The organism is Ruegeria sp. BB1, assembly GCF_056539465.1.
In genome coordinates this window covers 1-115,343 of sequence record NZ_JBQFVB010000007.1, presented here as the reverse complement: position 1 = coordinate 115,343, position 115,343 = coordinate 1, and the positions used below count along the sequence as shown (strand labels likewise).

The 115,343-nt window shown below is 58.6% G+C and carries 102 protein-coding genes and 1 tRNA gene (1 of these 103 running past the window's edge); 54 read left to right on the top strand and 49 right to left on the bottom strand.

Features of this window, described 5'->3' with window-relative positions:
• Positions 1 to 30: the 5' end (the start) of a LysR substrate-binding domain-containing protein gene (locus tag ACR0AL_RS15520; protein WP_170507159.1), read on the bottom strand. Its footprint begins 870 nt before the window's first position; only the first 30 of its 900 coding nucleotides appear in the window; its start codon is at positions 28 to 30; its stop codon lies off the left edge, out of view.
• A gap of 238 nt (positions 31 to 268) precedes the next feature.
• Here ACR0AL_RS15520 and ACR0AL_RS15515 point away from each other — a divergent pair, with 238 nt between their 5' ends.
• Genes ACR0AL_RS15515 through ACR0AL_RS15505 form a run of 3 tightly spaced genes read left to right on the top strand, consistent with a single transcriptional unit; the run spans position 269 to position 4,803 of the window.
• Positions 269 to 2,461: a dehydrogenase E1 component subunit alpha/beta gene (locus ACR0AL_RS15515; protein ID WP_480663739.1), complete on the top strand. Its 2,193-nt coding sequence runs from the start codon at positions 269 to 271 to the stop codon at positions 2,459 to 2,461.
• A complete protein-coding gene (locus ACR0AL_RS15510; protein ID WP_480663737.1) occupies positions 2,458 to 3,492 on the top strand; it encodes an ACP S-malonyltransferase in 1,035 nt (344 codons plus the stop codon). Before ACR0AL_RS15515 ends, ACR0AL_RS15510 begins: the two co-directional genes overlap by 4 nt.
• A gap of 39 nt (positions 3,493 to 3,531) precedes the next feature.
• On the top strand, positions 3,532 to 4,803 hold the full coding sequence (locus ACR0AL_RS15505; protein WP_480663735.1) for an NAD(P)/FAD-dependent oxidoreductase: 1,272 nt from the start codon (positions 3,532 to 3,534) through the stop codon (positions 4,801 to 4,803).
• 19 nt (positions 4,804 to 4,822) lie between these two features.
• Here the strand turns inward: ACR0AL_RS15505 and ACR0AL_RS15500 are convergent, their stop codons facing one another.
• A complete protein-coding gene (locus ACR0AL_RS15500) occupies positions 4,823 to 5,725 on the bottom strand; it encodes a LysR family transcriptional regulator (protein WP_170362063.1) in 903 nt (300 codons plus the stop codon).
• 75 nt (positions 5,726 to 5,800) lie between these two features.
• Between ACR0AL_RS15500 and ACR0AL_RS15495 the strand changes: the two genes are divergently transcribed.
• The 5 genes from ACR0AL_RS15495 to ACR0AL_RS15475 all read left to right on the top strand — a co-directional run bounded on the left by ACR0AL_RS15495 (position 5,801) and on the right by ACR0AL_RS15475 (position 12,976).
• A complete protein-coding gene (locus ACR0AL_RS15495; RefSeq protein ID WP_480663733.1) occupies positions 5,801 to 9,013 on the top strand; it encodes a 2Fe-2S iron-sulfur cluster-binding protein in 3,213 nt (1,070 codons plus the stop codon).
• A gap of 127 nt (positions 9,014 to 9,140) precedes the next feature.
• Entirely contained in the window at positions 9,141 to 10,007 is an 867-nt protein-coding gene (locus tag ACR0AL_RS15490; RefSeq protein ID WP_170413541.1) for an FAD binding domain-containing protein, read from the top strand.
• The gene (locus tag ACR0AL_RS15485) at positions 10,004 to 10,483 is read left to right on the top strand and encodes a (2Fe-2S)-binding protein (RefSeq protein ID WP_170350859.1); all 480 of its coding nucleotides are present in this window, start codon (positions 10,004 to 10,006) and stop codon (positions 10,481 to 10,483) included. The genes ACR0AL_RS15490 and ACR0AL_RS15485 overlap by 4 nt, the downstream gene beginning before the upstream one ends.
• Complete coding sequence (locus tag ACR0AL_RS15480) at positions 10,483 to 12,738, top strand: xanthine dehydrogenase family protein molybdopterin-binding subunit (RefSeq protein ID WP_480663731.1); 2,256 nt, start codon at positions 10,483 to 10,485, stop codon at positions 12,736 to 12,738. Before ACR0AL_RS15485 ends, ACR0AL_RS15480 begins: the two co-directional genes overlap by 1 nt.
• Positions 12,731 to 12,976, top strand: coding sequence for a MoaD/ThiS family protein (locus ACR0AL_RS15475; protein ID WP_170350861.1), 246 nt, complete (start codon positions 12,731 to 12,733; stop codon positions 12,974 to 12,976). The genes ACR0AL_RS15480 and ACR0AL_RS15475 overlap by 8 nt, the downstream gene beginning before the upstream one ends.
• Here the strand turns inward: ACR0AL_RS15475 and ACR0AL_RS15470 are convergent.
• On the bottom strand, positions 12,973 to 13,680 hold the full coding sequence (locus ACR0AL_RS15470; RefSeq protein WP_170350862.1) for a lysophospholipid acyltransferase family protein: 708 nt from the start codon (positions 13,678 to 13,680) through the stop codon (positions 12,973 to 12,975). The two genes, ACR0AL_RS15475 and ACR0AL_RS15470, sit on opposite strands and share 4 nt — an antisense overlap.
• Positions 13,681 to 13,823: 143 nt before the next feature.
• On the opposite strand from ACR0AL_RS15470, the gene ACR0AL_RS15465 reads away from it, so the two are divergent.
• Positions 13,824 to 13,899 (top strand) — tRNA-Trp (locus tag ACR0AL_RS15465).
• Positions 13,900 to 13,987: 88 nt separating this feature from the next.
• On the opposite strand, the gene ACR0AL_RS15460 is transcribed toward ACR0AL_RS15465, so the two are convergent.
• Positions 13,988 to 14,422: a hypothetical protein gene (locus ACR0AL_RS15460; protein ID WP_480567516.1), complete on the bottom strand. Its 435-nt coding sequence runs from the start codon at positions 14,420 to 14,422 to the stop codon at positions 13,988 to 13,990.
• A gap of 296 nt (positions 14,423 to 14,718) precedes the next feature.
• Between ACR0AL_RS15460 and lptF the strand changes: the two genes are divergently transcribed.
• Positions 14,719 to 15,858, top strand: a complete 1,140-nt coding sequence (gene lptF, locus ACR0AL_RS15455) for an LPS export ABC transporter permease LptF (RefSeq protein ID WP_480663729.1) — start codon at positions 14,719 to 14,721, stop codon at positions 15,856 to 15,858.
• Here lptF and ACR0AL_RS15450 read toward each other — a convergent pair.
• Positions 15,855 to 16,679, bottom strand: a complete 825-nt coding sequence (locus tag ACR0AL_RS15450; RefSeq protein WP_480663728.1) for a LysR family transcriptional regulator — start codon at positions 16,677 to 16,679, stop codon at positions 15,855 to 15,857. The two genes, lptF and ACR0AL_RS15450, sit on opposite strands and share 4 nt — an antisense overlap.
• Positions 16,680 to 16,780: 101 nt before the next feature.
• On the opposite strand from ACR0AL_RS15450, the gene ACR0AL_RS15445 reads away from it, so the two are divergent.
• Positions 16,781 to 17,371: an HD domain-containing protein gene (locus tag ACR0AL_RS15445; protein ID WP_480663726.1), complete on the top strand. Its 591-nt coding sequence runs from the start codon at positions 16,781 to 16,783 to the stop codon at positions 17,369 to 17,371.
• On the opposite strand, the gene speB is transcribed toward ACR0AL_RS15445, so the two are convergent.
• From speB to ACR0AL_RS15395, 10 genes are all read right to left on the bottom strand, one after another.
• Complete coding sequence (gene speB, locus ACR0AL_RS15440) at positions 17,368 to 18,210, bottom strand: agmatinase (protein WP_480663724.1); 843 nt, start codon at positions 18,208 to 18,210, stop codon at positions 17,368 to 17,370. The genes ACR0AL_RS15445 and speB overlap by 4 nt on opposite strands.
• On the bottom strand, positions 18,207 to 19,376 hold the full coding sequence (nspC, locus tag ACR0AL_RS15435) for a carboxynorspermidine decarboxylase (protein WP_480663722.1): 1,170 nt from the start codon (positions 19,374 to 19,376) through the stop codon (positions 18,207 to 18,209). Before nspC ends, speB begins: the two co-directional genes overlap by 4 nt.
• 84 nt (positions 19,377 to 19,460) lie before the next feature.
• Positions 19,461 to 20,684 carry a saccharopine dehydrogenase family protein gene (locus tag ACR0AL_RS15430; RefSeq protein ID WP_170350869.1) on the bottom strand — a complete coding sequence of 408 codons (1,224 nt, stop codon included), beginning with the start codon at positions 20,682 to 20,684 and terminating at the stop codon, positions 19,461 to 19,463.
• Between the two features lie 22 nt (positions 20,685 to 20,706).
• Entirely contained in the window at positions 20,707 to 22,596 is a 1,890-nt protein-coding gene (gene speA, locus ACR0AL_RS15425) for a biosynthetic arginine decarboxylase (protein WP_480663720.1), read from the bottom strand.
• A 100-nt stretch (positions 22,597 to 22,696) separates the two neighbouring features.
• A complete protein-coding gene (locus ACR0AL_RS15420) occupies positions 22,697 to 23,779 on the bottom strand; it encodes a DUF1513 domain-containing protein (RefSeq protein WP_480648532.1) in 1,083 nt (360 codons plus the stop codon).
• Positions 23,780 to 23,783: 4 nt separating this feature from the next.
• Positions 23,784 to 24,794 (bottom strand): imelysin family protein, encoded by a 1,011-nt coding sequence (locus tag ACR0AL_RS15415; protein WP_480663718.1) that lies wholly within the window; start codon positions 24,792 to 24,794, stop codon positions 23,784 to 23,786.
• A gap of 3 nt (positions 24,795 to 24,797) precedes the next feature.
• A complete protein-coding gene (locus ACR0AL_RS15410) occupies positions 24,798 to 26,339 on the bottom strand; it encodes a di-heme oxidoreductase family protein (RefSeq protein WP_480663716.1) in 1,542 nt (513 codons plus the stop codon).
• Positions 26,299 to 26,784: a bacterioferritin gene (gene bfr / locus ACR0AL_RS15405; protein ID WP_170350874.1), complete on the bottom strand. Its 486-nt coding sequence runs from the start codon at positions 26,782 to 26,784 to the stop codon at positions 26,299 to 26,301. Before bfr ends, ACR0AL_RS15410 begins: the two co-directional genes overlap by 41 nt.
• Complete coding sequence (locus tag ACR0AL_RS15400; protein ID WP_170350875.1) at positions 26,732 to 27,025, bottom strand: (2Fe-2S)-binding protein; 294 nt, start codon at positions 27,023 to 27,025, stop codon at positions 26,732 to 26,734. Before ACR0AL_RS15400 ends, bfr begins: the two co-directional genes overlap by 53 nt.
• Positions 27,026 to 27,157: 132 nt before the next feature.
• Entirely contained in the window at positions 27,158 to 28,429 is a 1,272-nt protein-coding gene (locus ACR0AL_RS15395; protein ID WP_480663714.1) for an imelysin family protein, read from the bottom strand.
• A gap of 235 nt (positions 28,430 to 28,664) precedes the next feature.
• Between ACR0AL_RS15395 and ACR0AL_RS15390 the strand changes: the two genes are divergently transcribed.
• Positions 28,665 to 29,198, top strand: a complete 534-nt coding sequence (locus tag ACR0AL_RS15390) for a ZrgA family zinc uptake protein (RefSeq protein ID WP_480663712.1) — start codon at positions 28,665 to 28,667, stop codon at positions 29,196 to 29,198.
• A 31-nt stretch (positions 29,199 to 29,229) separates the two neighbouring features.
• Here ACR0AL_RS15390 and ACR0AL_RS15385 read toward each other — a convergent pair whose 3' ends face one another.
• The 10 genes from ACR0AL_RS15385 to xdhA all read right to left on the bottom strand — a co-directional run bounded on the left by ACR0AL_RS15385 (position 29,230) and on the right by xdhA (position 40,759).
• A complete protein-coding gene (locus ACR0AL_RS15385; protein ID WP_480663710.1) occupies positions 29,230 to 30,288 on the bottom strand; it encodes a 2Fe-2S iron-sulfur cluster-binding protein in 1,059 nt (352 codons plus the stop codon).
• 12 nt (positions 30,289 to 30,300) lie between these two features.
• Positions 30,301 to 30,774 carry a hypothetical protein gene (locus ACR0AL_RS15380; protein ID WP_170517206.1) on the bottom strand — a complete coding sequence of 158 codons (474 nt, stop codon included), beginning with the start codon at positions 30,772 to 30,774 and terminating at the stop codon, positions 30,301 to 30,303.
• 18 nt (positions 30,775 to 30,792) lie between these two features.
• Entirely contained in the window at positions 30,793 to 31,944 is a 1,152-nt protein-coding gene (locus tag ACR0AL_RS15375; RefSeq protein WP_480663708.1) for an aromatic ring-hydroxylating oxygenase subunit alpha, read from the bottom strand.
• A 9-nt stretch (positions 31,945 to 31,953) separates the two neighbouring features.
• Entirely contained in the window at positions 31,954 to 32,217 is a 264-nt protein-coding gene (locus tag ACR0AL_RS15370; protein ID WP_480648519.1) for a hypothetical protein, read from the bottom strand.
• Positions 32,214 to 32,804, bottom strand: a complete 591-nt coding sequence (locus ACR0AL_RS15365; RefSeq protein WP_170378014.1) for a TetR/AcrR family transcriptional regulator — start codon at positions 32,802 to 32,804, stop codon at positions 32,214 to 32,216. The genes ACR0AL_RS15370 and ACR0AL_RS15365 overlap by 4 nt, the downstream gene beginning before the upstream one ends.
• Positions 32,805 to 33,033: 229 nt before the next feature.
• On the bottom strand, positions 33,034 to 34,371 hold the full coding sequence (gene guaD / locus ACR0AL_RS15360) for a guanine deaminase (protein ID WP_480663706.1): 1,338 nt from the start codon (positions 34,369 to 34,371) through the stop codon (positions 33,034 to 33,036).
• Positions 34,372 to 34,435: 64 nt separating this feature from the next.
• Positions 34,436 to 36,037, bottom strand: a complete 1,602-nt coding sequence (locus ACR0AL_RS15355; protein WP_480663704.1) for a xanthine/uracil/vitamin C permease — start codon at positions 36,035 to 36,037, stop codon at positions 34,436 to 34,438.
• A gap of 43 nt (positions 36,038 to 36,080) precedes the next feature.
• Positions 36,081 to 36,959 carry a xanthine dehydrogenase accessory protein XdhC gene (gene xdhC / locus ACR0AL_RS15350; RefSeq protein ID WP_425082074.1) on the bottom strand — a complete coding sequence of 293 codons (879 nt, stop codon included), beginning with the start codon at positions 36,957 to 36,959 and terminating at the stop codon, positions 36,081 to 36,083.
• Between the two features lie 3 nt (positions 36,960 to 36,962).
• On the bottom strand, positions 36,963 to 39,281 hold the full coding sequence (gene xdhB, locus ACR0AL_RS15345; RefSeq protein ID WP_480663702.1) for a xanthine dehydrogenase molybdopterin binding subunit: 2,319 nt from the start codon (positions 39,279 to 39,281) through the stop codon (positions 36,963 to 36,965).
• 14 nt (positions 39,282 to 39,295) lie between these two features.
• Positions 39,296 to 40,759 carry a xanthine dehydrogenase small subunit gene (xdhA, locus tag ACR0AL_RS15340; RefSeq protein WP_170350887.1) on the bottom strand — a complete coding sequence of 488 codons (1,464 nt, stop codon included), beginning with the start codon at positions 40,757 to 40,759 and terminating at the stop codon, positions 39,296 to 39,298.
• 156 nt (positions 40,760 to 40,915) lie between these two features.
• Between xdhA and ACR0AL_RS15335 the strand changes: the two genes are divergently transcribed.
• Positions 40,916 to 41,824: a LysR family transcriptional regulator gene (locus ACR0AL_RS15335; RefSeq protein ID WP_480648509.1), complete on the top strand. Its 909-nt coding sequence runs from the start codon at positions 40,916 to 40,918 to the stop codon at positions 41,822 to 41,824.
• Positions 41,825 to 41,882: 58 nt separating this feature from the next.
• Here the strand turns inward: ACR0AL_RS15335 and ACR0AL_RS15330 are convergent, their stop codons facing one another.
• A complete protein-coding gene (locus ACR0AL_RS15330; protein WP_170362091.1) occupies positions 41,883 to 43,115 on the bottom strand; it encodes a urate hydroxylase PuuD in 1,233 nt (410 codons plus the stop codon).
• Positions 43,116 to 43,216: 101 nt separating this feature from the next.
• On the opposite strand from ACR0AL_RS15330, the gene ACR0AL_RS15325 reads away from it, so the two are divergent.
• Positions 43,217 to 44,134 carry a LysR family transcriptional regulator gene (locus tag ACR0AL_RS15325; protein WP_170350890.1) on the top strand — a complete coding sequence of 306 codons (918 nt, stop codon included), beginning with the start codon at positions 43,217 to 43,219 and terminating at the stop codon, positions 44,132 to 44,134.
• 8 nt (positions 44,135 to 44,142) lie between these two features.
• Here ACR0AL_RS15325 and uraH read toward each other — a convergent pair whose 3' ends face one another.
• Positions 44,143 to 44,496, bottom strand: a complete 354-nt coding sequence (gene uraH / locus ACR0AL_RS15320; RefSeq protein WP_170413473.1) for a hydroxyisourate hydrolase — start codon at positions 44,494 to 44,496, stop codon at positions 44,143 to 44,145.
• A 147-nt stretch (positions 44,497 to 44,643) separates the two neighbouring features.
• Here uraH and puuE point away from each other — a divergent pair, with 147 nt between their 5' ends.
• The 3 genes from puuE to ACR0AL_RS15305 are packed head-to-tail and all read left to right on the top strand — an operon-like array spanning position 44,644 to position 48,017.
• Positions 44,644 to 46,056: an allantoinase PuuE gene (gene puuE, locus ACR0AL_RS15315; protein ID WP_480663700.1), complete on the top strand. Its 1,413-nt coding sequence runs from the start codon at positions 44,644 to 44,646 to the stop codon at positions 46,054 to 46,056.
• Complete coding sequence (locus ACR0AL_RS15310; protein WP_480663698.1) at positions 46,053 to 46,538, top strand: ureidoglycolate lyase; 486 nt, start codon at positions 46,053 to 46,055, stop codon at positions 46,536 to 46,538. Before puuE ends, ACR0AL_RS15310 begins: the two co-directional genes overlap by 4 nt.
• 54 nt (positions 46,539 to 46,592) lie before the next feature.
• Positions 46,593 to 48,017, top strand: a complete 1,425-nt coding sequence (locus ACR0AL_RS15305) for a uracil-xanthine permease family protein (protein WP_170350894.1) — start codon at positions 46,593 to 46,595, stop codon at positions 48,015 to 48,017.
• A gap of 176 nt (positions 48,018 to 48,193) precedes the next feature.
• On the opposite strand, the gene ACR0AL_RS15300 is transcribed toward ACR0AL_RS15305, so the two are convergent.
• Positions 48,194 to 49,063, bottom strand: coding sequence for a bifunctional allantoicase/(S)-ureidoglycine aminohydrolase (locus tag ACR0AL_RS15300; RefSeq protein ID WP_170413467.1), 870 nt, complete (start codon positions 49,061 to 49,063; stop codon positions 48,194 to 48,196).
• Between the two features lie 549 nt (positions 49,064 to 49,612).
• Between ACR0AL_RS15300 and ACR0AL_RS15295 the strand changes: the two genes are divergently transcribed.
• From ACR0AL_RS15295 to ACR0AL_RS15280, 4 genes are all read left to right on the top strand, one after another.
• A complete protein-coding gene (locus ACR0AL_RS15295; protein ID WP_170350897.1) occupies positions 49,613 to 50,563 on the top strand; it encodes an ABC transporter substrate-binding protein in 951 nt (316 codons plus the stop codon).
• A gap of 77 nt (positions 50,564 to 50,640) precedes the next feature.
• Complete coding sequence (locus ACR0AL_RS15290; RefSeq protein ID WP_170350898.1) at positions 50,641 to 51,678, top strand: quaternary amine ABC transporter ATP-binding protein; 1,038 nt, start codon at positions 50,641 to 50,643, stop codon at positions 51,676 to 51,678.
• Positions 51,671 to 53,260, top strand: a complete 1,590-nt coding sequence (locus tag ACR0AL_RS15285) for an ABC transporter permease (RefSeq protein ID WP_480663696.1) — start codon at positions 51,671 to 51,673, stop codon at positions 53,258 to 53,260. The genes ACR0AL_RS15290 and ACR0AL_RS15285 overlap by 8 nt, the downstream gene beginning before the upstream one ends.
• A gap of 54 nt (positions 53,261 to 53,314) precedes the next feature.
• Positions 53,315 to 54,295 carry an arginase family protein gene (locus ACR0AL_RS15280; RefSeq protein WP_170413465.1) on the top strand — a complete coding sequence of 327 codons (981 nt, stop codon included), beginning with the start codon at positions 53,315 to 53,317 and terminating at the stop codon, positions 54,293 to 54,295.
• Here ACR0AL_RS15280 and ACR0AL_RS15275 read toward each other — a convergent pair.
• Positions 54,292 to 55,263 carry an agmatinase gene (locus tag ACR0AL_RS15275; RefSeq protein WP_480663694.1) on the bottom strand — a complete coding sequence of 324 codons (972 nt, stop codon included), beginning with the start codon at positions 55,261 to 55,263 and terminating at the stop codon, positions 54,292 to 54,294. The genes ACR0AL_RS15280 and ACR0AL_RS15275 overlap by 4 nt on opposite strands.
• A 72-nt stretch (positions 55,264 to 55,335) precedes the next feature.
• Positions 55,336 to 56,856 (bottom strand): trimethylamine methyltransferase family protein, encoded by a 1,521-nt coding sequence (locus tag ACR0AL_RS15270; RefSeq protein WP_170362103.1) that lies wholly within the window; start codon positions 56,854 to 56,856, stop codon positions 55,336 to 55,338.
• A gap of 182 nt (positions 56,857 to 57,038) precedes the next feature.
• On the opposite strand from ACR0AL_RS15270, the gene ACR0AL_RS15265 reads away from it, so the two are divergent.
• Positions 57,039 to 59,474 carry a GcvT family protein gene (locus tag ACR0AL_RS15265; protein ID WP_480663692.1) on the top strand — a complete coding sequence of 812 codons (2,436 nt, stop codon included), beginning with the start codon at positions 57,039 to 57,041 and terminating at the stop codon, positions 59,472 to 59,474.
• Positions 59,475 to 59,564: 90 nt separating this feature from the next.
• The gene (locus ACR0AL_RS15260) at positions 59,565 to 60,536 is read left to right on the top strand and encodes a LysR family transcriptional regulator (protein ID WP_170350904.1); all 972 of its coding nucleotides are present in this window, start codon (positions 59,565 to 59,567) and stop codon (positions 60,534 to 60,536) included.
• On the opposite strand, the gene ACR0AL_RS15255 is transcribed toward ACR0AL_RS15260, so the two are convergent.
• A complete protein-coding gene (locus tag ACR0AL_RS15255) occupies positions 60,533 to 61,558 on the bottom strand; it encodes a LacI family DNA-binding transcriptional regulator (RefSeq protein WP_480663690.1) in 1,026 nt (341 codons plus the stop codon). The genes ACR0AL_RS15260 and ACR0AL_RS15255 overlap by 4 nt on opposite strands.
• Before the next feature lie 138 nt (positions 61,559 to 61,696).
• Between ACR0AL_RS15255 and ACR0AL_RS15250 the strand changes: the two genes are divergently transcribed.
• The 11 genes from ACR0AL_RS15250 to ACR0AL_RS15200 all read left to right on the top strand — a co-directional run bounded on the left by ACR0AL_RS15250 (position 61,697) and on the right by ACR0AL_RS15200 (position 70,707).
• Entirely contained in the window at positions 61,697 to 61,882 is a 186-nt protein-coding gene (locus tag ACR0AL_RS15250; RefSeq protein ID WP_170350906.1) for a hypothetical protein, read from the top strand.
• A gap of 24 nt (positions 61,883 to 61,906) precedes the next feature.
• On the top strand, positions 61,907 to 63,052 hold the full coding sequence (locus ACR0AL_RS15245; protein WP_170350907.1) for a TRAP transporter substrate-binding protein: 1,146 nt from the start codon (positions 61,907 to 61,909) through the stop codon (positions 63,050 to 63,052).
• A 111-nt stretch (positions 63,053 to 63,163) separates the two neighbouring features.
• Positions 63,164 to 63,676, top strand: coding sequence for a TRAP transporter small permease (locus ACR0AL_RS15240; RefSeq protein WP_170350908.1), 513 nt, complete (start codon positions 63,164 to 63,166; stop codon positions 63,674 to 63,676).
• Between the two features lie 11 nt (positions 63,677 to 63,687).
• On the top strand, positions 63,688 to 65,016 hold the full coding sequence (locus tag ACR0AL_RS15235) for a TRAP transporter large permease (RefSeq protein ID WP_058282850.1): 1,329 nt from the start codon (positions 63,688 to 63,690) through the stop codon (positions 65,014 to 65,016).
• Between the two features lie 12 nt (positions 65,017 to 65,028).
• Positions 65,029 to 66,336 carry a histidinol dehydrogenase gene (gene hisD / locus ACR0AL_RS15230; RefSeq protein ID WP_170350910.1) on the top strand — a complete coding sequence of 436 codons (1,308 nt, stop codon included), beginning with the start codon at positions 65,029 to 65,031 and terminating at the stop codon, positions 66,334 to 66,336.
• Positions 66,329 to 67,090 carry an SDR family NAD(P)-dependent oxidoreductase gene (locus ACR0AL_RS15225; protein WP_480663688.1) on the top strand — a complete coding sequence of 254 codons (762 nt, stop codon included), beginning with the start codon at positions 66,329 to 66,331 and terminating at the stop codon, positions 67,088 to 67,090. Before hisD ends, ACR0AL_RS15225 begins: the two co-directional genes overlap by 8 nt.
• On the top strand, positions 67,087 to 68,067 hold the full coding sequence (locus ACR0AL_RS15220; RefSeq protein WP_170350912.1) for an alcohol dehydrogenase catalytic domain-containing protein: 981 nt from the start codon (positions 67,087 to 67,089) through the stop codon (positions 68,065 to 68,067). The genes ACR0AL_RS15225 and ACR0AL_RS15220 overlap by 4 nt, the downstream gene beginning before the upstream one ends.
• 23 nt (positions 68,068 to 68,090) lie before the next feature.
• Positions 68,091 to 68,501 (top strand): universal stress protein, encoded by a 411-nt coding sequence (locus ACR0AL_RS15215; RefSeq protein WP_170350913.1) that lies wholly within the window; start codon positions 68,091 to 68,093, stop codon positions 68,499 to 68,501.
• A 48-nt stretch (positions 68,502 to 68,549) separates the two neighbouring features.
• Positions 68,550 to 69,056: a sulfopyruvate decarboxylase subunit alpha gene (comD, locus tag ACR0AL_RS15210; RefSeq protein ID WP_480663687.1), complete on the top strand. Its 507-nt coding sequence runs from the start codon at positions 68,550 to 68,552 to the stop codon at positions 69,054 to 69,056.
• On the top strand, positions 69,053 to 69,607 hold the full coding sequence (gene comE, locus ACR0AL_RS15205) for a sulfopyruvate decarboxylase subunit beta (protein WP_480663685.1): 555 nt from the start codon (positions 69,053 to 69,055) through the stop codon (positions 69,605 to 69,607). Before comD ends, comE begins: the two co-directional genes overlap by 4 nt.
• Positions 69,607 to 70,707, top strand: coding sequence for an alpha-hydroxy acid oxidase (locus ACR0AL_RS15200; protein ID WP_480663808.1), 1,101 nt, complete (start codon positions 69,607 to 69,609; stop codon positions 70,705 to 70,707). Before comE ends, ACR0AL_RS15200 begins: the two co-directional genes overlap by 1 nt.
• Positions 70,708 to 70,716: 9 nt before the next feature.
• Here the strand turns inward: ACR0AL_RS15200 and ACR0AL_RS15195 are convergent, their stop codons facing one another.
• The 4 genes from ACR0AL_RS15195 to ACR0AL_RS15180 are packed head-to-tail and all read right to left on the bottom strand — an operon-like array spanning position 70,717 to position 76,278.
• Positions 70,717 to 71,457, bottom strand: coding sequence for a maleate cis-trans isomerase family protein (locus ACR0AL_RS15195; protein WP_480663683.1), 741 nt, complete (start codon positions 71,455 to 71,457; stop codon positions 70,717 to 70,719).
• Positions 71,454 to 72,536 (bottom strand): pyridoxal phosphate-dependent aminotransferase, encoded by a 1,083-nt coding sequence (locus ACR0AL_RS15190; protein WP_480663681.1) that lies wholly within the window; start codon positions 72,534 to 72,536, stop codon positions 71,454 to 71,456. Before ACR0AL_RS15190 ends, ACR0AL_RS15195 begins: the two co-directional genes overlap by 4 nt.
• The gene (locus tag ACR0AL_RS15185; RefSeq protein ID WP_480663679.1) at positions 72,533 to 74,182 is read right to left on the bottom strand and encodes a hydantoinase B/oxoprolinase family protein; all 1,650 of its coding nucleotides are present in this window, start codon (positions 74,180 to 74,182) and stop codon (positions 72,533 to 72,535) included. Before ACR0AL_RS15185 ends, ACR0AL_RS15190 begins: the two co-directional genes overlap by 4 nt.
• Positions 74,179 to 76,278 (bottom strand): hydantoinase/oxoprolinase family protein, encoded by a 2,100-nt coding sequence (locus tag ACR0AL_RS15180; RefSeq protein WP_480663677.1) that lies wholly within the window; start codon positions 76,276 to 76,278, stop codon positions 74,179 to 74,181. Before ACR0AL_RS15180 ends, ACR0AL_RS15185 begins: the two co-directional genes overlap by 4 nt.
• Positions 76,279 to 76,584: 306 nt before the next feature.
• Between ACR0AL_RS15180 and ACR0AL_RS15175 the strand changes: the two genes are divergently transcribed.
• The 3 genes from ACR0AL_RS15175 to ACR0AL_RS15165 are packed head-to-tail and all read left to right on the top strand — an operon-like array spanning position 76,585 to position 79,744.
• Positions 76,585 to 77,883: a hypothetical protein gene (locus tag ACR0AL_RS15175; RefSeq protein ID WP_170377969.1), complete on the top strand. Its 1,299-nt coding sequence runs from the start codon at positions 76,585 to 76,587 to the stop codon at positions 77,881 to 77,883.
• A gap of 20 nt (positions 77,884 to 77,903) precedes the next feature.
• A complete protein-coding gene (locus ACR0AL_RS15170) occupies positions 77,904 to 79,022 on the top strand; it encodes a cytochrome-c peroxidase (protein WP_480648486.1) in 1,119 nt (372 codons plus the stop codon).
• Positions 79,022 to 79,744: an MbnP family protein gene (locus ACR0AL_RS15165; RefSeq protein WP_480648484.1), complete on the top strand. Its 723-nt coding sequence runs from the start codon at positions 79,022 to 79,024 to the stop codon at positions 79,742 to 79,744. The genes ACR0AL_RS15170 and ACR0AL_RS15165 overlap by 1 nt, the downstream gene beginning before the upstream one ends.
• A gap of 15 nt (positions 79,745 to 79,759) precedes the next feature.
• Here ACR0AL_RS15165 and ACR0AL_RS15160 read toward each other — a convergent pair whose 3' ends face one another.
• Positions 79,760 to 81,712: a 3-hydroxyacyl-CoA dehydrogenase NAD-binding domain-containing protein gene (locus ACR0AL_RS15160; RefSeq protein ID WP_480663675.1), complete on the bottom strand. Its 1,953-nt coding sequence runs from the start codon at positions 81,710 to 81,712 to the stop codon at positions 79,760 to 79,762.
• Between the two features lie 141 nt (positions 81,713 to 81,853).
• Here ACR0AL_RS15160 and ACR0AL_RS15155 point away from each other — a divergent pair, with 141 nt between their 5' ends.
• From ACR0AL_RS15155 to ACR0AL_RS15095, 13 genes are all read left to right on the top strand, one after another.
• Complete coding sequence (locus ACR0AL_RS15155) at positions 81,854 to 84,148, top strand: bifunctional salicylyl-CoA 5-hydroxylase/oxidoreductase (RefSeq protein ID WP_480663673.1); 2,295 nt, start codon at positions 81,854 to 81,856, stop codon at positions 84,146 to 84,148.
• Positions 84,145 to 84,876 carry an SDR family NAD(P)-dependent oxidoreductase gene (locus ACR0AL_RS15150; RefSeq protein WP_480663671.1) on the top strand — a complete coding sequence of 244 codons (732 nt, stop codon included), beginning with the start codon at positions 84,145 to 84,147 and terminating at the stop codon, positions 84,874 to 84,876. The genes ACR0AL_RS15155 and ACR0AL_RS15150 overlap by 4 nt, the downstream gene beginning before the upstream one ends.
• Positions 84,873 to 85,340, top strand: coding sequence for a MarR family winged helix-turn-helix transcriptional regulator (locus tag ACR0AL_RS15145; protein WP_170350925.1), 468 nt, complete (start codon positions 84,873 to 84,875; stop codon positions 85,338 to 85,340). The genes ACR0AL_RS15150 and ACR0AL_RS15145 overlap by 4 nt, the downstream gene beginning before the upstream one ends.
• Entirely contained in the window at positions 85,330 to 86,130 is an 801-nt protein-coding gene (locus tag ACR0AL_RS15140) for an enoyl-CoA hydratase family protein (protein WP_480663669.1), read from the top strand. Before ACR0AL_RS15145 ends, ACR0AL_RS15140 begins: the two co-directional genes overlap by 11 nt.
• Positions 86,130 to 87,281, top strand: a complete 1,152-nt coding sequence (locus ACR0AL_RS15135) for an acyl-CoA dehydrogenase family protein (protein WP_480663667.1) — start codon at positions 86,130 to 86,132, stop codon at positions 87,279 to 87,281. The genes ACR0AL_RS15140 and ACR0AL_RS15135 overlap by 1 nt, the downstream gene beginning before the upstream one ends.
• Positions 87,281 to 88,912: an AMP-binding protein gene (locus ACR0AL_RS15130; protein ID WP_480663665.1), complete on the top strand. Its 1,632-nt coding sequence runs from the start codon at positions 87,281 to 87,283 to the stop codon at positions 88,910 to 88,912. The genes ACR0AL_RS15135 and ACR0AL_RS15130 overlap by 1 nt, the downstream gene beginning before the upstream one ends.
• A gap of 110 nt (positions 88,913 to 89,022) precedes the next feature.
• Positions 89,023 to 90,153, top strand: coding sequence for an ABC transporter substrate-binding protein (locus ACR0AL_RS15125; RefSeq protein ID WP_254428557.1), 1,131 nt, complete (start codon positions 89,023 to 89,025; stop codon positions 90,151 to 90,153).
• Between the two features lie 52 nt (positions 90,154 to 90,205).
• Complete coding sequence (locus ACR0AL_RS15120; protein WP_170362124.1) at positions 90,206 to 91,126, top strand: branched-chain amino acid ABC transporter permease; 921 nt, start codon at positions 90,206 to 90,208, stop codon at positions 91,124 to 91,126.
• The gene (locus tag ACR0AL_RS15115; protein WP_480663662.1) at positions 91,123 to 92,109 is read left to right on the top strand and encodes a branched-chain amino acid ABC transporter permease; all 987 of its coding nucleotides are present in this window, start codon (positions 91,123 to 91,125) and stop codon (positions 92,107 to 92,109) included. Before ACR0AL_RS15120 ends, ACR0AL_RS15115 begins: the two co-directional genes overlap by 4 nt.
• Positions 92,102 to 92,851 (top strand): ABC transporter ATP-binding protein, encoded by a 750-nt coding sequence (locus ACR0AL_RS15110; protein ID WP_480663661.1) that lies wholly within the window; start codon positions 92,102 to 92,104, stop codon positions 92,849 to 92,851. The genes ACR0AL_RS15115 and ACR0AL_RS15110 overlap by 8 nt, the downstream gene beginning before the upstream one ends.
• Entirely contained in the window at positions 92,848 to 93,534 is a 687-nt protein-coding gene (locus ACR0AL_RS15105) for an ABC transporter ATP-binding protein (RefSeq protein ID WP_480663659.1), read from the top strand. The genes ACR0AL_RS15110 and ACR0AL_RS15105 overlap by 4 nt, the downstream gene beginning before the upstream one ends.
• Positions 93,534 to 93,941 (top strand): acyl-CoA thioesterase, encoded by a 408-nt coding sequence (locus ACR0AL_RS15100; RefSeq protein ID WP_480663657.1) that lies wholly within the window; start codon positions 93,534 to 93,536, stop codon positions 93,939 to 93,941. The genes ACR0AL_RS15105 and ACR0AL_RS15100 overlap by 1 nt, the downstream gene beginning before the upstream one ends.
• A complete protein-coding gene (locus tag ACR0AL_RS15095) occupies positions 93,938 to 94,333 on the top strand; it encodes a RidA family protein (RefSeq protein ID WP_480663655.1) in 396 nt (131 codons plus the stop codon). Before ACR0AL_RS15100 ends, ACR0AL_RS15095 begins: the two co-directional genes overlap by 4 nt.
• 24 nt (positions 94,334 to 94,357) lie before the next feature.
• Here the strand turns inward: ACR0AL_RS15095 and ACR0AL_RS15090 are convergent, their stop codons facing one another.
• The 5 genes from ACR0AL_RS15090 to ACR0AL_RS15070 form a co-directional block, all read right to left on the bottom strand.
• On the bottom strand, positions 94,358 to 95,104 hold the full coding sequence (locus tag ACR0AL_RS15090; protein ID WP_480663653.1) for an outer membrane beta-barrel protein: 747 nt from the start codon (positions 95,102 to 95,104) through the stop codon (positions 94,358 to 94,360).
• Positions 95,105 to 95,153: 49 nt separating this feature from the next.
• Positions 95,154 to 96,398: a DUF3179 domain-containing (seleno)protein gene (locus tag ACR0AL_RS15085; protein WP_480663651.1), complete on the bottom strand. Its 1,245-nt coding sequence runs from the start codon at positions 96,396 to 96,398 to the stop codon at positions 95,154 to 95,156.
• Positions 96,399 to 96,457: 59 nt separating this feature from the next.
• Complete coding sequence (locus tag ACR0AL_RS15080) at positions 96,458 to 98,125, bottom strand: sulfatase-like hydrolase/transferase (protein WP_170350937.1); 1,668 nt, start codon at positions 98,123 to 98,125, stop codon at positions 96,458 to 96,460.
• A 104-nt stretch (positions 98,126 to 98,229) separates the two neighbouring features.
• A complete protein-coding gene (locus ACR0AL_RS15075) occupies positions 98,230 to 99,867 on the bottom strand; it encodes a sulfatase-like hydrolase/transferase (protein ID WP_170350938.1) in 1,638 nt (545 codons plus the stop codon).
• 10 nt (positions 99,868 to 99,877) lie between these two features.
• The gene (locus ACR0AL_RS15070) at positions 99,878 to 100,129 is read right to left on the bottom strand and encodes a hypothetical protein (RefSeq protein ID WP_170362133.1); all 252 of its coding nucleotides are present in this window, start codon (positions 100,127 to 100,129) and stop codon (positions 99,878 to 99,880) included.
• A 122-nt stretch (positions 100,130 to 100,251) separates the two neighbouring features.
• Here ACR0AL_RS15070 and ACR0AL_RS15065 point away from each other — a divergent pair, with 122 nt between their 5' ends.
• Positions 100,252 to 101,571: a tetratricopeptide repeat protein gene (locus tag ACR0AL_RS15065; protein WP_170350940.1), complete on the top strand. Its 1,320-nt coding sequence runs from the start codon at positions 100,252 to 100,254 to the stop codon at positions 101,569 to 101,571.
• A gap of 31 nt (positions 101,572 to 101,602) precedes the next feature.
• Here the strand turns inward: ACR0AL_RS15065 and sstT are convergent, their stop codons facing one another.
• From sstT to ACR0AL_RS15045, 4 genes are all read right to left on the bottom strand, one after another.
• Complete coding sequence (gene sstT / locus ACR0AL_RS15060; protein WP_480663649.1) at positions 101,603 to 102,832, bottom strand: serine/threonine transporter SstT; 1,230 nt, start codon at positions 102,830 to 102,832, stop codon at positions 101,603 to 101,605.
• Between the two features lie 145 nt (positions 102,833 to 102,977).
• The gene (locus ACR0AL_RS15055) at positions 102,978 to 103,493 is read right to left on the bottom strand and encodes a hypothetical protein (protein ID WP_170350942.1); all 516 of its coding nucleotides are present in this window, start codon (positions 103,491 to 103,493) and stop codon (positions 102,978 to 102,980) included.
• Positions 103,494 to 103,531: 38 nt separating this feature from the next.
• Positions 103,532 to 103,999, bottom strand: coding sequence for a cysteine hydrolase family protein (locus ACR0AL_RS15050; protein WP_170350943.1), 468 nt, complete (start codon positions 103,997 to 103,999; stop codon positions 103,532 to 103,534).
• Positions 104,000 to 104,018: 19 nt separating this feature from the next.
• Positions 104,019 to 104,432, bottom strand: coding sequence for a VOC family protein (locus tag ACR0AL_RS15045; RefSeq protein ID WP_480663647.1), 414 nt, complete (start codon positions 104,430 to 104,432; stop codon positions 104,019 to 104,021).
• 183 nt (positions 104,433 to 104,615) lie between these two features.
• On the opposite strand from ACR0AL_RS15045, the gene ACR0AL_RS15040 reads away from it, so the two are divergent.
• From ACR0AL_RS15040 to ACR0AL_RS15030, 3 genes are all read left to right on the top strand, one after another.
• Positions 104,616 to 105,716, top strand: coding sequence for an efflux RND transporter periplasmic adaptor subunit (locus ACR0AL_RS15040; RefSeq protein ID WP_170507255.1), 1,101 nt, complete (start codon positions 104,616 to 104,618; stop codon positions 105,714 to 105,716).
• Positions 105,717 to 105,724: 8 nt separating this feature from the next.
• A complete protein-coding gene (locus ACR0AL_RS15035; protein ID WP_480663645.1) occupies positions 105,725 to 108,847 on the top strand; it encodes an efflux RND transporter permease subunit in 3,123 nt (1,040 codons plus the stop codon).
• Between the two features lie 85 nt (positions 108,848 to 108,932).
• Entirely contained in the window at positions 108,933 to 110,738 is a 1,806-nt protein-coding gene (locus tag ACR0AL_RS15030; protein WP_480663806.1) for a BCCT family transporter, read from the top strand.
• Positions 110,739 to 110,827: 89 nt separating this feature from the next.
• Here ACR0AL_RS15030 and ACR0AL_RS15025 read toward each other — a convergent pair whose 3' ends face one another.
• From ACR0AL_RS15025 to ACR0AL_RS15010, 4 genes are all read right to left on the bottom strand, one after another.
• Entirely contained in the window at positions 110,828 to 111,802 is a 975-nt protein-coding gene (locus tag ACR0AL_RS15025; protein WP_480663643.1) for a sensor histidine kinase, read from the bottom strand.
• Positions 111,799 to 112,476 carry a response regulator transcription factor gene (locus ACR0AL_RS15020; protein ID WP_170350948.1) on the bottom strand — a complete coding sequence of 226 codons (678 nt, stop codon included), beginning with the start codon at positions 112,474 to 112,476 and terminating at the stop codon, positions 111,799 to 111,801. The genes ACR0AL_RS15025 and ACR0AL_RS15020 overlap by 4 nt, the downstream gene beginning before the upstream one ends.
• Positions 112,473 to 114,038 (bottom strand): DUF4153 domain-containing protein, encoded by a 1,566-nt coding sequence (locus ACR0AL_RS15015; protein ID WP_480663641.1) that lies wholly within the window; start codon positions 114,036 to 114,038, stop codon positions 112,473 to 112,475. The genes ACR0AL_RS15020 and ACR0AL_RS15015 overlap by 4 nt, the downstream gene beginning before the upstream one ends.
• Positions 114,039 to 114,161: 123 nt before the next feature.
• Complete coding sequence (locus ACR0AL_RS15010) at positions 114,162 to 115,160, bottom strand: helix-turn-helix domain-containing protein (RefSeq protein ID WP_480663639.1); 999 nt, start codon at positions 115,158 to 115,160, stop codon at positions 114,162 to 114,164.
• Positions 115,161 to 115,343: the final 183 nt, after the last annotated feature.

Genomic DNA, 115,343 nt, shown 5'->3' with positions numbered 1-115,343 from the left:
CGAGGGCAAAAAGCGGCGCGGGGCGATCATATGACAAATCCTCATACCTTTCGAAAGGAATATCACTGGCTTTTGCCGCGCGCCAGCCCGATACAAATGCAGGTATTTCTTCAGGGTATGTGCGTGTAAGCCTGTGCATCGGATCGGAGGTTTATTTCCCGGGTGCTTGCGGCTTTCTTTTGCCTCTGCCCTCGAATGCCTGCAAAAAAGGGGGGGTGCTGCTGCGGCAACACTCCGGATTAAGTCACACAGGATCAGGGAACTGGCCATGGATCGCGCTCAGATCGTTCACGAGAATTTCCTGACCCGAGTCGCACAGCGCGATTTACCCGACGGGGCCGCACCCAGAGCGGGTCTGAGCAACCCCGATGCGGTGTCATTGTTTCGGTTGCAAGTCCTCAGCCGTGCGCTGGACCGCACCAGCCGTGCGATGCAAAAGGCGGGGCAGGGCTTCTATACGATAGGCTCTTCGGGGCACGAGGGGATGGCAGCCGTCGCCCATGCGCTGCGCCCGACCGACATTGCCTTTCTGCATTATCGCGATGCGGCGTTTCAGATTGCCCGGGCCGAACAGGTGCCGGGCCAGCAGATCGCCTGGGACATGTTGCTTAGCTTTGCGTGTTCCAAGGATGACCCGACCTCGGGCGGGCGACACAAGGTGCTGGGGTCAAAGGCGCTGACGATCCCGCCGCAGACCTCGACCATTGCCAGCCACCTGCCCAAAGCGGTGGGCGCGGCCTATAGCCTGGGCGCGGCGCGGCGGCATGATCCGGAACACCGCGAGTTGCCCTTGGACGGGATTGCTGTTTGTTCTTTTGGCGATGCTTCGGCCAACCATTCGACCGCGCAGGGGGCGTTCAACACGGCCGGTTGGACCAGCGTGCAATCGACGCCGTTACCGTTGTTGTTCGTGTGCGAGGATAACGGGATCGGAATCTCGGTAAAGACACCGAAGGGCTGGATTCAATCGTCGATGGAGCATCGGCCGGGCGTCAAGTATTTCCAAGCCAATGGGTTAGACATATTCGAGACTTACGCCGTGGCCAAGGAAGCCGCCGATTACGTGCGAACCCGCCGAAAGCCCGCCTTTCTGCACCTGAAAACAGTGCGCCTCTACGGTCACGCCGGGGCGGATGTGCCGACCACCTACCTGTCGAAAGCCGAGGTCGAAGCTGATGAGGCCAACGACCCGCTGCTGCATACTGTGCGTTTGTTGGATCAAGCGGGCGCGTTGCAGCCGGATCAGGCGTTGAAGATTTACAATGACACCTGCGCCCGCACGGATCGCATCGCCGCCGAGGCCGCCACCCGCCCTCACTTGTCAGATGCCGCCGAGGTGGTGTCCAGTCTGGTTCCACCGAAACGTATCTGCAAACCCACCAACGGCATGGATGCCGAGGCGCGCGCCAAAGCCCTTGGCGGCGATTTGCGGGCGATGAATGACCCCCAGCCCATGAGCCGCCTGATCAACTGGGCGCTGACAGATCTGATGCTGGAACACGGTGAAGTCGTCTGTATGGGTGAAGACGTGGGCCGTAAGGGAGGCGTCTATGGTGTGACGCAGAAATTGCAACAACGCTTTGGTCCGGATCGAGTGATCGACACGCTGTTGGACGAGCAATCCATACTTGGGCTGGCGATAGGAATGGGGCACAACGGCTTTATTCCGATCCCCGAAATTCAGTTCCTGGCCTATCTGCACAATGCCGAAGATCAGATCAGGGGCGAGGCCGCGACACTACCGTTCTTCTCAAACGGGCAGTTCACAAACCCGATGGTGCTGCGGATTGCGGGGCTGGGGTATCAGAAAGGGTTCGGCGGGCATTTCCACAACGACAATTCCCTGGCGGTGTTGCGCGACATTCCCGGCGTGATCATTGCCTGTCCGTCCTCTGGTGCAGATGCGGCACAGATGCTGCGTGAATGCGTGCGGTTGGCGCGGGAAGAGCAAAGGGTGGTGGTGTTTCTAGAGCCCATCGCGCTCTATCCGATGCGCGATTTGCACGGGGCGCAAGATGGCGGATGGATGACCACCTACCCTTCGCCGGATCAACGTATTTCGTTGGGTGAGGTTGGAGTGCATGGGGATGGCACCGATCTGGCCATCGTGACCTATGGCAACGGGCATTATCTGTCGCAACAGGCGCTGCCCAAGCTGGACGCAGCCGGGATAAAGACGCGCATCATCGACATGCGCTGGCTGGCGCCATTGCCAGTCGAGGCCTTGCGCGAGGCCACCAAGCCCTGCGCACATGTTCTGGTCGTAGATGAATGCCGCCGCACCGGCAGCCAGTCCGAGGCGCTGATGACGTTCTTCGCCGAAGAAAATCCCGCAACGCCAACCGCACGCGTTGTGGCCGAGGATTGCTTTATCGCCACGGGTCCGGCCTATGCCGCGCCACTGCCATCCAAGGGCGGTATCGTTGCCGCCGCGCTGAAACTGGCCGGAGGCCGCCAATGACCCGCACAGCCGTCGTCATCTGCCCCGGTCGGGGCACCTATAACAAGCCCGAGCTGGGCTTTCTGCACCGCCATCACGCGCAGCGGATGGACCTGTTCCACAGCTTCGACGCCATCCGTGCCGAGACGGGGCAGGACGCCGTGACCGCCCTGGATGGGGCAGGCCGGTATACGATGTCCAAGTATTCGCGGGGCGATGTGGCCTCGCCCTTGATCTATGCGGCCTCGTTTGCCGATGCGCAGGCTTTGGCGGACGATATCGAGGTTGTCGCAGTCACCGGTAATTCGATGGGCTGGTATATTGCCCTGGCCGCTGGTGGTGCGCTGTCGCCGCAGGATGGTTTTCGGGTGGTGAACACGATGGGCACGCTGATGCAGGAACAGCTTATTGGCGGGCAGCTTGTCTATCCATATGCGGGCGACGATTGGCGGGATGCTCCGGCGCGCAAGGCCGAGTTGCTGGCGGATGTGGCGCGGATCAACGCAACCGACGGGTGTGATCTGGCGCTGTCCATTGATCTGGGTGGGATGTTGGTGCTGGCTGGGAACGAAGCGGGGTTGAAGGCGTTCGAAGCTTCTCAGCCTGTTGTACAGGAACGCTTTCCGATGCGGTTGGCGAACCACGCGGCGTTTCATACGTCCTTGCAGACTCCGGTCGCTGCAGAAGGGCGCGCGCGACTGGCACCGGATCTGTTTGCGCAGCCTGATCGCCCCTTGATCGATGGGCGCGGCAAAATCTGGTGGCCGGGCGCGACAGATACGCAGGCGCTGCGGGACTACACTCTGGGCCATCAGGTGACCGAGACCTATGATTTTACCCGCGCCATCCAGACCGCTGCGCGCGAGTTCGCCCCTGACCTGTTCATAGTCACCGGCCCGGGCGCGACCCTGGGGGGTGCCGTGGCGCAATCACTGGTTCTGGCCGATTGGAAGGGCATGTCGGACAAGGCGGCGTTTCAGGCGCGGCAACAGGTCGAGCCGTTTCTGATCGCAATGGGCCGTGATGATCAAAGGGCACTTGCAACCGGCTGAGTCCACCGCAATGATCCGCGCAAAATTCTGGAGCCCAGCGTGAGTGACCACGACCAATCCCTGTGGTTGAAAACCTGCCGCGAGCATGTGGAAGACCGCCCCCTAAGCGGTGATCTAACGGTTGATCTGGCCGTAATCGGCGGCGGCTATACTGGCTGTTCCGCAGCATTGACGGCAGCGCAGGCCGGGGCGTCGGTCTGCCTGTTGGAGGCGCAAGGCATTGGCCACGGCGGTTCAGGCCGAAACGTCGGTCTGGCGAATGCGGGGCTGTGGTTGCCGCCCGAGGATATCCGCGCGCATCTGGGCAAGCGGGCCGGGGATCGGTTGATCGATCTTTTGGCCGCGGCACCTGCGGATGTGTTTGACCTGATCGAGCGGCATGGCATCGACTGTGATCCTGTTCGCAATGGGACGTTACACTGCGCGCATTCCGCCTCGGGCCTGCAGGATTTGCAGAGGCGTCACGCCCAGTTGAGCGCCACGGGAGCCCCAGTTAAATTGCTGCCCGCCGATCAGGCCGCGCAACGGACTGGCAGCGCGGCATTCCATGGCGCGCTGTTTGATCCGCGTGCGGGGACGATTCACCCATTGGGCTATGTGCGTGGTCTGGCCCGTGCCGCTGCCGAGGCCGGGGCGCGGATTGTCACCCAATGCCCGGTGCAGTCGATGAAGTACGACAATGGTCAATGGGTGCTGAAAACCCCGCATGGCTCGGTGCGGGCGAAATCGGTAATTCAGGCCACCAATGCCTATCATCAGGGTCTTCAAGATACCGCCCCGGACTATGTTCCGGTCTATTACTTCCAGTTCTTTACGGCTCCGCTGTCGGACAATCTGCGGGCCAGTATTCTGCCGGGGGCGGAGGGGTGCTGGGACACCGGGTTGGTCATGACTTCTTTCCGTATGGATGCCGAAGGGCGGCTGATCATCGGGGGCATGGGTGATCTGGGCCAAGTGGGCCGGGCGGTTCACGCGGCATGGTGCAGGCGCAAACTGGCCGAGTTGTTTCCTCAACTTGCAGATCAGCCGTTGACCGAGGGGTGGCATGGGCGCATCGCCATGACCTCGGACCACATCCCCAAGATCACGCAGATCGGTCCCAATGCCCTTTCAGCACACGGATATTCTGGACGGGGCATCGGTCCGGGTACGGTTTTTGGCCGCTTGATGGCAGAAAGCCTGCTGCAGGACGACCCGAGCCTGCTGCCTGTGCCTGCGGTTCCTGAATACCGCGAAAGCTGGACCGCCCTGCGACGTGCTTATTTCGAGACCGGCGCGACGTTGATGCATCTGATCAAGGCACGGTTCTGATCCGCGACCGCCCCGGTGATCAATTCTGCAGCGTCGTGGCGATGGTCTCGATCCGTGCGCGCAGCCAGCGATGGGCCGGGTCATTGGCCGAGCGTTGATGCCAGACCATGTAGATCGAGACCGGCTCGCACTCGAACGGCAATGGCGCGCAGTCCAGTGCCGCCAACGGCCCGTGTTTCATCAGCACAGTGTCCGTCGATATCAGGTCGCTGCCCTTCACAAAGGACGGAATCGCGTGGAAATGCGGCAGGGTGACGGTGGGTGGCCGGATCTGGCTTTGGTCCACACCACGCATCACAGCGCGGGAACTGCGTCCGTCGGTAAATCGCACTTCAATATGCTCAGACTGACAATAGGCCTGCCAACTGTCTGGCGGATTACGCTGATCGGCATCGTAGAAAATCATTAGCGGGCTGATCAGTACGCGTTTTTGAAAAATATCCGGCCCATCGGGCGGCAGCGGGGTCAGCATCAACTGACACCGGTCGCTGCGCAGCAGGTCGGGGTCGGGGACGCCGGACGGGATGAACCCCAGCCGCAGGCGCACGCCTTCGGCCCGAAGCGCGTGCAGCAATGGCGGAAAGATCAGGTCGCGCGGCATGTCGTTGGTGGCGATCTGGATGCTGATCTCATCGGCCAGCGGATCAAACGGACGCTCGTCAGTCAGCGCCCGCATGCCGTCCAGCACCTGTTGTACCGGCTCTTTCAGCGATAAGGCGCGCTCGGTCGGGGTCAGGCCCTGACCCGAGCGCACGAACAACGGATCCCCCAGAACCTGCCGCAGTTTGGCCAGCGTGTGGCTGATTGCTGATTGCGTCACACCCAACCGGTCGGCAGCCTTTGAAACCGAGCTTTCCTCGAGGATCGTCAGAAAGGTGCGCAAGACTTTGCCGTCCAGATCCGTGAAATCAGTTTTGCTCATATCATCTATGACTATTCATGAATGGATTTGCTGTCTACGGCACATTAGGTGACAGTCAGCAACAGGAGGCGCGCAATGGGAATCCGCTTTTTCTCGGATAAGAACAGACCTGTCCATATGGGCCGGTATCCGCTGGAGCGGTTGGCGCGGCAGATCGAGATGCCGGATCTGTCTGTCGTGCCCCTGATGCCAAAGCTGAGCTTTCGCCGACCGAACCAACCCGAAAGCATCGTCAACGCGATGGGTGAGTTTCAGGCGATGATGGACGCCATCCGCGACGGGTTCGTGAATCCGGTGAGATCAGGGATTCCGGCGAACCCGTCCGAGCGCGCCAACCACCTTAAGGCATTTGGCTATTTCAATGATGCCTCGATGATGGGCTGCGGCCCGTTGCCGTCTGAGGCGTTGTTGTCCGAGCCACGTCGCAACCCCGATATCGACCGGTTGTCCCATGCGCTGAAGACGCGACAGACCAAGACGTTGGCTTCGGGGATCGACCTGATCATGGCGGACCTGAAGGAAAGCATGGAGGCCGCGCCCAAACCGATGGACACGCATCGCCACGCCATCGTTTTTCTGTACGAACACAATCGTGATCCAGACCCGACCGAGCCAGGAGCCGAGTGGATCATCGACGCGCAGGATCATCGCGCCTGTCTGCTGGCGACCGAGAATGCGGTGGTGATCGCCAATTACATCCGCCTGCTGGGTTATGACGCGCGGGCGCATACCGCGATGTCGTCCGAGGTTGATCTGGGCCGGCTGGCAGTGGCAGCGGGTCTAGCCACGGTTGAGGGTGGCGACATAGTGGCCCCGTGGTTGGGCAAACGGTTCGGTCTGGCCGCCGTAACGACCGAGTTAGAGATCACGCATGACCAGCCTCTGTTGCCCATGGCGCAACAGCCGTGGTTTCACACACAGGGTCCGGCCTGGTGGTTGGGCACCGGGTTTGCCAAGAACGCCTTGAACCGCGACGTTTACGCCAAACGGCGCTATGTGGACGGCGCACATCCGTTCGAAAAGCTTAAACGCGTTGAGAGCCCTACCACTTATATCGACGAAGAAAATGTCGCCCGCGTCCCCAAGCGTGCTGACATGTTCGCCCGTGCGTTGTTTGGCGATATGGGCAAACCGCTGCAGGACGCGGCAAAGGGTGGGCATTATGTCCGCAAATCTGCCCCCAGCTTTGCGCAGCGCCGGGCGCTTGGGGCCTTCGTGCTTTTGCAGGATGGTGAAAGTGCTGAGGTGTCGCAGCCTACCGATGCTGCGCGCAATGCCGCGAATATTAAGGCCGCAAGCTATTTTCTAAGTGCCGATGCCGTTGGCCTCAGCCGGTGCCCTGAATGGAGCTGGTATTCCCACGACGCTGCTGGAGAGGAAATCAACCCCCCGCATGATCAGGCGATCAGTATGATCATCGACCAGGGGCGTGAAACCATGGAAGGGTCCAGTGGTGACGACTGGATCGCGGTCAGCCAGTCCATGCGGGCTTACTTGCGGTTTTCCCTTCTTGGCGGCGTGATTGCGCAGCAAATCCGTAACCTCGGATACAAGGCCAAAGCGCATACCGTCATGGACGGCGAAGTGCTGCAACCGCCGCTGTTGCTTCTGTCTGGTCTGGGTGAGGTCAGTCGGATCGGAGAGGTGATCCTGAACCCCTATCTGGGGCCGCGCCTGAAGTCCGGTGTGGTGACAACGGATATGCCGGTTGGCCACGACAAGCCCATCGATTTCGGTCTGCAGAGCTTTTGTGAGGCATGCAACAAATGCGCGCGTGAATGTCCTTCGGGGGCGATCACGGCCGGGCCGAAGCTGATGTTCAACGGCTATGAAATCTGGAAATCCGACAGCCAGAAATGTGCCACGTACCGGATCGGCACGTCAGGTGGGGCCATGTGCGGGCGGTGCATGAAAACCTGCCCGTGGAACCTTGAAGGTATATTTCAAGAGCGGCCCTTTCGCTGGGCCGCGATCAACCTGCCGCAAGCTGCGCCTGTATTGGCAAAGCTGGATGATGCGGTCGGAAATGGCGGTTTGAACGACGTCAAGAAGTGGTGGTGGGATATCGAACTGCAGACTGATGGTGCCTATCGCCCCACCACTCACCCGCTGAACCGGTGTGGTCTGCAAACAGACCTTGACCTGAAATACGAAGATCAGACTTTGGCCGTCTACCCCGCCTATCTGGCGCCGCACCCGTGGCCCTATCCCTTTGCGATGGACCGCGAGGCCGGGATTGCTGCCTATCAGGCGATGGTCACGGCTGAGGAATACAAGGCCCGCAAAGCGGCCGGTGATGTGTCGGTAATCCACCGCTACACTATTGCGGGCGACGCGCCAGTGATGCGGGTTGAGCTGACCAAAGTCGACAAGATGACGGCGGATGTGACCAAGTACGAATTTGCGGCCATCGACGGCGCGCCCTTGCCCGACTGGACCGCAGGGGCGCATTTGGACGTGCTGGTCGCGCCGGAATTCCTGCGGCAGTATTCTATGTCTGGCGATCCGTCTGACCGGTCCTCCTATCAAATCGGAGTGCTGCGCGAGGATGACGGGCGCGGCGGCTCAGCCCTTTTGCACCGCATCTTTAACGAAGGGCGCAAGGTGTTCATCTCAAAACCGATCAACCATTTCGAATTGGATGAGACGGCCACCAAGACCTTTTTGATGGGCGGCGGGATTGGCATTACCCCCATGATCGCCTTTGCCCACCGCCTGCACGCGCTGGGCAAGCCGTTCGCGCTGCATTATTCAGCCAGAACCCGCGCCAGTGCGGGGTTTCTGGACGATTTGGCGGCGATGCCCTGGGCGGAACATGTACATTTTCATTTCTCGGACGAAGGCACCCGCGCCGATCTGGATGCGGTTCTGTCAGGCTACCAACCGGGTTGGCACGTTTATACCTGTGGGCCGGACCGCTACATGGACAGTGTGATACAAGCGGCCGAGGCGCAGGGCTTCCCCGAGGACGCGCGGCATCTGGAGTATTTCTCGGTCCCTGAACAGCCTGAATATGAAAACCATCCGTTCACCTTACGGCTGGCAAAATCGGGTCGGGAATTGATCGTACCTGTGGAAAAGGACGCCGCACAGGTGTTGACCGAGGCGGGGATTCACGTGGACGTCAAATGCTCAGACGGCATATGTGGGGTTTGCAAATGCGGTGTGATTTCGGGAGACATTGAACATCGCGATTTCGTTCTGTCGAACCAGCAACGCGCGGATGCGATGATCCTGTGCCAAAGTCGCGCGGCGCAGCCAGACGGCGTGATCGAGATCGACTTCTGACCTCAGGTCTGGAAACGACATCGGGTAACATGAAATTTGGTCGCTCCTGCCATGGACGCGGCCATGCTGCTGCACTAACGTCCCCTCTGAACCCAGTGAATCCTGATCAACAGGTGCGAGGTATTTCATGGATTATCACAGCCCCGCCAGCTTTGCCGAAGCTTCGGCACTGGCCGCAAACGCGACGGGCATCACACGGTTTCTGGCAGGCGGCACCGATGTTCTGGTGCAACTGCGATCAGAACTTGTGACGCCCGATACGCTGATCGACATAAAGAAGATCGACGGCGTGCGCGATATCAACAGCAACGCCGACGGCAGTTGGACGCTGGGCGTCGCTGCCACTGGTGCCGAGATGAGCGAACATCTGGAACTGGGTCGCGACTGGCCCGGCGTGGTCGAGGCGATGGATCTGATCGGCTCGACCCAGGTTCAGGGGCGCGCGACGCTGACCGGCAACCTGTGCAACGGCTCTCCGGCGGCGGATTCGGTGCCTGCCATGGTTGCGGCGGGTGTCACGGTCACGGTGACCGGCCCGGATGGCGACCGTGAGGTAGCGGTCGAAGACATCCCAACCGGACCCGGTAGAACGTCGCTGGCCAAGGGCGAGTTGATCTCGGCCGTCCACATCCCCGCACGGGGCGACAATGGCGGCGACGCATACCTGCGCTTTATCCCGCGCACTGAGATGGACATTGCCGTGGTTGGCGTTGGCGTCAGCCTGCGTCTGGACGGGGACACCGTCACCGAGGCGCGCGTATCATTGGGCGCTGTCGCGCCGACCGTGCTGCTGGTTGAGGACTGTGCCAAGGCCATCATCGGCAGCGCGCTGGACGACGCTTCATTGGATGCACTGGCCGCTGCGGCATCCGCCGCCTGCAACCCGATTGACGACAAACGCGGCACTATCGAATTCCGTACCGAGGTCGCCGGCGTTCTGGCCAAGCGCGCCGCGAAAATCGCCTATGCCCGCGCCAAGGGAGAGGAAGCATGAGCAAGTTCCACGTATCCACCACCGTGAATGGTGACGCGGTCGATTACCTTTGCGATCCGCGCGAAACCCTGCTGGATTGTCTGCGCGACAAGCTGAACCTGACTGGTGCGAAAGAGGGCTGCGGCACCGGCGATTGCGGCGCATGCTCGGTCACGGTTGATGGCCGTTTGGTCTGTTCCTGCCTGATGTTAGGGGTCGAGGCCGATGGCAAGCAGATCGAAACCGTCGAAGGCATCGCGGAGGGTGACGTTCTGCATCCGCTGCAGAAAAAGTTCATCGAGCATGCCGCCCTGCAATGCGGTATCTGCACGCCGGGCATTTTGGTCGCGGCCAAATCGCTGCTGGAGAAGAACCCCAACCCGACCGAGGAAGAGGCCCGGTACTGGCTGGCAGGCAACCTGTGCCGCTGCACTGGGTATGACAAGATCATTCGCGCCGTGATGGAAACGGCCGAAGAACTGCGGGAGGCTTCATAATGGCACTCGACGATCGTAAAACGCAATTCACCTTCGTCGGCACGCGCCCGGATCGGCCCGATGGTCTGGACAAGGTCACTGGTCGCGCCAAGTTCGGGGCGGATGTTTCTGCGCCAGGCATGCTGCACGGCGCGATCCTGCGTTCGCCCCACGCCCACGCACGGATTGTGAAGATCGACACCTCGCAGGCCGAAGCGCACAAGGATGTCAAAGCCGTCGTCACCCGCGCGGATTTTGCCGAAGTGCCGTTCAAACCCGGCCTTGAGGGTGAATTCTGGAATGTTCTGGAAAACGTCATGGCGGGTGAAAAGGCGCTCTATGACGGGCACGCAGTTGCGGCTGTGGCGGCGACCTCGGCTTTGGCGGCGCGCGATGCGCTCAAGCTGATCGAGGTTGAATACGAGGTGCTGCCGCACGTCACCGACGTAGACAAAGCGATGGAGCCGGATGCGCCGGTCTTACGCGAGGGTGCTGCGGATTATTCCGTACCCGAGGGGATGCACCCAAACGTCGTGCGGTACCACGAAAGCGGGCACGGCGATGTAGAAGCTGGCTTTGCCGAAGCTGACTTGATCATCGAAGACAGCTTTGTCACCGAGGCGACCCATCAGGGGTACATCGAGCCGCATGCCTGTTTGGGCATGTTGGGCAACGACGGCAAGGGTGAGCTGTGGTGTACCACTCAAGGCCACTGGATCGCGCAAAAGACCTGCGCGGCGCTATTGGGTATCGAAACCTCGCAACTGCGCGTGACTGCGTCCGAGATTGGTGGTGGTTTTGGCGGTAAAACCACAGTCTTCATCGAACCTGTCGCGCTGGCACTGAGCCGCAAGGCGAACCGCCCGGTTAAGCTGGTGATGACCCGGTCCGAGGTGTTCCGGGCCACTGGCCCGACATCCTCGGCGTCGATGGATATCAAGATCGGGATGAAGAAGGATGGCACCATCTCGGCAGCCCAAGGCGTGTTCCGCCTGCAGGGCGGGGCGTTTCCGGGCGCCCCGGGTGACATGACCGCCATGTGTGCCTTTGCACCCTATAACCTGACCAATGTCAGCCAGATTGGGTATGACGTGATGGCCAACCGCCCGAAACAGGCCGCTTACCGCGCGCCGGGTGCGCCGATGGGGGCTTTTGCGGTTGAATCGGTGATTGACGAGCTGTGTAAGAAGCTGGGCCTCGATCCGATCGAAGTTCGTCTAAAAAACGCCGCCCATGAAGGCACCAAAGCCAGCTATGGCCCGACGTATGAGCGGATCGGTTTGGTGGAAACGCTTGAGGCCGCGAAGGCCCACCCGCATTACTCAGCCCCGCTGAAGCCGGGGCAGGGTCGTGGGATTTCCTGCGGGTTCTGGTTCAACCACGGGGGTGAAACGTCGGTTTCGCTGGCGCTGTCCGAGGATGGCTCGGCACAGTTGATGGTGGGCACGCCCGATATCGGCGGCTCACGCGCGTCAATGGCGCTGATGGCGGCCGAGGTTCTGGGCATTCCGTATGAGAACATCCGTGTGACCGTCGCCGATACTGCGACGCTGGGGTATAACGACGTTTCGCATGGTTCGCGCGTGACCTATGCAAGCGGCTTGGCAACCATCAAGGCAGCAAAACACGCGGTTGAAAAGCTGTGCGAACGAGCTGCCGCCAGCTGGGGAATTCCGGCGGATGCGGTGAAATGGGAAAACGGCTGCGCTGTACCTTCGGGTCCAAACGCGGGTGATTTCGACCCGCGCCCACTGGCCGATATCACCGCCCACATGGGTCAAACCGGCGGGCCTATCTCGGGCCATTTCGAGGCCACGCCAGAAGGCGCAGGCGTATCCTTTGGCACCCATATCGTTGATGCTGAGGTCGATCCGGAAACAGGCAAGACTGCGATTACCCGCTATACGGTCATTCAGGACGCGGGTAAGGCGATCCATCCTACCTATGTGGAAGGCCAGTATCAGGGCGGTGCCGCGCAAGGCATCGGCTGGGCACTGAACGAGGAATATATCTATGGCGAGGATGGCCGCCTGCAGAACTCGATCTTCCTGGATTACCGTATTCCTGTCGCCAGTGACTTGCCGATGATCGACACGGTGATTGTCGAAGTGCCCAACCCTGGCCATCCGTTTGGCGTGCGTGGTGTGGGTGAGACGGGCATCGTGCCACCTTTGGCCGCCATCGCAAATGCGGTGTCGCATGCGGCGGGCGTTCGGATGAAGCAACTGCCGATGTCACCGCCCCGCATTCTGGCGGCGCTAAAGAACAATGGTTGAGGTTCACCTCTGGTCCAGCCTCCGGTCACTGACCGGGGGCCAGCAGGTGGTGGAGGTTGAGGCCAAGACCACAGGCGAGTTGCTGCGAGAATTGGTGAAGATCCATCCGCAATTGCAGGCCCCGATTGATGCGGGGGTGTCCATCGCCATCGACGGGCGGGTTATCGCCAGCGGGTTAACCGAACCGATCCCCGAAGGCAGCGAAATCTATCTGATGCAACGGCTGAGGGGCGGCTAACCCTTAGGCGACCACGGTTCGCGCCCGACCATGCGGTCGGCTTCGGCGGTGATGTCGTTCATGTGCTGCTCAAGGCTTTGGCGCAGGGTTTCGATCTGTTCTTCGGACGCTTTCCGCGGCACGGTTTCAGTCCATTCCCGGCACAGAAAGACACCCTTATTCCGCCAGGGGCGCGGCATCAAAAGGCGATCCCATGTCCCCGCCTCGCGGCCATGTTCTGCCGAAAAGGTGATGCCGAACACCCGCTTGCCCGAGGTGCGCGCCCAGACCAGAGGCACAGTGGACAGTACCCGTTCGGGACCGCGCGGACCGTCCGCGGCGATGCCTATGGAAATGCCCTGCTTAATCTTGCCGATCACTTGGCGCGATATCGCAATGTTATTTGCGTTTTTGCTGGTCATGGCGATGGTATCCATGCCGAACAGTTTCTGCACTCGGCCCACCATACTACCCGCTCTTGCGGATGAGGTGATCGAACAGATCGGCCCTTTTTCCAAAGGAAAGAAATAAGGGGATTGCGCCAGCCTTTGGTGCCACAGCACCACGATCACCGGCTCACCCTGTTCGACCAGATGGTCCAGTTCGTCGTACCCGATGCGTTGCCATTTGGTGTTGCGATTGACCATCCGGATATAGCTTGCGATGCGGCGCGCAGCCCAGTTCAGAACGGCTTCGCTGTCGGCGATCTTTTTGCGGATACTCACGGATGGGGTCCCTCGTACTGACCAAACCGTGTCTTATAGAACTCAACGCTGCACGCAACTTGTTTGTCGAATGCAATTGTCGCGCGGAATCTGAAAAAGCCTCTTGAGTCCGTCGCGCGGCTGGCATATCTGAGGCCCACCTTAGGGGTATAGCTCAGTTGGTAGAGCGACGGTCTCCAAAACCGTAGGTCGCGGGTTCGAACCCTGCTGCCCCTGCCATTCCACTCAAATCGCTGTTTCAATGGATGCGCAAAAGTCGTGCGACCTGCATATGGGCTGTTGTGAGAAGTGACAGCCTGCAGAAGTTTTACGCGCACTCTTGCACGCCGATGCTTATCAGATATTCACCGGACACATACAGAAACTCATCCGGGCCCACAAACCTTGCCTTGGACATGAACCAGTTTCTTATCGGTCGCGGGTAGTACGTGGCAAGCGAAGTGCTTTTCTGGTCGAATTCCTTTTCGGTCATCTTTGTCCGGTTTACACGGTACGGGCCGTGAAACCCGAAAAGCGTTTCGGAGGATACACACACATCGTCTGCCCCCAACAGCATGGTGCAGCTGGAGTTACAGTAATCCCCGACAATGTGTATGCGCGCGTTGGTCCTATTGGCGATTTCGATCTGAACCTTGCGGTCCAGAATCCGCCCGCCTGGATCATTGCCAACCTGTATTTCTTTCGATGCCAATGGCGTGCTCATAGTCAAGAGCACTGCCAACGCTGCGGTTAGACCTCTCATCTGCTCGTCTGCTCAAGGATGTTTTTTTGTTTTGTTTTCGTTTAGCAGGAATTCGAAAAGGTAGATACACAACGCCGAGATACAGCGGGATGGGCGGGTAAGGAGGACACACCTTGATCCGAATATAATAGTTTACAGAGGCATAGTCCGCTTGAATCGGCCACGCCACAGTCTTGGGTTCAGCAAGCCAGGCCATTGCCGCGCTTTTCGTGGTGGTGACAATTGGCCAATCCCGGTTTCCTACAGCGACGGAATGACATAATGTCCGACCACCACGAACACACGTAAGAGGACCCATGTCGCGCTTTGATGGATATTTCCTGCGGCAATTGCTGATTCTGTTCGGCTTTTTCACCTTGGTTCTGGTCGGTGTGTTCTGGATCACCCGATCGGTTAGCCTGTTTGACCGAGTCATCAGCGGTGGCCAATCGGCCATGGTGTTTCTGGAATTCTCGGCGCTGACATTGCCAACGCTGATCCGCACGGTGATGCCGATGGCGGTGTTTGCCGCCGCTGTTTATGCCACCAACCGGCTGAGCCGCGAAAGCGAGATGACGGTGATGCTGGCCACCGGTTCCAGCCCATGGCGGCTAGCCCGTGCGGTATTCCTGTTTGGGTTGGTGGCCGGGCTGATGATGGCCGTCATCAGCGTCTTTTTACGTCCCGCATCTGTTGAGCAGCTTGAACAGCGCCAAGCCGAAGTAGCAGGGGACGTCACCGCGCAATTGCTGAATGAAGGCGAATTCCTGCATCCCGCCTTTGGCGTTACTGTCTATATCGGCAAGATTGACCTGGACGGCACGCTGTCCGAGGTTTTTGTATCAGATCGGCGAGATGCGCTGAACCCGGTCAGCTATTCCTCAAAAACGGCCTATTTGGTCAACAATGAATCTGGGATCCACTTGGTGATGTTGGACGGGATCGCGTTGCGTTTGGATCAGGAGGGCAGAACCTTGTCCTCGACGCTGTTCGAGGACGCCTCATATGACATTTCCGCACTGACGAATTCGAATGTCATGGCCGAGCGCAGTCTCGAAGCCATCCCCACCATTGAACTTTTGCGAGACCGCGCCGCCATCAGTACGGCCGAAGGCTTTCCCGTCGGGGAATTGGTTGACGAATTGCATCAGCGGTTTTCGTGGGTTGCCATTTGTATCGCCGTAGCAATGGCCGGGTATGCCACGTTGATGTTGGGTAGCTTTTCGCGATTTGGACTGTGGCCGCAGATCCTGGGTGCATTTTCGATTCTGGTCGTGCTTGAAGGGGTGCGGGGTTTTGTGTCACCCGTTGTGATCGCCGAGCCGAAGTTATGGGTTCTGTTGTATCTGCCAGCGGTGATTGGCATTGCTGTATCATGTCTGTTCTTGTTGATCGCCGGGCGGCCGTTGCTGCGCAGGCGCTACAGGGACGCGACGGGCGCGATGTCCCGGGCCTAGCTAGCACGCAGGTCGGTCAGACAGGACAGGATATCGTCACTGGTGGTGCTGTCACGGCGGGTCACCAGATGCAGCGGCAGCAGCAGGTCAATGGCCCCGGCCACGGGGGTCAGTTGACCCGCGGACAGATGATCTCGGATGACGTATTCCGGGAAATACCCGGTTCCGCCCCGCCGCAGGACATAACGCAGGGCCATCAGGCAATTGCCCAGAAACACCGTCTGCCCCGTGGCCTGCCTCACAGCCGAACGGACGTGGTCCTGATAGACCTCGCCCAGTTCCAGATTGACGAAAACTGGATCGTCCGTTTCCGGAGTTTTGACAAGCAACAGGCGTTCGGGGTTTAACTCGTGCGATTGCACGCGCGGATCGTTGGGTGTTTCGTGGGTCAATGCGGCGTCCAGAACATGGGTGGCGACCGCGTCGACCATGTTCAGATCGTGGTCATAGTTCAACGTCAGCAAAAGTTGCCCGAGGCGCTGTTCGAACTGAACGGCCAGATCGACTAGCAGCGGGTCCCAGATGCTCAGTTGCGCACCAAGACGCAGCGCGATCCGGTTCTGCGTTTGGGCTGGCAGCTCGCGCGATGCAAATGACCAAAGCGACAGCATCTGTTCGGCATATGGTCGGAACTGTTGCCCGAATTCAGTCAGGCTGGTGCCGCCTGCACCGCGGGTGAACAACGCCTTGCCGGTTTCTTCTTCGATCAGCCGGATACGGGCGCTGACAGCGGTTTGTGTCACGTTCAGTTTGCGTGCGGCGGCATGGAAGCCCCCGGTCTCGGCCACGCATAGAAAGGTCTCGATTGCTTTGAATTGCATGGCGATACTATTTTTTCATCAGATTGATAAAATCAATTCATTTTTTTGAGTAGGAGGGATGCGTTACTCTGATTCCAACAGATCAGCCAAAGGACCGCGCCATGCTGGACAAAAGCCACAAACCCACCTGGACCAGTTTCGAAGAGGCCACCAAGGCCGACTGGGACGCCGTCATGGAGTATGAAGAGGCATACAATGCCGCTTTGCCTGACCGGATTTTGGACGCGATCCGGTCGCTGGACGAAGACTGGACGCCCTATCCCGTGAACCGCTATCAGCACAGCCTGCAGGCCGCGACGCGCGCTTTTGAAGACGGCGCGGACGAGGAAATCGTGGTCGCAGCACTGATCCACGACACCGGCGATATTCTGTCACCCTATAACCATGGTGAGCTGTCAGCGGCGATGATGAAGCCCTATGTCAGTGAGAAGACTTATTGGATTCTCAAACATCACTGTGTGTTTCAGGGGTACTACTACAACCATCATCTAGGCGGCGACCGCAACGCCCGCGACAAGTATCGCGACAGCCCTTATTGGGAGGACTGCCGCTATTTCTGCCATGAATACGACCAAAAGGCGTTCGACCCGGATTACCCGACCAAACCGCTGGAGTTCTTCGAACCCATGTTGCGCCGTGCCCTGAACAAGGGCGAGGGGCACATGGAACTGAACGAAACGTCCGAGGGTTAACAGGCAGCCATCAGGCGATAGACGATCTGCGCTGCGGTAAAGTCCCAGGCGGCATTGCCATTGGGGGCTAGTTCGACCACGTCGAAGCCCACGCATTTGCGGCCTTTCAGGGTATGTTCGACCAACCGCAGCGCTTGATAGTAGCCCAGCCCACCGGGCACCGGTGTCCCGGTGGCGGGCATGATGGCGGGATCCAGCCCGTCCACGTCAAAACTGACATAGACCAGCTCAGGAAAATCCTCGGGCAGGTCGACGGCGTGGATATTACCGGTGACCAATTCCTCAGCATCCACGTGGAAAACGTGATTTTTCAGGCGGCTTTGCGCTTCTTCGGTCGAAAAGGCGCGCACGCCAAACTGCGCCAATCGGATACCTTCTTCAGCGAGCAGATGCATGACCGATGCGTGGGAGTGTCTTTCCCCCTGATAGGCATTGCGCAGGTCGGCATGGGCATCGATCTGGACAATGCCTATGGGTTGACCCAAGGCGCGAGCCACACCCATCACAGCGCCGTAACTCAGCGAATGTTCGCCCCCCAAAGTGACCGGCACCTTGCCCGCGCGAATGGCGGCTTCGGTGCGCTGGGCAAGGCGCTCCATGATCTCGGACAGGGACGCATCGCAATCCACGGGCTCTTCGGTGAAAATCCCCTCGACGCAGGGCTCGGCGTGGCCGGTGGTACGTTCCAGCTCATTGCTGGCCTCGATGATGGCCTCGGGGCCTTTGGCCGTTCCCGAACCGTAAGATACCGTGCGCTCCAACGGTACCGGGATCACGCGGAACCGGGCATCTTCGGTGCGCTCAGTTGCGGTCAGTTCACTGTCGAGGAAAATGCTCATGAGAGTCGGTCCTTAAAGTCGTCATAGCCGAACTGTTTGATGATCTTCAACTCGTCCGATTCGCTGTTCCACAGGGCGATGGTGGGCAGGGGTACGCCGTTGAACGTGTTGGTTTTCACCATTGAGTAATGCGCCTGATCAAGGAAGGCAAAACGCTGGCCGATCTCCAGTGGTTTGTCCCATGTGTAGTCTCCGATCACGTCACCGGCCAAACAGGACGGGCCGCCCAGACGGTAGGTGTGACCTGCCTCGGCCTCGTCCATCAACGCGGGGCGATAAGGGGCTTCGATCACGTCAGGCATGTGACAGGTGGCCGAAATATCGGTGATGGCAAGGTTCATTCCGTTGGTGGGCAGGTCGAGGATTTCGCCGACCAGAATACCCGCATCCAGCGCGACAGCCTCGCCGGGTTCGAGGTAAACGTCTATGCCATAGGTTTCGCGGATGTTCTTGATGAAGCCCACCAGCCCCTCACGGTCATAGTCGTCGCGCGTTATGTGGTGGCCACCACCAAAGTTCAGCCATTTGAGTTGATTGATATAGGGCACAATTTTTGGTTCTACGGCGGTCCATGTCCGCTGCAAGGGATCGAACCCCTGTTCGCAGAGTGTGTGCATATGTAGGCCATCGACACCGTTCATGGCCTCGGCGGTCAACTGGCTAATCGGGGTACCCAGACGTGAACAGGGCGCGCAGGGGTCGTATTTGGCAATCTCGCCTTCGGAATGCTCGGGGTTGATGCGCAACCCAACCTGCACGTTTGCGGCCTGTGCTTTGGCCAAAAACAGGTCCTTTTGTGCCGGGCTGTTAAAGATGATGTGGTCGGACAGCGATAGGATTTCGTCCATGTCGGCATCTTTGTACCCGGCGCAGAAAGTGGCGACTTCGCCGCCATATTCTTCGCGGCCTAACCGGGCCTCGTAAATGCCGCTGGCGCAGGTGCCACCTAGATGCTGGCGCACCAGTGGGGCCAACGAAAACATGGAAAACGCTTTGAGCGCCGAAAGGACATGCGCGCCAGACAGGGTGCCGATATCGGAGAGGATGGTCAGGTTTCGCTCGACCGCTTTTTCATCGACCACAAAGCAGGGGGTTGGCACACGGTTCAGGTCGAAATTGCGGAAGGCTCCGGCGTCGCCAGCCTGTGTGGTCATCATGTCGGACATGTCCGGCGTTTCCTTGTGGTGGAGAGGCCGGGGGCTCTGCCCCCGGACCCCCGGAGTATTTGGCAAAAGATGAAATGAGTGGACTTAGAACTCGACCGGGCCGTCGAGTTCGTGGACTTGCCAAGGCAGGCCATGCTCATTCAGCATGTCCATGAAGTTGTCGGGGTCAAGCTGTTCCATGTTCCACACGCCGGGCTCGGACCAGTTGCCTTTGATCACCTGCGCCGCGCCGATCATGGCGGGGACGCCGGTGGTGTAGCTGACGGCCTGGCTGCCGACCTCAGCATAGCATTCCTCGTGATCGCAGATGTTGTAGATGTAATAGGTCTTCTCACCCGAGCCGTCCTTGGCTTGACCGGTAGCGATGTCGCCGATGCAGGCCTTGCCTTTGGTTTCGGCACCCAGATCGCCGGGATCGGGCAGCAGGGTTTTCAGGAATTGGATCGGGATGATTTCCTTGCCGTCATGCATGACCGGATCGATGCGTGTCATGCCGACGTTCTGCAGTACGGTCGCGTGTTTGATATAGGCGTCGCCAAACGTCATCCAGAAGCGGGCGCGCTCGATCTCGGGGAAGTGGGTCGAGAGCGATTCCAGTTCCTCATGGTACATCTGGTACATGTTTTTCCGCCCGATGGCAGGAAAGTCGTATTCAACCTTGTTGGTCAGCGCCGGGCTATGGTGCCATTCGCCGTTTTCCCAATGGCGGACTTCGGCCAGCACTTCACGCAGGTTGATCTCGGGGTTGAAGTTGGTGGCGAACTCCTGATCGTTCGAGCCGCCATTGGCATCCAGAACGTCGATCTGGCGGATGGTGTCCAGCTTGTGTTTCTTAAGCCATTTGGCAAAGACGCTGGTCACGCCCGGATCGAAGCCCGATCCAAGAATGGCGGTCAGCCCAGCCTCTTTGAACCGCTCCTGATAGGCCCATTGCCAGTGGTATTCGAACTTGGCCTCATCCTCGGGCTCATAGTTCGCTGTGTCGAGGTAGTGGATCCCGGCCTCAAGGCAGGCGTCCATCAGCACCAGATCCTGATAGGGCAGGGCGAGGTTCACGAGTAGTTCGGCCCCGGTTTCCTTGATCAGCTTGACGGTGTCTTCGACTTTGTAGGCATCCAACTCGGCCGTGGCGATATCAACACCCACGCGGTCTTTCACCGCTTTGGCGATGGCGTCGCATTTCGATTTGGTCCGGCTGGCCAGAGTGATTTCGGTGAAGATGTCCGAATTCATTGCCATCTTGTGCACGGCGGCGTGGGATACGCCGCCCGCGCCGACAACCAGTGTTTTGCCACTCAAAGTTCCCATGGGGGTAATCTCCTCTCTGGGGTTATTCGTAATAGGTGTAGCCGTTGATCGAGTCGCGATAGGCGCTCATCAGGGTTTTGCGGTCCTTGGCCATCAGAGTACCGGTCGAGATCGCCTCGTCCACCATTTTGCGGAAGGCGGCGACGCAATCATTGGGGTCGAACTCGACATAGGACAGGACCTGGCTGATGGTGTCGCCCTCTTGTTCGTGCAGCAGGTCAAAGCCACCGTCAGCGCGCAGGTCGATGGTTACGACATTGGTGTCCCCGAACAAGTTGTGCAGATCGCCCAGTGTTTCCTGATAAGCACCGACAAAGAACACGCCCATCAGGTATTCCTGGTCCTCGGGCAGGGTATGCACCGGCAGGCTGGGTGAGACACCGTCGGCCAGAATGAACCGGTCGATCTTACCGTCGCTGTCGCAGGTGATGTCGGACAGGACCGCGCGGCGGTCCGGAGTTTGGTTCAGACCTTGCAGAGGCACGATTGGATGCAACTGGTCAATGGCCCAGACATCGGGCAGCGACTGGAACAGCGAGAAGTTGCAGTGGTAGATATCGGCCACTTTTTCCAGTTGGTCGTCCACATCCGTTTCCAAATCATCGCTTGCTGCCAGCGCCTTGAGGCGGGCCATCAGCGATAAATAGATGCGTTCGGCGCGGGCCATCTGACGCAGATCGACATAGCCGCGGCGGAACAACGCGCGCAGCTCGTTGCGGTAAAAATTTGCGTCGTTCCAGCATTCTTGCAAACGCTCGGTACTGAGGTACCCGTTGATCGCGGCAAGGTCCGAGACCAGATGGTGATCGTCCGCTTCGACCTCGGGGCCGTTCGGTGCGTCATACAAGGTGCTTTCCAGCACATTGAACACCAGCATCGACGACGTCGCCACCACGGCGCGCCCGCTCTCGGTCACCAGCGTTGGATGTTCGACCTCGGCCTCGTCCATCGCGTAGGCCACGGTTTCAACCACGTTGGCGCAGTATTCCTCGACCGTGTAGTTGATCGAGTTCTCGGCAGCCTTTTTCTCACCCGTATAGTCCACACCCATGCCGCCACCGAGGTCCAGATGGGTCAACGGCACGCCCTCGCGCGTCAGTTCGGTGTAGTACCGGCAGGCCTCGCCAACGGCGCGGCGCACGTCGTTGACGTCCTGCACCTGAGAGCCCAGGTGTGAATGTTGCAGCTTCAAACAATGCAGCAAACCTGCCGCTTTCAGCTTGTCCACCGTGGCGACCAGTTGGTCAGTGTTCATGCCAAAGGCAGACCGGTCGCCCGAGCTTTCTTCCCACTTGCCGCTGATCTGATTGGTCAGTTTGACCCGCACACCAATCAGGGGTTCGATGCTCAGTTCGTTATAGACCTCGATCACCGTGTCCGCCTCTTTCGGGCTTTCCAGAACGATGACCGTGTTGAAGCCAATCTTACGACTGAGGATGGCCAGTTGGATGAACTCGGCATCCTTGACGCCATTGCAGACAATCAGCGCCTCGCGGGCCAGACGGTGCGCCAGTGCGACAACCAGTTCGGGCTTGGAGCCAGCCTCGAGCCCATAGTCGTACTTTTTACCGAACTCGACGATCCGGTCGACCACCTGGGCCTGCTGGTTCACCTTGATCGGGAATACGCCGCGATAGCTGCCTTTGTAGCCGACACGTGCAATCGCATCGTGAAAGCTTTCGTTGATATGCGCAATCTCGTTTTCCAGATACGAACTGATGCGCAGCAACATCGGTGCCTTAATACCGCGTTCATCCAGATCATGCAGGATACCTGGCAGGCTGATTGCCGCCGCCTCGGGCACTAGGGGATTGCGCAGACCGATCTCGCCCTGCTCCGTCACCTCAATGAGGCCTTTGCCCCATTTCTCTACCCCGTAGATGGAATGCGGTGCGTCGGGCGTCTGTTTCAATCAGGTCAGTCCTTGCGGTTAAAGTGCCGGTTTAGCGCCCGCCAATACGGCAGCATTTTGATTCTTCCAAGTGTAATCTATGTGGGGGGATTTGCCGAGTTTATGCAGGCTTGCGAATTGGGATCAGGTGATTGTCCCAATGACAGTCCGGCCAGGCTGAAATGCGGGGGGTGGATGTCAGCTCTCCGACTATCCCGGTGCCGGTGGTGAAAACGAACCCTTTGGGGCCGAAGCCAAGGCCACAGACGTCTTCCAACGGGAAATCCCCGTTCAGTTGGCCATTCGCGACGTCGAACCGGTGCAAGGCGTTGCCGCGTGGGCAGGTGATGGCAACCGTGGTTTCATCCCCGGCAAAGGCGACACTGCCCGCGTAGCCTTGCAATGTGCTTTGCGCGGCATCAGGCGCTGAAAGCAAACGCGGTGCTTCGCCCCGACGATGTAGGCCCAGCAGAGGGGGGTGATGCACCTTGTCCCCCTGCCACTGCATCGCAAATGCCACCATACCGTCGTGCCGTACAGCCAAATGGCGGATCGAATTCTTATGCAGCGCGCGTGGTAGTTCCACCTGCTCCAAAACCGTGCCGGATAAATCGAGATAGGTCAGCCGTGGCTGCATGGTTGGCAGGTTCAGCTTGGTGCGCCCTGTCTCGGGGTGGGTTTCGATGCCGCCATTGGCGATGACCAGCGTCTGACCATCGGGCATCAATCGCATGTCATGCGGACCGATCCCGCCCGAAGTGAACTCGCCTATGCGGGTGTAGCTGTCTGTGTTCCAGACGCCAATCACGCCGTCTCCGGAATCATAGTCGTTTTCAGTTGTGAACAGACGAGTGCCGTCGGGGGAAAAGACGCCATGGCCATAGAAATGGCGACCGTGTGGGGCGTTAAGTCGGGTGACTTCGGTGCCTGTGGCGCAATCGATGACCACCGCAAATGTGCCGGGACGACGGGCAAAAGCCACAGCCTTTGCGCGGTGCGGATGGGCTGCCGCCGCGTGGCCGCGCGCAGGTAGAGGTATGGAAAACAGGATGTTTCCACCCGTATCCAGCCCGGCTAGTCGATAGCTGCTATCCGGGAACAGGGCAGCGGCGAGATAGTCGGGCGAACCAACTGCGGCCCAGCTTTGTATCGGCGAAAGGCTGGTCGCGGCCAGACCGGCCAGAAAATGACGACGGCTGGGCAACAGGTCAGTCCCCGTCCAGTGAATTGAACCCGGCGCTGATGCCTAGCGTCGGACCCAGCTCGGCCGAGGCAATCGCACGGATATCGTTGATGGCTTGCTGCAACGCCTCGACCCTAAGGCGGCCCTGCGGAGTGGCGACCCCGGCCAGCACCGGGTCGTCCAGCGATTGCGCGCGGATGATGACCTTGTCAAAGGCGCTGTCCAGATCGGCGGCAATCTTGGGGTGGTCCGCTGACAGGCGCGCGGCCAGATCGCGCAGGGCGATCAGGGACAGTTCCACATGACGAAGCGCGCGTTCCGAACGGCGTGCCTCGGCCCGGTTGGGGCGCGGGCGGTCGAAGGTGCCCATCGGACGACCAAGGCGGGTGTCGCCAGTGAATTCAAGTCCGGTCACCAACGCCTTGTAAAGCTCTTGCATGGCCTCATCGTCGGACCGATAGGGGCTGTCGTCGCCCGGTTGGGTTAGGGCAGGTGCATAGCCGCCCCAATCTGCGTTTATCGCGCGGGCATTGCTGACGATATCGGTGGTGATGGCCTGTATCAACGCGCAGCGATACGGGGCGCCGCCCTGATCGGAAAAATTGGGCTCATAAAGCATCTGCTCTAACGCAAAAAAGCCACGTCCGGCGACGGATGTCTCGGCAAAACCTTCGGGGCTTTCCACAGCCGCATCCTCGGTCGCGATCAGGCTGGACAGGGCTTTGGGGGTGAACCCTTTGGTGTCGGGCCAGAAGGCCAGCGCAAAGGCGCGGTCGTTCACCTCGGACGGGCCAAAGCGCAGATGGCTGACCGAGATCCAGTCGTCAAAGGCCGCGTGATAGGCGCCCCGCAACTCGGGCGAGGTTTGGGTGCAATCGGTTTGTGCTGTTTGGGCCAATACCCCGGTCGTTTCAGCCAGTGCGGCAAAGCCGGGAAGGATGTGCCCTTCGACCGCATCCGACAAGATCGGCTCACGGTCCTGCGCCAGCGCAGTTAGGGGCAGCGTCAATGCGACAGCAGCAACAAGGATACGCATGTGTCAGAGGCTTTCCAGAAAATGGATCAGGGCATCGCGGTCGGGTTTGGGCATGGCCACGACCGTATCGCGGGCTGCCTGTGCCTCACCCCCATGCCAGAGGATGGCTTCCAGCAAGGATTGCGCGCGACCATCATGCAGGAACTGGGTGTGGCCCGAAACCTGTTCAGTCAGCCCAACGCCCCAAAGCGGTGGCGTGCGCCATTCGCGCCCTGTGGCGCGACCCTCGGGGCGGTTATCAGCCAGCTCTTCGCCCATATCGTGCAGCAACAGGTCGGAGTAAGGCCAGATCAGCTGAAAACTCTGTTCGGGCCGGTCTGACATGCGATGGGTGACAAAGGCAGGCGTGTGGCAGGACGCGCAGCCAGTGTCGTAAAACACCTGCTTACCGTGCAGCACCTGAGGGTCGTCCATGTCCCGCCGGGCGGGAACGCCCAGGTTGCGGCTGTAAAAGGCAACGAGGTCCATTCCGATCTGGTCGATCTCGAACTCGCGCACGTCACCGTCCCCGTGCGGGGCGGTCGCACAACCAATCTGAGCATCGGTGCAATCGCCGTGGCTGGCGGGGTAAAGTGGGCTTGATATGCCGATATCACCGGCAAAGGCCGCCGCCGATTGTTCCATGATCGTGGGCATCCCGGCCTTGTGCCCGAACCGACCCATCATCGGGGCGCCATATTCCATCGCCCAGACGATATTGGGACGCCCGGAAATCCCATCCCCATCGGCATCGTCGGGATCAGCGTTGGCCAGCAGATCCGCGACCGGGATCGCTTCGAGCAATCCAAGGCCGATCATTTGCGGCGCCACTCGTGGACTGAGCATCGCCTCTGGATGCAGCGGCCCGTATCCAAGGTCAGCCGCCGCGTAGGTCGGTTTGCGTAAAGTGACGGTTTCGCCATCTGACAAAGTGACCTTGACGTCTTCGTAAGTGATATCCAGGCGATATTCAGCCGGATGACCGGGCAAGGCCAAATCCTGCATCTGGCCCCCGTAATTTGGTTCGGGCTGGGTGGCGATGTAATCCTCGATCTCGTCATACCCACCGCCACCGGGGATCGAGACCCGCAGGAACATCGAAATTGCATTGTCATCCGGACCGTTGGGCGTGTGCCCGCGCCCGTCCTTGATATGGCAGCGCTGGCACGAGCGGGCGTTGTACAGCGGTCCCAGCCCATCCGAGGCCAGAGTTGAGGCCGGAGAAGACACCCAGATTTTCTTGAACAGTCCGTTTCCAACCTTAAAGTCCAGCTCTTGCTCAAAGCTCAGGTTGCCTGAGGGCTGCGAAAATGCGTCAGCATCGGCACGGGCGCGAACGGTGGCGGCACCGGCGGGCAAGTCCTCGAACCTTTGGGGCGTGCTGAAATCGGTGGGCGCAGCGGTGACACGGGCGATGCGCGCACGCTCATCCTCGGTTCTGGGTTCGAAATTCAGGTGATAGTCCCGCAGCTCGGCGGCTGGGGTTTGGGTGGCCGCAAGGGCGACCACCAACAGGATGAAAAGGCTATTCGCCCTCGTCCATTTTCGATGCGTTGAGTTGCGCATAATTGGCGTCGCCAATCCTTTCGTACAGGTCGAGCTGCGTTTCCAAAAAGTCGATATGACTTTCTTCATCGCGGATCAATTCTTCGAACAGCGACATAGAGGCATAGTCTTGTGCTTCTCTACAGTAATCCCGCGCTTCTACGTACAACGCGCGCGCGTCCTGCTCGGCTGCCAGGTCGCATTCCAGTGTTTCCTTGGGGTTCTGACCAATTCTCAGCGGGTCCAGTTTCTGCAGGTTGGGATGGCCTTCCAGAAAGATGATCCGTTCGATTAGCTTGTCGGCATGCCCCATCTCTTCGATGGATTCTTCACGGCTTTTCTTGGCCATGTGGCCAAGGCCCCAATCTTCCTGCAGGCGGTAATGGAGCCAGTACTGGCTGACGGCTGTCAGCTCATGCCGCAGAGATTTGTTGAGGTATTCTATTACCTTGGGGTTGCCCTTCATCTGCTTTCTCCTGAGTTGCTCTGGTGCGTAGGGCACGGAGCTGCATGGGGACTTCCAGATTATCGTTCGATCGCATTGTGTCCAGAAAAAGCGGCATGCAGCCGCCACAATCCGCTGATTTTCCAAGGGCGTGGTAGACCTTGCCGGGGGTGATGATCGTGTGTGCATCTGCTGTCCGCATCCAATCGATCGCGGCGCGGATATCATGGTCAGTTATATTTGTGCAGTGACATACGATCATAGCGAATCTGTGCTCGATAGATTTCTTACTTAATTAGTAAGTTATTTGTTTCGGGTCCAGCTGAAAGTCACAATTTTGCGTGACAGGAAAGCCGGGGGCGTGAATTTGCGCACGCCCCGATCCGGGGTTTGCTTAGTGGAAAACCGCGTCAGGGTTATCCAGGCTGTCGGAGCCTTCAAACTCGATCTGATCCAGTTCCAGAGCGGTCACGATACGCTCGATCGTCTTGGTCTGATCGACCAGACCGTTGACGCCGCCCATGATCAGTTGCTCGCCGCCCTCATTGCCGCGTTCCAGCATCTGGTCATAGGCGAAACCGGCCTCGGCGGTCGACTTCAGGCGGCCCAGGGCCTGCATGGTTTTGGCCAGCTTGACCTTCATCTCGGCGTCCAGCGACGGATCGAACGAGATCACCAAGTCCGATAGCGAAGCGCCCGAAACCGGGGTGCCGTCGATGCGGGTATAGCTGCCCAGATACACGTTCTGAATGCCCAAGCCGTCGTAATAGTGGCTGTTGTGGGTGTTGTCCGAGAAGCAATCATGCTCTTCTTCGGGGTCGTTCAGCATCAAGCCAAGGCGCATACGTTCACCTGCTTGCTCGCCATAGGACAGCGAACCCATGCCGCTTAGGATCGCGCTGACACCAGCGGTTTCATTCGCGTTCAGTGCAGCACGTGCCTCACCACCTTCGGCCCATTGTGCGGCCATCCATTCCAGGTCGCTGACCAGCAGGGCGGTCGCGGCGCTCAGATACTGGGCGCGGCGATCACAGTTGCCGCCGGTGCAGGCGTCACCTTGAACATAATCGGTATACGGGCGGTTGCCCGCGCCCGCGCCGTTACCGTTCAGGTCCTGACCCCATAGCAGGAATTCGATGGCGTGGTAGCCGGTGGCGACGTTTGCCTCGATCCCGTCAGCCTCGTGCAGGGTTTCGCCCAGCAGTTCGGGGGTGATTTCGCTGGCGTCGATGGCGTCGCCCGACAACTCAAAGCTTGGATTGGCAATCACGTTCAGCGCGGCAAACTCGTTTTCATCAGTGGGTCCGCCATAGGAGGCATCGACATAATCGATCAGGCCTTCGTCCAGCGGCCAGGCGTTCACTTTGCCTTCCCAGTCATCAACGATGGCGTTTCCAAAGCGGTAGACCTCGGTCTGTTGATAGGGCACGCGCGCGGCGACCCAGGCGGCGCGGGCCGCGTTCAGGGTGGCATCGGATGGGTCGGCGATCAGGGCGTTTACGGCCTCTTGCAGCGCTTTGGCAGCGATCAGGCTATCGTCATATTTGGCTTCGGCGATGTTTGCGTAGGTATTCAGAACTTCGGCTTTCGAGGGTGCGTCAGCTGCAAAAGCTGCGGAGGCAGCACCAATTGTAAGGATGCTGGTGGCGGTGAAAAATCGGGTCATGGGGGTGACACTTTCCAGTCAGAAAAAGGTTTTCATACGCCGGTTATGTGGCGCGTATGATGTATTAACTGAGTGAATTAGTCACCTATGTCAACCTGAGTTTTATAGTCGGATAATATTGGTCACCCCGATACTCCCCAATATTGGTGAGGCGCGATGCGTGGGGCCAAGATTGCACGGGATTTGAAACATATTAGAATAATCCGGGTGATTCTTTGTTTTGTGGTGCCTGTTTATGAAAAGCGCAGCTTTCGCCCTGATCCTGATCTCTGCGGTTTTTGTGTCGCAGGCTCATACCGCTGTTGCGCAGGATCATGCTGCGGGTGATCTGGACATTGTGGTTTCCGGGGCCGAGTTCACCTTGTCACTGGCAGTCCCCGCCGCCGGCATTCTTGGCACCGAGAAGCCTGCACAAAACGATGAAGGGCGGGACTCTATTGCCGTCGCCATTTCCGACCTGTCCAAACCTCTGGAGTTGTTTGTTGTGCCCGAAGAGGCCGAGTGTTTTGCCGCGATGGCCAATGTCACACTTTCGGCCATAGGTTTGGGGCAAGACACAGACACCACGCGGACGGATGGTGATGACACAAACGAATTTCAGGCTGAATACCTGATAAGATGCAAGAATATCGACGTGATTGAGGCCATCCACTTTGCATATTTCGAACGATTCCCGACGGCTGAAAATCTGGCCGTGCAGGTTGATCAAGCTGGTAAAAGCCGCACGCAAAATGTCACGCGCGGCGCACCTGATCTGACGTTCAAGTAAGGTGGGTTATGTCAAAACGCCCTGACATAACCTAATCTTCGAACTGCAGGGATAGCTCCTTTTGTGTTGCGACGCTTTGACAACACAGGATCAACCCCTTCTCGACGTCACGATCCTCCAGAGCCATCCGGTTGCGCATATGAACGGCGCCGTCCTCAAGCTGGGCGACGCAGGCACCACACACACCGGATTGGCAGCTGAACGGTGGGTTCAGACCGGCTGCAATCGCCGCGTCAAGGAGGGTTTGCCCTGCAGCAACAGGCACCTCCGAGACCTTGCCGTCAAGCCTGATCCGGGCGGTTGCGGCCATGCCGGGTTCGCTCAGGTCGTCTTGGGCGTCTCCGCCGAAGCTTTCCATGTGGATGCGATCGTCTGGCACATCCAGATTCCGCAACGCCTCCCGGATATCCGTATTCATACTGCCGGGGCCGCAGATCCAATAATGAGTGTCTTGCGCCACGGGGGGCGTTTCAGTGATTGCCGCCTGAATGGTATCTGCGTCCAACCGCCCCGTGCGCCACGGTGAAAACCAGCTGAGCATGGAGGGGTGCGACAGGACATGGCGTAGGGTGAACTGGTTCGGGTGTTGTTCCAGCAACTGCTCAAGCTCATCCTGGAAAATAATGCTGTTCGCATTGGTATTGCCAAAGACCAGATGGGCCACGGAATGGGGCTCATCTGCCAGAACGGTCTTGATCATTGCATAAAGCGGCGTGATGCCGCTGCCCGCCCCAAAGAAATAGTGGGTGCGGCGTTTCAGGGCCCCGGGCTGTAAGGTGAAATGCCCGAATGGGGGCATGACCTCGACCGTGGCACCGGGCGACAGGGTGTCGCCTATGTGGTTGGAAACGATCCCATCCGTTACGCGCTTGACCGTGATGCGCAGCGCCGATCCCGGCGGGTTCGAGATGGTATAGCTGCGCCTTTGCTCCGCACCGGCAATCTGAAACCTGAGCGTCAGATGTTGCCCGGCCGTCCATTGAAACAGATCGGTCAGATCGGGCGGGACGTCGAAAGTTACACTGGTGGCCGCGCCGCCGATCTCTCGGCGAGTGTCGGACACGGTCAGGGTATGAAAGTCACGTTGCATAACAAGGTCCCGTCATCGGTAATCATAGGTCGTGGTCAAGGACTGGATCACCGTCCCGCCAAGATAAGGCGCAAAGACAAAGTTGTCTGTCTGACGCATTCTGCCGCTGTATCCCTGCCAATCATAATCGACATCGGTCACGGCGGTGACGTGCAACACGCCATCCTCGGTGTGCGATGAAATCACGGGCGCTGATCGGGCTGTTTCTGAGTAACCTTCCAACGCCTTCGCGATCTCGGGGTCTTCCGCGTCGGTGTCATCCCCGACACGGTACGAGAACACGTCGTCCGGCTGCCCCATCCCGTATTTGAGGATGATCTGATGCGTGGCATCGGGGTGCCAATCGCTCCAGGTGGCAAGCAGGCTTTGTTCATCCTGCGCTTGTAGGATACGCGCGGCGATGTCTTCCGGTGCGTCAGCTTGTGCCGTCAGCACCAGAGCCGATGCAAGCGCAACTCCGATCAGGGTGGCTTGGATTGGTTTCATGATCAATCTCCGGGGCATTCAGCTGTCTTGCATGAAATCCAGCACCGCTTTCTGGTGCTGCGTGATCGGGCTTTCGCCAATCCCAGCGGGGCCGATTTCCAGATACGGACTTTTCAGCGATTTCTGCTGCTGTTCGCAGGCATAGATATCTTCGGTCGTGAAATCGCCCGATGCCATCGGATCATCTGCGCCTGCTGCATCGTCGCCTTGATATTTCGGGCCGCCAAAATCCCTCCAAAAGCCTGCGCTTTTCCACTGTTGCTTCTGGAACTCCCAGTTCGAAGCGTTGGCAACCTTTGTGCGGTTCTCGATCCGTGTCAGATCGGGGGCCAACGGTGTGATGATGAACAGATTCCAGCTTTCTTCGCTGGCCCCGATACCAATGCCGGGAAACAGCATCGGAACCCACGCACCGGTATGAGGTTCAGCGATCACACGCGGCATAGGAAGTTTGGCTTCGTGGTCCTTCGCGTAGGCCTCGGACGGGGGTTCCCAAAAGTGGTAATGCGGCCCCTTCCATCCGTATTCCGCCTTGGCATGGTCATACATATGCAGCGTATTCGAATGCAGATGGCTCAAGTGGTAGACGTCGATGTAATTCTCAACAACGATCTTCCAGTTGGCCTTGATTTCATAGGTGTTGCGCCCGTCGGTATACTCAACCAGTTCCTCGGGCTTGTGCGGGCCTAACAGGGGATCGACCTCTCCGAACCATTCGGCAAGGGTGGGGGCGTCAGGGTCCGGATGCACGAACAGCATCCCGCGCCAGACATCCACGCTGGCCGGTTTGAGGCCAAGGCAGGATTTGTCGACACCGTAGGGAAACTCCGACGCCTCATCCGGGACCGAGATCAGGTTGCCCTCAAGATCATAGGTCCAGTCGTGATAAGGGCAGGTCAGCGCTTTTTGTGTCTTGCCGACCGCGCGGATCAACTGGGTACCCCGATGCCGGCAGATGTTGTGAAAGGCGCGCAGCCGGTGATCGCGCCCCATGACGATGAACAGATTGTTCAGCCCGGCCTGAATCGACAGGTAATGGCCCGGTCCTTCGATATCTTCAACCAGCCCGGCAAAACGCCAAGTGCGCGAGAAGATCTGGCGCTGTTCGCGGTCGAACCAGTCCTGCGAGGTGTAAGCCTCGACCGGTAGATGGTGATACATTTTGGTCATCAGAGTACCTCAGGCAAGAAGATGGGCATATTGGGGAAACAGGCTGGCGGCGATCATCATCAGACCCAGCACAGCCCAGAGGCCGACGATGGCCCAGTACAGAACCGGGTCATCGTCGCGGTTGATTTCGAACACCAGAAAGGCTTGTCCGTTCATGATGGTTGGGACGATCCACCAGACAAAGAGCAGCCCCCAAACCCAGTAGAGACCAAGCACAGTGGCCACCAGCAGGATGGGCAGGGCAATGTAGTTCACCGTTCGCGTCGGGGTCATACTTTAGCCTCCAGTGTCGATGCCAGTAGAGAGGCGGCCAGTTTCAATTCGGCGCGCCATGCTTCGGGTGGGTCCAACGGGGACAGGGCGTCCATACTGACAAAGATTGCCGAAATGCCCTGTGTTGCTGCGCGTAAGGTTGCGTCTGGTGCCATTGGGGCCGCGCGCCGCAGGATTGCTTCGACCACGTCAAAGAAATCCGTGAGGCTGTCCATCAGACCTTGGCGCAGATCGGGGCGATCGGGCACTGTGGTGACCAGTGCCTGATAGGCCAGCATCAGCCGTGGATCGGTTCCGCTATCTTCGGAAAACAAGGTGTCTACCAGGTCCGAAGGTGTCGCCGTGTCTGGCAATGCCTGACGCAAACCGTCCAATGACGCGGTAAATCCGGCAATCACGTATTCGGCCAGCGCGGTTATCATTTCGTCCTTGTTTCCAAGGTAATGGCGTAAGAGCGGTCGCTTGACGCCGGCTTCATCGGCGATCCGCGCCTGGGTCGCGCCTTCCAGCCCGAACCGCGCCACGCAGGTTAGATAGGCGTCGAGTATTTCGTGCGATCTTTGGTCTTTTAGCGAAGGTCTGGGCATCAGGATCTCGTTTATTGTCACGAATGACAAATAAGCGAGAAATATACTTTGTCAACCATGACAATTTATTTTCGAACTGAGAGCGGTGAAAACCCGATCTCGGTTAGTAATGATGAAAAGCGGAAAGGATCGTTAGTTGCGCCGGGCCGCACCGGGCTGCACCGGCAGTTCGTTGAAATGCTTGGCCGTTAACCGGTTACGGAGCGGCCAAACACAGGTCAGTTATTATTTACGCGGGATCGAACGCAAAGTTGGTTTCGGAGGTTTGGCCGGTCACAGATTTGCTGGGCGTACCCGATACATAGACCTCTTCAACAGCGCGATCGTCTCCCATCATCTGCAGGACGAACAATTCTTCTGCAAGACTGCCAACGCGATCCATACGCAGGGCCATGGCGGGGGTGCTGCGGGCGTTCAGAACAACGACATCGGCCTCGGTTCCGGGGTCGAGGTTTCCGATTTTGTCTTCCAGACCCAGAACGCAGGCATTACCTCGCGTAGCCCAGTGGAAGGCCTGCAGGGGATGCAGAGCCAGCCCTTGCAATTGCAGAATCTTGTACCCTTCGTTCAAGGTTTGCAGCATCGAGTAGCTGGTGCCAGCACCGACATCCGTTGCGATCCCGTTTGAGATACCGCGCGCGCTCAGCCCGCCATGATCAAAGAGGCCGCTGCCCAGGAACAGGTTCGAGGTCGGGCAAAACACGGGATGTGCACCGGTTTCTGCAAGCGCGTCGATCTCGCGTGCCTCCAGATGGATCGAGTGCCCCAACAGAGTCTTTTGCCCCAGCAGACCAAAGGATTGGTAGACATCCAGATAATCGCGCGCCTGCGGATAAAGCTGCTTGGTAAAGGCAATCTCATCTTTGTTTTCCGACAGATGCGTCTGGATGTGACAATCCGGATGCTCCTGCGCCAAGGACTGCGTCATGGCCATCTGTTCCGGCGTCGATGTGATCGCGAACCGAGGTGTGAAGACATAGCCGTTGCGGCCCTTGCCATGCCAGTCCGCAATCAGCGCCTTGGTGTCATCGTACCCGGTTTGTGGCGTGTCCTGCAGACCTTCTGGCGCATTGCGGTCCATCAGGACCTTACCACCAAGCATGCGCATGTTTCGTCTGGTTGCTTCTGTAAAGAATGCATCCGCCGAGGTCTTGTGGACCGAGCAATAGGCCACGGCGGTCGTGGTGCCGTGGGTGATGAGCTGATCGTAGAATGCCCGCGCCATGTTCGCGCTGTGTGCATCCGAGGCAAAACGGGTTTCTTCCGGGAAGGTGTAATTGTTGAGCCAGTCCAAAAGCTGTGCGCCCCATGAGGCGATCACCTGCACTTGGGGGAAGTGAATATGCGTGTCGATAAACCCGGCCATCATAAGGTGTGGGCGATGGTCTGTCACAGGCACATCCCCGGCTTTGGCGCTGATCTCGGCGAAGGGTCCGGTGTGCTGAATGATGCCGTCCTGGATCAGCAGGGCACCGTCCTCAAGATAGGTATACGCGCCGGAATCTTCGCCGCTTAGGGGTTCGCGATGAAAGGTCAGCAGACGACCGCGAAGCAATCTCTGTGTCATGAAAGGTCTCGTTTGTAGGATAGGGAAAGAGTAGGGGGCAGCCCTGCGACTGCCCCGCTATGGATTAGGCCTGTTGTGCAGGTGAGTCGTCGTCGATCAGATCAGGCTCATCCGGTACGATCACACGATGCTCAAGATCCTCTTTGGGTGCGAACATCGGATAGACGTAAAGGAACGCGCCGATGATCAAGTAACCAATGGTGATCCCGTCGAACTGAGGCACCTGCAACGTGTAGGAATGGATGATCCCGACAGAAGACATCAGCCCACCAGCGACAGCAAACGCGCCCGCCATCCGGAACCGACCGTCGATTACGTCGGCCACAATGGCACCCCAGACCAGACCAGTGATGATCGCGCCTTGGCTCAGGGCAAGGTGTCCTTCGTAATGGGCACCTTCCATCAGTAGTGCTGCGGTCAGGCCTTCGTCACCCAGCGAGGGCAGTCCCTCGACACCGGTGCTGCGCAGAGCGTTCATCAGAGACCCCCACTTGACCATCAGGAAGGCCGAGATGTGAGGCAGGATCGCAAAGGATACGGCAGCCATGTGCATCGGCTTTACAGCCCAGGCCGTGTTGGTGATCAGGCTGACCGAAACAAAGACCAGGACCGGAGCCGCGGCGGCAATCGGGATCAGGCCCGCAAGGAAGGACAAGAAGCCCAGGAAAGCGGCGGCAGCGATCACAACAGCCACACCAACGATGTAACCGGCATGTGCATCAAGCCGCTTGTAGGCAGGGTGCCCGATGTAAACGGTTGTCGGGAAGGGCGAACCAAAAAGCGCACCCAACATTGTGCCTGCGCCGTCCGTTACTTGGCACAGTCCAACCGGGTAGTGGTCGCCTGCAGCCTCGGCCGATTCCACGTTGTTCATGGTTTCGATGAAATTGTAGATCTGTACCGGGATCAGCACCAGGAACAGCTCGGGGTTGGCGAACAGGTATTGCACACCGGCGATGAGGTCACCGAAATAGGGGACCGGCGGGTAAAAGCCGATGCCGCTGACGTCGATTTTGGACTCACCAAGGGTGATAGCAATCACCGTACCGGCAGCAATCGCGACCAGACCGGCCGGAACATTGCCCGGCAGGCGAAAACGTCCGATCAGACCCCACAGGATAAACAGCAGCGACGTGAAGCCGATGATGGGGTTTTCGAACACCTCGGCCAACGGAACGGAACCGATAAAGACCAGCGCAATACCACACAGCGTGCCCAGCATCCCGGCGCGCGGCGTGATCCGCTTCAGATAAGGCCCGACAATGGCACCCAAGGCCGCAACGATGCCGCCCATGAACCCGGCGCCGATGCCCACTTGCCATGCCAGCATGGGATCATTGGTTGCCCAGTAGATGGGTCCGATCACACCGAACAAGTAGACGAACATAACCGGCGTCGAGATGCCGTAGGGCAAGGCGGTGACGTCTTCACCCCGTTTGTTTGCGGCCCATTTGGCGAGGTACGTATAAACGGCAACACCGGCCAAAATCGCGACGGCGGCACCGGGAACAATGCGGCCAAACACGATTTCGGCGGGCATCTGAAACACGAACTGGCAGACCCCGGAAAGGATCAGCAGATTCACGAGGTTGTCAGTAAACAGCGCCCAGAAAGCGCTGAAGTCGCTGCGGGTAAACAGCTTGTATTCGTAGGTCCTCCCGTCCATGACGGTCTCCTCCTCTGATGTGACCGGAATGGCCCGACAGATGTCAGGCCGATCTCCCTTTCCGGTCGTGATGGTGGCCCCGCAGGGGCGCCTGGTTTGCCCCGGTCGGGGCGGTCGCGGCAGTTTCAGAGGTCAATTCAGCCATCACCTCGGCCACCACGAAGGTGGCGATGACGCTGGGCCGCTTGTCGCGGCTACCGCTTGCCCCGATAGGGCATTTCAAGTGTTCGATAGACTGTCCGTCACAGTGTTTGTGCGCCCAGTTCCTGAGCTTTACCCGCTTGGTGGCGGACCCGATCATCCCCACATAAGCGGCGTCCTGACGTTCCAGTGCGGCGGATGTCAGCAGGAAATCCAATCCATGATCGTGAGTCAGAACGATAAAGGCGCTGCCCGCAGGCGCACCCCAGATATCCGTCTCGGGAATCGCGCTGACGCGGGTTTCGACATTGGCTGTGCAAAGCTCGACCTCTTCGGGTCGAGTGTCGACGAGGATGCAGCGCACCGGCAGATGCTGAAACTGATTGGCCAAAGCACGCCCCACGTGACCTGCGCCCATGACATAGACGTGTGGCAAAGCCTCGTCGCGCTGGGTCGCGCGTTCTGTGGCGGCCCATTTGTCGGACGCACGCATGCGGGTCAGTTTCATCTCGACCCGCCCACCGCAGCACTGGCCGATTTCCGGGCCAAGCGGCACATCCAGATCCTGATGCAAAACCCCGTCGCGCAGCATGTCGCGGGCGGCGTTGATGGCCATGAACTCCAATTGGCCACCACCGATGGTTCCCCACAGTGCCCCGGGTGCCACGAACATCTCTGTCCCTTCATTGCGCGGCGACGACCCGCGCACGCGTGTCAGCGCAATGCAGATCACACTGTGCTGCGTGGACAGGAATTCGCTAAGGGAACCGGGGGCAGTCATGGCTCAGGGCCCCGCTTGCAGCCGCGCAACTGCCATCAGCACACGTTCCGGGGTGGCTGGCGCGTCAAGGCGCGGGCATTCGCGGTAATCAGCGACAGAGGCCACAGCCATTGACAGCGCCTCGAACACCGAAATGCCCAGCATGAACGGCGGTTCTCCGACAGCTTTGGAGCGTTTGATGGTCAGCTCGCGGTTTTCCGACCAGTCGGCGAGGTTCACATTGAAGATGCGCGGACGGTCGGACGCGAGCGGAATTTTGTAGGTCGACGGCGCATGGGTGCGCAGACGGCCCGCGTCGTCCCACCAAAGCTCTTCGGTGGTCAGCCACCCCAAGCCCTGTATAAACGCGCCTTCGACCTGGCCCTTGTCCAGCACAGGGTTCAACGAGCGTCCAACGTCGTGCAAAAGATCAGTACGCTCTACCCGGTACTCACCGGTCAGGGTGTCAATTGTCACTTCCGAACAGGACGCGCCATAGGAGTAATAGTAGAACGGGCGGCCTTGTCCTTTGGCCCGATCCCAGTGGATTTTCGGCGTCTTGTAGAACCCGGCCGCCGAAAGTTGCACGCGTGCTAGATAGGCCTGTTTGACGAACGTGTCGAAAGGCAGAACTTCGTCGCCGATATGCACCTGATTGGCGTGGAAGGCCACGTTCTCGGGTGTAACATCCCAGTTCTCAGCGGCGAATTTCACCAGACGCGCTTTGATCTGCTCGACCGCGTTCAACGCAGCCATGCCGTTCAGATCAGTCCCGCTCGAGGCAGCCGTGGCTGAGGTGTTGGGAACCTTCTCGGTGGTCGTTTTGGTGATCTTGATCCGGCTGAAATCGACCTGAAAGGCTTCGGCCACGACCTGCGCAACCTTGGTGTTCAGGCCTTGCCCCATTTCGGTGCCACCGTGGTTTAGGTGGATCGAACCGTCATTGTAGACATGCACCAGTGCGCCAGCCTGATTGTACCAAGTCGCTGTAAAGGAAATGCCGAACTTGACTGGTGTCAGCGCGATGCCTTTTTTCAGGATCGGCGACGTCTTGTTGAATTCGATGATCTCCCGACGGCGCTTGCGATATTCCGATGTCTCTTCCAGCTCTCCGATTAACCGGTCGAGAATGCTGTCTTCGACCTCTTGGTGGTAGGGGGTGATGTTGCGGTCCGTGGTGCCGTAGAAGTTGGCCTTGCGTACATCCAGCGGGTCTTGCCCGGTGGCATAGGCAATCTCTTCGATCATCCGCTCTGCCGCGATCACGCCTTGGGGGCCGCCAAACCCACGGAATGCGGTATTCGAAACCGTGTTGGTTTTCATCGGATGGCTGTTCAGGCGCACGTTCGGATAGAAATAGGCGTTGTCCGCGTGGAATAGCGCCCGGTCGGTCACGGGCCCCGAAAGGTCTGCTGAAAACCCGCAGCGCGCGGCAAAGCTGCCTTCGACAGCCTGAATGCGGCCATCATCGTCAAAGGCGACGTCATAATCGATCACAAAGTCATGGCGTTTGCCGGTCGCCGTCATGTCCTGATCCCGGTCGGGGCGGATTTTCACGGCGCGGTTCCACTTTTTGGCAGCCATGGCAGCAACCGCGCAGAACAGGTTCATCTGGCTTTCCTTGCCGCCAAAGCCACCGCCCATACGGCGCACGTTGACCACAACGGCGTTGGATGGCACGCCCAGGACATGCGCCACCATATGCTGCGCCTCGGACGGGTGTTGGGTTGAGCAATGCACGACCACATCGTCGTCTTCGCCCGGAATGGCAAAGGCGATGTGACCCTCGAGGTACATGTGATCCTGGCCGCCAACGCTCATGCGGCCCTTGATCCGGTTGGGGGCGGTAGCCTGCGCCGGGGCGACATCTCCGCGCTCCAGCTTGAGTGGTGCCGTGACATGCGGGTAACCGGCCTCCTGCGCGGCAATCGGGTCCAGCGCATGGGGCAGAGTTTCGTAGTTGATTTTTGCCAGTTCTGCGGCCCGGCGCGCGATGTCGCGGGTTTCGGCAACAACGGCAAACAAAGGCTGCCCATGAAACTGAATGGCATCGGTCGGGAAAACCGGTTCATCGTTCAGATGGGTCGGGCTGATATCATTGGCCCCCGGCACATCATCCGCGGTCAACACTCCGACAACGCCGGGCGTGGCCAGAACGTCGGTGAAGTCGATGCCCAATAGCTTGGCGTGCGCTACGTCCGAGACGCCGAGATACGCGTGCAGCGTGCCTTCGGGCTGGGCAATATCGTCGGTGTAATCGGCCCGTCCGGTGACATGCTTGATCGCGCTGTCATGTTTGACATTGGTGTGGGCCGCCCCGGTGATGGAAACGTTATCTTTCATTTTTTGTCTCCTTATCAGGCGCAAGCCAGTTGAACGGGGGCGTCGGTTTGGGCGTCGTTTTCAAGGTAGAAGCGACGCAGCAGGTTTTGGGCGGATAGCATTCTGTAGTCAGACGATGCGCGCCAATCGGTGAGAGGGCTGAAATCTTCAGCCAGCGCCTCGGCGGCGGCCTCAAAGCTTTCCCGCGACCAGGATTGACCGTTCAGCGCCGCTTCGGCAGCAGCGGCTCGCTTGGGCGTGGCAGCCATACCGCCGAATGCGATGCGCGCATTGCTGATGGTGCCGTCCGTGACCGTCATGTGAATGCCAGCAGCGACCGAGGAGATGTCCTCGTCACGACGTTTGGAAATCTTGTAGGCTGCATTCAGATCATCGGGTCCGGGCAGGGGCACATGGATGCTTGCGACGAACTCATCGGGTTGGCGGTCTTGCTTTCCGTAGTCGATGAAGAATTCAGCGAGAGGCAGCGTCCGGCTTTCAGAACCGCGCCGCAGCGTGATTTCCGCTCCAAGCGCGATAAGAACCGGCGGCGTATCCCCGATGGGCGAGCCATTGGCGATATTTCCGCCGACGGTTCCCATATTCCGCACCTGCCACCCTGCGATGCGATCCCAGTAGGAGGACAGGTGTGGCAGGTGTTCAGACAGAAGTTCCTGGCAATCGGTGTAGCTGGCGCCAGCACCGATCAGGAGGAGGGAACCCTGTCTTTCGACTGTTTTCAGGTCTTCGAGATGACCGGTGAAGATGGCAGGCCCGATGTTACGCAGGAATTTGGTGACCCAAAGACCCACATCCGTGGCACCGGCCACGATCGTGGCCTTGTGATAGGTCTGCAGGCAATCGGCAAGGTCATCAACGCTGGAGGGGATAATGCTCAGGTTGTCTTCCGGCCCGGATACAACGCGCCGATCGTCCTTGAGCGCGGCTAGACGTGCGGTCATGGTTTCACGTTCGGTATTCAGGTGGTCCGATGCCGGGGTGCCATAGCGGCTGACGGCAACGGCGGCACGGATGATTGGCTCATACCCGGTGCAGCGACACAGGTTGCCCTGCAGCGCGGTTTCAACCTGCGCTTTGGTCGGCTCGGGCGTTTGCATCCACAGTGCATATAGCGCCATGACGAAGCCCGGCGTACAGAACCCGCACTGGCTGCCGTGGTGATCAATCATCGCCTGTTGTACCGGGTGCAGACGACCGTCCGGGCCGGACAGGTGTTCAACCGTCACGACATGGCAGCCATCGACCGAGGCAAGAAACCGGATGCAGGCATTCACGGGAACATAGGCCAGACCTTCACCGCCAAGCCGTCCAACAAGAACGGTGCACGCGCCACAGTCGCCCTCGGCGCAGCCTTCTTTTGTGCCTGTCAGCCGACGCTCCAACCGCAGGAAATCCAGAAGCGTCTGGTCTGCGGATACGTTTGGAACGGACACATCCTTGCCATTTAGGACAAATTGGATGTCGGTGCGATGCGTCATGGTATTCTCCCTATGCCCCTGCCTTTCAGGTGGGTGATCGGGGGGACCATAGGCGCAACGATTGAGTCTTAAAATCGCCGGAAACGGCAAATACTTTCAACAGATCGTTGAAAAATAAAACACCATGGCGCAGTCTTTCCGCAAGGAGAGGATCGAATGTCGTACATCGAAAGCCTGCGTGTTTTTGTCAGAGTGATGGAGCTGGGCAGCATTACATCCGGCGGGCGCGACCTGCGGTTAACCCCGGCGGTGGCCAGCAAACGATTGAAAGAGCTTGAGAACCATTTGGGTGTGCGGCTGTTCAACAGAACGACCCGGTCGATGACCCCAACCGAAGTCGGATCAGTTTTCTACGATGAGGCCAAAGCCGTTCTGCTGGCGATCGATCACGCCGAAGCGCGCGTTGCGAGCTTTTCCGATGCCCCGCGAGGTGCCATTCGCATCACCGCGCCGCTGGGTGTCGGGCGTAGAATCGTCGCGCCTCTGGTGCCGGAATTCTCGGAACTCTACCCCGAAACAGAGATTCGCATGCGTCTTTCGGACCGCAAGGTGGACATGATGGCCGACGGATTGGACATCGCGTTCTTTATCGGTGAGCCCGGCGATTCCACCATGAAACTGCGGAAGTTTGCGGATTGCGATCGCGTGCTGTGTGCGTCTCCGGAATATCTGTCGAACTTTGGCGTGCCCAATACGCCGGATGACCTTCTGCATACGCCCCATAACTGCCTTTTGCTGCGGTATCCCAGATCGCCCGAATACTTCTGGACCCTCAACACCGACATGGGACCGCGAAAGCTGGAAGTTCACGGTAAATACGATGCGGATGATGGGGACGTGCTGACGGACTGGGCGCTGGCGGGCAAAGGGATCGTTAACAAACCACGCTTTGACGTGCGGGACTATCTTGAGGACGGTCGACTGGTCGAGGTCCTACCGAAGACACCCCCAGTGCAGACGATTTTCGGGTGCCTTTATCCGCATAAAAAGCTTCAGGACCCCAAGGTGCGCCTGTTCGTCGAACATATCGCGCAGCACAGCAAACGCTTTTTCGCGCCGGGCTGAAAAACAAAAAACTGGGTATGAAAACCCAGTTTGCCTGTCACCAATTTCTCTGTTGGTGCTATTGATCTCTGACTTCGTTGATCCACGCAACAATGGTCTGGCGTGCTTCTTCATCCATCTGAACCGCCGATGGTGGCGGCATCGCGTGGCTGATCCCGGCCTGCAGATAAATCTGGTCGGCCTGCCGGGCCACGTCACCGGGTGTTTCAAGGTAAACCTTCTTGGGTGCCCATTTCATTGTGCCATAGACCGGCTCGCGCGCATGACACATGGAGCAATTGCCCAGCACCGTGTCATACGCGGCCTCAAAACCGGCGGCTGACGCATATTTCTGTTCATATGGCGTCAGCTCGCGGGCTTCGGCGTCTTCCCATGTTTCTGTTGGCCTGACCGAAGACAGCCAAGCGATTATGACCATGAGAATGACCGTGACAGCCCAGGTCCAGTGCGGGCCTTCCCCGGTCGAGTGCATGGTGTTGAAGTAATGCCGGATGGTCACGCCTGTCAGGAAGATCAGGCTGGCAATGATCCACGAATACTCGGTTCCGAAAGCCAGAGGGTAGTGGTTCGACAACATCAGGAACACGACCGGCAAGGTCAGATAGTTGTTGTGCGTCGAACGCACCTTGGCGATCTTGCCGTATTTCGCGTCGGGCGTCCGACCGGCCTTGAGGTCTTCGACCACGATCCGCTGGTTCGGCATGATCTGAAAAAACACGTTGGCCGTCATGATCGTTGCCGTGAACGCACCAAGGTGCAAGAGCGCAGCGCGGCCAGTGAAGATCTGGTTATAACCCCAAGACATGATCACCAGGATCACGAATAGCAACAGCATCAACACGGTCGGGTGGTCGCTGAGCTTGGATTTGCACATCTGATCGTACAGCAACCATCCGATAGTCAGTGAACCGCCAGAGATCAGGATGCCTTGCCACAGCGCCAAATCCACCTTGGTTGGATCAAGCAGGAACAGCTCACCGCCGACCCAGTAGATGATCATCAGAAGGGCCGCTCCAGATAGCCAGGTCGTATAGCTCTGCCATTTGTGCCAGGTCAGATGTTCGGGCATCCGGGCAGGCGCCACAAGGTATTTGACGGTGTGATAGAACCCGCCGCCATGTACTTCCCATTCCTCGCCATAAGCCCCGTCCGGTAGGGCAGGGTTTGGCTTAAGCATGAGGTCCAGCGCGATAAAATAGAATGACGCGCCAATCCACGCCATCGCGGTGATCACATGCAGCCAGCGGACAGAAAAGGCGATCCACTCCCACATTACGGCCAAGTCGTACATGGCATTGCTCCTAAAGTTCAAAGTTCCTGTGCACTCTATGCGATAGAGGTTTGTTCTGGTATTGCTGCGAAAGACCAAGCAGTATCAAAAAATGCAAAAAAATGTCCTACTTCGATAACATCCGCACTTTTGTCCGTGTCTATGAATTGGGCAGCATGTCTGCCGCGGGCCGCGATTTGCGGGTTTCACCGGCTGTAACCTCGGCTAGGATTTCCCAGCTTGAAGAACATCTTGGTGTACGTCTGTTTCAACGTACAACGCGCAGCCTGACGCCGACAGAACAGGGAAAATCGTTTTATCGGGGGGCGACGGAAATTCTTGAAGCCGTCCAGAACGCCGAAGCGCAAATCGTCAATATCACCGAGAACCTCAAGGGATCGCTGTATATCGCCGCCCCCTTGGGGGTTGGTCGGCGTCTGATAGCACCGCAGGTGCCAAAATTTCTGGCTGAATACCCTGAGGTGAATGTTCGGCTAAGGCTGACTGATCGAAATGTGGATATCACGACCGAAGGCCTGGATTTGGCTTTCTTCCTTGGCCAGCCCGAAGACAGCAATTTGCGCATTCGAAAGATTGCTGACGTGGAACGGGTTCTGTGTGCTTCCCCGAAATACATCAAGAAACATGGGATGCCAGAAAGTGGCGACGATATTGTCGCCAACGGGCATGAATGCCTCAGCCTGCGGTTTCCCGGTGCAACTGAATTCCAGTGGCTTTTGAGAACCGAAACCGGACCAAAGCGATTCCGTGTTTCAGGGCGGTACGAGTCAGACGATGGCGACGTGTTGACGGATTGGGCCCTGGCCGGGCACGGCATCGCGTTGAAGCCGGTATTTGAGATTTCAAAGTACCTCAACGCCGGTACCTTGGTTCCGGTCGCGGTTAAAACACCACCGGAACCAATTCAAATGGCGTGTTTGTTTACCCACCGTCGTATGCAGGACCCCAAGACACGCCTGTTCATGGAGTTCATAATCGAGCGTATTGGTTCAACGATTGCTGAGACAAACACGCCCTAAAAGGCGGCTCAGCTGCCGCGATAGGTTGAGTACCCGAAGGGCGAAAGAAGCAGCGGCACATGGTAATGCGAGCGTTCGGACATCCCGAAGCGGATTGGGATTACGTTCAGAAAACGTGGATCCTCGGGCGGAGTGCCAGATGCGTCCAGGTATTCCCCGGCGTAGAAAACCAATTCGTACTCGCCCAATGAAAACTCGGCTTCGGGCAGGATTTGTTCATCCGTGCGGCCGTCATCATTGGTGACCAGGGTTTTCAGCAATGTACGGCCAGTCCCCTCAATTCGAAAAAGTTCGATTTTCAGACCCTCGGCAGGGCACCCCCGCGCCGTGTCCAGAACATGTGTAGTTAGGTAACCTGACATTTGCGCCTCTCTATAAAACTTGGAAATTACTAATCCGAATACTCCCCAAGAGGCAAAGGCTGACTGGCCGAAACTCTTTGTTGTATTTTTTGAAAAACATCGTCGATTATCTGGGGTATTCATCATTTCAAGAAGAAGGAAATTGATGTGACGCGTTATCCACGAGATATGACCGGCTATGGTGGGCAAGTGCCCACAGCCAATTGGCCCAATGATGCCAAAATCGCGGTTCAGATTGTGCTGAACTATGAAGAGGGCGGTGAAAACAACATCTTACATGGTGATGCCGCGTCCGAGGCTTTTTTGTCCGAGGTCACCGGTGCCGCCCCTTGGCCGGGCCAAAGACACTGGAACATGGAGACGATCTATGAATACGGCAGCCGTGCCGGATTCTGGCGCGTTCACCAGCTTCTGCAAGACCTCCCCATAACTGTTTATGGCGTGGCCACTGCGTTGGCCCGCGCACCGGCACAAGTTGCGGCGATGCAGCACGCAGGGTGGGAAATCGCCAGCCATGGCTTGAAGTGGATCGAACACAAAGACATGAGCCCAGACGAAGAACGCGCGCAAATCCGCGAAGCGATCCGTCTGCATACCGAGGTCACGGGCCGGCCGCCGCGCGGTTGGTACACGGGCCGTTGCTCGATGAATACAGTCGATCTGGCTGCCGAGGAAGGCGACTTTGCCTATATCGCAGACAGCTATGCCGACGATTTGCCCTATTGGACAAAGGCCGGTGGCAAAGATCAGTTGATCATGCCCTATACGCTGGACTGCAACGACATGCGCTTTGCGATTCAGGCGGGGTTCACCACTGGCGACCAGTTCGAAAGTTATCTGAAAGACAGCTTCGACATGCTGTATGCCGAAGGCGAAGCCGGTGCGCCCAAGATGCTCTCAATTGGTCTGCATTGTCGGTTGATTGGCCGGCCGGGCCGCGCCATGGCGCTGAAACGCGCGTTGGAGCATTTCATGAAACATGACGGTGTCTGGTTCGCGACGCGCGAACAGATTGCCGATCACTGGGCAAAGGAGCACCCCCCGATGCAACGCTTGACCCCTTCCGAAATGGACCAGCCCACCTTTGTTGCCGAATTCGGCGGCATATTCGAACACAGCCCATGGATTGCCGAAGGCGCGCATGATCTGGAGCTTGGGCCGACCCATGACAATGCTGCCGGAGTTCACAACGCGCTGGCGCGGGTGTTCCGTACGGCCTCTGCCGAAAAACGTCTGGGTGTTCTGACTGCCCACCCGGATCTGGCGGGCAAGCTTGCCGCAGCAGGTCGTCTGACCAAGGAAAGCACGGCTGAACAGGCCGGGGCCGGTCTGGATATGCTGACGGACGAAGAACGCGCGAATTTCACAGCGCTGAACGAGGCATACACAACCAAGTTCGGCTTTCCCTTCATCATTGCGGTCAAGGACAACACGAAAGCCAGCATTCTAGACGCCTTCCACCGCCGTATCGATAGCGACCGCGACACCGAATTTGCCGAAGCCTGCCGCCAGGTCGAACGGATCGCGGAACTGCGCCTGATCGAGAAGTTCGCGGGATGACGACCGTCCTGAATCTTCTGCCCCTGACGTCCGAGGCCTTTGCGCCATTCGGCGATGTCATCGAAGTGGCTGGTGACGTGGACAAATACATCAATCAGGGCAAGTGCGCGCGGTATCATGACCGCGCCGCACTGGATTTCAACGACGGGCGCGCAGGGATCAGCGTGTTTCAGTCCGAGGCGTTCAGCCTGCCGATCAAACTGGACATGGTCGAACGTCACCCGGATGGAAGTCAGGCCTTTCTGCCCTTGTCGGACAAACCCTTTGTTGTGGTCGTGGCGCCCGACGAAGATGGAGTCCCCGGACAGCCTATCGCATTCAAAACAGCACCGGGGCAGGGCGTGAATTACCACCGCAACACGTGGCATGGGGTTTTGACCCCTCTTCACGCGCCCGGGCTTTTTGCAGTGGTCGACCGAATTGGAACCGGGCCCAACCTTGAGGAGCATTGGTTCGAGGAGCCCTTCACAATCACAGAATGAGAAACCTAGCCGGAAGAGGAGCCGGTTAACGTCTCTCAAGGGAGGAAAGACAAAATGTCAGATGCAACCATCGGAACGCCGGAGCAGCTCCGCGATCCGAATTACTCACCACCACTTATCAAAGCGGTCCCACTGGGCATTCAGCACGTGCTGGCGATGTTCGTCTCGAACGTTACGCCAGCCATTATCGTTTGCGGCGCGGCTGGGTTTGGGTTTGGCTCGAACAGTCCCGATTTTCCGCAGATGATCTATATGATCCAGATGTCGATGTTCTTTGCGGGCGTCGCCACGTTGTTCCAGTCCATTGGTGTGGGTCCTGTCGGAGCCCGTTTGCCCATCGTGCAGGGGACATCATTCGCCTTCATCCCGATCATGATCCCGCTGGTGGTTGGAAAGGGCGTTGATGCCATTGCTGTCCTGATGGGCGGCGTTGTTGTTGGTGGGCTGTTCCATGCGTTCTTGGGGCTGTTCATCGGACGTCTTCGATTTGCGCTGCCGCCACTGGTGACAGGTCTTGTGGTGACCATGATTGGTTTGGCGCTTGTGAAGGTCGGCGTTCAATACGCCGCTGGCGGTGTGCCCGCCATTGGTACCGAGGAATACGGATCGGGCCTGAACTGGTTTATGGCCAGCACCGTGATCGTGGTCACGCTTGGTCTGAAGTTCTTTGCGCGGGGTATGTTGTCTGTGTCGGCGGTGCTGATCGGCCTGTTGGTCGGGTACGCGGTGGCATTTGCACTTGGTCAGGTGAATCTGGGTAATGTTGGCAACGCGGCTTCCTTCGCACTGCCGAACCCGCTGCATTTCGGCATTGAATTTTCGGTCGCGGCGATCATTGGCTTCTGCGCGATGTCCTTTGTATCAGCGGTCGAAACGGTGGGCGACGTGTCCGGTATCACCAAGGGCGGCGCTGGACGAGAAGCGACCGACAAGGAAATTCAGGGCGCGACCTATGCCGATGGTGTCGGCACCGCAATCTCGGGCCTTTTTGGCGCGTTGCCAAATACGTCGTTCAGCCAGAACGTCGGTCTGATCGCCATGACCGGTGTCATGAGCCGCATGGTTGTCACCATCGGTGCGCTTTTCTTGATCATTTGTGGTCTGATCCCGAAAATTGGTGCGATTATCTCATCCATCCCGATCGAAGTGCTTGGCGGTGGCGTAATCGTTATGTTCGGCATGGTGGTCGCGGCGGGTGTCTCGATGTTGTCGGACGTGAACTGGAACCGTCGCAACATGGTGATCTTTGCGATTGCGCTGAGCCTTGGCCTTGGATTGCAGCTTGAGCCCGGTGCTTTGCAGTATCTGCCCGGCACATTAAAGGTTCTGGCCACCTCGGGTATCCTTCCCGCCGCCGTCATCGCGATTGTTTTGAACCTGGTTCTGCCCGAGGAACTTTCGGACGAGGCAACCGAAGAGGTTTCAGGTGGTATGGCGGGTCACGGTCAGGGGTCGATTGGACATGACGATCACGTCTAATGATGCCTGAAATGGCATTCCACGCGACACAGTAAAAAAAGCGGCGTGCCGAGGTACGCCGCTTTTGTTTGTTCCTAAATCCTACTGTCAGGATCAGATTTGAGGAACCAGAGGCCGAACGACCAAGCCGCCCCGAAATCAAGGTGGCCCATCGTATGTTCCTGGCTATATAGTTGCTATTTAGCCGCCGTACTGAGGCGCTTTTGCTGAGGGTAGGCAACCGATCCCGGTCTCAGTGCCATGTGTCGATTTACATCCTTGTAAAGAAGATACCGGAACTTGCCCGGACCACCTGCGTAACAGGCCTGGGGGCAAAACGCGCGCAACCACATGTAATCGCCGGCCTCAACCTCGACCCAGTCATTGTTCAACCGATAAACAGCTTTTCCTTCGAGGACATAGAGCCCGTGCTCCATCACATGCGTCTCGAGGAATGGGATGACTGCACCCGGCTCAAACGTGACAATCGTGACATGCATGTCGTGACGCAGGTCACTTGGGTCGACAAACCGTGTTGTGGCCCATTTGCCGTCTGTGCCGGGCATGGTTGTCGGCTCAATATCGTTTTCGTTGAGGATCAGAACATCGGGCTTATCCAGCCCTTCGACCGCCTCATAGGCTTTTCTGATCCAGTGGAACCGCAGCGTTTCTTCAGCGTGGTTGTGCAGCGTCCATTCACTTGCACAAGGCAAATAGGCATAGCCACCAGGGGTCAATTCGTAGGTTTCGCCTTCGACGTTCAACGTCGCTGTTCCTTCGACAACGAACAAAACGCCTTCGGCCTCGGGGTCGACCTCAGGCCGGTCAGAACCCCCGCCCGGCTGCACCTCCATTATGTATTGCGAGAATGTTTCGGCAAAGCCGCTCAGCGGGCGCGAGATTACCCACAAGCGCGTGTCGTCCCAAAACGGCAAGAAGCTGGTCACGATGTCCCGCATTGTGCCTTTGGGAATGACGGCATAAGCGTCCGTAAAAACAGCGCGGTCAGTCAACAGTTGGTCCTGCGCGGGATGGCCCCCGTGCGGCGCGAAATACTTGGTGTTCATGTATGCTCCTGAAGAATAACCGTTTGCTCTAAAATATGCGCCAGTGACATCCATCGACCACCCGCAAAGAGGCGACAGCTCTATTCGAAAAGATTTGAAAGTGCCCGTTGATGCACTGCCAGGACCAAGCAGTATTGCTAAGCGACCCTGAAGGGTTGGCTATTCTGGCGGCCATGACAATTGATCTTCCGGTTGGGGGCAGGTCCAACCCGCAACCGTTTCATGGTTATCATCACGGTGGTTTTCTTCCGAAATAAAATCGACAAAGCTATGCCAGAAGCCTTCATGCGAAAAATTCAGGCGTCACAGCCATTCAATTTGCAAAAAAGCGAAACTAACCTACGATAATATCGTATTAAGGAAATTGTCGCGCGAAGCTCTTGATGGGCGGCGTGCTGGCATGTTTGAATTTTCGGGCAATCCCGGAGTAGCAAGTCGTTTACCTAAGAAGACAGGTAATTCGGCTTTCCGGCATTTGTTCGAAAGGTGCGTCTCGGTCAGACCGGGGACAACAATAAGCACTAAAGACGACCAACATGGAGATATCAGATGAAAAAATTTGCAACGCTACTGGGAGGCGCATCAATGGCGATCGCCGGGCCTGCTATGGCCGCGGACATCGTGATCGGTGTGCCGAACTGGCCATCGGTGAATGCGACAGCGCATATCCTGAAGGTAGCGATTGAACAGAACCTCGGGCTTGAGGTCGAACTGCAGAACGGTACCAACCCAATCGTTTTCGAGGCGATGGATTCCGGTGCGATGCATGTTCACCCCGAAGTTTGGATGCCGAACCAGCAGAATCTGCACGACACTTATGTGACCGACAAAGGCACCGTTGCGTTCAACCCCAATGGTGTTGAAGCGTTCCAGGGCATGTGTGTCGACAAGGCGACAGCGGATGCCAACGACATCCGTTCGATCGACGATCTGACCAACCCCGACATTGCCGCGCTGTTTGACAGTAATGGTGACGGCCAGGGTGAAGTATGGATCGGTGCGCCGGGTTGGGCCTCGACCAATGTCGAGAAAATCCGGGCCAAGTCATACGGCTACGATCAGGTTATGGAGCTGACCGAGATTGACGAGACCGTCGCCTATGCGAACCTCGACAATGCGATCAAGGCAGGCGACCCATGGGTCGGGTTCTGCTACACGCCGCACTACGTGTTTGCCCTGCACGATATGCAGATTCTGGAAGAGCCGGCCTATGACGCGTCCAAGTGGAATGTGCTTCAGCCAACCGACGATCCGGATTGGCTTGAAAAGTCCGAGGCCGGTGTAGCCTGGGATCTGGCCTATTTGCACCTGCACTATGCAAAGGCGCTTGAGGATGAATATCCCGAGGTTGCCCAATTGCTGGCCAACATGAAGCTAGATACCGATTCGGTTTCCGCCATGACCTATGCGCTGGTGATCGAAGGCAAAGAGCCTGCTGCCTATGCGGAAGAGTGGGTGGCAGCCAACGAAGATGCCGTTTTGGACTGGATGTCACAGTGAGTGACGCCAATCAGGGCTGAAACTCGGACAGGCCGCCGGAGTTGACCGGCGGCCTGTTCTGCATCGAAGGGACAAAAATGACAGAAACAGTCGTAAAACTGACGGATGTCTGGAAGATCTTTGGCGCACGGGCCGAAGAAGCCATGACCGCAGTGCGGAACGAGGGCATAGGAAAGCCCGAAGTTCTGGAAAGATTTAATTGTGTCGTGGGTGTGCAGGGTGCCACCTTCGAAGTGCCTCGGGGAGAGATTTTCTGCATCATGGGCCTATCGGGCTCGGGCAAGTCGACGCTGGTGCGGCACGTGAACCGCCTGATCGAGCCGACCGCAGGCAAGATCGAAATTCTGGGGCACGACGTGTCCAAGATTTCCGAAAATGAACTGCGGCGCATTCGGGCACAGCAGATCGGGATGGTGTTCCAACATATGGCGCTGATGCCGCACCGTTCGGTGCGCGATAACGTGGCCTATCCGCTGGAAATTCGAAAGGTTTCCAAATCGAAACGCTGGGCGGTTTCCGATCACGCGCTGGGTCTGGTGGACCTGACTGGATATGAGGATCGCCTGCCCAAAGAACTGTCGGGCGGTATGCAGCAGCGGGTGGGGATTGCCCGCGCGTTGGCTTCGGACCCGGAAATTCTGCTGATGGACGAACCGTTTTCGGCCCTTGACCCGCTGATCCGCTTGCAATTGCAGGATCAGTTCAAGGCGTTGGTGGCGCAGTTGCAGAAGACGACATTGTTTATCACTCACGATCTGGATGAGGCCATTCGCATCGGTCACCGGATTGCGATCATGAAAGACGGCGTGATCGTTCAGATCGGCACGCCGGAAGACATCGTCATGAACCCGGCGGACGACTATGTGCGCGAGTTTGTACAGGGCATCTCCAAGCTCAAACTGGTCAAGGCGCATTCGATCATGGAACCCATGGAAAGCTATTCCGGCCCGACCGAGGGCGCGCCACGTGCAGACGAAGGGGCGGATCTGGATCAGTTGATCGACCTGGCCGTCAATACGGATATGCCAGTGATCATCACTGACGCGGGCGCCGATGTGGGCGTTGTGACCAAACCGCGCCTGCTGCGCGGAATTCAGGGGGGCAAAAATGACTGATGCAACCACAGAGGTCAAAGTAACGGCCGCCTCAGATATCGAGGTCGACCGCGAGGCGCTGGACCAGTCCATTCACGATTTCGTCGGGCCGAGCGGTGATTACTATGTCAACGCGTTCCACAAAATCCATGACGCAACCAGCCCGGTTCCGAACACGTTCAACCTGTGGGCAGCGGTGCTTGGGCCTTTCTGGTCGGCGTCGCGCGCAATCTGGGGCATGTTCTGGACCTTCCTGATCCTGGAAATCATCGCGTGGGTTCAGATCGGTAGAGGTGCCTGGGGTAACCCCGGGGCCGACTTGGCCGAGCGTGCCGAGCGCCAGCAGGCCCGCGCGAACGAGTTGCTGGAACGGGCTGGGGAAGCCACGGAAAAGGCCGACATAGACCGATTCACCAAACTGGCTGAAAACATCCAAAAGGCCGCCGATACCAGCTTTGAAAAGGCTGCTGCTGCACAGTCCGAGGCTGTGGGTATTATGGTCACTGGCCTGCTGATGCTGCTGGTGTTCAAACTGGTGCAGGGGTTTTACGCGGATCGGGTCTATGAAAAGCAGTATTCGAAATGGCGGACGGATCCGGCCAGTACGGAAAGCGGCCGTTCCACGCGCAACACAGTGATGGGTGCCATTCTGGTGGCCGCGATTGCGCCATTGATCGTCTATAAGTTCACGGTGAACGCTTCGTTGCCCCTGTTGGATGCCTTCCCCGAGGAACAGGTGTCCGAGATCATTTTGGGCCCGGGCGAGGGAACGCTGTTTTCTAACCTGGCCAGTTGGATGGAGGCGAGGATTGACGCTGCTGCCGCTGCTGGGGGAGACGTCTTTGACGGGATTGTCGCCGGTGTCCGTTCGGTTCTGGATGCGTTGACGGTGGCGTTGATCGGGTCGCCGTGGCCGGTTGTGATGCTGGTCATCTGCGTGACCGCATGGCGTGCGGCGGGTCCGCGCGTGGCGATCTTCACCGCGTCTTCGCTGGCCTATATCGCCTTGCTGGGCTACTGGGATGTGGCGATGGAGACAGTGGCCCTGGTTGGGGCTGCGGTTCTGCTGTGTGTTGTGTTCGGCATCCCGCTGGGCATCTGGTTTGGCAAGTCCAAACGCGCCTATCGCGCAGCGGAACCTGTGCTGGACTTGATGCAGACGCTTCCGGCCTTCGTCTATCTGATCCCGATCATTGCCTTCTTTGGCACGGGTAACCCGCCGGGCATTCTGGCCACGATCATCTTTGGCATGCCACCGGTGATCCGTCTGACTGCGCTGGGTATGCGCGGGGTTCCGGAAAGCATCAAGGAAGCGGCCGTCGCCTTTGGCGCGTCCAAATGGCAGTTGCTGAAAGATGTGGAAATCCCGCTGGCCTTGCCGTCCATCATGACCGGGGTGAACCAGACCATCCTGATGTGTCTGTCGATGGTGGTGATCATCTCGCTGATCGGCGGTGGTGGTTTGGGCAAGGAAATCCTTGAGGCGCTGCAATACGCCGCCAAGGGTCCGGGCCTGCTGGGCGGCTTTGCAATCCTGTTCCTGGCCATGGTCATGGACCGGATCGTGCAAGGGGCCTTCCGGCGAGAAGACGAGAAACTCTGAACATACTCGCCCCCGGTTTCCGCCGGGGGCGTTTTTCTTTTACCGGGGACAACAATGACAGACCGTTATGAACAATCCATGATGGAAAACCTTTACTGGTGGGGGGTGCCCACCCTGTTCCGCTGCCCGAATGTCGGGCCTGAAGGGCAGGATATCGCGCTGGCTGGCGTGCCCCATTCCACCGGCAATGGCACGACCGAGCGGGATCAGCATCTCGGTCCGCGCGCCTTGCGCCATGTCTCGGCCGTGCAGCGCCGTGTTCATTCGCTGTTTGGGATCGATCCCTGGAACACTGCGCGGATTGCCGATGTGGGCGACGTGCCGTTCCCCAGGGCCAATGACAACGAGGACTGCATCGAGCGCATCACGCAGTTTTACAAAGATATCGATGCAGCCGGTGCGCGGCCTGTTTCGGTGGGTGGCGATCACTCCATAACGGGCGGGATCGTGCAGGCGCTGGGCCGGGGCAAGCTGGCGGGCGGTGAGCCGATTAGCTTTCTGCATCTGGACGCCCACACGGATGTGTTCACCAAGGTCGATCATTTTCTGGGCGCCAAGAAATCGGCAGCGCATTGGGGGGCTTATCTGGCCGATCAGGGACAGGTCGACCCGACCCGGTCTATGCAGATCGGACTTCGTGGCCATCCACGCAGCCTGGACTGGCTGCAGCCTTCATACGACTATGGGTATAACATCGTCACCATGCGCGAATTCCGCCAGCGCGGGCTTGCAGATGTGGTGGCACAGACCAAAGAGGTTCTGGGTGACCGCCCGGTCTATATCACCTTTGATCTGGATTGCCTCGACCCGACAGTTGCGCCTGCGGTGTCCAATCTGGAACCCGGCGAAAAGGGGTTCGACATTGACGAAGCCGTCGGCATTCTGCACGCCGCGCGAGGGTTGAACATTGTGGGCGGAGACGTCGTCTGCATGATGCCCACCAAGGACAGCCCCAACAACATCACCGCCCTGACAGCAGCAGCGGTGATGTTCGAGATGATCTCGATGATCGCTGAGAACGTCAGTGGGGCCTAAGGTCGCCGCGCATCCACTGCCTGCGCTAGCACGCAGAGCAGTTCGAACATCAGCGAAATACCAAGCCAGGCTGTGCCGCCCTCGGGATCGAAGGGCGGCGCGACCTCGACCAGATCGGCCCCGACCAGATTGACGCCAGCCATCTTGCGAATGACCTGCTGCGCCTGAAAACTGTTCGGTCCGCCGATTTCGGGCGTGCCGGTGCCGGGCGCATAGGTCGGGTCGACGAAGTCGATGTCATAGGTGCAATAGGTCGGTGCCGTTCCGACAATACTGCGCACTTCGGTCATGACGTCGTCGATGCCGCGATCGAACAGTTCCTCGATGCGGATGATGCGGATGCCCTGCGCCTCGCCCCATTCGATGTCTTCCGTGTTATAGGCGGTACCGCGAATGCCGACCTGAACAAAACGTTTCGGGTCGACCAGTCCTTCTTCGACCGCGCGGCGGAACGGGGTGCCGTGGGTGAACTTATGACCACCGAAATAGGTGTCGAACAGGTCGGTATGGCTGTCAAACTGGATCAGGCCAAGCGGGCCGGATATGGCCAGCGCGCGCAGGACGGGCAGGGTGGTCAAGTGATCCCCTCCAGCGGTCAGGGGGGTGATGCCGCGATCCTGCAAATCCGAGTAGAACGCGGTCACCCGCTCCAGCGTATCCCCGATATCCACCGGGTTCGGCGCGACGTCGCCGAGATCGGCGCAATTGACCATTGAGAATGGCGCGACCCCGGTCACCGGGTTCATCGCGCGGATCATTGTCGAAAAATCCCGCAGCTGACGCGGACCATGCCGCGCGCCTGGGCGGTTGGTGGTGCCGCCATCCCAAGGAATGCCAACAAGACCCAGTTCAACCTCGGCAATGCGGTCGTGATCCAGTGTCATGCTGGGCAGCCGCATGAAGGTGGGAATGCCGGCGAACCGGGCAAGCTCCATCGCCGAGACCGGCTGAAAAAACGAATTGGTCATGAGGTCCCCATTCTCTGTCGGTTGTGGGTGAGCCTAGCGGCAGAATTGTCGATTGAAAATGGTCTGGCGCGATCAGATCAGAATGCGAAAGCGTTTGCGGATTTCGGCATCCTGAGCGTCGGTCAGATACTTCGGATGATGCTTGGCCAACACCTCTTTGGCCTTTTCGCGTGCCGCCGACCAAGCGTCTGGTGCGCCTTCTTCCTGCCACGTGCGCGGCTCGTTCCTATCGGCCAGATCCGGGTAGAAGTAATCCCGCTCCATCGCCGCGTACGTATGCGAACTGCCCAGAAAATGACCGTCTCCCAGAACCGAATGGCAGATCGCGTCGAAGCCCAGGTTTTCCTCAGTCACTTCGATCCCACGCAACGCCCGGTAGGTGTGCGAGTGCATTTCGTTATCCAACACAAAAGCCTCGAAACTGACACCCAATAGCGAGGCAGTCATGCCCGAGCTTTCATAGATCAGGTTGCCCCCGGCCAGTGCGGCAGCCAGCGATGTCATCCCCTTTTCCGCGCCGTATTGCGCGTCGATGGCCTTTGCGTCGGCCATCGACGCCGCGACACCCGAGGGCAGACCCAGCCAGTTTGTGATCTGCGCCGAGGCGGCGTTCAGGATGGCGGTTTCACCGCTGCCCCCGGCAAACGAGCCGGTGCGCAGGTCCACGATGAAGGGCCAGTTGGAAAACACCATCGGAAAGCCGGGCTGGATCGCGTTGACCATGACCAAACTGGCCAGTGTCTCGGCCAGCGATTGCGCCAGAAACCCCGCGAGTGTTGCAGGGGCGGTTGCACCTGCTTGCGCTGCGGTGATGCAGGACATGGGTATGTTGTTTGCGATACATTCATAGACCACGTCCACAGCATCTTCGCCGAAACGCAGCGGAGATATTACCGGGCTGATATGGGCCTTCAGAAAGGGGCGTTTTGCGAACTCACCCGGCCCGCCGGCCACGATATCCAGCATCTCGACAATCGGGGCGACATTCTCGGCCAGCGTGAATGAAGTTGCCACTGGTTTGGTCGTGTTGCGCACCAGTGCATAGACTGTGTTGATGTCCAGATCACGTACATCCGGCAGGTCGGTTGCCACACAACAGCGAGTGAACCAGCTGACATTGGCCAACGTGTCCTGCAACCGCGCGAAATCATGCAGATCAGCCAATGTCGAAGGCCGGTACAGACCGGTATCCATGTCCAGGGTCTGTACGGCGGCTCCTCCGGTGCCAAAGAACACGCGGTCGCCGCCAACCTGAATGGATCGGGTTTCGTCCCGACCGTGGAGGGTGAATGTCTTGGCGGCGCCCTGGATTACGCGCTCTACCATTTCTCGTGGAAACACCAACCGACCCTGTTCACCCGGCTGCGCACCAGCCGCCCGCAGATCTGTGGCCAGCCGATCCGGCACCTCGCCCATGCCCAATGTTTCCAGCAGGCGCAGGGCGGTGTCGTAGATTTGTGTGATCTCGGGCTGCGTCAATGGCTTGAACGCGCCGCCCTTTTGACCGGGCGGACAGGGATCGATCACAGGCTTGGCCGCGCGCTGCGCATGCCGGGCCCGCCGACCGCTTCGTTTAGCACCTTCCGAGGACATCCCTTTCCTTTCCCGCGCGTCTTTCGGAAACCCTAATCGGCAAATCCAGTCTACGGCAAAGGGGATTTGCGAATTTCAAAATCCTCAATCGCAGTTTCGATTTTTCAATACAGTCGATGCCTCTGTTGTCGGCTCAGCCCTTTTTTCCGCAAGACTTGTCGGGGACAAGAGGGAGCAGAGCCATGAAGTCGCGCACCAAGGTCGTTGTCATCGGCGGCGGGATCGCCGGATGTTCGACGCTGTACCACCTGACGCAAGAAGGGTGGACGGATGTGGTTTTGGTCGAGCGGAACGAGCTGACCTCGGGCACGACATGGCATTCGGCGGCACAGGTTACGAATTTCGGCATGAACCAGACAATGGTCGGTCTGAAATCTCATTCGATCCGGTTGTATAAGGAACTGGCCGAGGACCCGGATTATCCGATCAACTATCATCATGGCGATGGTGGTATCCGTCTCGCCAACACGCAGGCCCAGATGCAAGGCTATCGCCATTTCGCATCGATGGCACGCGGGATGGATGTGGAATTCGAAGTGATCGACGCCGAGGAATGCGCCCGCCGCCACCCTTTGATCTCGACCGAGAACCTGATTGGCGGGCTGTGGGATCCCATGGATGGAGACATCGACCCGGCCCAGCTGTGTCAGGCGCTGGCGCGCAGGGCGCGCAAAGCCGGGGCCGAGGTGTATCGCAACACCCCCGTTACGGCCTTGACACAACACAGCGACGACACTTGGACCGTGCATACCGAACATGGCGACATCGACTGCGATGTTGTGGTGAATGCCTGCGGCTACAGGGTTAACGAGGTTGGCGCGATGATGGGGGTTCACCATCCGGTCGCGTCGATGGAGCATCAGTATTTCCTGACCGAAGAAATCCCGGCCATCCGAGATGCGGGGCACCGGATGCCTCTGCTGCGCTGCCCGATCAGCGACTATTACTGCCGACAGGAAAAAAACGGGCTGCTGCTGGGGTTTTATGAGCAGGATTGCAAGACCTGGGGGATGGACGGGATCGACCCAAACTTCGTCAACGCCTTGTGCCCGGATGATCTGGACCGGGTGACTGACGTGCTCGAAGGCGCGTTTGCCCGAATGCCCGCACTGATGGAGGTCGGGGTTCATACGATTGTCAACGGGCCGATCACTTATACCATTGACGGCGCGCCTTTAGTTGGGCCGATCCCCGGCAAACGCAATGCGTTCTGTATCATCGGGTTGCGTGCGGGGTTGGGTGAAGGGGGCGGCCACGGTTGGCTGCTGGCCCAGCAGATCGTGCATGGAGAGGCCTGTTATGACACTTGGTGTCTGGACCCGCGCCGATTCACGGGTCATGCGAATGTGGAACTCACGGCGCTGAAAGCAATTGAAGACTATCAGAACGAATTCCGGTTTCACTTCCCCCATGAACACCGCCCTGCCGGACGACCGGCCAAGACGACGCCGTTAACGCCGGTGTTGGCGGCAGAAGGGGCGGAATTCACCGTGGTCAACGGGTGGGAAAGGGTGGAGTACATCAGGCCTTCCCCCAGCTTTTCTCCGACGCTTAGTTTCGATTTTGACGAAACCTTTGATCTGGTCGCGGCTGAGGTGGCAAATGTGCAAACCGGCGTCGGGCTGGCCGAGGTGAATGGTTTCAACCGGATCGAAATCACGGGTGCGGATCGGCACGCCTTTCTGGACCGGATGTTCTGCGGCACCGTAACCCGGCGCGAGGGCCGGGTGGGGCTGGGGTATTTGTTGAACCATCACGGCATGGTCAAAGCCGAGGCGACCGTTGCCAACCTGCCGGCCAGCGATCGGGGGGCCGCCCGTCTGTGGTATGGCTCGGCCGCCGCCAGTGAATTTCACGACATGGATTGGCTGGCCCAGCATGTTCGGCCTAGCGAGGACGTTCAGCTGCGCAGCCTGACCAGCGATCAGACCATTCTGGTGCTAGCTGGCCCGAAAGCCCGCGATGTACTGTCTGCCTGCGCACGTGGCGATTGGTCCGCTTCGGCGTTTCCGTGGCTCAGCGTGCGGGAATGTTTTGTCGGGATCGCCCCGGCGATGGTTATGGGTATCAGTTTCTCGGGTGAGCTGGCTTATGAAATTCACGTGCCCAACGCCTCGCTTTATGCAGCCTATCTGGCATTGCGTCAGGCTGGGGGCGCGTACGGGTTGAAACTGTTCGGCGCGCGGGCAGTGGAATCCATGCGCATGGAGAAGAGCTTTCTACATTGGAAGGCCGATCTGATCACCGAATTTGACCCGTTTGAGACGGGGCTGGATCGCTTTGTGAAGCTGAACAAGGGTGAATTTATCGGGCGCGACGCATTACTGAAACGGCAGGCAGAGGGTGCGCGCAAAAAACTGGTTGCTCTGCAGGTCCACGCAACACAACAGCCTGCGCATCCCGGCGCGTCATTGATGCAAGGTGAGCGTGTTGTGGGCACAATTACCTCGGGCGATTGGGGGCACCGCACCGGGCTCAATCTGGCACATGGGTTTGTCGATCCCGAACTGGCCGATATCGGGGCTGAAATGGAGCTGGATTCCTGCGGTCATCGCGTGCGCGCTACGGTCATACCGCCGTCACCCTACGATCCGGGATTCGAGCGGATGCGAGAGTAATTCCAGCCCGTCAGTCGACTTCACCATTGCCGCCAGCGCAAAACTTTGCTTGGGTTCGTTTCGAAGAAATCGAAACATTGGGTGTTTGCGGTGTCGAAATCTCTGAGCCTTCGTTGGCTGGAAGTCTTCCGGCTGGTGGCCAAATCAGGGTCGATCCAACAGGTCGCATCCGAGACGGGGCTGTCGATAAGCACCGTCTCGAACCATCTGCGCAGTCTTGAGGGCGCGTTGGGTGTCGATCTGGTCGATCACGGGCGCCGCCCGATGGGTCTGACCCCTGCGGGTGAGGTTTTCGCGCGATATGTACGCGATGGGCTGACCGTGCTGAAACGGGGAGAGGCTGAAATCCGGTCCGGCAACTGGCAGCATGCAACAGACCTGCGGCTGGCCCTGATCGACGATTTCGACAATCAGATCGCGCCGGATTTATTCCGCTTTCTGGCTCAGGCCCTGCCGCGATGCAGTTTCCGCCATTATACGCGCCCTAGTCACGAGATCATCGCCAACCTGCAAGAGCATAAACTGGACGCTGGCGTCGCCACGCGGCCTTCGGAACGGACGGAAGGGCTGATCGAATACCCGCTGATGCGCGATCCGTTTATTGTGATCCTGCCCATTGGATATCAGGGTACACCCGAAGATCTGCTGACGCCTGATGCAGAGTTGCCTCTGCTGCGCTATTCACGCGACCTTATGATCGGCAAACAGATTGAGATTCAGCTGACCCGCAGCAAATACAACCTGCCCAACCGGTTCGAATTGGAATGCAATCACTCGATCATCGGGCTGGTTGCCGAGGGTAGCGGCTGGGCAATTACGACCGCCGCCTGTTTCCATCGCGCTCAGAGGTTCCACGACAGTCTTAGGGCGATCCCGTTTCCGGGGCGGAACTTTGTGCGCACCGTGTCGCTGTTCACAACCGAGGTGTATCCCGAAACAACCTCGAAACTGATCCAAAAGGTAATGGCGACGCTGATACGGCAGCATTTCACCGACCCCATGAGTGCGAGTCATGCCTGGCTAAAAGATGATTTCCGCACCATGGAGGCCGAAGCCGCCTAGCTGTTAACAGGCGGCCCGAGGGATTGGCCCTCTACGATATGTGTGTCTAGCCGCTTACCGCTGCCACCTGCCTGGTTTTCAAGCATTCCGATCAGCTCTGATGCGGCCCTGCGACCCATTTCCCGGTGCGGGACGTGTACGGTTGTCAGGCGGGGCGTGACAATCCGGGCCAGCTCGATATCGTCAAATCCGGTGATGGAGACATCCCCGGGCACACTCAATCCCATTTCCTGCGCCCGATGCAGGGCGCCCACGGCCAAAACATCGTTGCCGCACAGGATCGCGGTGGGCGGCATATCCTGCGCCATCAAGCCCGAGAAAGCCGCGGCCCCGTTTTCAATCTCATAAGGGGTTTCGATGATAGTCAGGTCTGACAATGTCAGATCATTCTGTCTGACCGCATCCTGTACACCTTCGATCCGCAGGCGGGCGCGATCATTGCCTGCGCTGATGCCTGAAATCACGCCGATCCTTCTGTGGCCCAAACCGATCACACGGTTTGCCAGTTCGGCCATTGCCGCACGGTTGTCAAAGCCGATACAGGGAAGCTGCCCATCGGGCAGGTATGACCAAGCGACCAAAGTTGGAATTTTCCATCGCTCAAGGTTTTCGTAAATCTGCGGTTTGCGGTCATGTCCGATCAACAGCAAGCCGTCCGCGCCACGCGCGACCAGCGTTCGGATCTGCTCTTCCTCGATCTCCGGTTTGTAGGCCGAACTTGAGACCAGCAGCGTATATCCGTGCTGGTGCAATTCTTCCTGAAACGCCTGCAGGCCACGGGCGAAGATGGCGTTCTCCATCGTCGGAATAATCGCACCAATCGTCGAGGATCGCTTGGCTGCCATCACGCGCGCAGCAAAGTTTGGCACGTAACCCAGCGCGTCTACAGCTGACTGAACGCGCTGGCGCGTCGCCTTGACCACCTGATCTGGGTTGTTGAGGCAACGTGATACGGTTGCGGTCGAAACGCCAGCCAGTTTGGCCACATCATCCAATGTTGGCGCCGATCCAAGTTTCGACATTTTCAAATCCGCCATTCACTTTTGCCAATAAGTCTAAACTTAACCGGGTCGCAAGGAAAGCCGTTATGTAAGCGCTTGCATTTTTTATGTAAGCGCTTACAAATGAGATCGGGCCGATTCCAAAGGGAGTCCTGAGAAATGTTTCTGACCGCATCCATCATCGTGTTCGTCATCTATTTTGCGAACGTTGCCATGGGGGCATTTGCGGGCAGCGCGTTTCTTGGGGACGTAGGAGAGATGTTGGTCCTGTTCGCGGCGTCGATCCTGTTCGTTGTCGCAATTCTGAAAAGGGAAGCTGACCGCGACGCAGAAAGCGACGGCTGACTTTTTTGCTTGGGAGGGCAATTAATGAACAACGACAAAAAAGAACTGGCCTCGGCAGAGCGCCGCAATTTCCTGAAGCTCAGCGCTAGCGGTGCATTCACTGCTGCACTCGTGGCCGGAGCAGGCGGCGTGTTGTGGTCATCCGAAGCGGCAGCGCAAACCGCAAAAGAGGAAAAAGAGCGTGAAAACGCTGCGGATCATGTGATGACGATCGCCACGGCCTATGTGCTGGGCGCGTCGCGCAGCTATCCGATCATGCAGCTGGATCTGAAGGAAAACATCCAGAATGCCACCAACGGCAAAGTTTATGTGAAACTGGCGCCGGGTGGTCAGTTGGGTGCAGGCGGTTCGCTGGTGCAGAAAGTGCAAGGTGGCACCATTCAGGCCGCGCAACATTCGCTGTCGAACTTTGCGCCTTTCGCGTCCACCGTTGACCTGATTAACATGCCGTATCTGTGCGGCTCGAACCAGCGTTTCACCAACCTGGTGCATTCCGAAACTTGGAAGAATGAGGTCCATCCCAAGGTCGAGGCCGCCGGGTTCAAGGCGCTGTTCTATGTGGTGATCGACCCGCGTGTCGTTGCGGTGCGTCAGGGCGGGAACCCCATTGTCACACCAGCAGATATGAGCGGCGTGAAGTTCCGCGTGCCGGGCTCAAAAATGCTGCAACAATACTACCGGATGGTTGGCGCGAACCCGACGCCGGTGGCCTGGGGTGAAACACCTTCGGCAATCAAACAAGGCGTGGCCGATGCGCTCGATCCGTCGGTCGGCGCGCTTTATGTCTTTGGGTTTAAAGACATTCTCAGCAACGTGACCTTCACGCAGGCGGTGCCGGACAGTCAGGTTTATTCCTGTAACCTGGAATGGTTCAACTCGATGCCTGCGGATGTGCAGGAAGGTATCATGTGGGGGGCGGAAATGACCAGCCACCAGAACCTGTCCAAAGTACCCTCGGCCCGCGCCTTTGCCATGGCTGAACTGAACAAGGCCGGTGTGCAATTCCAGTCGCTGACCGACGATCAGTTGGCCGAGTGGAAAGATGTCGGTGGCTATCAGCGGTCGGAATGGGATCCGTTCAAGACCGAGTTGGCCGGATCAATGGACAATTTTGAAAAGCTGGTCGAAGCGGCCGGAACGCAGGGCAAATACTACGTCCACGACGCGTAATACCAAGCCGACGGGCGCAGCCAACGTGCCCGCTATCATCCTTAGCAGTCAGGCCGAAACCGGCCCGTAACAGAAGGCCAACGCCTGACTGCTCTTTTGTCGAGGGATACGATGACCGTTCTTCAAAACATAGACCGCAACGCCGAACGCTGGCTGCTGCTGGTGTTCTACGTGATGCTGGTGATTACAATGGCCATCGAGGTTCTGCGGCGAGAGATTTTCGCGTTTTCCTCGATCTGGGGTGAGGAAATCGTTCGCTATTCCTTCATTTATCTTGCATGGATCGGGGCTGCGGCTGCGGTCCGGGAACGCGCCCATATCCGCATTGACGTAATCATGCATTACCTGCCGCAACGACCCAAAGCGCTGTTGTATATCTTCGGTGACCTTGTGATGTTCGTCGTGGCGATCATTGCACTTTACTGGTCGTTCGAGGCGGTCCACGTTTCGGCCAAGTTCGGCTCGGTGACGGACGGGCTGCGAGTGTCCAAGGTGTGGTTCCTGATGGCGGTGCCCACCGGATTCGCGCTGATGATCTGGCGTCTGATCCAATCCTTCCTGCGTGATTTGAAATCGCTTCGTGACGGCACGCCCGTTTTCGAAGGCGACAAGCTGTTTGACTGAGGAGAAACAGGATGCTCTGGAATTCCCTCAATCAAACCGTTGAGCTGGGCTGGGATTTTTATCTGCCTGTAATCATGTTCGTGGGCCTGATCGCGCTTGCGGTTCCGGTATGGGCCGCGATTGGTACGGCTGCGATTGTCATGCTGATTATGTCGGGCGACCTGCCGCTCAGCCTTGTTGGCGAAAGCCTGTTCACCGGCATCGACGCTTTTGCGCTGACCGCCGTGCCGCTGTTTATCCTGACCGGCGACGTGCTGGTGCGCACCGGGCTATCGCGCAAGTTTCTGGATGTAGCCGAGGCGCTGACCTGTTTCGCCAAGGGCGGTTTCGGATCCGCCACCGTTTTGGTCTGCGGCATGTTCGCGGCCATTTCCGGCTCGGACGCGGCGGGGGCTGCCGCAGTGGGCCGCATGACCATCAACCGGCTGGTCGAAAGTGGTTATCCGCGCCCCTATGCCTGCGCGCTGGTGGCCGCCGGTGCCTGTACCGGTATCCTGATCCCGCCCTCCATTGCTTACATCATCATCGGTCTTGTGTTGGGAATTTCCGCCTCGACCCTGTTCTTGGCGGCGTTGATCCCCGGTCTGGCCATTCTGGTGTCGATTCTGGTCACCAACATCATCATGAATCGCCTCTATGCCTATGAGGGCGGCGGCATGATGACCATGGGCGAATGGCTGGCCAATCTAGGCAAAGCGCTGAAATCCGGCTGGTACGCCTTTATCGTGCCAGGCATTATCTTTTACGGTATCTTCTCGGGGCGTCTGACCCCGACCGAGGCCGGCGCCACCGCCGTTGTTGTCACTATCATCATGGGCTTTATCCTGCGTACGCTGACGCTGGCCGATTTCCCCTCAATGCTGGTCAGTTCCGCCAAGGTGAATGGCGTTATCCTGCCCATCATCGCTTTCTCTGCCCCCTTAGCCGAGGCGCTGGCGATCATGGGTGTGCCGCAGGGGTTCGTGGCCTCGATTACATCGTTGACCGATGACCCCTATCTGTTGATCCTGCTGATGATCGGCATACTGATCGCCGCTGGCTGCGTCATGGAAACGACACCGAATATCGTCATCCTTGCCCCCATCCTCAAGCCGTTGGCGGACAATATCGGCATGAACGAAATTCAATTCTGTATCATGATGATCACCGCGTTGGGTGTGGGTTTCATTACCCCGCCTCTGGGCCTGAACCTGTTTGTCGTATCTGGCATTACAGGCGAGTCCATTCTGAAGATTGCCGCACGTGCTGTGCCTTTCGTATTAACGATGCTGATCGTGGTTTTGCTGATCGCGTATGTCCCGGCGGTGTCGACCACTTTGCTACCTGAAATCTACCAATAGGACTTGCTGACTATGCCTCGTGACTATCTGAAAAAGGCGACGCTGACCCCTGAATCTCATGCGTCCGAAGTGCATGAAACGGTCAAGACCATCCTTGCCGATATCGAGGCTGGTGGCGACGCCAAGGCCATGGAATATGCCGCCAAGTTCGACAAATTCGACGGCAATGTCCTAATGACTCAGGACGAGATTGACGCCGCCATAGCGCTGGTGCCGGAAAAACTGAAGGCTGACATCCGATTTGCCCATGATAACGTGCGCCGCTTTGCGGAAACGCAAAAGGCAACCGTGTCCGATGTTCAGATGGAGATCGTGCCGGGTTTCGTCGCTGGCCAAAAGGCGATCCCGGTGGATGCGGCGGGATGCTATGTGCCTGGTGGCCGGTACAGCCATATCGCCAGCGCGATCATGACGGTCACGACGGCCAAGGTTGCCGGGTGCCGCCATATCACGGCCTGTTCCCCTCCGCGTCCCGGCGCAGGGGTTGCCCCGGCGATTGTTTATGCGGCGCATATCTGCGGGGCCGATAGCATTCTGGCCATGGGCGGCGTGCAGGGTGTGGCCGCGATGACCTATGGCCTGTTCGGATTGCCGCGCGCCAATATCCTGGTTGGTCCTGGCAATCAGTTTGTCGCCGAAGCGAAACGTATCCTTTACGGCAAGGTCGGCATCGACATGATCGCAGGGCCTACTGACAGCCTGATCCTTGCCGACAGTTCATCCGATGCGCATGTGGTTGCGACCGATTTGGTCTCTCAGGCTGAACACGGCTACAACTCGCCGGTTTGGCTGGTCACTGATGATCGTGCCCTGGCCGAAAAAGTGATGGAGTTGGTGCCAACGCTTATTGAAGACTTGCCGGAACTGAACCGCGAAAACGCCTCGGCCGCGTGGCGTGATTATGCCGAGGTGATCGTTTGTTCGGATCGTGAAGAAATGGCGGCCTGTTCTGACGAATACGCGCCCGAGCATTTGACCGTTCAGGCCGAAGATCTGGATTGGTGGCTGAACCGGCTGACCTGCTATGGCTCTTTGTTTCTGGGTGAGGAAACGACGGTTTCTTACGGCGATAAGGCGACCGGAACCAACCATGTGCTGCCGACATCAGGTGCCGCCAGCTATACCGGCGGTCTGAGTGTTCACAAGTACATGAAAATCGTCACCTGGCAGAGGGCCACGCGCGAAGGTTCAAAGCCTATTGCTGTGGCAACTGCCCGGATTTCCCGCCTGGAAGGGATGGAGGGGCACGCCCGGGCGGCAGATGTTCGTCTGGCCAAGTATTTTCCTGATGAACAGTTTGACCTGACCTCAGATGGATGACCCCCGATCTCTATTTGATCTGACGGGGCAGGTGGCCTGCGTGACCGGGGCCAGTTCGGGGCTTGGTCGCCGGGTGGCGGTTGTTCTGGCTGCTGCCGGTGCTCAGGTGGTTGGCGTGGCCCGCCGGGCCGAGGCACTGTCAGATTTGAAACGCGAAATCGGTGAGCGTGCCGAAACCGTGGTTGCCGATGTGGCCGATCGGCCGGTGACAGGGGCGTTGGTGGAACAGATAGGCTCGAAATTCGGATCGCCGGACATTGTTATTCACGCGGCCGGGGTAAACACGCGTGAAGCAGCGGATGATGTCACCGCCGAAGGTTGGGATGCCACGCTCGCGCTGAACCTCAGCGCGCCGTTTTTCCTGAGCCAGGCGATGGTGCCTGCCATGAAGAAACGCGGTTGGGGACGGATTGTGAATTTCGCCTCGCTGCAAACCACACGGGCTTTTCCGGGGGGCATTGCTTATGGTGCAACCAAGGCCGGGATCGGGCAACTAACCCGCGCCATGGCCGAGGCTTGGTCGCCGCACGGGATCACCGCCAACGCCATCGGGCCGGGGTTCTTCCCGACCGAACTGACCCAAGCCGTGTTCGATGATCCCGAACGTGCCGCTCGCAACGCGGCTCAGACTTGTACCCAGCGCAACGGGCGGGTTGAGGATATCGACGGGCCGATCCTGTTTTTGTGCTCGAAAGCCTCGGATTACGTCACCGGGCAGGTGCTGATGGTTGACGGAGGGTTTACGGCGAAATGAAAGCTCTGGTCTATGAAGGTGTAGAACAAGTGGCCTTTCGGGATGTCCCGGATGCTGCGCCGCGGGAAGCCGAACATCTTATCCGGATCGAGGCCGCTGGCATCTGCGGATCGGACATGCACGCCTATCTGGGCCACGATGCACGCCGCCCGGCACCCTTGATCCTTGGGCACGAGGCCGCAGGCACGATTGTAGGCGGCCCACGCGATGGCGCGCGCGTCACCATCAACCCGCTGGTGAGTTGTAGCAAGTGCAGCGCGTGCAAGTCGGGGCGCGAGAACCTGTGCGCCGACCGTCAGATCATTTCAATGCCACCGCGTGAAGGGGCCTTTGCCCAATATGTCGCCATGCCCGCCAGCAATCTGGTCGAAGTACCGGCACATGTGAGCTTTGCAATGGCTGCGCTGGCCGAGCCTCTGGCGGTCAGTTGGCACGCGGTCCGGCTGGGCCTTGAGGCGCTGCATCCCACGATGGATCGCAAAGCGTTGGTGATTGGCGGCGGCGCCATCGGTGTGGCCGCAGCGCTGGCATTGTCTGCGATGGATGTTGATGATGTGGTTATCGTCGAACCCAGCGACGGACGGCGCGCATATTTGCAGAGCACTGGTGCGTTCAACGTGGTCAAAGAGACGATGCAAGACTTCCCCCTTGTGATCGACGCGGTCGGTTTTGCTGCCACTAGGTCCATGGCCTCAACGATGGTTCAGCCGGGCGGGGTAATTGCCCATGTCGGGTTGGGCGAAGACGCCGGAGGGCTGGATATACGCCGCATGACCTTGCAGGAAATCACTTTTATCGGCACCTATACATATACGGCCGAGGATTTCCGGCAAACCGCGCAGGCCATTTTTGATGGCCGATTGGGTGGTTTGGATTGGGTTGAAGAACGGGCCCTGTCTGAAGGCGCCGAGGCGTTTCGTGACTTGCGCAATGGGGTCGTTGCGGCACCGAAAATCATCCTCATGCCGTGGGCATAGGTCCGGAAGAAACGGAGGGATTCATGTATAAGAAAATTCTGGTTCCAATGGCGTTGGATCACGATATTTCGCAACACACGCTAGAGGTCGCCCGCGCGCTGACCGCCGAGGGTGGCGAGATCGTCGCGCTGCACGTCTATGAGATGCCACAGGGTTCGGTCAGTGCCTATCTGGACAAAGAGATGGTCGCGGAAGGCTTTCGGGCCGCTGCCAGAGTATTGAAAGAAAAGACTGAGGATCTTGAGGGCATCCAGCCCGAGATCGTCAAGGGCCACACCGCCCGGAGCATCATTGACTACGCCAACAGCAATAATTTTGACTGCATCGTCATCGGTTCGCACAAGCCGGGCCTCAGCGACTATTTTCTGGGATCGACCGCGTCGCGCGTCGTCCGTCATGCCGGATGTGCGGTGCATGTGCATCGTGGCATCTGAACCATCAATCGCGCCCCGGGCGCCCCAAACAGGACTGACAGACCGGAAATGAACATAGACAAGAAGATCACTGACGATCTGGTGGCGAACGATATTTCGTTTGTAACCACCGTCCCGTGTAAGCAGCTTGCTGGCGTGATCGAGGAGATCGACGCGCGGGACGAGATTTTCCACATCCCGTCAAACAAGGAAGACGAAGGGATGGGCCTGTGCGCAGGCGCGTGGATGGGCGGTAAGCGCCCGGCCATCATCATGCAGAACACCGCGATTGGAGTGACCATCAACACGCTGGCAACGCTGATCCAGTATTATCGCATGCCGCTGCCTATGCTGATCTCATACCGTGGAGAATTGCGCGAACCCGTTGCCTGTCAGGTGGAAATGGCGGTGCATACCAAGGCCCTGTTGGCGCAGATGAACATCCCGACCTACCACTTTCACCATCAGGCGGATGTCGAGGAATTGGATGCGATCCTGAAATACACCTTCGTGTGCAACAAGCCGGTCGCAATCCTGACCGATGCCAATTTCTGGGGAGGCTACGGCGACCAATGATCCGTTCTGAGATTCTGAAAGAAATCGCCCCGATCCTGCGTGATCAACTGGTTGTCTGCAACATCGGTATCCCCAGCCAGGAACTGCACGCAATCGATGATCAGCCGACCAATTTTTATATGCTGGGCACGATGGGGCTGGCCTCATCCATCGGTCTTGGGCTGTCGCTGTCGCAGCCGAAGCCGGTGATCGTGATTGACGGGGATGGTTCGATCCTGACCAATCTCGGCACGCTGCCGACCATCGCCAACAACATGGCCGATAACTATATCCTGCTGATCGTCGATAATGGCTCTTATGGCTCGACCGGGGATCAACCGACCTATGCGGGGCAGAAAACCTCGCTGGCGAAAATGGCCGAGGCTGCCGGGTGCGAACGTGTGATCGAATGCCAGGCCGAAGAGACAGGCCGTGTGCTGCAAGAGGCGCTGGATGCCAAACAGATGACCATCATTGTAAGCAAATGCGAAAGCGGGAATGCCAAGATGCCTGTCATCACAATGGATCCGGTAGTCATCCGTGACCGCTTTATGAAGGCCGTTCAGGCTTGATCCCAAGCAACGCGATCCACAGCGCAGAAGACGCTCGCCGCATTTCGCGGCGGCGTCTGCCGTGGATGGTATTCGACTACATTGACGGCGCGGCGGGGCTTGGAACCGGCGCTGCTCGCAACCGTGCCGCCCTGGACGCTATGACAATACGCCCGCGGGTGTTGCGGGACGTCAGCGAACGGTCTCTGGCGACCGAAGTCTTCGGCCAGCCCACACAACGCCCCTTCGGCATCGCGCCAATGGGCATGTGTAACCTGTCCGCACCCGGGGCTGATCTGATGCTGGCCCGTTTGGCTGCGCAGTATTCGGTGCCGTTGGGCGTGTCTACCGTGGCGTCGACGTCGATGGAGGAGATCATAGTCGAAGCCGAAGGCAACGCCTGGTTCCAGCTTTATTTCAGCGGCGACGGCTCGGGCACGTTCAAGCTGGTCGATCGCGCCCGCGCTGCAGGTTACGAGACGCTGGTGCTGACCGTGGATGTTCCCGAGGTCGGGCGGCGCCCGCGCGAGCTGCGCCATGGGTTCAAGATGCCCTTTCGGATCGGCCCACGCCAATTCGTCGACTTTGCCCTGCATCCGAAGTGGTCCCTTTCAACCCTGATGGCAGGTAAACCTCAGATGGCGAACTTTCTGACTGAGGGTTACGAGTTTGACCGCACCGAAAGCCGCGCAAAGGCAACATGGGAGACGCTGGCCCGTCTGCGCGATCAATGGGAGGGCAAGCTGGTCGTCAAAGGTGTGCTAGACCCCGAGGATGCGCTGGCCGTGAAAGCAGCGGGCGCTGATGCCCTTCAGGTCTCAAGCCATGGCGCGCGGCAGCTGGACAGCGCCCCGGCGGCGATTGAAGCGCTGCGACAGATACGCACCACCGTGGGCGACGAATACCCGTTGTTCTATGACAGCGGGTTGCAGTCCGGTGAGGACGCCATAAAGGCCATATCCGCGGGTGCGAATTATGTGTTCTTTGGCCGCATCCTGCAATTTGCAATGGCCGCCGCAGGCGAGGCGGGCCTGCAGCAGCTTTGGGATGTGTTGAGCGAAGAATTCAGCATTACCATGGCCCAAATCGGAGTGACATCCGTTGGTGAACTGAAGGATTGACCGCTCGGATCACCTTTCGCGTTCCAATAGCTGTCCGTACCCGGGGATGGGTTCATCGATATTCAACAGTTGCAACGCCTGAAACAGCATCGCCTGGTTCGAGCTGATCACCGGTTTCCCAACCACATCTTCCAGCCGGGCTATGACCTCGACGCTGCGCATGTCGGTGCAGGACAGAACCAGCGCGTCGGCCTCGGGGTGATCAGCCCCGCGGCCCAGTTCGAATACGGCATCCGGCTCTAACGCCCCCTGGCCTTCATTGCCAAGCGGTTCAGACACTTCCGAGCGTTGGATCGAGTCCACCCCCAGCTTGCCCAGAAAAGCAATCGCCATGTCGTTGATCGCCGGAACATAGGGCGAGGCGAAACCGATACGCTTGGCCCCCAAGGTGGACAACGCATGCACCAACGCCCCCGCTGCGGTCACCGTCTTGGCCCCGCTATCGGCGCTGATGCGGTTGGCCAGATCTCGGTCGAACTCGGGGCCATGAGTCAGCGTGGCCGAGGTGCATCCGTAAAAGACAACGTCCGGCTTGGTTCCCATCAACAGGCGCAAAGGCTCATCCAAGTCGGCGGCCCCTAGATCGTGCATCTGGGATTCGTCGGGGATTTCGTCCTCGTCATACCCACCCAATCTGGCTACGTGCAGTGAAACGCCTGCCGGGGACATCAGGGCCAGGTCAGGCTCAAAATTGGTGTTGGTGAAGGGCACCAGCAGGCCGAACCGGGCCCGCCCTCTGGAAGCTGTCATATCTGTCCCTCCTGTTTCCATTGCGTCAGGATTTCTATCGCTTTGACCAGCGCCGCCTGCGGACCGACGGTCATGCGCAGGGTATGAGGCAGGCCCGCGCCGCCTTGCGGGCGCAGGAACACGCCCTCGGACCGCAACCTTTGATCCGCGCTTGCTGCGGCTTCGGTGCTGCCCATGTTGAGCAGCACAAAGTTGGTGAAACTGGGATAAGGCGCGAACCCGGCCTGTTTCAACTGGGCCGTTGCCTGATCCCGCAAGCTTGCGGTGATCGCGCAGGTTTCGCGCATATAGGCATCGTCCCGCACGGCTGCCGCTGCAGCGATTTGGGCGCTGGCCGGGACGTTGTTCGGGTTCATCACTTTACGCAACTCTCTGGCGATGGCAGATGGAAACAGACCCCACCCGACGCGAAACCCCGCCATGCCGTATGCTTTTGAAAACGTGCGTAAAACGACCGTATTGCCGCCCTGAACCAGATCGAAAAACCGCTCGCCCAGGTGATCAGAAAATTCGCCATACGCTTCATCGATCACCAACAGGATGTCAGGCCGCAGGCCCTGACGCAGGCGGACAAGTTCGGCTTTCGGAATGCGCGTGCCGGTCGGGTTGCCGGGGTTTGCGACAAAGACGATCCCGGTATCCGGTTGGACCGCGGCAAGCATGGCGTCGACACTGACGACGGCATCTACTTCGGCGGCAGGGTCGAACCGCGCGTTTGTCACCTGCGCCGCCGTTTGAAAGAACGGATAGGCATGGGCGGGCGCCAGTACCGCCCGGTCTGGCCCTGCGAACACGCGCGCCAGGCATCCGATCAGGTCGAGCGATCCGTTGCCGCACAAAATACCATCGGGATCTATTCCGTGCAGTTCGGCCAGTGCGTGCCGCAGGTCCGTCCAGTCCGGATCGGGATAGAGCATCGCGCTGCCCAACGCCTGCGCCGCCGCCTCGGTCGCCTTGGGGCTGGGCGGGCGCAGGCTTTCATTTTGCGACAGCGAGATCAGGGTTTTGCCCTCGGGCGCGTCAAGGTTGGCCAGCGCATAGGGGGACATGCACGCAATATGCGGGTGCGGTTGGGTCATGTTTGCCTCCGATACTGGGTTTGGGCCATCGCCTCGCTGACAAGGCCCGCGCGGACGTCGCTTTGCACCGCCTCCTCCGGGCGTTCCTCGGGCAGGCCAAAGCCACCCCCACCCGGAGTTTCAAAGATCAGCGTTTCACCGGCCTTGATCCGAACCTCACCTTTGCCCGGCAGTTGGCGGTTTTCCGGCATCACGGTGATGCGACCGGACGCGCCGTCCAACCCACCTTCTCGGCCGTTGGCTGGGTTCTTGATCCGCTCGACCGACAGGAACAGCATCAAATCCTGATCCTTGGACGCGCTGAGTTCGATATGCTGCCCCAGACCGCCGCGCAGACGCCCGGCGCCACCGGAATCGGACCGCAGTTCACGACGGTGAAAAAGCACAGGGGCAACCGCCTCGGTGGTTTCGACCTGACTGCCCCAAACGCCGCTGGGAAAGGCCGTGGCCGACAGACCGTCCAGCCCGGGGCGTGCGCCAGTGCCGCCATTGAACACCAATTCCAACGCAAACTGGTCATCGCCCCGATCGGTCGCTTCAGGCGCGTGGCGCAGGGGCAGATCGTACATGCATGATGCCCCCTCGGCCGGAACCTTTTCAGGCAGGGCCTGCGACAAGCAGCCATAGACCAGGTCGGGGGTCATCTGCCCCAACGTATGCCGCATCGCCACCGGTGCCGGAGGTTGCGCGTTCAGGATACAACCCTCGGGGCCCGTCACCCGAAACGGATCGAGCGAACCCGCATTGTTCGGGATATCCGCCCCGATGATGCAACGCAGGGCAAAGACGGTATAGGCGGTTGCATAGTTCAGTGGCACGTTGATCCCTTTACCCACACAGGCCGCTGTGCCGTCGAAGTCCAGCAACAGGTGATCATCGGCGATGGTCAGCGCTGCGTGCAGCTCGATCTCTTTGTCGTAACCATCTACTTTCAGCACGTGTTGCCATGTGCCCTTGGGCAGGCCGGCGATAGCATCTAGCGTGCCGCGACGTGACGTTTCGATGATGTAATCGGACAGCGCGCTCAGGTCGGTGATGCCAAATTCCTGCATCATCTGAACCAACCTTGTTGACCCGGCCTCGCAACAGGCGATCAGGGCATAAATGTCGCCCTCGTTGGCGATGGGCTCGCGAGAGTTGGCTTTGACGATCTCAAGCACCAGCGCGTTGACCTCGCCTTGGCTGACCAGTTTGCAGGGGGGGATCAGCAGCCCTTCGTCATAGATATCCGACCCTTCCGGCCCCATGCCCAACCCGCCGAGGTCGACCAGATGCGAGGTACAGGCCGTATAGCCGATGAAGGTATCGCCGTGGAACACGGGCATCATCAGCAAAAAGTCGTTCAGGTGACCCGAGGCGATCCACGGATCGTTGGTCATATAGATGTCGCCGGGTTTCATATCGGTCTGGGCAAATCTGGCGCGCAGGGTTTTGACCGCCTCGGCCATGGTGTTGATATGTCCGGGCGTGCCGGTGACAGCTTGTGCCAGCATCCGGCCCTGCATGTCGAATATCCCGGCCGAGATATCGCCGCATTCGCGCACGATCGGACTGAAGGCGGCGCGGATCAGCGCCTGCCCCTGTTCCTCGACCACGGCCAGAAGTCGGTTCCACATCACTTGCAGGCGTGTATCTGATTGGATCATCCCTGTGCCTCCTCTTGCCGCGTCAGCCAGATATTGCCCTGGCCATCCACGGTTGCGCCGAAATCTGCGCTAACAAATGTGGTCGTTTGTGCCTCGACAATCAGCGCCGGACCGCTGAGCGTTGATCCCGGCGTCAGGTCGGTGCGGCTGTAGACGCCTGCAGAGCGCCATTCCCCGGTAATGTCGCACAGGATCTGGCGCTGTTCGGTCGTTTCCGCCTGCCGATGACCCGGGTTTCCAGGATACGGCTCATGTGTAGGTGTTGGCGATGAAACGGACAGTCCCCAGTTCAGAATCTCGATGGTCATGCCGGGCACGATACGGCTGAATTGTCGGCTGTATTCCGTCTCAAAAGCTTGCCTTAGCGCGTCGAGGTCCGAGGCGGCCATAGCCCGATCCGGCAGGCTGATTTCGATTTCATGCCCTTGCCCGTGATATCGCATATAGGCGATCCGGCGTTGCAGCAATTTGCCGTCGGGCGCACCGGCGCGGACAACCTGTTCCGCTTCGGCCTGCATACTGTCGAAGAACTGGTTCAACCCGTCGATATCCAGACTGTCCAATCGGGCATAGCGTGACCGGATGACCTCATAAGAGACCGGTGCAAACAGGAACCCGACGGCCGACCCGACGCCCGGATCACGCGGGATCAGTACGCGCCGCATCTGGGCGCGACGGGCCACACGGGTGGCGTGCAGTGGACCGTTGCCGCCAAACGCGATCATAAGCCGATTGCCAAGGTCCTTGCCGGATTCGACTGCGTGCATACGACCGGCGCTGGCCATGCTTTCGTCGACAATCTCACTAACGGCAAAGGCGGCCTGATCGGGGCTCAAACCCAACGGCTCGCCGACATCCTTCGCCATCGCCTGTTGTGCTGCGCTCTGATCGATCTGCAGACGTCCTTCGGCAAAATGCCCAGGCTCGATCAAGCCCAGCGTCAGATCGGAATCGGTGACCGTCGGGTTTTCCCCGCCCTTTCCAAAGGCTGCCGGCCCGGGATCTGATCCGGCACTGTGGGGGCCAACCTGAATGCGGCCCAGGCGGTCTACACTGGCGATGGAACCGCCCCCGGCACCGATCTCGATCATCTCGATCACCGGTATCCGGACCGGCATACCCGACCCCTTGATAAAGCGTTCAGCCCGCGAGATTTCGAATTTACGTGCGGTCTGGGGGCGATATTCGTCGATCAGGCACAGCTTGGCCGTGGTGCCGCCCATGTCAAAGGACAGCACGTCCGCCTCTCCAGTGGCCTCGGCGATGCGGGCGGCGAGAACGGCGCCACCGGCGGGGCCGGATTCGACCAGACGGATCGGTAGCCGGGCAGCGGTGTCGAGCGTGGTCATGCCGCCGCCTGCCGTCATCATCAGGATCGGGCAGGTTATTCCCATCTGCCGAAAGCGCGCCTCAAAATCCTGCAGATATCCGGCCATGAGCGGCTGCACGTAGGCATTGGCAATGGTGGTACACAGCCGGTCGAACTCGCGCGCTTCGGGGCTGACCTCGTGGCTGAGTGAGATGACCAAATTGGGCATATGCAGAGCCAGCAGATCGCGCAGGGCCAGTTCATGTGCAGGGTTGGCATAGGCGTGCAGCAGGCAAATGGCGACGGCCTCGACCTCAAGGGCCGTCAGTTCGTCCACCAAAGGCGCGATGGCCGCCGCGTCCAACGGTTCCAGTTCCTGCCCGTTGACGTCCATGCGCCCACCTATGGTCAGCGAATGGGTGCGCGGCACGATCAGGTCGGGTTTGACCAGATCAATCGCATATTGGCTGTAGCGCCGCTCATACGCGATTTCGAGGATATCCCGGAACCCGCGCGTGGTTATGGTGGCGGTCGCGGCCCCGCGCCGTTCGATCAACGCATTGGTGGCGAGCGTGGTGCCATGAATGAAACCGGTTACCCGATGCCAATCGGCACCAGCGGCTTCAAGCACATGCGTGGCACCCGCAACGGCACCAAGGGCGGGGCGATGTGGAGTGGTGGGAGTTTTGGTGGTTGCCACCACCTGCGATGCGCTGTTCAACAGGACGGTATCAGTAAACGTACCGCCGATATCGATTGCCATGCGCAATCCATCTGGTTGGATCATTTGGGTATCAGCCTGAAAAGGTGGAACAAACCCGAAGCCGGGTCAGATGATAACGGTCTGTCCCCGCAGGTTAGACGACCAGATCGCACCCGGTGTCGCGACGCATCATCGGTTGTCGAAGGGTGGCTGTCACAGCTTCGGTTCCTTATCCTCTGATGCCTAGAACATTGAGTGAGGAATGCCCCATCCGTCAACAAATCTTTCGGCCCCCATGAATTTGGTTCCATTCCAGTATTGTGATATGACGTCGGGTAAGGTGCATCTTATTCACAAGTATTCCTAAATTTCATCTCAGGGGGGGAAGTTATGAAATTCAGCCATACTACACGTAGTGTTCTGATCGGTGCGGGCCTGATACTGGCAGGTCTGTCGCCCGCATTGTCGCAGGACCGCGAGGAAAGCCAGGGCATGGTGCTGCTGCGCGGGCTGCCGACGCTGGATACGAGTCACAGTATCGCAATCATTGAGCTGGACCCGGAGTCGGATCGGTTCGGAGAAATCCTCAGCGAAGTAGAACAGCCTGAGATGGAGCATCCCTTGCACCATCTGTATTACAGCCCGAATGGCAGGCTCTATGCCACGGGGCTTGATCCCTCGTGCAGCCTGGCCGAGGTCGGGTTGGCCCGCGATGCGGGCGGTGCGCCGGTGATTTCGGGCTTTACCTGTCTGGATACGCAGGGACAGATGGTGGGTGAAGACATCATGTGGGCCAATTCGAACGGTCAGGAATACATGTTCGTGACCTTCATGGGCGGAACCGGCGGCGATGATGGCGGTTCGGTGGGCGTTTTTGATCCACAGACGAATGAGGTCGTAAAAGTGATCGAAGCCCGCAAAAGCCAGGTGGGCGAAGGCGCGCCCTATATCATGTATCCGCATGGTATCTCGGCTTTTGAGGACCGCATGGTCGTGACGTCGACCGTGCATCCGGATCTGGCCACCGGTGTTGGCAACATGCTGACGATCATTGATCTGAACGCGCTGGAGCCCATTGAAAACATCTTGGTTGAGAAAGAAAAGCCGCTGGACTTTCCGTCCTCTCCGGTCGAGGTGCTGTTTGCCCGCCCGGGCATCCATCCAGATATCGAACCGGCCATTCTGGCCAATACAATGTTCGGGTTCGAGACGTGGAAAGTACCTTATGACGCCAGTTCCAAAAGTTTTGGTGAGGCCGAAGTGATCTATAGCGGTGTTGCCAATGAAACGGCTGTACCTCTGGAATTCTACGGCACCGAGGATGAGCTGTTCATCTCGCATGCCCTGCCGGGTGTGGTGAAACGCTATGAATTGGCCGCGTTGCCCGAGCTGGTGCCCAGCGGGCCGGATATCGTCGCCGATCCGGGGGCGCATCATATGATCTTTTTCACCTCGGCTTCGGGGCGCGATTTGATTGCCGTTCAGAACAATCTGCTGAATCTGGGCAACGGGGCTGAAGATGATCCGACCGATGTGGATTTCATCGCCGATCTGGCCAGCCATACGATCTCGGTTCATGATCTGGAGACCGGAGAGCGTCTGGCTACGATTGATTTCAAAGAGCGTTACAACAAGGGAGTGGATAACCTCGAAGGACTGTTCGGCTCGGGGTTTGTTCACCACCACTAACGGCCGTTGGGGGGGGCGGAATGCGTTGGGTTGTGTTGATCCTGGCCGCCGCAGGGATTGCGGTGGCTGGTTGGATGGTCTGGGATCGGATGCGCGGCCCGACGGTAACGCCCATTGCCGATTTCTCAGCCCCTTTTGTGTTCGGGCGGTTTGCCGTTCCGCCCGACAACCCGCTGACGCAAGAGGCGTTCACGTTGGGCCGGCACCTGTTCTATGACCCCATCCTGTCGGGCAACAATGAGGTGTCCTGCGCAACCTGTCACGTGCAGGAATTGGCGTTTACCGATGGGCTGGCAAAGTCGCCGACATTGTCCGGGGGTGAGCTGGACTTTAGTTCGATGAGCCTCGCCAATTTGCTTTGGGGGCAGGAGAGGTTTTTCTGGAACGGCCGTGCGACCTCGTTGGAAGAGCAGGCTTTGATGCCGATCCAACATCCGGATGAGATGGGGCAGGATATCGATGCGCTGATGGAGGAGCTTCAGGCCTCAGGGTCTTATCGCAAGATGTTTCGTCAGGCCTATGGTGCGGTAACGCCCGAAAATACAGCCAAGGCGCTGGCGACTTTCATGCGGCTTTTGATCTCGTCAAACTCGAAATACGATCAATACCTACGGGGTGAGGTCCGGCTGACCGCGCAGGAAGAACATGGGCGCAAGCTGTTCATGGCGCATCCCGATACCAAGGTGTCCCTGAGGGGCGGCAATTGCATCGATTGCCACAGTCAGTTCCTGACCTCGGGCTTTCGCGATGCGCTGGACGGGTTTTCCAACAACGGGCTGGATCCGGATGAGACCTTGCCCGACGGTCTGATGGCGGTGACGGGCAACCCGGCGCATAAGGGGTTTTTCAAGGTTCCGACCCTGCGCAACATCGCCGTCACAGCTCCCTACATGCATGACGGTCGGTTCGACACGCTGGAGGATGTAATGGACCATTACAACGATGGTATCGTGGTCAGCGATACACTCAGCCCGTTGATCCTTGAGGCCGACAACGCGCCCGAGGCGGGGCAGGAAACGGTGGGCCTGCGCATGACGCCCGATGAAATCCAGGCCATCATCGCCTTCCTGCACACTCTGACGGATGAGGCGTTTATGACCAACCCGCAGTTTTCCAACCCGTTCGAGGGAGGGTCGTGATGCGTCCGATCATTGTAATTTCAGCCTTGGTGGTCCTGATCGCGGGGTGGTTCGTGCTGAACCCGGGGCAAAACAAAGCCACGCCGATCACGCTGACATTCCACGCCCAGATGGGGGATGAGCCTCTGATCTATGATCAATTCATCTATGAAAATCCGGGCGGGCAGGGTCAGTTCAGGGTTCGCGACTTCAGGTTCTACCTCAGCAACCTGTCTTTCGGGCACGGGGATGAGACCTATGCCGAACCCGAAAGTTATCATTTGCTGCGCTTTGACAATGCGGACAGCGCGCATTCGATCACCTTGCCTGCCGTGCCATTGCCATCGATTGAAACTGTGCGGTTTTTGATCGGTGTCGACCCGGCTGCGAACAGTTCGATTGAGGTGCGCGGGGATCTGGACCCCAACAGTCAGATGGCCTGGAATTGGGAGGTCGGGTACAAATTTGTCGTGTTCGAAGGGGCGCTGCAAGTGGGTGGGGACGTGTCCCCCCTGGTCTATCACGTGGGGTTTTCCGAGAACGCGCGCGAGGTCGAATTTTTAGTTCCGGCGGAGGTTTTGGCAGACGGAAAGCAAGAGGTTCATCTGACCGTCGATCTGGCGAAACTATTCGACAATGCGGCACAGATCGACATGCAGGCGCTGCCCTCGGTCAAGTTCAACCGCGCTGATGCCGAGGTGCTGGCCAACAACTATGCCAACATGATCGCGCCGAGTTTCTGAGGGTGTTCAATCCAACTAAGGGTGGTGTTTCAGGAACATCGGGCCGCCGCGCCAGCGTGGAAAGCCATAACCGTTGACCATGACCACGTCGATATCCTCGGGGCGCCGCGCTATGCCTTCCGTCAAAAGGGCCTGCGCCTCGGTCTGCATAGTGGTCAGAATGCGCTGGACGATCTCGGTGTCGGATATCGGAGTGCGCGCGATCTTTTTGCGCGCGGATTCCGCGAGAACAAGGCTTTCCACCCATTGCGATGGGGTCGCTTTGTCGTCCGCGTAATCGTACCAACCTTGGCTAGCCTTGCGCCCGAAACGTCCCGCCTCACACAGCTTGTCGGCAATGTGAACATAGCGCTGGGCGGGGTCGCGGGTCGCGGCTTGGCTTTTGCGCTTGGCCCATCTGATGTCGAGGCCCGCAAGGTCCTGCATCTCAAACACGCCCATGGGAAAACCAAAATCGCGCATCGCCTGATCAACGTCCCATGGGAGGGCACCGTCTTCGAGCATGTATTCGCATTCACGTCGATAGGCAGACATGATGCGGTTGCCGATAAATCCGTCACATACTCCGGCGGGTACGGCGATCTTTCCAAGCCTGTGGGCCAGCGCAAAGCCAGTGGCCACAACGGATGAGGCGGCATTGTCTGGGATGATGACCTCAACCAGTTTCATGATGTGGGCGGGTGAGAAAAAGTGCAGGCCGATCACACGTTCGGGGTGTCTGGTTTGGGCGGCCATGGCGCTGATATTCAGATAAGACGTGTTGCTGGCTAGAATGGCGTCGCGCCGGATATGCTTATCAAGCTCCTGAAAGACCTGCGTTTTCAGCTCCATGTCCTCGAATACAGCCTCGATGATCAGATCGGTTTCGGTCAGAGCTTCGAATGTGGTCGTGGTTGATAAAGCGGCGGTCAGAGCCTCCTGCTTGTCTTGGTCAATCAGGCCGCGCTTTCTGCTGTTGTCTAGGATGGCTGTGATGCGACCTTGCCCGGCTGCACGGGCAGCTTCGTCCCGTTCAGCCAAGGTCACTGGCAGCCCTGCCAACAAACAGGCGGCGGCGATTCCGGCCCCCATGGTGCCCCCACCAATCACGCCGATGCTTGTGAGCGGATGGGGTTCCATGTCCTTCAGTTCGGACAGTTTAGACGCTGATCTTTCAGCAAAGAAGATGTATCGCAAGGCCGCGCTTTGCGGGTCGGATTTCAGGGCCAAAAACGTCTCACGCTCTTGACACAGAGCTTGATCCGCGGGCAGGTCGAGCGCGGTTTGCACTGCCCTGGCCGCTGCGACAGGCGCATGTGCGCCGCGCGCTTTTGAGATGACGCGGGCCCTTGCTGCTTCCCAGGCTGTTGGATCCATAACTGGTTTGGCGTTCCGGTGCCGCAATGTAGTTCTAGGCTGAGCGTTTGCGGCCGACCTGGCCAGCGCACTGGCACAGGCCATCAGGTCACCGTCGGCGATATCGTCAATCAGACCTAGGTTCAGCGCCGTCGTAGCAGAGATCGGCTTACCGCTGGTCACCATGTTCAGCGCCTCAAGCGGGTCGATCAGGCGCGGTAGTCGAACGGTGCCGCCCGCGCCAGGGATCAGGCCCAGCGTCACCTCGGGCAGGCCAAACCTGGTGCTGCGCAGCGCCACGCGGTGACTGCACCCAAGCGCGATCTCAAGTCCACCGCCAAGGACTGAACCGTGCAGTGCCGCGACCCAGGGCTTTATTGTGTCTTCAATCGCCTGGATGACGTCCGGCAGGTGGGGTTCCATTGGCGGCTTGTTAAACTCGTGTACATCCGCACCAGCAGTGAATGTCCGACCTTCAGCGCACAGTATGACGGCCTTGGCAGAGGTGTTCGCTTCGGTCTCGGCAATGGCTGCCAACAGCCCCGCGCGCACTGCCTGACTGGCCGCGTTCACAGGCGGGTTGTCGATCGTCACAACCGCCAAATCGTCCTTTGTTTCGACACGCACCACCATCCGGCCACCCGACGTTTTGGAGAATAATTGAAAGCGTAACTTCTCGCAAAAAAACTTCAAGCATAAAATATTTTAACTTGAAGGGATCGGCGACTCGGTCTAGCGTTTCAGGTATTCAGACGGATGAAGGGAAGTTTAGCGATGCGCATTGCTTGCCTTGGCGGCGGACCGGCGGGTCTTTATTTCGGGATTTCGATGAAGCTTCGAAATCCGGCGGCCGAGATTGAGGTGATCGAGCGCAACCGACCCGATGACACCTTTGGCTGGGGCGTCGTTCTGTCCGATGAAACGTTGGACAATCTGGCGGTCAACGATCCGATCAGCGCTGAGAGAATTCGGGAACAGTTTGCCTATTGGGACGATGTGGCGCTGGTTCACAAAGGCCAGCGCACTGTGTCTGGCGGGCATGGGTTCTGCGGCATCGGGCGCAAGCAGCTGTTGCTGATCCTGCAGGCCCGCGCCCGCGAATTGGATGTGAAGATGCGGTTCGAAACCGAGGCTGCATCCGCCTTGGACTATATGGCCAACTATGACGTCGTCATTGCGTCGGACGGGCTGAATTCGAAAACCCGCGCCGAGTTTTCGGATGTGTTCAAACCGGATATCGACCAGCGCCTGTGTCAGTTTGTGTGGCTGGGAACGCACCAGAAATTCGACGACGCATTTACCTTTATCTTCGAGAAGACCGATAGGGGCTGGGTTTGGGCCCATGCCTATCAATTCGATCCAGACACCGCGACTTTCATTGTCGAATGCACACAAGAGACATTCGATGCCTATGGCTTTGACAAGATGAGCCAGCAGGACTCGATTGCCGTTTGCCAAGACATCTTCAAGGATCATCTGGGCGGGCATGCTCTGATGACCAATGCCAACCATATCCGTGGCTCAGCCTGGCTGCGGTTTCCGCGCGTGCTGTGTGAGAAATGGAGCCACGACAACGTCGTTTTGCTGGGGGATGCTGCGGCTACGGCGCATTTCTCGATCGGGTCGGGAACCAAATTGGCGTTGGAAAGCGCGATTGCGCTGGCCGAGTATATCCACAGCGAAGATACGCTTGAGGCTGCCTTTGCCCGTTATGAAGACGAACGGCGGCTCGAAGTACTGCGACTGCAATCGGCGGCGCGGAACTCGGTTGAGTGGTTCGAGGATGTTGAACGCTATCTGGATCTGGATTCCGTGCAGCTGAACTATTCCATGCTGACCCGGTCGCAACGGATCAGCCATGAAAACCTGCGCGAACGCGATGCTGGGTGGCTGGGCCGGGCCGAGGCCTGGTTCATGGCGCAAGCCGGGGTCGGGATCAACGCTCCCGCCCGCGCGCCCATGTTTGCGCCATTCCGTCTGCGTGGGATGGAGTTGAAGAACCGGATCGTGGTCTCACCCATGGCACAGTACAAGGCCGTGGATGGCTGCCCAACCGACTGGCATCTGATCCACTATGGCGAGCGCGCCAAGGGCGGGGCAGGGCTGGTCTATACCGAGATGACTTGTGTAAGTGCCGATGGTCGCATCTCGCCAGGTTGTCCCGGTCTGTATGCGCCCGAGCATGAGGCGGCATGGCGCCGCCTGACCGATTTTGTCCACACCGAGACCGACGCCAAGATTTGCTGCCAGATCGGTCATGCCGGGCGCAAAGGATCGACGCGCATCGGGTGGGAGGGCATGGATCAGCCGTTGGAGGAAGGCAACTGGCCCCTGATCTCCGCCTCGGCCATTGCGTGGTCAGACGACAACGCCATACCCAAAGCGATGGATCGGTGGGATATGGATCGCGTCATGGCTGAGTTCGCAGCAGCCGTCCAAATGGCTGATCGCGCCGGGTTCGACATGATAGAACTGCACGCGGCTCATGGGTATCTGATCTCGTCCTTCATCTCTCCGCTTTCAAACACACGAGACGACGACTATGGCGGCAGCCTGAAAAACCGCATGCGTTACCCGCTTGAGGTGTTCGCGGCCATGCGCGCGGTCTGGCCCGAGGCCAAGCCGATGGCAGTGCGTATATCGGCCAGTGACTGGGCGGGTGAAAACGGCATCACACCGGAAGAGGCCGTTGAGATCGCGGCGATGTTCGATGCGGCGGGGGCGGATATCGTGGATGTGTCCGCAGGCCAGACCTCGACACAGGCGCAGCCGGTTTATGGGCGGATGTTCCAGACCCCATTCTCGGACCGTATCCGCAATGAACGTGGCATCAAGACAATGGCAGTTGGCAATATCTACGAGGCCGACCATGTCAATTCGATCTTGATGGCCGGGCGCGCTGATCTGGTCTGTCTGGCCAGACCGCATCTGAACGACCCCTATTGGACCCTGCACGCAGCCACGGCGCTGGGCGACCGGCAGGAGATCTGGCCAAAACCCTATGAGGCTGGGCGCGATCAGGCCTGGCGTCTGGCCGACCGCGACGCGGAAATGGCAGGTAAGGTATGAGTCATGTGGTCATATCAGGCGGTGGCACCGGGGTCGGTGCAGCGATTGCGAAGACGTTTGCAGAGGATGGCGTGGCGATCACTCTTTTGGGTCGGACCGAGGCCACCTTGCAGCAGCAGAGGCTACCTTTCGAAGTCTGCGATGTGACCGACACGGTGCAAGTACAGGCCGCTTTCGAGTCCGCCCGCGCCCAACGCGGCCCGGTCACGGCGGTCATCGCCAATGCAGGCGCGGCGCATTCGGTGCCGTTTGCCAAAATGACGGCGGATGACCTGCGCGGCATGACCGAGGTCAACTTGATCGGTGTGTTCAACGTCTGGCAGGCCGGGCTGGCAGACATGCAGACGGCGGGCGCCGGGCGTCTGGTCGCCATCGCCTCGACAGCGGGATTGAAAGGCTATCCTTACGTCTCTGGTTATTGCGCCGCGAAACACGGGGTTATCGGCCTTACCCGCGCGCTGGCAGTTGAACTGGCCCCGACCGGGATCACCGTCAACGCCGTGTGCCCCGGTTTTGTAGACACGCCGATGCTGGAACGTTCGATCGAAACCATCGTCGAAAAAACGGGGATGAGCGCAGAGGACGCCGCCGCCTCGCTTCACCGGGGCAACCCCCAACGCCGGTTTATCGAAACGGATGAGGTCGCCAGCGCAGTGAAATGGCTGTGCTCGGACGCTGCGAAATCCGTGAACGGACACACGCTCAGCCTTTCGGGAGGTGAAATATGACCCCGACCCTTGCACACCCCCCGCTTGAGGATGCCTCGAAAGAACGGCTACGTCTGTGGTTGCGTCTGTTGAAAACCACCCGAGGTATCGAGGCCAAACTGCGTGAGAATTTCCGGGCCGAGTTCGACACGACCTTGCCCCGGTTCGACGTGATGGCAGCGCTCTCGCGCTTTGAGGGCGGCCTGAAAATGAGCGAGATTTCGGGCGTGCTGCGCGTCTCCAATGGCAACGTGACCGGGATCGTGGACCGGCTGGCTGACGATGGTCTGCTGGTGCGGGTGCCGGTGCCCGGAGACCGCCGCGCCCATCGCGTGTGTATGACCCAAAAGGGCCGCGCGGAATTCGCCCGCCAGGCCGCTGCGCATGAGGCATGGATCGCCGATATGCTGGGCCAATTCTCGGCCGAGGATGCAAGGACGCTCACCACCGAATTCAGCCTGCCGGAGGAGCCTAATGATCCGTGACGTCAAACATTTCCAGTGTGAGGTGCAGGGCCGCGTTGCCACGGTCAGCTTGGACCGGCCTGAGCGGAAAAACCCGCTGACCTTCGACAGCTATGCCGAGCTGCGCGACTGGTTTCGCGATCTGGTCTATGTCGATGATGTGGACGCCGTGGTCTTTGCGTCGAATGGTGGCAATTTTAGCTCAGGTGGCGATGTGCATGACATCATCGGCCCGCTGACCCGCATGAATATGAAAGAGTTGTTGGCCTTTACCCGCATGACCGGCGATCTGGTCAAGGCGATGGTGAATTGCGGTAAGCCGGTGATTGCGGCGGTGGACGGTATCTGCGTTGGGGCTGGAGCAATCATCGCCATGGCATCCGATCTGCGTATCGCCACACCACAGGCGAAATGCGCCTTTCTGTTCACACGGGTTGGGCTGGCTGGTTGTGACATGGGAGCCTGTGCCATCTTGCCCCGTATCATCGGGCAGGGGCGGGCGGCAGAGCTGCTCTATACCGGGCGGTCTATGAGCGCCGAGGAGGGGCTTGGCTGGGGGTTCTACAACAGCGTGGTCGAGGCGGATCAGCTTGAGGGCGCGGCGCAGAACATGGCCCGGCGTATCTCTGCGGGACCGAATTTCGCGCATATGATGACCAAAACCATGTTGGCGCAGGAATGGTCCATGTCGATCGAACAGGCCATCGAAGCCGAGGCACAAGCGCAGGCCATCTGCATGCAGTCCGGCGATTTTGAGCGTGCCTACAACGCCTTTGTCGCCAAAGAAAAACCAGAGTTCGAGGGGGATTGATGGCAGATCGCAGCTTCCTGTCATGGCCATTTTTCGAGCCACGCCACCGCAGCTGGGCCGCGCGAGTCGAAGAGGTCGTGCAGGAGCTAAAGGTCGACCACGCGGACACGGATGCCGCCTGCCGCGCGCTGGTGCGCGACTTGGGTGCGGCGGGGCTGCTGCAGCCAACTGCGGATGAAGACGGCCAGTTGGATGTGCGGACTTTGTGTCTGACCCGGGAAATCCTTGCCCGGTATGATGGGTTAGCCGATTTTTCCTTTGCCATGCAGGGCCTTGGCACCGGTGCGATTTCCCTGTTCGGCTCACCCCAGCAAAAGGCCGAATGGTTGCCAAAAACGCGCAGCGGGCAGGCGATTTCAGCCTTTGCGCTGACCGAGCCACAGTCAGGATCGGATGTGGCGAATTCTACTATGACCGCAATACGAGATGGCGATCACTATGTTCTGAACGGCGAAAAGACTTGGATATCGAACGGGGGCCTTGCCGATGTCTACACACTGTTCGCCCGCTCGGGCGAGGCGCCGGGTGCTAAGGGATTGTCCGCCTTTGTGGTAACACCCGACTTGCCGGGGTTTGAGGTTGCCGAACAGCTGCACACCATCGCTCCGCATCCGCTGGCGACACTGCGGTTTTCTGATACGCGCATCCCAGCGTCGGCGATGATCGGCGCGCCCGGTGCCGGGTTTAAGATCGCCATGTCGGTGCTGGATGTGTTTCGCTCGACTGTGGCGGCCGCGGCGTTGGGGTTCGCCCGGCGCGCGTTGGATGAAGCGTTGACGCGGGTCAGTACCCGGCATGTGCAAGGCGCGCCGCTGTTCGATCTGCAGATGGTGCAAGGTCACATCGCCGATATGGCGCTGGACGTCGATGCGGCGGCGCTGCTGGTCTACCGCGCCGCCTGGACCAAAGACAGTGGGGCACCACGGATCACACGTGAGGCCGCAATGGCCAAGCTTTTTGCCACCGACCACGCGCAGCAGGTCATCGACAAGGCGGTACAGCTGTTCGGCGGTGATGGTGTCCGATCGGGCATGCCGGTCGAGGCGCTGTACCGTGAAATCCGGGCGTTGCGCATCTACGAGGGTGCCTCGGACGTTCAGAAAGTGGTCATCGCCCGTCAGGCAATGGCCGCGCATAGGGAGGGGAAGTGATGTTGGGACCGTCCGCACATATCGATACGTTCAGCCGCGATAGCTTGCCGTCCGAGGAGCAGTGGCCAGATTTTCTGTTGGACGGGTTCGACTATCCCGACCTTCTGAATGCTGCGTATGAGCTGACCGATGCGATGGTGGACAAGGGGTTTGGCGACAATATCGCGCTGATCGGAAACGGGCGGCAGAGGACCTACAAAGAGCTTACCGACTGGACCAACCGTCTGGCGCATGTGCTGGTCGAAGATATAAGAGTACAGCCCGGTAACCGTGTGTTGATCCGTTCGGCAAATAACCCGGCCATGGTGGCCTGCTGGCTGGCCGCGACCAAAGTTGGGGCCGTGGTCGTCAACACTATGCCCATGCTGCGGGCGGGAGAGTTGACCAAACATGTGGACAAGGCCGAGATCCAGTTCGCCCTCTGCGATACGCGTTTGATGGAGGAAATGGAAACCTGCGCACAGGGTAGCCGGTTCCTAGAGCGCGTCGTGGGGTTCGACGGCACCTCAAACCACGATGCCGAACTTGATCGTCTGGCGCTGGAAAAACCGGTTCAGTTCGAATGCGTGCAAACGGGTCGCGATGACGTTGCCCTTCTGGGATTCACCTCAGGTTCGACCGGAGAGCCCAAGGCCACGATGCACTTTCACCGCGATCTGATGATCATCGCCGATGGTTATGCGCGCGAGGTTCTGAACGTGCAGCCTGAGGACGTCTTTGTCGGGTCCCCTCCATTGGCATTCACTTTCGGGCTGGGTGGACTGGCGGTGTTTCCACTGCGATTTGGGGCAACGGCGACCTTGCTGGAACAAGCCTCTCCCTCCGGTATGATCGAGATCATCGAGAAGTATAAAGCCACCGTCTGTTTCACAGCTCCAACCGCCTATCGGGTCATGTTGCAAGCGATGGATGACGGGGCCGATCTGTCCAGCCTGCGCGCTGCCGTTTCGGCGGGCGAGACGTTGCCCAAACCCGTCTATGACGACTGGATTGCACGTACAGGCAAGCCGATGCTCGATGGCATCGGGGCCACGGAATTGCTGCATATCTTCATCTCAAACCGGTTCGATGATCACCGGCCCGCTTGCACCGGAAGGCCGGTCAAAGGGTACGAAGCGAAGGTTTTGAACCGCGACGGGACCGAGGCCAAAACGGGTGACATCGGCCGGTTGGCGGTGCGAGGCCCGACCGGCTGCCGATATCTGAATGATGATCGTCAAAAGGATTATGTTCACGACGGCTGGAACATCACCGGCGACAGTTTCTATCAGGACGAGGGTGGCTATTTCCATTTCGCGGCACGCAATGATGATATGATCGTCTCGGCCGGGTACAACATCGCAGGCCCCGAGGTCGAAGCCGCGCTGCTGGCGCATGAGGCTGTTCTGGAATGCGCCGTGATCGGTGCCCCAGACCCGGATCGGGGCGAAATTGTCGAGGCGCATGTCGTGCTGACCGAAGGTGCTGTGGCAGAAGATACCCTGCGCGAGGCGCTGCAAACTCATGTCAAATCCGTAATCGCGCCCTACAAGTACCCACGCTCGATCCGGTTCTGCGACGCGTTGCCAAAGACTGCGACGGGAAAAATTCAGCGCTTCAGGTTGAAATCCCCCTCGACGAACGGGGCGTGATCGGTGTGAATAGCGGCATAACAAAAAAGAACGCCCTGTCAGGGGCATAGGCTGAACGCGGGGAAGATTGGCAAAAGGCGCGTTCGAAAGACCAACGAAGGGAGATGAAGATGAAAAAGTTTCTAGCGGCCGCTGCGGTTTCCGCGCTGTGCGCCACCGGTGCGGTGGCCGAGGTCAAGGTCGGGATGATCACCACGCTGTCCGGCGGCGGGGCCGGGTTGGGCATCGATGTGCGGGACGGGTTCATGCTGGCCATCGCGCAATCGGGCCGCGACGATATTGAGGTTGTAATCGAAGACGACCAGCGCAAGCCCGACATCGCCGTGCAGTTGTCGGACAAGATGATCCAATCCGAACGGGTCGATGTGATGACCGGTATCATCTGGTCCAACCTTGCCATGGCGGTTGTGCCTGCGGCTGTGAACCAGAACGTGTTCTATTTGTCGCCCAATGCGGGCCCGTCTCCCTTGGCCGGGAAAGGTTGCCATCAGAACTATTTCAACGTCGCCTGGCAGAACGACAACCTGCACGAGGCCGCCGGGGCCTATGCCAACGGTGCGGGCTATAAGAACAGTTTCATTCTGGCCCCGAACTATCCGGCTGGCGTGGATGCCTTGACCGGCTATAAGCGGTTCTTCGAGGGTGACTTGGCCGGTGAAATTTATACCGAACTGGGACAGACCGACTATGCTGCTGAAATCGCCCAAATCCGGGCTAGCGATGCAGACAGTGTGTTCTTCTTCCTGCCGGGCGGTATGGGGATTTCCTTCCTCAAGCAATATGCCGACAGTGGGATCGACCTGCCCGTGGTCGGTCCGGCCTTCAGCTTTGATCAGGGCATCCTGCAGGCAGTTGGTGATGCGGCAATGGGTGTGGTGAACACCTCCCAGTGGAACAAGGATATCGACAACCCGACCAATGCGGCGTTTGTGGAAAGCTTTCAGGCGGAATACGGACGTCTGCCTTCGCTCTACGCAAGTCAAGGGTTTGACACCGCCAATCTGCTGCTGTCGGCGCTGGACAAGGCCGACCCGTCAGATGCCGATGCTTTCCGTGAGGCGCTGCGAGCGGCCGAGTTCGACAGCACCCGCGGCGATTTCAGCTTTGGCCCAAACCATCACCCGGTTCAGACCATCTATGCGCGTGAAGTGATCAAGGAAGGTGACGTATTCACCAACAAGATCCTCGGCGTTGCGCTGGAAAACCACTCTGACGCATATGCGGCCGAGTGCAAAATGTAACTGACCCTCTGCCTGCCCCCGATTGCGGGGCGGGCAGGCCACCGGAGTTCCCATGTCCTCGATCCTGATTATCGAGCAGATCCTTAACGGGCTGCAGTTCGGTGTGATGCTGTTCCTGATGGCGGCTGGTCTGACGCTGATTTTCGGCGTGATGGGTCTTATCAATCTGGCCCATGGCTCGCTGTATATGGTGGGGGCTTTTGCGGCGGCGGTTGTGGCGGGCGCAACTGGGTCTTTCCTGCTGGCGCTGGTTGCCGCCCTGGCCGCCGCAGCGCTGGCCGGAGCGATTGTCGAGATGGTGGTGATCCGGCGATTGTATAACGCGCCGCATCTGGATCAGGTGCTGGCCACCTTTGCGCTGATCCTGATCTTTTCTGAAGGAACACGCTGGGTCTTTGGCTCTTTTCCGCTGTTTCTGGACATTCCCGACGCGCTGTCCGGACCTGTCACTTTGCCGGGCGGGATCGAATACCCGCTGTATCGTCTGACCCTGATTGGCATCGGGCTAGCCGTGGCTGTGGGTCTTTGGGTGCTGATTGAACGCACCCGTCTAGGCATTCAAATACGAGCGGGAGAGAATGATCGTGAGATGATCGCGGCACTGGGCGTCGATATCTCGAAACTCTACACGCTGGTTTTTGCGCTGGGCGCGGCGCTGGCCGGATTGGCCGGCGCTTTGGTCGGGGCGATTCAATCGGTTCAGGTCGGGATGGGAGAACCGGTGTTGATCCTGGCCTTTGTGGTCATTGTCATCGGCGGGATCGGTTCAGTTCGTGGTGCCTTTATCGGCGCGCTACTGGTCGGGCTGACCGACACGCTGGGCGGGGTGTTCCTGCCCGAATTGTTCAAGCTGTTCATGGACAATGGCGCGGCACAGAAAAGCGGCTCGGCGCTGGCCTCGATGGGGATTTATGTGCTGATGGGGCTGGTGCTGATCTGGCGACCCACCGGGTTGTTCGGAGCACGCGCATGAGGTTGAATGAGACATACCTCAACGCCTTGATGATCGCGGGTCTGCTGGCACTGCCGCTTTGGGCTGCTATGGCAGACCAGCCCTTTACGATCACACTGGTGACGCGAGCTGTGATCCTTGCGCTGGCGGCGGTGGGGTTAAACATCATCCTTGGGATCGGCGGCATGGTCAGCTTTGGTCATGCCGTGTTCTTTGGGATCGGAGGGTACGCGATGGGCATCCTTGCCTATCACGCGCAGACCTACACGGCGCTTGATCTGGGACTATTCACCACCGATGGCACCAAAGCTATGCCGGTGATCTGGCTGGTGGCGATGATCCTTTCAGGGATGGTGGCGTTCTTTATCGGGCTGCTGTCGCTGCGCACGTCCGGGGTGTATTTCATCATGATCACGCTCGCCTTTGGGCAGATGTTTTTCTACTTCGCGATCTCCTGGGCGCAGTACGGGGGTGAGGATGGGCTGTCGATCTATGTCCGCAACGACTTTCCTGGTCTGAACACACTAGCACCGATCCAGTTCTATGGCATCTGTTTCACGCTGCTTTGTGTGGTGCTATTTCTGTTCGCCCGCCTTCAGGGCTCACCCTTCGGGTTGGCGCTGAACGCGGCGCGTCAGACGCCCACTCGGGTTGAGACCGTGGGCCTGAACCCGATGCGGTTGAAGCTGTTGGCCTTTGTCCTTTCGGGGGCAATCACCGGGTTGGCAGGAGCGCTGTTTGCAGACCTGAACCGCTTTGTCTCCCCCACGATGTTCAGTTGGCAATTGTCGGGCGAATTGATCGTGCTGATCATCATCGGAGGGGTGGGGCGCTTGATGGGGCCGGTCATCGGGGCCTGCGTCTTTGTCGCGTTGGAACATTTTTTGGGCGAGCTAACTGACTTCTGGCACGTCTACCTGGGCGTGGTCCTGCTGTGCATTGTGTTGTTCGGGCGTGGGGGGCTGATCGGTCTGCTGACCGGGAAAGAGGGGGCACATGTCTGATCCCGTCCTTTCCACGCTGAACCTGAACAAAAGCTTTGGCGCACTCAAGGCCACGGACGACGTGTCGATTGACCTGATACCCGGCGAAATCCATGCGATCATCGGCCCAAACGGGGCGGGCAAATCGACGCTGATCCAACAGATTTGCGGTGGGTTGCAGCCAGATTCCGGACGGGTCCAGCTGAATGGTCAAGATGTCTCAGGGCATAGCACGCAGGCGCGGGCGCGGGCCGGGCTGGGGCGCACCTTTCAGATTTCCCAATTGTGCATGGAAGACACCGTTCTGGAAAACGCCGTGCTGGGCGCGATGGGCGCCGAACATATGGCTTGGCGGTTTTGGCGACCTGCCCTGAAACGGCCCGCGCTACGCGAGCGGGCCGAGGCAGCGTTGGAGCGCGTGGGCCTCAGCGATGACCGCGATACGCGCTGTGCCAACCTCAGCCATGGTCAGCGGCGGCAATTGGAGGTTGCAGTTGCTTTGACCTTGTCCCCAAAAGCCTTTGTGATGGACGAGCCAATGGCCGGGCTTGGTGCCGGAGGGTCGAAACGGCTGACGGGTTTTCTTGACGGGCTGAGACAGGAAGCGCCCATTTTGCTAGTCGAGCACGACATGGACGCGGTTTTTGCGTTGGCCGATCGGATCAGCGTGCTGGTCTATGGCAAGGTCATCGCCACGGGCACGGCGGACGAAATCCGCACCAGCCGCGAAGTGCGCGACGCCTATCTGGGGGACGAGGCATGAGTCTGCTGCGGATAGAAAACCTCAGCGCCTCTTACGGTGTCAGTCAGGCCCTGTTTGGTGTGGATCTTGAGATTGCGCAGGGTGAGGTCACTGCCCTGATGGGGCGAAACGGGATGGGTAAGACCACCACGGTAAAGGCCATTTGCCGGATGATCCGGTCAGACGGCACGCTGACGCTGGACGGTCAGGACCTGCATGCGTTGCCCAGTCACAAGGTCGCGCGCAAAGGCGTGGGGCTGGTGCCCGAAGGGCGCCGCTGTTTTGCCGACCTGACTGTGCGTGAAAACTTGATTGCGGCGGCACGTCCAGGGGATTGGACCCTGCGTGGTGTGACCGAGTTGTTTCCCCGGTTGGGTGAACGGCAGGGGCAACGGGCGGTTTCCCTGTCGGGAGGAGAGCAGCAGATGCTGGCGATAGGCCGCGCGCTGATGACTAACCCCCGACTGCTGATCCTGGATGAGGCTACCGAGGGGCTTGCCCCGATCGTCCGGCAGGAAATCTGGGCAGCGCTGCACCGCCTGCGGCAAGAGACCAACGTGGCGATCCTGCTGATCGACAAATCGTTAAAGGAGTTGGCGGCTGTGTCTGACAAAGCGGTCATTCTGGAGCGGGGCCGCACTGTCTGGACCGGTACCATCACTGACCTGACCCCTGAAATTTCCGAAAAATATGTGGGGGTCTGATGGCGTTTGAGTTTCATCAAAAAGTCTTGTTCAAACATTGCGACCCTGCCGGGATCGTGTTCTTTCCGCGTTACTTCGAGATGATCAATGATTGCGTCGAGGCGTTCTTTGATCAGGGCTTGAACGCGCCGTTCCACGATCTGCATCGCGCAGGTGCCGTACCAACTGTTCAGATCCAGACCCAGTTTCCCGCACCCAGCCGCCATGGAGACCAATTGGTTTTCCAACTTGAAATCACACAGATCGGCAACAGCTCGGCGGGGTACACGATGACCGCCCGTTGTGGGGATGAGGTGCGGCTGGCAACTTTGGCGACATTGGTCCACATCAACGCCGATGGCCGCCCCGAGGCTTGGCCAGATACCATCCGCAGCAAGCTGGAAACATTCAGAAAGGACGCGACATGAGCCATAAGATCATTCAGCCCGACGGCTGGCTTCCGGCCAAAGGCTATGCGAACGGCGTTCTGACCAAGGATGGAACCTTGCATATTGGCGGCCAGATCGGATGGGACGCGAACAAGGAATTCGTCAACGGCAGCTTTATTGGCCAGATGAAACAGGCCCTGCAAAATATCGTGGACATTGTCGAAGCCGCAGGTGGTGAGGTAACCGACGTGACCCGCTTGACCTGGTTTGTCATCGACAAAAGCGAATACCTGGCAAAACAGGCCGAAGTCGGCGCAGCCTACCGAGAGGTGTTTGGCAGGCACTTCCCCGCCATGTCGATGATCATCGTTGCCGGTTTGGTCGAAGACGAAGCCATGGTTGAGATTGAGGCCACAGCGCATCTGTCGTAACCCCGGTTGTTAAAGATTGCGCACTCAGAACCGGTAAGTAGCACCTATCAGCGGGCCGGATTGATCGAATTCGTAATCATTGCCGTCAATATCGTGGTCGAAAGATATGTAACGGTATCCACCCCGCAGCATCCACCTGTCGTTTATGATGTAGTCTGCAGTCAGCAGAACCGACCAGGTCTGGCTGCCGCTGCGAAATCCTCCGTAATCCACATAAGCGGTGCTGGTCCATGAATCGGATAGCGTAAACCGTGCCCGGACCCCAACTACCGGGTCGACCCAACTTTCGTCGGCAGTAGAGGTAAAGGCGGGACCTCCCACAGGTGTCAGCGAGAAATCAGTGTCGGTACTGTACCACCTGAAGCCGCCCGCAAGGTCCACCTTGACGGTTGGATCATTGCGCACTCGGTAACCCAATAAGGCCGTCAGGAACTGTGTCTTGACCGAAGTTTCAAGGTCGCCGCCGCCAGGCCCGGTATCGCCAAAAGACAAGTTGGTATAGTTATAGTCGGCCAGCACGCTCCATTGCCCGTTTGTTGCCGCCAGCGCGCCCATGAACGCAAAGTCGAGGTTTTCCAGCGCGTCTGTAAAGCTAAGTGTCGCGTCAAGCGTACCCCTAGGGGTTTCAATGCTGGTCTCGGTCTCGGGCATGAACAGATAGATAGTGGCCTCGTAAGACCAATCGGACTGCTGCGCCGAGGTGGGTGCTGCCACGGATGTCAGTAAGGCCGCTGCGACGGTGCCGAGCCTTGTTTTTTTGGATTGTACCATTCTGTCCCTCACTATTTCTGTCTTAAATTATGTGTTTCCGAAATGGGTCCTATGCCGCTACGTCCTTAGAGTCCGTTGCGCCCGAGCCGACGCGATTTATGTCAGTGTCCGGGAAAAACTCGGACCAGACGTGCCAGAATACTCCGGCCCGCAGAGTTTCTACCCGTTGCAACTGACCCTGGTCCGACACACCCCAGAAATCGCAATGTGAAACGGGCTGACCACTGTCATTATACCACACGCCCAAGCTTTCGTATTTCGGGTCCAAACTGACTACGACATCGCGGCCACCGACGGTGGCGTTGACGATCCAGTTGTTGTCGGTGACGAAATCATCCGTCCAGCAGGCGGCATCCTTGCCGATTGTGATCCCCCAGACATAGGTCTTGTTGGGCAGCCGGTCATCGGAACGATCCATATTGTCCATTACGGGTGCTTCTTCCTGATGCTGGCGGCCGATGCCCCAGCCAAAGGTGATCTCGGTCACCATGTCCAGCAGCCGCAGCAGAGGATTGGACGAGGGTTTGTTCAGAAAGACTTCGCCGTCGGGAAAGGCCTTTTGGAATCCTCGGAACGTCATCCGGTAGGTCGGCCAGGGCTTCATCTGCGCCTCGGGGCGCAGGGGGCAGGCGAGCCCATCTGCGTTCGGGTCGCGGTCGGCCTCGCGGAAGCCATAGATATGCTGGATCGGTTCGCCGGATTCATTGTCGCGCAGGATCAGGTTGTTGCCGTGCTGGGCCAGCACCTCAAGGTCCAGCCGCTTGCCCTCGATCCGTGGGGTGTATCCCTGGCCGAGGTTGGCCATTGCGCAATAGGTCATCACCACATCTTCACCGCCCAACCCATCGACGTCACCGGCCAGATGAGGTCGCATGATCTGTGCATCCGGGTGCGCGCGGGCATGGCCGTTGTTATCCATCACGATGACCGGCGCGGTTGGGCCAACATATTTGCGGGCCTCGCTGATCGGAAAGAAGGCCGCGTCGTTCAACTGGTTACGCAGGCCCAGATGCACCCAGACAAAAGGGAAGCCGTAAAAGAACAGCACCAGCAACGCAGACAAAGCCCACAACCAGAACGACCCGCCACCCAAAAAGAGAAAGGTCAGCGTGGAGACGGCAAATGCACCCAACCCGATACCGATCAGGCGGTATTCATGCCGGATGAACCGCACCATATTCTCGCGCTTCACCTTCAACAGCATTTGCGAGATGTCGCCCAGATCGCGGAAATAGACAAAGCCAATGCCAAGCGACACCACTATGCCAAGTGCGAAGATTATGTTTCCAGCCATCGCCTTACCTGCTGTCAGTTGAAAAGGCCGCCCGCGGAAATACTGCGGGCAGTCTAAGCTTATTGTTGTGACGATTGGCGTTTGACCAGGAACGCTTCAACCGCTTGCTGTGTCTCGGGGCGGATGTTGTCGATGCCCTCGTACGGAACACCCGTGGCCGGAGGAGTATCCGGGAATTTTTCCTTTCGCGCATTGTGGCGCCCGAGAATCCGAACGAACTCCTGTCCACCCCAGGCACCAACTTCGGTCGACACCGAATACTCCTCACGCGTGTCGCGATATAGGTCGAAAAACTTGGCAACAATCGGGCTTTCACCGGGTCCTGGCAGCTTGAGCTTGAGCTGATCCTTGACGATGGCTTCGGGCTTGGCGACCGAGTAGATGATCACGTGATCCCGGCGTGCTTTGGATTCATCGGCAAAAAGAAGTGCGGCCGACTGGTCCACACCATCGACAAGCCGGTCGCGAGGGATGAACTCTTCCGCACCAGCAAACCGCGCAAACGTTGTGTACATATCAGAGACATGAACAATGCTGTTCAACAATGCGTCTTCTTCAATCATTCCCGGCCAGCGAATAAAGGCATCAACACGAACGCCACCTTCTGTCGTGTCAGCTTTTCCACCGCGGAAGATCATTGGGGTGAACCCTGATTGCGGAGAATACTTGGTGAAATGGCCATTGTCGCCCATTACGACAATGATGGTGTTCTCGGTTAACCCAAGCTCGTCCACTTTGGCGAATAGGTCACCAAGCCATTGATCCAGCAACTGCATTTTGTCGACATACAGCCCGCCGTTGGCGCTTTCGGGTCCGTCACGACCAGCACGCGTGTTATCCAGGGGAATCATTGGCCAATATTGGAGAAAGAAAGGTTCTTCATCGCCGGCCAAACGCTCAAGTTCAGATAGGGTTTTGTCCTGAAAGGCTTGGTTCATCTCGTCGTATTTGGCGGCATTCCAACGTTCGCCTGTTTCCATGCGGATTTCGCGGATCGGACCGTCGGCCTCGCCTTCGATTACTGTCATCATCGCGGATGCATCAGGTCTGAACCAATTGTCCAAAGTGTATTTGTCGTCATAATCGCGGATCGCGACAGATACCTGTTCCTTTATGGCATCATCGTTGAAAATGGTCAGTTGTCCTTGCTGATGTACGGCCATTTGGGCGTAGTCAAAGCCTTGGTTCATGGCCCAGCTTTCAGCGATGTCCCCCATGTGCCATTTTCCCACATGGCTTGTGGCATAGCCCGCCTGTTTCAAAACTTCCGGTAGGGTGACCTCATCGCCAGGCAAGCCAAACCCTGCTATATCCACGGCGGTGTCGCCCATCCCCATCCTTACCGGCAAACGCCCAGTCATCTGTGCCACACGGGTCGGCGTGCATGATGGCTCAGTGTACATACGCACCATTCGCATGGCCTGATCCGAGAAATCGTTGATGTTTGGCGTCTCATAGCCCCGCACTGCGTTCAATTCGGGGATGCCCATGTCGCCAAAGCCCAAATCATCGATCAACACGCTGATGATGTTCGGAGGATTGCCACCGTTGCCGTCCCTAAACGCGGCCAATGCTTCGTTTACAGCAGCATCATCCTGTGCCCATTGGTCGGCGTGCTGGGCCTGCAGAACGTAAAATTCGGCGTCGTGCTGAATGGGGTTTTCCTGCGCCAATGCCGATGTGGCCACAAGACCTGATGATAAGGTGATTAACCATCCCAGTTTCATTCCGTACTCCCCTTGTATGCAAGATGTTCTCTTGGCCTATGGCTGCCGAGGTATTCTCACATTGAAACATTATGATGTTTATTTCTAAAATTCTACGGTTTACCTCATTGCCAGCTCATGAAGGTTTCGCGCGCCAGTTCCGATTCCGGACGCAGGTTTTCGATCCCTTCATAGGGCAGGCCAGTGCCAATCTCAGAATGCGGGTATTTGGCGATCATTTTCTGATGGCGTTTGACCATGTCCTGAAACGAGGCCCCGGCCCAAAGGGAATACCCCACCAGCGGGTGTTCTTCGCGCGGGTCGCGATAGATGTTGTAGGTCGGTGCGCCAGCGCCGGGTTGTCCGGGGGCGGGCAGGTGCATCTTGAACTCTTGCTTGACCACAGACCGGAGGACCGGCCCCTCGTAAACATAGACATAATCGCGCCGTCCGTGGCCTTCGCCGTTCAGCAAAAGGGCGGTCTGGTCGATGCCGTCAATTACGCGGTCGCGCGGTATATAGTCAGTCGCCCCCGCGATCCGGGCCATTGTGGTGTAGATATCAGAGACGTGAAAGATATCGCCCGCCGCACTATTGGCTTCGATCACATTCGGCCAGCGGATAAAGGCATCGGTGCGTACGCCGCCCTCAAGATGCTGGGTCTTGCCGCCGCGATAGATCAGTTGGTTCAGGCCTGAGGTGCCCTCGTAGTGATACATCAGGCCATTGTCGGCCATCAGGACGACGATTGTGTTGTCGGCTTCGCCGGTTTCTTCCAGCGCGGCCAGCAGATCACCGATCCAGCTGTCCAGCAATTGTAGCTTGTCCGCGTGAAAGCCCCCGTTGCGTGAAATCGCTTGATCGGGATAGACGAAATTCAGCGGGTATAGCGGCCAGTATTGCAGGAAGAATGGCGCATCTTCAGCCGCAACGCGCTGAAGTTGTTCCAGAGCTTGCTGCTGATAGCGCAGGTTCATGTCTTCGTATTTCACCTGCGTCCAAACCTCGCCCGCCGCCATGTCGACTTCGCGGGCCACGCCCCCCGCCTCGGCCTCGACACCTGTGACCAGACCGTAGGGTTTGAACCGCGCGTCCAGAAGGAACTGATTGTTCTGTCCTTCGGGTACATAGCCGAGCATGGCATTGGACCGCATCGCCTCGGGGGTCATGAGGCTCAGCTGTACTTGTTGGTGCAGGGGGAAGGCGGCCCAGTCGAACCCCTGATTGTGGGGGTAGGATTGTTCGATATCGCCCTGATGCCATTTGCCGACATGGGCGGTGTTATAGCCCGCTTGTTTCAGGATTTCAGGGAGAGTGACTTCTGAGGCCGGAAGACCCTCGCCCACCAGCGCCACCTTGACCTCTTCCACCCCGGCTCGCACCGGATGGCGGCCCGTTAGCATTGCCGTGCGTGTGGGTGTGCAGGAGGGTTCTGTATACATTCGCATCAGCGACAGACCCTCGGTTGCCAGCTGGTTGATGTTCGGTGTCTCGATCCCCATGACGTAGTTCATCTTGCGGTCGCCCATCTGACCAAAGCTCACGTCATCAATCAGGATGTAAAGGAAATTGGGTGGTTGGCCGCCATTCGCATCGCGGATTTCGGCAAGCTTGGCGTCAATTTCAACATCCTGTGCGTCCCAGGCCGTGCCGAACTGCGCGCGCAGGTATTCGAACTCACCATCGTGAATGATTGGGGTGTCCTGAGCAATGGCCGGGCTGGCGGTCAGGATCAGCAGGGGCAGAAGGGTACAGAGTTTCATAGTCAACCTTTCACTCATTTGTGCGGTCAGGGGCGTGCAGCCGTTTTTCAATACTGCTTCGCAGGTCCGAGACACTTTCGGCCAGATCCGCGAGGTAACGGGTCTGCGTTCCACCTGCGGATCGCGGGGCAAGCGCCAACTCGCGGAGTACCTCGTGGTAATCGGCGCAGATTTGGTCAAACTCCTTGTCCCGCGCGCGCAATGCCTGCAATTGATGTGCCGCGCCGGGAAACTGTGCTGCAAAGAAGTCATCATCTGTCATTGTAACGGCATCCGCTGGATTCGCCATTCAAACATGCCTGTCCAAGAATATGTCTTGAACGTATTAAACCGCATGCTACCGTAGCAGCATGCCGCCAAGTCCTTACCTTGAAAGGATAGTTCTTGACTGCCGCAACCGACGATACCACGCAGAGGGATGCAGGATCGTTCCCAAAGGAACAGATCCAGTCGGCGCTTGATCGGGTTCTTGCGTCGAAGGATTTCAAGGGTTCGGCGCGGATGCAGTCCTTTCTGACCTATGTCGTGACCGAGGCGCTTGCCGGACGCACGGATGAAATCCGCGCCAAGACGATTGCCATGGATGTCTACGGTTACAGCACCGATGACCTGTCCCGGCGTGAGGGGGTGGTGCGTGTCGACGCGGGTCGCGTTCGGCGCAAACTTAAGGCGTATTACGGGGGGCAAGGCGCGTCGGACCCGGTGGTCATCACCTTGCCCGTCGGCAGCTACGCGCCAGAGTTTCAGTCGGGTGCGGCCGAGGTTGGAGGTAAGCGCAACCTGCTGCTGGTCGGAGCGATGACTGGAGCGGTTCTGCTGGGCCTTGGCGGTTATGTGGCAACCACGCATCTGAGCGGCCGCAATGGGCCACCGATCACCGGCGATCAATCCACGATCTACGATGTTTCTCCGACACGGGTCGAGGCGATGAACCTGTGTAGCGCTGGTCAGGACCTGATTTTTCCGGTTGTGGATTTACAACGACTCCGCCCGGCTCTGATGGTGTTTGAAACGGCTATACAGCGAGACCCGCTGTATTACTGCGGCTATGCAGGGGCTGCGCAGGTGGAAACCATGCTTGCCATTTTGCAGTTCTACGATCCTGTCGCAGAGGAGTTGCTTGCAGCCGCCGATAAGAACAGCGCCCATGCACTTGAACTGGCCCCGGATGCGCCCTGGGCTTTGTCTGCCAGAGCATGGTCTGAGTTCGCTGCTGGCAATTTCGATCAGGCCGTCAGTCTGACTCACAGGGCAACCAAGCTGGCCCCCAATGATCCACATATTGCGGAATTTGACGCCCTGATATCGCTTTATACTTCTGACTTTGAACGCGTACTTTCACAGGCACAGCATTATCAGGCGCTGGCTGAAGATGGTGGTGGGTCGGTGGCCGGAAACGCGCTGGGTGCGGCGCAGTTTCACACCGGCGACTATGCGGGCTCAATCCGAACCTATGAGAATACGATCGCGCGCGGCGGCCCATTCGGGCCAATTTCAACTGCCTATCTGATGGCCGCGCATTGGAGAAACGGTGATCGGGGTGAGGCACGCAGACTGGCCGAATTATACGCCAGGACCTGGCCAAACTTTCCGTTGGGGGCGTTGAAAACCAGGGTATTTGCCGATCCAGGTCCTGTACGGGATTTGACTTCGGCAATGCGCGCCGCCGGGTGGGGTAGTGCAGACCCCACAACCGCCGAGTAAAACCTGACGGTTGTGGGGGGGTCAGGGCCGCTTAGGCGGCGACTTGCTCCATCGGCAGTTTGCGGGGATAGGGATCGCCTTGCTTGTACGATCCTGCCGCGGTGAACAGCACATCGGTGGACGAGTTCAGACCGGTTTCCGCCGAGTCCTGAAGAACACCGATAATGAACCCGATGCTGACCACCTGCATGGCCGTTGCGTTGTCGATACCGAACAGGCTGGCGGCCATTGGGATCAGCAACAGGGACCCGCCCGCGACGCCCGACGCGCCGGTGGCTGCAACCGAAGCGATAATGCTTAGGAACAGAGCCGAGAAGAAATCGACCTGAATTCCCATGGTGTGCACGGTCGCCAGTGTCATCACCGTGATGGTGATGGCGGCACCGGCCATGTTAATTGTGGCGCCGATGGGGATGGTGACCGAATAGGTCTCTTCATCCAGATTCATGCGGCGGCACAGCTCCATGTTGACCGGAATATTGGCGGCCGAGCTGCGCATGAAGAACGCGGTGATCCCGGATTCCTTCAAGCAGGTGAAGACCAGCGGATAGGGGTTCTTACGAATGCGCAGGAACACGATTAGCGGGTTCACAACCAGCGCCATAAACGCCATGCAGCCAATCAGCAGCAACAGCAGCTGGCCGTAGCTGGCAACCGTTTCAAAGCCGGTTTCAGCAATGGTCGAGGCCACGATGCCAAAGATACCAATGGGTGCAACCCGGATGATGGCAGCCACGATCTTGGTGATCGCGCCATCCAGATCAGACATCAGGGTCTTGGTCGAGTCGCTGGCGTGGCGGAAAACCAGCCCAAGGCCGATGGCCCAGGCGAGAATGCCGATATAGTTGGCCTGCGCCAGCGCGTTCACCGGATTGTCCACGATCTTTAGCAGGATGTTCTTGACCACCTCTGCCAGCCCGTCCGGGGCGTCCAAAAGCTCGGGCGTGCCAGTCAGGTGCAAAGAGACGGGGAACAGGAAACTGGCGCCCACTGCAACCAGTGCAGCGGCAAACGTGCCGAGAATGTATAACATCACCACCGGCCCCATGCGGGCCTGGCTGTCTTTCTTGTGGTTGGTGATTGCGGCGCAGACAAGGATCAGCACCAGAACGGGGGCGACGGCTTTTAGCGCGTCGACAAAGAAATCACCCAGCAGACCGACGGATGAACCAGCAGCGGGCCAGAGGGTGGCGAGAAGGGCACCGGCTACCAGACCGATGATGATTTGCGTAACCAGGCTACCGCGTAGAATAAAATTCATCGGGACCATCCAGTTTGATTGGGGGCCTGACAGGGGTATTGTCGCTGTTCAAGCACGGTTAATTTATAAGATTGCGGCTATATGGGTCTTTTGGATCCAATTTAAACATCTGGACTTAAGAAATAGGTCCAGATTGAAAATTTCCTTATTGAGCCGCCGTCTCGCACGGCCTGACTGTGGGTGTTTCCGTGGACACGCGCTGCAGGCTCCAGGTGCAGGTTTGAACAGTTAGACCTGGCAGGTTTGGCACCTGATCCGAAGCCCAAACACTGGTCACCGAAAAACTGAATGGCGTGTTTGCAGCGGCGGGAAAAAACCGCGCAAGTTCTTTCGACGGGAAAGTGCCGCCGCAGGCTTCGAAATAGCCGCTGACCAAGGTGCCCTCGGGGTTCAGAACAACTGATCCGGTATAAAGCGAGTATTCAGCCCCAAGCTCTTGTTTGTCCGTGTATCGCAGGTCGATGGATATGCGGTCTCCGTCCTGAACGATCCCGGCGCTCATGGGGTCGGACCAGCTTGAGGGCACGCCACCCGTGGTGCTGTCACAGGCATAGCGCCCTTCGTATTGGCCGGTCAGTGAAAAGCCTTCTGCATATGCTGCACAAGGGATGGCCACAAAAATGGCAAAGGCTGTTTTTCTTAAAATGGGGTTCGAGGTCACAATAGCTCTCCTCTCCGATGCGGACAGGGATTGCGACGTCACAAAATATCCGAGTGCTTATCAATCACCTGGCCAAAATGATGCTGCCACAGGTCCACGCCCAGCTTACCGCTGCGATCCAGCGAAGACCCAACAACCGTATCGGCAATTATGGTCGGTTGCAGGCCCGCGTCAAATAGGGCGAACCCTGCGGCAAGAACGCAGGTGTCGGCCTGGATGCCACAGACCAGCACACGGTCGACTTTCCAGCTTTGAAATTGTGCGATGACTTCCGGGGGCGGGCTGTAGCCGTATTTCAGGACAATATGATCTGCCTGAACAAGGCTTTCGTCGACAGAACGTGGCTTCCACCCAATTTGCCGAAAAAAGGGAACTTTGTCCTCGTCATGGCGTTCAACGGTAGCGACCGAGGGGAATTTGGTCGCCAACAGACGGCTGCGCTCGACCAGCCAATCAGGCGGGTCAAAGCTGGGTTGGACGTCGACAACCAATACGGCCTGTTTCAATCAATACCTCCGATGCTGGCTAAACCGCTTGATGAACCTCGATGATATTGCCCTCGGGGTCGTAGAAGAACAGTTGGTGCCACTCTTTCGCGAATGCGGTGCCATAGTCCGAATACGGAATGCCGTTGTCGTCGAGCAGCTTTTTGAACGCCTCGATATCATCAGTGCGAAACGCGATGTGGCCGCGTTCGACAGGGTTGATAGTCTCACCATGTTTGAACGCGACGTCGAGGTTCTTTTCGGCCAGATGCATCTGCATGGCCCCGTCGGTGGCAAAGCGGATCTTGCCGCTATAGCCTTTGTCGTCGGTCTCATCGGGCCGAGGGAAACTCTCGATCGGGATATCGGCCAACCCCAGAACCTGAGTGTAGAAACGGTGCAACCGCTCAACATCGTCCGAGACAAAGTTGATGTGATGGAATTCAAGTTTCATGAAGGCCCGGCCTTTTAATTGGTGGTTGGCGTCAGAAAATCCCAAGAACCAGCGACAGGCAAGCCCTGTATCAAAGGGATTGATATAGCAGGGAAATGCGTACGCCGTGACAGTCAGAAAACCGTTGCACCGTTTGGGGGATGCAGGGATAGTGAAGGGATCACAAACTACCGGGGATCCTTGATGAACCCTACCAAGCTGTTTGTTTGCGCATTGATCCCCCTGTTTCTGCCGGGCCCGGCAGCGGCCCAGTCCGACGCGCCGCCGCCAAGTGTGACCGTCGCGCCGGTGACGTTGGAGGATTTGCAGAAAAAGGCCCAGTTTGTTGGCCGGGTCGTGGCGGATCAAAGCGTCGATCTGCAGGCCCGTGTCGAAGGGTTTCTGGAAGAAGTCAATTTTATCGAAGGCGGGACAGTCGCCAAAGGGGATGTACTTTTTCGCATCGAAAAGAAGAAATACGCGGCCAGTGTGGACAGCGCACAGGCGGCGCTGAAAAGCGCGCTGGCCAGCGCGCAGACCGACAAGGCGGCGCTGGATCGTCAGCAGGCTCTGTTCGACAAGGGAGATGTCCCACAGGCTGTTTTGGACACGGCATTGGCAACCTATGCCGCAGGGCAGGCTGCGGTGGATGAGGCGAGGGCCGATCTGAAAATCGCGCAGATTGATTTGGATTACACGGAAATCCTCAGTCCCATTGATGGGCGCATCGGGTTGTCAGCGGTGGATGCGGGCAATTTGGTAAGCTCCGATACCGGGGTTTTGGCAACGGTTAACAGCGTTGATCCGATGCTAGTGAGTTTTTACATCAGCGAGCCGGTCTTGCTGCAAGAACGCCGCAAAGGGCGCATCACGCCGGGCAACATCAAACTGACCACAAGCATCAAACTGGCGGATGGGGAAACCTATGCCTCCACGGGCAAAGTCATATTCGTGGGCGACAGCGTCAGCCAGAACACCGACACGATTGAGCTACGCGCCAGTTTCGCCAACCCTGACGGCGTGCTGATCCCCGGTCAATTCGTGACCGTGGGTTTGGCCGGTTCAGAGGAGCCCAAAGTGCTGACCGTTCCGCGCAACGCTGTGCAGTTCGACAAGCAGGGTTATTTTGTGTTTTCGGTCGACAGTGACGGCAAAACCCACCGGCAGAATATCGAGATCGGCACTCAGACAGCGACCCGCACTCAGGTGGTATCCGGGCTGAGCGAAGGCGACCGTGTGGTGGTACAGGGACTTCAGAAGATACATGACGGGCTGGTCGTGAAAGCAGTAGACAGTCAGGGTTAGGGGCCGGTTTGATCGCACGCTACTTCATCGACAGGCCGCATTTTGCAGCCGTGATTGCGATCCTGATGGTTCTGTTCGGCGCGGTCTGTGTGCGCCTGATCCCGATTACCGAATACCCGCATATCACGCCGCCGCAGATCTATGTGGATACGTCTTACCCGGGGGCGGACGCGCAGGTCATTCTTGAATCCGTCGCCACTCCCATCGAAGAGCGTGTGAACGGCATTCCGGGCATGTTATCGCTGTCGTCCAAAAGCTCGAATGACGGCACCTATATGCTGAACGTGTCCTTTGAGCTAGGCACTGACCCCGACGTGGCGGCTGTTGAGGTGCAAAACCGCGTGGCGCTGGCCAGTTCCGAACTGCCCTCGGCCGTATTGCAGCAAGGGGTCGAGGTTACCAAGCGGTCAGGCAACATGATTGTGGTGATCAACCTGACCTCGCCCGATGGATCGCGGGATGAGCTGTTTCTCAGCAATTTCGGTGCTGATTTCCTGCACGACCCGTTGCAGCGATTGCCGGGGGTAGGGACGGTGTCGCAATTCGGTCAGCTGGAATACAGCATGCGGGTCTGGATCAATCCGGTGCGTATGGCCGCGTTGAATATCACCGCGTCCGAGGTTGCCGACGCCATCGAGGATCAGAACGTCATCGCCGCCGCCGGACAGGTCGGGGCTCCGCCATTTGCCGAGGGACGAACCGATTTCCAGTTTAAGCTGCGGGCTGAGGGGCTGCTGCGAGATGCCGAGGAATTTGGGCGGATCATTGTCGCCTCGAACCCCGACGGGTCAGTCACGCGGCTTGAGGACATCGCTCGGATCGAGCTGGGCGCGGCCACATATTCCGGGTCGACCAAGCTGAACGGCAAGGACTCGGCCACTATCGCCGTCTATCAGGAAAGCGCCGCCAACGCGCTTGAGATTTCAGACTCGCTGCGCGCCTTGATGAAGGATCTGTCGGCGAAATTTCCCAAGGGCGTGTCGTATGAGATCACCTATGACGTTACTGACGCGGTGCGTGTTTCGATCCGCGATATCATGACGACGCTGGCCCTGACGGCGGGGCTGGTGATTGCGGTGACCTTTCTGTTTCTGGCCAGCCTGCGTGCAACCATCGTACCGGCCATCGCAATCCCGGTGTCGCTGCTGGGTGCTGTGGCGCTGATTTATGCCATCGGGTTCAGCGCCAACATGATCACGCTGTTCGCTTTGGTTCTGGCCATTACCCTAGTGGTGGATGACGCGATCATCATCATCGAGAACGCCGAACGTATCCTGCGGGATGAGGGGCTGGACCCGCGTGCGGCGACCCTGAAGGCGATGTCTCAGGTCAACCGGCCGATCGTGGCGACGACCTTTGTTCTGGCAGCCGTGTTCGTGCCGGTGTGCTTCTTTCCGGGCGTGACGGGGACGATCTATTTCCAGTTCGCGCTGACGATCATCTTTGCCTTTGTCCTGTCTGCGGTGAACGCCCTGACGTTGGCACCGGTCTTGTGCGCGATGATGCTGAAAACTGACAGCAGGCCCATCGGTCCGCTGGCGATTGTTCCGGCAGTGATTGTCTGGCTACGGCGCCAATACCTGCGCCTTGTGGCGCTGATGCTGCGTTATATGGCGGTGTCGCTGCTGGTGTTTGCCGGGGCCGTCGGCGTGACGGTGTATCTGTTCAAAACTGTGCCCACCGGCCTGATTCCGCAGGAAGACAACGGCGTTCTGATGGCGTCGATGGAACTGCCGGACGGGGCCTCGTTACAGCGCACCCAGGCCTTCATGGCGCAGGTGGGTAAGCTGATCGAACAGACGCCAGGGGTTGCAGCGGTCACAACGGTCTCGGGTCATTCCATGCTGGCCGGGGGGCGTTCGAATGTGGGCATGGCCATTGTTACGCTCACCCCATGGGATCAACGCACCAGTCCGGATTTGCAGTGGTACGCCATCATGCATGGGCTTGAACGACAGCTGGCGACATTGTCAGAGGGGGTCTCATACGTGTTTCCCTTTCCAACCATTCACGGGTTGGGCTCGACCGGGGGTATCTCGGTCCAACTGCTGGATCTGGGCAAAGGCGACGGGGCACAATTGGATGCGGTAATTAACGGCTTTGTAACCGCCCTGAATGCCGCGCCCGAGTTTTCGCGTGCACATGGCGATTTCTCGGCCCAAAGCCCGCAATACAAGCTGTCCATCGACCGAGACCGTGCCGAGACGCTGGGCGTCAGCGTGGCGGATATCTTTACCGCGTTGCAGGCAAATCTTAGCTCGTACTTCGTGGACAACTTCATACTGGACGAGCGCGTCTATTGGGTGGTGATTTCAGCCGATGCCGAATTCCGTCAGACGCTGGATGACGTGGATAACATCTATGTCAAAAACAGCGCCGGAGACTCGCTGCCCGTGCGCAATTTCGTCAGCAGCGAACCGGTCCTCGCACCGGACACGATCCCGCGCTACAACCTGTTCACGGCGGCCTCGGTCAGTGCGCAATTGGCCGAAGGGGTCAGTTCGGGCGACGGAATCATCGCGATGCAGGCGATTGCCGACAAGACGCTGCCTGACGGGTTTCGGATCGACTGGTCGGGTGTCACCCAGCAAGAGGTGAAGGCACAGGGGCTTGTGCCCTTCATCATGCTGTCGGCGCTGGTCTTGGCTTATCTGTTTCTTGTGGTGCTGTATGAAAGCTGGATTCTGCCGCTGTCGATCATCACGTCGGCGGTCTTTGCCCTTTTGGGCGCGTTGATCCCATTGGTGGTATTACCGTTCCTGACCAGCAATATCTTTGCGCAGGTGGGGATGGTGCTGCTAATCGGGTTGGCCGCGAAAAAGGCGATCATGGTGGTCGAATTTGCCAATCAGCAACGTGAAAGCGGGGCCAGCATTAAAGACGCGGCCCTGAAGGCGGCTGAAATCCGGTTCCGGCCGGTGACGATGACGGGCCTGTGTTTCATCGTGGGGGTTATGCCTCTGGTTCTGTCCAGCGGGGCAGGGGCGGCGGCGCGGGTCTCGGTGGGGTATCCGGTACTGTTTGGCATGATCCTGGACAGCACGCTGGGTCTGCTTATGATCCCGGTGCTGTATGCGGCATTTCAGACCGTTCGGGAATGGCTGTCTGGGTTGCGAACTGCCAACGAGTAGTTCCCGCAAGACCTGAAAATTGTTGCAGTCTTCCGGGGTTTCTCGGATGCTGAACGGCACGGAAACCGAGGTGGGCCCACGCAAAATGTCGCTGCAAGACCCCTTTACGGATCTTAAAATCGAACGGCAGGACAGCGGGTTTTACAAGGGCTACAACCTGCCGATTGCGCTGGTCAGCAAGATCGCGGTCTCGTTGCTGGTGCTATGGGCGTTGGTCTGGCCGCTGAATGCGAATGACACGCTGAGGTCGTGGAAATCCGGGCTGCTGAGCGAGTTTAACGTCTTCTACAACCTCTCGGTCGCGTTGTTTGCCTTCTTTCTGTTTGTGGTTGCTCTCCTTCCTGCCACCGGGCGTATGCGGTTGGGGGGTGATGATGAGCGGCCCGAATTCACCAACTTCTCATGGTTTTCGATGATGTTCGGGGCCGGGCTGGGCGTTGGGTTGATGGTGTATGCTACGGCCGAACCGTTGGGCCTGTGGGAATCAAATCCGCTTACCATGTCTGGTGAGGTCGCCCCGAAAAGCGCCGAGGCGATTCAGGGTGCCTATCGCTATACCTTTCTGCATACAGGTTTCCACGCTTGGGCCATCTACGTGGTGACAGGGTTGAGCTTAGCCTATTACGCCTATACTCGCGACATGCCTCTGACGATCAGAACGGCGCTGACGCCGCTGTTGGGCGAGTATTCCAACGGGGTTGCGGGCCACGTGATCGACATATTGGGCGTGGTGGCGACCATCCTCGGGGTGGCGGTGACCATCGGGTACGGAGTGTCGCAGCTTGTCGACGGCGCCTTCCTGATCACCAGTGCGCAGTGGTTGATGGAAGGGGTCATGAAACCCTCGACCGCGGGTCTGATTGCGGCGCTGGCGTTGGTCATGATGATGTCGACCCTTTCGGCGGTGTCCGGCGTGGGGCGAGGGGTGAAATACCTTTCGAACCTCAATCTGATCCTGTCACTGATTCTTCTGGCGGTGTTCATTTTCTTTGGCTCGTTTTCTTTTGCGATCAGGATCTATGGGCAGGCATTGGTGGACTATATCGTCAATTTTATACCGCTCAGCCTTCAGGCCCATTCCCCGATGTCCCAATTCGAGTATGCCGCAGCCCTGCCACCTGAAGCCGCTCCCTTCGTGGCCGAGCTGTTTCCCGGCGCTACTGATGCCTGGGACACGCGTGACAGCTTTTTGGCAGGGTTAAGCGGGGACGTGGCCGACCTGCCTGATACGACAAAGCAGGCCGCCTATGATGCAGGTACACCGGGGCGGCTGTTCGGCTGGCAATCGGGCTGGACGACCTTCTATTGGGCGTGGTGGATTGCCTTTTCCCCTTTTGTCGGTCTGTTTCTGGCCCGCATCTCGCGTGGGCGCACAGTGCGCGAATTCATCCTTGGTGCAGTGGTTGCACCGTCTTTGGTTTGTTTTGCCTGGATGACCATTCTGGGCGGCTCGGCCATTGATCTGGAACTGAACGGAGACGCCGATGGCGCCATTCTCGCGGCCTCGACCACGGCGACGCTGTTTGTGACGCTCAGCGAGATGATCTCGGGACATCTGCTGGTAATCATCAGTTTTATGTGCGTGGTGCTGACCATGACCTTTCTGGTCACGTCAGCGGATTCCGGCATTCTGGTGATGAACACGATTATGTCCGGCGGGGCCGAAAAAACCGGGGTCATGCACCGTGTTTTGTGGGGCGGATTGCTGACGCTGGTGATTGGAACCCTGCTGATGGCCGGGGGCGGCGGGCTTGAGGCATTGACCAATTCCATGATCATTGGTGCGCTGCCTTTTAGCGTGGTCTTGTTGCTGATGTGTGTCTCGCTGGCCAAGGCGATGATCAATGATCTGCGGCGTGCGCGCCACGAAGAAAACGAGACTGAAACCTAATCTTATCTGAGCGTGACCTTCAGGGGCGCATCAGATTGGATCGACTAGCACCGTCGAGAACACTGACTGATCCTGGGAATGATCTGCGCCTATTTGGTCGAGAAACAGATCGAAAAAGCAGCGCCGTCATGTGTCGGTAGTAACGAGATATCCGCACCATGTGCCCGCAGTGTATTGCGCACGATGGACAGCCCCATACCAGTCCCGCCCTGATCGCGTTTGGTGGTAAAGAACGGATCAAATACCCGCGCTGCATTGCCGGAGGAAATTCCTGGCCCATCATCGCTAAGCCGCAGGATCACTTCGGTATCGTCTCCTGTTGCCGACAGGGTCACAACCTGCGCACCATGTTCTTGCGCGTTGCCGAGCAATTGGCGCAACACGACCAGCAAGCCATTGGAACCAATCGGGATAATTAGATCGCCGCCGTCAAAACGCATTTCGAGAGTGGGAAAATCGCGGCACAATGCGTCTTGCACGGCGTTCAGACAGGTCACCCCCTCATGACGCGACTCGCGCGCGCGGGCTACCTGACGCATGGCGTCGATCTGCTGTTCCATCTGCACGCCCGCGCCGGCAATCTGGTCCACTAGCCTCAGGTTTTCAGCCGATAGCGTGTCATCATCGCGCAGTAATTCCGTCGCTACCCTAAGTGTTGCAACAGGCGTCTTCAGCTCATGCGTGACATGGTCCGAGAAACTGCGGATAGTGGTTTCACGGTTGCGCAGGGTTTCGGCCATGTCGATGACGCGCTGGGCGGTGGTGCCAAGCTCCTGAGTGCCAAATCGTGAGGGCGGCGAGAGGGGATCGGCGGGGTGCCGAACAACCTGCGTAGCAAAACGTTCCAGCGCAAAGATCGGTCGCAGCAATAGCCGCACCAACAACCAGCCTAGAACAGCCGTGGCCGCCGTGATGATCACCGCCAGCAAAGCGGCGGCATTGCGATAGCCCAGTTCCGGTCCCAGATACCGAAACGCAACCAGCCCGGTCAGGGACAACAGCAATGTGCCGCATAGGGCGCCGCCCAGCACGAAGGCAAGGCTGGGGCGCCACTTGCGCCTCATGCCGCGGTGTCCTGAATGCGGATGCCGACACCATGCACAGTTTCGATCACCCCAGTGCAACCGGCCTGCGCCAGCTTACCCCGCAAGTTGCGTAGATGGCTATCCAGAGTACGGTCCGAGACTTGCGACAACGCCCCCCAGACCGCCTGTATCAGCTGCGCGCGGGTGTGTACCTGACTGGGACGTTCGACCAGAGTGGCCAGCAAAGTGAACTCGGTCGCGGTCAGCGATATGGCGTTTCCGTCCAACCTGCAGACATGCGCGCCTGGGTCCAGCGTGATCCGCCCATGCGTCAAGGTCGGGCTGGATCGCGACCCGGATGCACGTTTCAGGATCGCGCGCACCCGCGCCACCAGCTCACGCGGGCTGAAGGGTTTGGTGACATAGTCATCCGCGCCCATTTCCAGGCCCAGTATCCGGTCAATCTCATCATCGCGCGCGGTCAGGAACAGGATCGGAACCTCGGATCGGGCGCGGATGCGGCGGCAGACCTCGAACCCGTCCATCTCGGGCAGGCCAATATCCAGGACGATCAGATCTGGTGCTTCGCGGGCGGCGTGGGTCACGGCCATCTGGCCATCGCTGCCAGTGATCACCTGAAAGCCGGCGCGTTCCAAAGCCAGACCAGCCAGATCGCGCAGGCGGGGATCATCGTCAACCAACAGGATTTTCATTGCGCCTCGCCTTTGGGGTTCGCCGTAAGATAGCCATTCACACGTGCGGTGCGAAAGTCCCATTCGCGCCAGTTCGGATGGGTTGGGGCAGGATGCACACAGCTTTGGGCCCAGTCGGGAATGTGCATGATCGGCTGTTTGGCAATCTGGGTAGAAATTGCCTTGGAGGCCGAGTGCCCCAAACCACACAGATAGGTCCAGTCGGTCCGGATCGCAGTATCCGAATCTGCAGCACGCGACAATGTATCCGCCGCAATCAGCGCAGCGAAATTTATGAACGCACAGATATAGAGGGTTCCCACGCTCAACATAGTGACCCGCAGGATCAACCAGACAGACGAACGCCCCCTTTGCACCTGCCAGGCCACCATGGCCAACCCAATTGCCACCAATCCCATCCAGATCAGCGCGTAGATCCGTAGGTAAGTCAGGCCAAACGCGTCGATATACAAGTCCAACCGGAACGCTGCGGACAAGGTCAGCAAAACGTTCTGTGCCAGCCATACAAGCAACAAGGGTTTCAACGCTGGGCTTTGCCCAAGAAAGGGGCGCGCCGCCAGTGCGAAGGCCCCGGCCAGCAAGGCCGTCATCAGCAGGGGGTAAGCGCCGCGATGGGCATATGTGGCGTGGCTCATACCTTCGGGCAGGGCGGCGGCGCCGAACAGGATCGAGATGTCCATGATGCTCTGCGCCGCCAGCATGAGGTTGAACAGAACCAATGCCCTGAAAACCGATCCGGCGTTCAACAGGCGTGACATGTTCCAGCTTAGGGTGGGGGCTGCCATAGGCGCATCCGGCGCGGGGGCTGTCAGGAACGGCCAGATCAACAAGGCCAGCCCGCCCCAGAACGCGATCCGGCGGATCAGCACAAACAGGTCGAAATCGACCTTAAGCACTCGGACCAAAGCATGTTCCAACACCGGATTAGCACTGATCAGCAACGCCCCAAGCACGAAGAAGCCACCCAACGGAAAGGCCCAGTTGCGGATGAATACATGAACGATTGAACGGCCGGTTTCGCCATGTGCTACCGGTTTACGGCGCCATCCCCGAACGTGCGTTGCGCATTCCTTCAGCCCGGCAGTCGGAACCCTTTTGATCAGGCGCAATACTCCACCGGCCAGCCAGGGAAGGAGCTTGCGGTGTTTGACCTCTGGTGGGATTTGCAACAACACGATCGCGCTGAGCAGCCCCGCGATCAGGAAGGTCACCGACAAAAGCTGGACATGTTCTATCAAGGGCAGGGTGGCCAGCATCAACACAACTGAGGGCACCAGTAGTTTTGAGCGGGTGGGCTTGTTCACCCAGACGGCAGCAAAGATGCACCAAGCGAAAAGGGCCAGTGAGAGCCCGGGTTTGTGGCCCCAGAACAGTAGATCGCCCAGCAGAACAAGCAGGATCAGTGCAGTAATCCGCGGAAACCTTCGGACGCCGTCCAGCACGTTTCCCGGGGTCGCAGGCGGGGGCGTTGGGTCAACCGACGCGCCACTTTCACTGGCCAGCCACCAACCATCATGGGCAAGTGAGCGGGGCATCCCCCGGATTATAAGTTCATTGGGCATATCAGCCTCCTGCTTGAGTTTCCTCAAGATTGCAGGGGCAGATCGCAGAACCTTTGCAGCAGTTGTGCAGAATTCGTGCAGATTGGCCCGGACCTACGGGCCCGGCAAGGGGTGTCTGGCAGGTTAGTGCAGCGCGCCGTGATCCCTAAGTTCTCCGGCAAATCGGCAGCTGCGAACGGCCTCGGGTGTGGTGGAATACTGCGCCCTGAAAGCCCGCCCAAGGGCAGAAGCTGATGAAAACCCGGTTGCTGTTGAAATCTCAAGCTGTGGCATGTCGGTATAGCGCAGCAAGCTGTAGGCGCGCTCAAGCCGCAGCTCGCGATAGGTGGTCAGCAATTTGACACCGGTCTTGTTCAGAAACCGCCGCTGCAATTGACGGGTCGAGGCCCCAAGCGCCTGCGACAGGTCCGAAATTTTCAACGGGTCTTCGACATTGTTCAGCATCTTTTCGATCACCTGCCGGACCATCGGATCAGCCCCGGACCGTTGGATCAGGCGGTTGGCCAAATGGCTTGCACAGCCGCGTTTTGGTTCGGTCAGGCCAATGTAGCCGCGTAGACTTTCGGCTAGATGTTCACCGTGGTCCAATGCTACGAATTCCGCCAGCAGGCGCAGGGCGCTCAGTTTGGTCGCGGCACTGTGTACCCGCCCATTGGGTGATTTGTGCGTGGGTTTATGACAGTCGGCAAGTCCGATCTCCTGCGCTGCGGCCGAGAAATTCGGATGGATGGCGGCGAGGGGCTCATCAGTCTTCGCGCTGTGCGCCAGCAGCAGAGCAGCCCCTCCGACCAGAATGGAGCGTGACGCCAGATTCAGTATCTGCGCAACGCGGGTCTTGTCCTGTCTGGCGCAGAGCCAGGGTTTGTGAATGTCGCCCCAGAAAATCGCAGTGCGACCCGCCCAATACAGGGGGTCGCCAGTAAAGGCTTCGGATGTATTCCGAATGGTGACGGCATAGGAGTGATCTTCGACAAGATCATTTAGAGCATGAAAAAACTCGGTAACCATTTCGGCCGAACCTTCGGCCTCGGGATCGTTTAGAAAAACGTCGATACTTCGCAGCCGTTCAGAGGCCGTTCGGGCCAACTGTACGTGGTTGTTGCCGAGGACATAGTGTTTCATTTCTCCTCCCCCTGCCTGATTTGGCTGCGTTGTTTTGGTCGGTGTGCCCCCCGCCTTTTGGCGGGGGGTGTGATTTACTCAGCTGCGTCGAGGTATGCGTCCATTGGTGGGCATGTGCAGACGAGGTTTCGGTCGCCATATGCGTTGTCGACGCGGTTGACGGGGGACCAGTATTTGTCGACG

Coding starts and splice junctions, on each gene's coding strand:
- ACR0AL_RS15515 (WP_480663739.1), top strand. CDS start 269: ATGGATCGCGCTCAGATCGTTCACGAGAATTTCCTGACCCGAGTCGCA.
- ACR0AL_RS15510 (WP_480663737.1), top strand. CDS start 2,458: ATGACCCGCACAGCCGTCGTCATCTGCCCCGGTCGGGGCACCTATAAC.
- ACR0AL_RS15500 (WP_170362063.1), bottom strand. CDS start 5,725: ATGAGCAAAACTGATTTCACGGATCTGGACGGCAAAGTCTTGCGCACC.
- ACR0AL_RS15495 (WP_480663733.1), top strand. CDS start 5,801: ATGGGAATCCGCTTTTTCTCGGATAAGAACAGACCTGTCCATATGGGC.
- ACR0AL_RS15490 (WP_170413541.1), top strand. CDS start 9,141: ATGGATTATCACAGCCCCGCCAGCTTTGCCGAAGCTTCGGCACTGGCC.
- ACR0AL_RS15485 (WP_170350859.1), top strand. CDS start 10,004: ATGAGCAAGTTCCACGTATCCACCACCGTGAATGGTGACGCGGTCGAT.
- ACR0AL_RS15480 (WP_480663731.1), top strand. CDS start 10,483: ATGGCACTCGACGATCGTAAAACGCAATTCACCTTCGTCGGCACGCGC.
- ACR0AL_RS15475 (WP_170350861.1), top strand. CDS start 12,731: ATGGTTGAGGTTCACCTCTGGTCCAGCCTCCGGTCACTGACCGGGGGC.
- ACR0AL_RS15460 (WP_480567516.1), bottom strand. CDS start 14,422: ATGAGAGGTCTAACCGCAGCGTTGGCAGTGCTCTTGACTATGAGCACG.
- lptF (WP_480663729.1), top strand. CDS start 14,719: ATGTCGCGCTTTGATGGATATTTCCTGCGGCAATTGCTGATTCTGTTC.
- ACR0AL_RS15450 (WP_480663728.1), bottom strand. CDS start 16,679: ATGCAATTCAAAGCAATCGAGACCTTTCTATGCGTGGCCGAGACCGGG.
- ACR0AL_RS15445 (WP_480663726.1), top strand. CDS start 16,781: ATGCTGGACAAAAGCCACAAACCCACCTGGACCAGTTTCGAAGAGGCC.
- speB (WP_480663724.1), bottom strand. CDS start 18,210: ATGAGCATTTTCCTCGACAGTGAACTGACCGCAACTGAGCGCACCGAA.
- nspC (WP_480663722.1), bottom strand. CDS start 19,376: ATGTCCGACATGATGACCACACAGGCTGGCGACGCCGGAGCCTTCCGC.
- ACR0AL_RS15430 (WP_170350869.1), bottom strand. CDS start 20,684: ATGGGAACTTTGAGTGGCAAAACACTGGTTGTCGGCGCGGGCGGCGTA.
- ACR0AL_RS15415 (WP_480663718.1), bottom strand. CDS start 24,794: ATGCGTATCCTTGTTGCTGCTGTCGCATTGACGCTGCCCCTAACTGCG.
- ACR0AL_RS15410 (WP_480663716.1), bottom strand. CDS start 26,339: ATGCGCAACTCAACGCATCGAAAATGGACGAGGGCGAATAGCCTTTTC.
- bfr (WP_170350874.1), bottom strand. CDS start 26,784: ATGAAGGGCAACCCCAAGGTAATAGAATACCTCAACAAATCTCTGCGG.
- ACR0AL_RS15400 (WP_170350875.1), bottom strand. CDS start 27,025: ATGATCGTATGTCACTGCACAAATATAACTGACCATGATATCCGCGCC.
- ACR0AL_RS15395 (WP_480663714.1), bottom strand. CDS start 28,429: ATGACCCGATTTTTCACCGCCACCAGCATCCTTACAATTGGTGCTGCC.
- ACR0AL_RS15390 (WP_480663712.1), top strand. CDS start 28,665: ATGAAAAGCGCAGCTTTCGCCCTGATCCTGATCTCTGCGGTTTTTGTG.
- ACR0AL_RS15385 (WP_480663710.1), bottom strand. CDS start 30,288: ATGCAACGTGACTTTCATACCCTGACCGTGTCCGACACTCGCCGAGAG.
- ACR0AL_RS15380 (WP_170517206.1), bottom strand. CDS start 30,774: ATGAAACCAATCCAAGCCACCCTGATCGGAGTTGCGCTTGCATCGGCT.
- ACR0AL_RS15375 (WP_480663708.1), bottom strand. CDS start 31,944: ATGACCAAAATGTATCACCATCTACCGGTCGAGGCTTACACCTCGCAG.
- ACR0AL_RS15370 (WP_480648519.1), bottom strand. CDS start 32,217: ATGACCCCGACGCGAACGGTGAACTACATTGCCCTGCCCATCCTGCTG.
- ACR0AL_RS15365 (WP_170378014.1), bottom strand. CDS start 32,804: ATGCCCAGACCTTCGCTAAAAGACCAAAGATCGCACGAAATACTCGAC.
- guaD (WP_480663706.1), bottom strand. CDS start 34,371: ATGACACAGAGATTGCTTCGCGGTCGTCTGCTGACCTTTCATCGCGAA.
- ACR0AL_RS15355 (WP_480663704.1), bottom strand. CDS start 36,037: ATGGACGGGAGGACCTACGAATACAAGCTGTTTACCCGCAGCGACTTC.
- xdhC (WP_425082074.1), bottom strand. CDS start 36,959: ATGACTGCCCCCGGTTCCCTTAGCGAATTCCTGTCCACGCAGCACAGT.
- xdhB (WP_480663702.1), bottom strand. CDS start 39,281: ATGAAAGATAACGTTTCCATCACCGGGGCGGCCCACACCAATGTCAAA.
- xdhA (WP_170350887.1), bottom strand. CDS start 40,759: ATGACGCATCGCACCGACATCCAATTTGTCCTAAATGGCAAGGATGTG.
- ACR0AL_RS15335 (WP_480648509.1), top strand. CDS start 40,916: ATGTCGTACATCGAAAGCCTGCGTGTTTTTGTCAGAGTGATGGAGCTG.
- ACR0AL_RS15330 (WP_170362091.1), bottom strand. CDS start 43,115: ATGTACGACTTGGCCGTAATGTGGGAGTGGATCGCCTTTTCTGTCCGC.
- ACR0AL_RS15325 (WP_170350890.1), top strand. CDS start 43,217: ATGTCCTACTTCGATAACATCCGCACTTTTGTCCGTGTCTATGAATTG.
- uraH (WP_170413473.1), bottom strand. CDS start 44,496: ATGTCAGGTTACCTAACTACACATGTTCTGGACACGGCGCGGGGGTGC.
- ACR0AL_RS15310 (WP_480663698.1), top strand. CDS start 46,053: ATGACGACCGTCCTGAATCTTCTGCCCCTGACGTCCGAGGCCTTTGCG.
- ACR0AL_RS15305 (WP_170350894.1), top strand. CDS start 46,593: ATGTCAGATGCAACCATCGGAACGCCGGAGCAGCTCCGCGATCCGAAT.
- ACR0AL_RS15300 (WP_170413467.1), bottom strand. CDS start 49,063: ATGAACACCAAGTATTTCGCGCCGCACGGGGGCCATCCCGCGCAGGAC.
- ACR0AL_RS15295 (WP_170350897.1), top strand. CDS start 49,613: ATGAAAAAATTTGCAACGCTACTGGGAGGCGCATCAATGGCGATCGCC.
- ACR0AL_RS15290 (WP_170350898.1), top strand. CDS start 50,641: ATGACAGAAACAGTCGTAAAACTGACGGATGTCTGGAAGATCTTTGGC.
- ACR0AL_RS15285 (WP_480663696.1), top strand. CDS start 51,671: ATGACTGATGCAACCACAGAGGTCAAAGTAACGGCCGCCTCAGATATC.
- ACR0AL_RS15280 (WP_170413465.1), top strand. CDS start 53,315: ATGACAGACCGTTATGAACAATCCATGATGGAAAACCTTTACTGGTGG.
- ACR0AL_RS15275 (WP_480663694.1), bottom strand. CDS start 55,263: ATGACCAATTCGTTTTTTCAGCCGGTCTCGGCGATGGAGCTTGCCCGG.
- ACR0AL_RS15270 (WP_170362103.1), bottom strand. CDS start 56,856: ATGTCCTCGGAAGGTGCTAAACGAAGCGGTCGGCGGGCCCGGCATGCG.
- ACR0AL_RS15265 (WP_480663692.1), top strand. CDS start 57,039: ATGAAGTCGCGCACCAAGGTCGTTGTCATCGGCGGCGGGATCGCCGGA.
- ACR0AL_RS15255 (WP_480663690.1), bottom strand. CDS start 61,558: ATGTCGAAACTTGGATCGGCGCCAACATTGGATGATGTGGCCAAACTG.
- ACR0AL_RS15250 (WP_170350906.1), top strand. CDS start 61,697: ATGTTTCTGACCGCATCCATCATCGTGTTCGTCATCTATTTTGCGAAC.
- ACR0AL_RS15245 (WP_170350907.1), top strand. CDS start 61,907: ATGAACAACGACAAAAAAGAACTGGCCTCGGCAGAGCGCCGCAATTTC.
- ACR0AL_RS15240 (WP_170350908.1), top strand. CDS start 63,164: ATGACCGTTCTTCAAAACATAGACCGCAACGCCGAACGCTGGCTGCTG.
- ACR0AL_RS15235 (WP_058282850.1), top strand. CDS start 63,688: ATGCTCTGGAATTCCCTCAATCAAACCGTTGAGCTGGGCTGGGATTTT.
- hisD (WP_170350910.1), top strand. CDS start 65,029: ATGCCTCGTGACTATCTGAAAAAGGCGACGCTGACCCCTGAATCTCAT.
- ACR0AL_RS15225 (WP_480663688.1), top strand. CDS start 66,329: ATGGATGACCCCCGATCTCTATTTGATCTGACGGGGCAGGTGGCCTGC.
- ACR0AL_RS15220 (WP_170350912.1), top strand. CDS start 67,087: ATGAAAGCTCTGGTCTATGAAGGTGTAGAACAAGTGGCCTTTCGGGAT.
- ACR0AL_RS15215 (WP_170350913.1), top strand. CDS start 68,091: ATGTATAAGAAAATTCTGGTTCCAATGGCGTTGGATCACGATATTTCG.
- comD (WP_480663687.1), top strand. CDS start 68,550: ATGAACATAGACAAGAAGATCACTGACGATCTGGTGGCGAACGATATT.
- comE (WP_480663685.1), top strand. CDS start 69,053: ATGATCCGTTCTGAGATTCTGAAAGAAATCGCCCCGATCCTGCGTGAT.
- ACR0AL_RS15195 (WP_480663683.1), bottom strand. CDS start 71,457: ATGACAGCTTCCAGAGGGCGGGCCCGGTTCGGCCTGCTGGTGCCCTTC.
- ACR0AL_RS15190 (WP_480663681.1), bottom strand. CDS start 72,536: ATGACCCAACCGCACCCGCATATTGCGTGCATGTCCCCCTATGCGCTG.
- ACR0AL_RS15185 (WP_480663679.1), bottom strand. CDS start 74,182: ATGATCCAATCAGATACACGCCTGCAAGTGATGTGGAACCGACTTCTG.
- ACR0AL_RS15180 (WP_480663677.1), bottom strand. CDS start 76,278: ATGATCCAACCAGATGGATTGCGCATGGCAATCGATATCGGCGGTACG.
- ACR0AL_RS15175 (WP_170377969.1), top strand. CDS start 76,585: ATGAAATTCAGCCATACTACACGTAGTGTTCTGATCGGTGCGGGCCTG.
- ACR0AL_RS15170 (WP_480648486.1), top strand. CDS start 77,904: ATGCGTTGGGTTGTGTTGATCCTGGCCGCCGCAGGGATTGCGGTGGCT.
- ACR0AL_RS15165 (WP_480648484.1), top strand. CDS start 79,022: ATGCGTCCGATCATTGTAATTTCAGCCTTGGTGGTCCTGATCGCGGGG.
- ACR0AL_RS15160 (WP_480663675.1), bottom strand. CDS start 81,712: ATGGTGGTGCGTGTCGAAACAAAGGACGATTTGGCGGTTGTGACGATC.
- ACR0AL_RS15155 (WP_480663673.1), top strand. CDS start 81,854: ATGCGCATTGCTTGCCTTGGCGGCGGACCGGCGGGTCTTTATTTCGGG.
- ACR0AL_RS15150 (WP_480663671.1), top strand. CDS start 84,145: ATGAGTCATGTGGTCATATCAGGCGGTGGCACCGGGGTCGGTGCAGCG.
- ACR0AL_RS15145 (WP_170350925.1), top strand. CDS start 84,873: ATGACCCCGACCCTTGCACACCCCCCGCTTGAGGATGCCTCGAAAGAA.
- ACR0AL_RS15140 (WP_480663669.1), top strand. CDS start 85,330: ATGATCCGTGACGTCAAACATTTCCAGTGTGAGGTGCAGGGCCGCGTT.
- ACR0AL_RS15135 (WP_480663667.1), top strand. CDS start 86,130: ATGGCAGATCGCAGCTTCCTGTCATGGCCATTTTTCGAGCCACGCCAC.
- ACR0AL_RS15130 (WP_480663665.1), top strand. CDS start 87,281: ATGTTGGGACCGTCCGCACATATCGATACGTTCAGCCGCGATAGCTTG.
- ACR0AL_RS15125 (WP_254428557.1), top strand. CDS start 89,023: ATGAAAAAGTTTCTAGCGGCCGCTGCGGTTTCCGCGCTGTGCGCCACC.
- ACR0AL_RS15120 (WP_170362124.1), top strand. CDS start 90,206: ATGTCCTCGATCCTGATTATCGAGCAGATCCTTAACGGGCTGCAGTTC.
- ACR0AL_RS15115 (WP_480663662.1), top strand. CDS start 91,123: ATGAGGTTGAATGAGACATACCTCAACGCCTTGATGATCGCGGGTCTG.
- ACR0AL_RS15110 (WP_480663661.1), top strand. CDS start 92,102: ATGTCTGATCCCGTCCTTTCCACGCTGAACCTGAACAAAAGCTTTGGC.
- ACR0AL_RS15105 (WP_480663659.1), top strand. CDS start 92,848: ATGAGTCTGCTGCGGATAGAAAACCTCAGCGCCTCTTACGGTGTCAGT.
- ACR0AL_RS15100 (WP_480663657.1), top strand. CDS start 93,534: ATGGCGTTTGAGTTTCATCAAAAAGTCTTGTTCAAACATTGCGACCCT.
- ACR0AL_RS15095 (WP_480663655.1), top strand. CDS start 93,938: ATGAGCCATAAGATCATTCAGCCCGACGGCTGGCTTCCGGCCAAAGGC.
- ACR0AL_RS15090 (WP_480663653.1), bottom strand. CDS start 95,104: ATGGTACAATCCAAAAAAACAAGGCTCGGCACCGTCGCAGCGGCCTTA.
- ACR0AL_RS15085 (WP_480663651.1), bottom strand. CDS start 96,398: ATGGCTGGAAACATAATCTTCGCACTTGGCATAGTGGTGTCGCTTGGC.
- ACR0AL_RS15080 (WP_170350937.1), bottom strand. CDS start 98,125: ATGAAACTGGGATGGTTAATCACCTTATCATCAGGTCTTGTGGCCACA.
- ACR0AL_RS15075 (WP_170350938.1), bottom strand. CDS start 99,867: ATGAAACTCTGTACCCTTCTGCCCCTGCTGATCCTGACCGCCAGCCCG.
- ACR0AL_RS15070 (WP_170362133.1), bottom strand. CDS start 100,129: ATGACAGATGATGACTTCTTTGCAGCACAGTTTCCCGGCGCGGCACAT.
- sstT (WP_480663649.1), bottom strand. CDS start 102,832: ATGAATTTTATTCTACGCGGTAGCCTGGTTACGCAAATCATCATCGGT.
- ACR0AL_RS15045 (WP_480663647.1), bottom strand. CDS start 104,432: ATGAAACTTGAATTCCATCACATCAACTTTGTCTCGGACGATGTTGAG.
- ACR0AL_RS15040 (WP_170507255.1), top strand. CDS start 104,616: ATGAACCCTACCAAGCTGTTTGTTTGCGCATTGATCCCCCTGTTTCTG.
- ACR0AL_RS15030 (WP_480663806.1), top strand. CDS start 108,933: ATGTCGCTGCAAGACCCCTTTACGGATCTTAAAATCGAACGGCAGGAC.
- ACR0AL_RS15025 (WP_480663643.1), bottom strand. CDS start 111,802: ATGAGGCGCAAGTGGCGCCCCAGCCTTGCCTTCGTGCTGGGCGGCGCC.
- ACR0AL_RS15020 (WP_170350948.1), bottom strand. CDS start 112,476: ATGAAAATCCTGTTGGTTGACGATGATCCCCGCCTGCGCGATCTGGCT.
- ACR0AL_RS15015 (WP_480663641.1), bottom strand. CDS start 114,038: ATGCCCAATGAACTTATAATCCGGGGGATGCCCCGCTCACTTGCCCAT.
- ACR0AL_RS15010 (WP_480663639.1), bottom strand. CDS start 115,160: ATGAAACACTATGTCCTCGGCAACAACCACGTACAGTTGGCCCGAACG.